Below are 109,392 nucleotides of genomic sequence, written 5' to 3'. Positions count from 1 at the left end.
GATCATGACGGCAATCACCTTTCCGACCAGACCGCCAAGGCGCTGACGGCGGCAAGCCAGATCGGCCCCGATGTGCATGTGCTGGTTGCCGGCAAGGCTGCCAGGGCTGCGGCCGATCAGGCGGCAAAACTCTCCGGCGTCTCCAAGGTGCTGCTCGCCGAAAGCGACGCGCTTGCCAACAATCTCGCCGAACCGCTGGCCGAGCTGATCGTCTCGCTTGCCGGCTCCTATGACACGATCGTCTCGGCGGCCACCTCGGTCGGCAAGACGGTGCTGCCGCGGGTGGCAGCCCTGCTCGATGTCGCCCAGGTCTCGGAGATCATCGAGGTCGTCTCCGCCGACACCTTCAAGCGGCCGATCTATGCCGGCAACGCCATCCAGACGGTGCAATCAAGCGATGCCAAGAAGGTGATCACCGTGCGCACCGCTTCCTTTGCCTCGGCAGCGGAAGGCGGTTCGGCAACGGTCGAGGCGATCCCGGCCGTCTCCGATCCGGGCTTGTCGCGTTTCGTCTCCGATGCACTGTCGGCGTCGGAACGTCCGGAACTGACCTCGGCCAAGGTCATCATCTCGGGCGGCCGCGCACTCGGCTCGGCCGAGAAGTTCAGGCAAGTCATCCTGCCGGTGGCCGACAAGCTCGGTGCTGCCGTCGGCGCCAGCCGTGCTGCCGTCGATGCCGGTTATGCCCCGAACGACTGGCAGGTCGGCCAGACCGGGAAGGTGGTGGCGCCCGATCTCTATATCGCCTGCGGCATCTCCGGCGCCATCCAGCATCTGGCCGGCATGAAGGATTCGAAGGTGATCGTCGCCATCAACAAGGACGAGGAGGCGCCGATCTTCCAGGTTGCCGACTATGGCCTCGTCGCCGATCTGTTCGACGCACTGCCGGAACTGCAAAAGGCGCTCTGAGCGAGGAGACCGAACGTGGCGCGAGCGGTGGGACGTCCAATCAGACCTGGTGCCGACCTTCTCCTGAACGACGAGGAAAAGCCGGCCTATATCAGGCTGCACGACATCGGCAGGGAAAGGCGTCCTCGGCCGCTGCAGGAGTTCCTCAACGACGTCGGCGGGCTGATGCTGTCGGCGGAAGCTCCAGCCGTTGCCAGTTTCGTTGCCGGCAAAGTTCTCCAGAGGCTGCTCAAGACAGGCAAGGTGCGGCCGGAGGGCGACCCCCTTCCCGGCGTGCCCGGAGGGCTGGATGACGCCATCGGCCATCTGGCAAAATCCGGACGAAAATATGAGGCGATCGCCGGCCAGTTCAAAAGTCTCGCCGACAAACTGCTGTGGCGACGTGGCCGGACCGGCCCCTTTGCCAGCCTGAACTTCGGCAACACCCACTCCCACGCCGTCCTGATCGGTCCGGGCGGCCTGGAGGAGCGGGCCGATCTCCGGGTGGGCGTGATCTATATGGATCGCTACACGCGCTTTCCCGATCATGTTCAGACGCAGCCGCGTGCCTTCATTCTGCTTTCGCCGGGCGAAATCTGCCTCGACGATTCCCAATGGTTTTCCGCCGCGACCGGAACAGTTTTCGCGAATGATGCGGGGCAATCCTTTGCAATAAGATGTACGGCCCAGCCGCTTCTCGCGGTCTGGTGTCAGGTCGAGCCGGGATAACGAGGATGAGGCGGAAGCAGATCGTTCGATGTCTAGGTCGTAGCTCTGCATATCTCGCTATCGAAATGATTTAATAGAAAGGATTATCAAATGGACGTTCGCGCCGCCGTAGCCGTTCAGGCTGGAAAACCGCTTGAAGTGATGACCGTGCAACTGGAGGGGCCGAAGGCTGGCGAAGTGCTGGTGGAGGTCAAGGCGACGGGCATCTGCCACACCGACGATTTCACCCTGTCGGGCGCCGATCCGGAAGGTCTGTTCCCCGCCATCCTCGGCCATGAGGGCGCCGGCATCGTCGTCGATGTCGGCCCGGGCGTGACCTCGGTCAAGAAGGGCGACCATGTCATTCCGCTTTACACGCCGGAATGCCGCGAGTGTTATTCCTGCACATCGCGCAAGACCAATCTCTGCACCGCCATCCGCGCCACCCAGGGCCAGGGCGTGATGCCGGACGGCACCTCGCGCTTTTCGATCGGCAAGGACAAGATCCATCACTATATGGGCTGCTCGACCTTCGCCAATTACACGGTGCTGCCGGAGATCGCGCTCGCCAAGATCAACCCCGACGCGCCCTTCGACAAGGTCTGCTACATCGGCTGCGGCGTCACCACCGGCATCGGCGCCGTCATCAACACCGCCAAGGTCGAGGTCGGATCGACGGCGATCGTCTTCGGGCTTGGCGGCATCGGCCTGAACGTCATTCAGGGCCTGCGCCTTGCCGGTGCCGACATGATCATCGGCGTCGATATCAACCCGGATCGCAAGGCCTGGGGCGAGAAGTTCGGCATGACGCATTTCGTCAATCCGAAGGAGGTCGGCGACGACATCGTGCCCTATCTGGTCAACATGACCAAGCGGGGCGGCGACCTGATCGGCGGCGCCGACTACACCTTCGACTGCACCGGCAACACCAAGGTCATGCGCCAGGCGCTGGAGGCCAGCCATCGCGGCTGGGGCAAATCGGTCATCATCGGCGTTGCCGGCGCCGGCCAGGAGATCTCGACGCGGCCGTTCCAGCTGGTGACCGGCCGCAACTGGATGGGCACCGCCTTCGGCGGCGCGCGCGGCCGCACCGACGTGCCGAAGATCGTCGACTGGTACATGCAGGGCAAGATCCAGATCGATCCGATGATCACCCACACTATGCCGCTCGAAGACATCAACAAGGGCTTCGAGCTGATGCACAAGGGCGAAAGCATCCGCGGCGTGGTGGTCTATTGAGAATGAAAACGATCGCGATCGATAAGTCTTACGGCGGCACTCAGGGCGTCTACGTCGAACGCTCCGAGGCCTGCGACTGCGACATGACCTTCGCGGTGTTCGTGCCGCCGCAGGCCGCCGCGGGCAAGCTGCCGGTTCTGTGGTATCTGTCCGGCCTGACATGCACGCATGCCAATGTCACGGACAAGGGCGAGTATCGGCGGCTTGCCGCCGAACTCGGTCTGGTCATCGTCTGCCCGGATACCAGCCCCCGCGGTGACCACGTTCCCGATGAGCCCGACAACTGGCAGTTCGGCAAGGGTGCGGGCTTTTATGTCGACGCCACTGAGCCGCCCTATTCGGCCAATTACCGCATGTACAGCTATATCGTCGACGAGCTGCCGCGGCTCCTTGCTGCGGAATTTCCGGTCGACATGGACCGCCAGGGGATTTTCGGTCACTCGATGGGTGGACATGGCGCGATCACGATCGCGCTCAAGAACCCGGATCGCTTCCGGAGCTGCTCGGCCTTCGCGCCGATCAGCCATCCCTCGGTTTCCGGCTGGTCGAAGCCGGCCCTGCGGAAATATCTCGGCGCCGACGAGGCGACCTGGCGGGCCTATGACGCCTGCTCGCTGATCGAAGACGGGCATCGCTTTCCCGAACTGCTCGTCGACCAGGGAACGGCGGATAGCTTCCTGGAGGATGGATTGCGCCCCGACGAGCTGAGACAAGCCTGCGAGGCGGCTGATATCAACCTCAAGCTTCGCATGCAGGAAGGCTACGGCCATTCCTACTTCTTCATTTCGACATTCATGGAAGACCATCTGCGCTGGCATGCGCAGAGGCTGGGAAAATAATTGCAGAGCTCGGCCGGGCATAACGCGAACGGCCAGGGAGGGAAGGAGAGAAGCAATGACCAGCATAGCCATACATCCGGCAGTGGATTCAGGCTTTCGAGCGGCTGACGCTGCTTTCGCAGGCGGAACGCTTGTGTGCAATTGCGCGAGCAATCCGGTCAAGGTCAGGGTCAAGGGTGATATCGCCCACAATCATGTCTGCGGCTGCACCAAGTGCTGGAAGCCGAAAGGTGCCGTCTTCTCCGTCGTGGCTGTAGCGCCGACCGAAAGCGTCGAGGTGCTGGAAAACGGCGACAAGCTTACAGTCGTCGATTCCACAGCTTTGATCCAGCGGCATGCCTGCAAGGAGTGCGGCGTGCATATGTACGGGCCGGTCGAGCGCGAACATCCGTTCCAGGGATTGTCCTTCGTCCATCCGGAGCGCTTCCAGGAGGGCGGCTGGGCAAAGCCGACCTTCGCAGCCTTCGTATCGTCGATCATCGAAAGCGGATTCAACCCTTCGAAGATGGACGCCGTCAGAGCGCAGCTGAAGGCGTCGGGGCTCGAGCCTTATGATTGCCTTTCGCCTGGCCTGATGGACTATATCGCTACCTGGACCGCCAAGAAGAGCGGCGTCCTGGCGGCCTGAACCTTCCGGGGAGCGCTGGCGTGCCAGCGCTCCCCGGTCGAGTTTGGGATCGATAGATCGCGCACGACGGCTCTCGATTCGCGGCTCGCGGCTACGGCAATTCGCCTCGACGTTCGCCACAACCAGTGGCCCGTGATGATGTCACGCGTCGCGGGGGGATCGTTCATGTCCCTCCGGCCTCAGTTCGGCACCGGGATGACATCAGCGAAATGTTCAAAATACTCCCTTGCGCTGCATCATCCAATCAGACGGTGACGATGGCTTACCGTATGCCATCACCTCGGGACATCGCGCTTTCGAGCGGACTCCGAGAAATGATCGACGGCGCGATCAGGATGCTCGATATCGCGGCTTCGACCAATGCGTCGAACGGTATCGTGGTATTGATAATCGTGATGAACTCTTTGGCTCACTTTGCGGAGGCTGGACGCGGGTCATCGGCCACAACAGCATTTGTGTTGACGACCGCGATCCGCTGGCGCACGTTTTTCAGCTCAGATGAGCGCATTCAGAAACGGTGATGAGATGAATATGCGACCCGGGCAGCATCGGCAGGCAGACGGCGCCGCAAAACCCGCCGCCCGGCTCAAGGTTGGGTTCGTTCTGTCGCGATCGTTCACGCTGTCGGCCTTTGCGCTGTTCGTGGACACGCTGCGGCTTGCGAGCGACGAGCAGGATCGTTCCGGACGGGTGCTTGCCGACTGGCAGGTGATCGGCAGCACGCGGCACCTGATTACCTCGAGCTGCGGCGTCCAGGTCGCTCCGACGTCGGACTTCGTCGATCCCACGCGGTTCGATTACATCGCCGTCGTCGGCGGCCTTCTGACCGTCGAGAATCCCGTCGACCAGCAGACCATCGCCTTCCTCAAGCAGGCGGATGCCAAGAAGGTGCCGCTGATCGGCGTGTGCACCGGTACGTTCATCCTTGCCGCCGCGGGCCTGATGACGCGGCATGAATCCTGCGTCAGCTGGCTGCATTACAAGGAGTTCCGCGAGCGGTTCCCCGAACTCAGTGTTCGCTCCGACCGGCTCTTCAATCTCGATCGCCAGCGCGGATCCTGCGCCGGCGGCAGCAGCAGTGCCGATATGGCGGCGCTGCTGGTCAGGAAATACATCAGCCGCGATGCCGAACGAAACGCGCTCGAAGTGCTGCAGATCGAGAAAGCCCGCGCTCCGGCCGACATTCAGCCCCGGCGTCCCCTGTATGACGATTACGACGATGCCCGCGTCAAGGCGGCGATGATCACCATGGAACAATTCGTCGACGGCAGCATGCCGATCGAAAAGCTCGCCGCCATGGTCGGGCTCTCGCGGCGCCAACTGGAGCGGATCTTCATCGAGAAGACGGGCATGTCGCCTGCCAAGGCCTATAACCGTGTCCGCATGGAGCGGGCAAAATCGATCCTTGCCCAGTCGAAGGCGCCACTCATCGAGATCGCGCTCGACGTCGGTTTCGAAAACGCCTCGCAATTCACGAGAACGTTCAAGCGCACGTTCGGGCAGACGCCTTCTCAGCATCGTGCCGCGGCTTTGCGAACGCATTGAAGCGGCAGTGCTTAAGATTATCGTCGCCCGCAATCTCGCCGCCGCCTGGCTGACGGCATCGCTGCATGGTTGATCACAGGCCGAGCCCGGGCGTTGCGGTCCGGTGCACGCCCTTGGGGACGAAGGCGAAGTGATCCACAAGGCCGAGGAAATCGGCTGCCAAATGGATGACCGAAAGCCACATCTCCGTTCCCTGCAGACTCGGCTCGGCGCCATCGGCGAAAGGGAAACCTTCGCCGTCCCGCCATCTGTCCACGGCCCTCGTTATGAGATTCGGGCAATCGCCTAGCCATCGGCCCGCCGGTAATCGGTCTGCCGGGCAATCAGCAGCAGCGGATGGACCGTATCGAGCAGGTTGCAGGCATTGTATTTCGCGCCGACAAAACCCTCATGGTCACGATAATTGAGATGTACCGTTTCGAGCGCGGCGCGCGGGTGCGGAAGCGCAATGCCGAACTGCGCATAGGTGCCGCGCGTCAGTCGATAAAAGCCGTTCACCGGCTGGAGCCATCCCTCCAGCGCCGTCGGCTCGCCCCACAGGCCGGTGACGCTGTTGACATTGCGGGTCAGCCATTCGAACAGCGCCTGCCGTGATTGCCGGATGCCGAAATAGCGGGCGTTGAAATACATGGCTGTGCCGATCGCATCGACGACGCTGCCGGCATGCCACGCCCGGCTTTGCCAGGGCAGGGCGCTCAGCCATTCGTCGAGCTCTCCGGCATCGAGCTCGACTGCTCGGACAGGGTGCGGCGGATGTGAGCCGAGCAGTTCGAGCGCATAGCCGACCGATAGAACATTGTAGAGCGCCTTCGAATCATCCCTCAGCAGCATCCCATGCGAACGCGCATGGTCTTCCGGGAAAAGGCCGGTCTCCCGGTCCTGCAGTCCTTGAAGGCGCTCGGTAGTCTCCGACGCATCGAGCTCGGGCGGCAGCTGGCCGAAGCCGGCGGCGATTTCGATCGCATCACACAGGTGCCGGATCGCCGGCCGCCTGACGCCGTCCGCTTCCAGCGATTCATAGGCTCCGTCTTTTTTCAAAAGGGCGAGAATATCCGGCCAGTGCTCTTGCGCCTTCTCCCCGAGCCTCAGCAATTGTTTATTCGATGTCTCCAGCGCCGGTTTCCTGGCCGTCGAGCCTCGGCTGCGCAGCACCCGGGCAGGCACGCCGCCGGCAATCGCCATGCTCGCAATGTCCCCGGTCACGACCGCACCGGCGGCTATGACGGCGCCGTTTCCAATCGTGACACCATCGAGGATCACGCAATTGGCGCCGATCCAAACATCGTCGCCGATGACGATGCCGAGGCTGACGAGGCCCTGGCGGTGTATCGGCAGATCAGGATCATCGAAGCCGTGATTGAAGCCGACGATCGACGCATGCGAAGCAATGCGGACACCATTGCCGCAGTTCACCTTGCCGGAAATGCAAGCATAGGGATTGACGGAACAATCGTCGCCGAGGGTCACGTCGCCGCGCACGAGCGCGTGCCCCGCAATCCACGACCGCTCGCCCATCGCCAGGCTTTCGGTGAAGATCGCGGCATTCTCGGCGATATAGGAGGTCTCGGCTAGTTCGGCGGCGCATGATCGCAGGAGCGCTGCCTTGCGGGCGAGGTGAGCGGAGTGATCGAGGTCCGACGCGATGCGCTCCCAGGGAAGATATTGCAGCCGGCGCGCTTCCCTCTCCTCGCTCACCGATGCCTTCGGGCTGTTGGCGTGATTCATCCTGCTCCTCACAGGTTCGGTCGCCGAAGACTTGTTTATGTCAAGCCATCCATCTCCCGGCGGTATCAGACCCCGTAAGCGGTTCGCACGCAAGATGCAGAGGATGGACCGGTCGCTGGCCAGTTGCCTCGATGCGGTCGTTGCGCGATGCCTGCAGCGTGACTTACATGGCGGTCGGCTCCAGAGTGCCGAACCATGCCACCAGGCCGACGACTGTGAGCGCCAAGACGATTTCGACAACGGTGCCGATCCTGAGTGCCGTCACAGCTCCATGAGACCAGGAGAGTTTTAGCACGAGCACATACCTGTGGAGAATCGCCAGTCCGGTCATCGACAGGACGAGCAGTATCTTCAGGGAAAGCAGAAACTGATAGACAACGGACCAGTCGAGCGGAAAACCGCCGATGATCATGAACATGTTGCCGGCGCCGGAGATCAAAACCATGCCGACGGCGATGTGGCCTGCCGTGGAGAAACGGACGAGCGCCGTCGTCGCGTCGCGGCCGGCCTGGTGATCGGACAACAGCGGCAGAATGAGCGCGACCGGGATCAGCGCGCCGAACCAGGCGCCTCCCGCCAGGACATGGACGATATCGTTCGCCCGATGCAGGGCACGAAGCCAGCCGGTATTCATGGCGGCATGGCCACTCGCGGCTAGACCCGCCAGCAAGAATCCCGCGGCAATCGTCATGCTGGCGGCCCGCAGTCGCATGGGTACCGCGACGTATGCGAGAAAAAGCGCGGCGGTTCCTGCCCCCTGCCACATCCACGCCGTGCCGATCGTGGTGCCGAAAAGAACATCCAGCATCGCACCGAAATCAAATGCGTCGGCCCAGTCCCCACTGAGGAGCGCGGACCTGATCGGGAGGGTAAGGACCGTAGCAGCGACAATGCAGCCGACCGCAAAGGCTCGTGGCCAAGATTGCCGTGTCCAGATATCCCCAGAAAGTCAGGCGGGAACGAGCAGCCACAGATATGCGCAGCTGCCCCACAGATACAGGGCAGCGATGTCCAGGAAAAAGCGGCAACCGATATAGGCTGTCTCGAGCGTGATCACGGCTTGACGGTGAAAGTATAGCTGCCGCTGGTCTTGTGACCGTCTGTCGAAAGCACATGCCAGTCGACCGTGTAGTCGCCTGGCGCCAGCATTGTAGAAACGGGGACCGTCAGGACCTTGCCCTCGTCCTTCAGCCGGGCTTCGCCAAGCCTGATTTCCTCTTTGCTGGAGTCGGTGACCTTCACACCGCTGAACTTGAGGTCGAGTTCTTCTGTAAAAGTCAGGTCGAGTTCGCTGGGAGAGACGACGGATGTCTTCTCTGCCGGGCTCGACGTTTTCAGGTGGGCGTGAGCCAAGGCCTGGCTGGCGGCCGCGGCCGTCAAGATCAGTGCGATGGAAGCGATCAGGGGGAGTTTTGACATAGTCATCTCATCTGTTGCCTTTGAAGTTGCCAGTTGAAGCGGTCGTTTGTCAAAGCTTCGCCGAAGGGCTGGGTGCGGACTGTCTTCATGTCACCTCCTCAAGCGAACGCACGCCGAAGCGGTGGGATCGTGCGAATGATGGCCTGGTCGGTCGCGACCATCAGCAGGATGGCGAGGCCGGTCAGCGGAAACGCCAGGGCGAAGACGGTCGCGATCGTCCATAGGCCGATATAAACAGATCGCCGCGGCGGCAGCGGCGGGACGCCCACACGTCCGGACGGGCGCCGCTTCCACCACATGAGGACGCCGGTCACGCAGGAAAGAATGATCGCAAGGCAGGTGGCAAGCATCAGGAATTGATTGACGCGGCCGAATTCGCGCCCCTGGTGGACGTTGATGCCCCACTCGATGGCTTTTCCGAAAATCGGATACTGGCCGTAGGAGATATCGACGAGCGGCTTGCCGGAATATTGGTCGATGTGAATCGTCCGCTCCTTGGCGAGGTCATCGGGATAGATCGCCGCGGAATAGACGCCGGTTTCACCGGAAGGCATGGCAATGTCGAAACCCGGCGTCAGACCGGCAGCCTTTGCGACGTCGACGGCCTTGTTCAGGCCGATCGGCTTCTTCGACTGGGCGACGGCAATGTCGGAGAGCGGGACCGGAGCCTGTTCGACTGTCCAGCCGACCGCAGGCAGGACGTTCTGGGTAACCTTCTGCGATTTCGGCACATCGTTCCAGAGTTGCGTCGGATATCCCAGGCCATGGCTTCCTAGCCAGGCCTGCATGTTCGAACCCCAGTAGCCCGACCACGGCATGCCGGTGATCGCCAGGAAGAAGATCAGTATGCCCGCGAAAGCACCGGTTACGGCATGCAGGTCGCGCCAGAAGACGCGTCGGGCCGGAGTGCCGCGGACCGTGACGACGCCGCCCGTCTGGCGGCGCGGCCACCAGAGATAGATGCCGGTCACGACAAGTACCATGGCGAATCCGCCGGCAATCTCGATCAGCTTGTTTGGAAGGCTCCCAAACAGAGCAAGACTATGGATGCGCTTGACGACGTAGTTGAACTCTTCGGTTGAGCCGACCCTATCAAGAATCCTGCCGTTATAGGGATCGATGAAGACGAGCGTGGAGCTGGCATCGCTTGACACCGTGACGATGGCCGAGTGCTCAGGCGTTGCCGGGTCCTTGTAGGCGGTGACCGCGGAGCGGGGCACGGCGGCCGTCGCGATCTCCGCCAGCTTTTCCGGCGCCAGTGGTTGGCCTGAAGCGACGACGTCATAGCGGTAGGCGAAGACGCTTTCGTTGATCTCGTTCTTGAAGAGATAGAGCGAGCCGGTGATCGCGAGGTTCAGCATGAAGGGAATGACGAGAAGTCCGGCGAAGAAGTGCCAGCGCCAGATGGCGCGATAAAGCGAGACGCCGGGTACGGCGTTTTCCGCCGGAGCGGCGGAAGTGATAGTCGACATGATGAAATTCCGAATCCGTGGCCGCTGGCAAAGGCGCGGCCGAGAACAAAGGGCGCGCCTCTGCCTGGCTGACGCGCTGGTTCAGGTCAGGTTCGGATCGGAAGGAGGAGCTCTGGGACCAGTATTGGGTGGGTAAATTTGCCTGTGGAAGGCTTCGATACGGATGGCAAGATCCACCCGAAGTGAAAATGCGAAAGCTTTCCCGGCGATGTCAGCAGGTGGCGGAAGCAGGACGGAAGCACTGATCCGGCAGGCTTCGCAGCCATGATTGTGGAACTTGTGATCAGTGCCGCTCTTGCCTTCGTCGTCTGCGACGGTGACGCAAAGCGTAGGCAGCGTCCCGTCCGGAAGCACATATTCGGCAAGGTTGACGGGGGCGGCGGTAATCGCCGGGGCTTGGTGCGCAAATCCGACAGACGCGAGCGCAATGGCGCACAGAATGCGCACCAGCCATTTCCCGATCATTTCCAAGCGACTTTGCATGGTTCCCCCGCCGTCCGGCGTGAAAACGTTGATAATGCTGCCGAGCCGAAAGCTCAATGCGGCAATGTGGCCGCAGGATCAATAATCACGAGAGACTCGAACCGAACTTGTCCCAGCCTTCCTTGATCGTCTCCATCGCGACATTGGTCGAGGTGTTGGCCACATGCGGCAATGTCGAGATGCGTTCGCCGAGAACGCGGCGATAGCGGCCGATATCGCGGGTGCGGATCTTCAGGAGATAGTCGAACCGGCCGGCGATCATGTGGCACTCCTCGACCTCCCTGATTTTCTTGATGGCCTCGTTGAAGCTTTTCAGGGCAGCCTCGCGAGTGTCGGAGAGCTTCACCTCGACGAAAGCGATGTGGTCGAGCTGCATTTTCGCAGGGTTGAGAACAGCCTTGAAGCCTTCGATATAGCCGTCGTTGATCAGCCGTTTGAAGCGGAGCTGGCAGGGCGTCTTCGAGAGCCCGACGCGCGCGGCGAGATCGGTGATCGACAATCTGCCATCCTCGGCGAGTGCTACGAGGATCTTTCTGTCGAATTGGTCCAATTCACTAAAGATGTCGGGTTCACTAGCCATTTGAGCTCTTCGATGCGTTTTAATAAGTTCATACAGGCTGAAAATGGCGAAAATCAAGTGAGATCGTGATTGGCGATCTGTGATACCTTACGGGTGGACAATGGGATGGAAGGCGCAGGTGCTTGACGCATCGTCAGGATCGCACCGGCACCACATGCAAAACGGGGTCATGCATGGGCAGGGAAACGCAGGACGACGACGAGAAGCCGGATCTCATCGCCCACTACCGGCCGGTGGCGATAAGGGCCGTGGCGGCAGCGCTCACGCTCAAACGCGACAAGCCGGCGCGCCCGCTTTGCGAGACGGAATATTCCGGCCCTGTCGTCACCGATGATGCTGGCTGGGACGATGAGCCCGGCGTCTCATTCATCCGTTAAACCATATATTGATTGATAGGGACCTCCATGCTCAACGCAGCGATCGACAGCACGCCATCCAATGATCCCGCGCCGTTCTCGGCCTTCGCGCCGCCGATCCGGCCGCAATCCGAGCTTCGCCAGGCGATCACGGCCGCCTATCGCCGTCCGGAAACCGAATGCCTCCCGCCGCTCGTTGCGGCTGCACGCGTTTCCGAGGCCAAGCGCTATGACATCCGCAGCACTGCCCGCACCCTGATCGAGGCGCTACGCGCCAAGCACAAGGGCACCGGCGTCGAAGGGCTGGTGCAGGAATATTCGCTTTCTAGCCAGGAAGGCGTGGCGCTCATGTGTCTTGCTGAAGCACTGCTGCGCATTCCCGACACGGATACCCGCGACGCGTTAATCCGCGACAAGATCGCCGAGGGCAACTGGACCTCGCACATCGGCGGCGGCAAATCCATGTTCGTCAACGCCGCTACCTGGGGTCTCGTCGTCACCGGCAAGCTGACCTCGACGGTCAACGACCGCAGCCTGTCGGCGGCGCTGACGCGGCTGATCGCGCGCGCCGGCGAGCCGGTGATCCGTCGCGGCGTCGATATGGCGATGCGTATGATGGGCGAGCAGTTCGTCACCGGCGAAACGATCGAGGAGGCGCTGAAGCGCGCTCGTCCGCTGGAAGCCCGGGGGTTCCGCTATTCCTACGACATGCTGGGTGAGGCGGCGACAACCGCAGCAGACGCCGAGCGCTATTTCAAGGATTACGAGAAGGCGATCCACGCCATCGGCAAGGCGGCGCATGGGCGCGGCATTTATGACGGCCCCGGTATTTCGATCAAGCTCTCGGCCCTGCATCCTCGCTATGTGAGAGCGCAGGCCGGCCGGGTGATGGGCGAGCTGCTGCCGAAGGTCAAGGCGCTCGCCGTTCTTGCCAAATCCTATGATATCGGCCTCAACATCGATGCCGAGGAAGCCGACCGGCTGGAGCTTTCGCTCGATCTTCTCGAAGAGCTGTGCTTTGCCCCGGAGCTCGGCGGATGGAACGGGCTCGGCTTTGTCGTCCAGGCCTATGGCAAGCGCTGCCCCTTCGTCCTGGATTACATCATCGATCTCGCCCGCCGCTCCGGGCGGCGGATGATGATCCGTCTCGTCAAGGGCGCTTATTGGGATGCGGAGATCAAGCGCGCCCAGGTGGATGGTCTTGACGACTATCCGGTCTATACCCGCAAGATCTACACCGACGTCGCCTATATCGCCTGCGCACGAAAGCTGCTTGCCGCTGCCGATGCCGTCTTCCCGCAATTCGCCACCCACAATGCGCAGACGCTCGCCACGATCTATCATCTGGCAGGGCCTGATTTCGCAGTCGGCAAATACGAATTCCAGTGCCTGCATGGCATGGGCGAACCGCTTTATGACGAGGTGGTCGGGAAGGAGAAGCTCGACAGGCCCTGCCGCATCTATGCGCCTGTCGGAACGCATGAGACGCTGCTCGCCTATCTCGTCCGCCGCCTGCTCGAAAACGGCGCCAATTCCTCCTTCGTGCACCGCATCTCCGATCCGAATGTTTCAGTCGAGGCGCTCATTGCCGATCCGGCCGAGACCGTCGCGGCCATGCCCGTCGTCGGCGCGCCGCATGTGCAGATCGCGGCACCCAAGGCGCTTTACGGCAGCGCTCGCGCCAATTCGAGCGGCCTCGATCTTTCGAGCGAAGCGACGCTGGCGGACCTTTCACAAGCGCTTGCCTCCACGGCTGCGACGCCCTGGCATGCGCTTCCAATTCTCGCCGACGGGTCCACCGACGGCGTGACGCGCGAGGTCCTCAATCCCGCCGATCACCGGGATGTCGTCGGCACGGTGACCGAAGTGAAGGTCGAGGAGGCCGCCCGCGTCGTTGCGATGGCGGCGGATTACGCGCCGCAATGGGCGGCCGTACCGCCGGCCGAGCGCGCCGCCTGCCTCGATCGGGCCGCCGACATTATGCAAGCCCGCATCAAGGTGCTGATGGGCATCGTCATGCGCGAAGCCGGCAAGTCCGCCGCCAACGCAGTCGGCGAAGTGCGCGAGGCGGTCGACTTCCTGCGGTATTATGCCGATCAGGCGCGCAAAACCCTCGGTCCGTCGCATCTGCCGCTCGGGCCGATCGTCTGCATCAGCCCGTGGAATTTCCCGCTGGCGATTTTCACCGGCCAGGTTGCCGCTGCCCTCGTGGCCGGCAATCCCGTGCTGGCGAAACCTGCCGGTGTCACGCCGATCATCGCTTCGGAGAGTGTCAAAATTCTCCACGAGGCCGGCGTGCCTGTCGGCGCGCTGCAATTCGTGCCCGGCAGCGGCCGCCTCGGCGCCGGCATGGTCGGGGCGCAGCAAACGGCGGGCGTCATGTTTACCGGCTCGACCGAGGTGGCCCGTATGATCCAGGCGCAGCTCGCTGAACGCCTGTCGGCAACCGGCAAGCCGATCCCGCTGATTGCCGAAACCGGCGGCCAGAACGGCATGATCGTCGATTCTTCCGCCCTGGCTGAGCAGGTCGTGGCCGACGTCGTGACATCGGCTTTCGACAGCGCTGGCCAGCGCTGCTCGGCGCTACGTGTTCTCTGCCTGCAGGACGACATTGCCGACAGGACGCTCGCCATGCTGAAGGGCGCCTTCCGTGAATTGACCATCGGCCGCACCGATCGCTTGAGCATCGACGTAGGGCCTGTCATCAACGACGGCGCGAAGACGGAGATCGACCGGCATATCGAAACGATGCGCGCCGCCGGCCGCAAGGTGGAACAGCTGCCGCTGCCGGAAAGCGCAGCAAAAGGCACCTTCGTTCCGCCGACGATCATCGAGATCAAATCCCTCTCGGACCTGACGAAGGAGGTCTTCGGGCCGGTCCTGCATGTCGTCCGCTTCAAGAGAAACGGCCTCGATCGCCTGATCGACGACATCAACGCCTCGGGTTACGGCCTCACCTTCGGGCTTCACACGCGGCTTGACGAAACGATCGCGCATGTGACGAGCCGTATCAAGGCCGGCAATCTCTACGTCAATCGCAACATCATCGGCGCTGTTGTCGGTGTGCAGCCTTTCGGCGGCCGCGGCCTGTCTGGAACGGGGCCGAAGGCCGGCGGCCCGCTTTATATCGGCCGGCTGGTGCAGCGCGCGCCCGTGCCGCCGCAGCAGGATTCCGTCCATACCGACCTCGCCCTTCGCGATTATATCGTCTGGCTCGATAAGAAGGGCCTGACGGACGAAGGTGAAGCAGCGCGCAGTTATGCAAGCCGATCAGCGCTCGGGCTCGAACGCGAACTCACCGGCCCTGTTGGCGAGCGCAATCTCTATGCGCTCCATCCGCGCGGCCGGATCCTGCTCGTGCCGCAGACCGAAACCGGACTGCATCGCCAGATCGCCGCGGCCATTTCCACAGGCAACCACGTCGTAGTCGATGCGGCTTCCATATCGAAGTCGGTGCTGGCGGATCTTCCGGCGGCTGTCGCCAGCCGCCTTTCCTGGACATCGGATTGGGAAAAGGACGGGCCTTTCTCCGGCGTGCTCGTCGAAGGGGACCGCGACAGGGTTCTTGCCGTCAACCGGAAGATCGCCGCGCTGCCCGGCCCGCTTCTCTTGGTCCAGGCTGCGACGAGCGAGGAACTGGCAAGCGATCCGGAAGCCTATTGCCTCAACTGGCTGCTGGAGGAGGTGTCGACCTCGATCAACACCGCCGCTGCGGGTGGCAATGCGAGCCTGATGGCCATCGGCTGATCGATAGGCCGAGGGGGCAGAAATGCGCCCTCCAGGCCGGCTGCCCAGGTTCCAACTCCCCTTTCGTCATGCTCGGGCCTGTTCCGAGCATCTGCGACCGGTCGAAAGGAGCGGATCCTCGGCACAAGGCAGCACAAGGCCGACGATGACGCCGCGTAAAGAGCGAGCTTTGTCAGCGAGTCTGATGAGGCAGAAAATGCGGCGCCTCGGCCACGCCTCCGATGCTCCGAACAAACTCGACACCATTGACCATTTTTTTAGCAGTTGCGGCTATCGTCGCGCCATCAGGCGTGACCATTCCTGGGGGCGGGGCTTTCTATGGCGTTGATTGATCGACTGTTGCAGCGTATGCGGATTGTCACGAAGGTTCTTTTCTTCGTGGTTCCTCTGATCATCCTCATTGCGGGCATAGGGCTTTTCGGCTATTTCACCGCCGGCACGCTCAAAGGCCAGATGACGCTGACGCGGCAGACGATCGATACGCTTTCCAGTTTCCAGCAGCTCAGATCCTCGCTGACTGCCTTTACCGATCTTCCGACGGCGGCCACGCGCGATCGGCTGATCGCCAGCATCTCCGATCAGGAGAAGGGCGCTGCGACGCTCGATGCGATGTTGATCGATCCATCCCAGAAGCAGCAGATCTCGGCGGTTCGCGAACTCGGCGGCAAGATGCAGGGGAGCGCCGACGCGCTTTGGACCGTGGCACAGGAGCGGGCGAATACCGAGCAGGCGATCGACGCGGCTGTGGCGCAGCTTTTCAAGGAAAGCCAGACCGCCCGCAAGCAGCTCGACGTCCTTCAGGACCAGGCGAACGGAAAGGAAGCCTTCGTCCGCGCGCTTCTGCTCGATGCCTCCGCCTACAAGAATATCGCCCAGCGCATTGCGAAATTGCGCAAGGCGACGGCGCAGGCGACTGACCCTGCGGAAATCGCCGGCGCTCTCGGCAACCTCCTGCCGCCGCTCGTCAAGGAGGTCGGCGGGAGCGCCGCACTCGCCTCGGACAAGGCGCAGAGCCAGATTGCCGCACTGAAGCCGGTAATGGACAAGCTCGCGGCGGTGGCCAAGGACAGCGCAAACCTTACGCTCGAAGGCTATGCCCCCGTCGACCAGGATCTGCAGGGCTTTGAGGAAAAGTTCGTAAAGCTCGCCTCAGGGAATGCGGATACGGCTATCGAGCGTTTTGTCGGCATGGATGCGAACATCGGCACGCTTCGCTCGATGGTGGCGATCGTCAGTGCCGCGTTCAAATCGATCGACGATCTGCGCCTGCACCTGAGTGAACTGAACAGGCGGGTCGATGCCGAAGCGCGCGATGCCGTTCTCGCCGATCTCAAGGCGCTGCGTGAAAGCGCCGCACAGCTTGTACCCCTGAGTGGGAAAAACCCTGCCTTGCAGGATCTTGCGAAGAAGATCGAGCCATCTCTCGCCGCGATCGAAAAGGCCACGTCGCTTCTGATATCGATCGCCGACCGGTGGCGGGCAGAGAGGGGGGCGGCAACCGAGCTCGTGGCCGCGGCAAGCCATACTCTGGAGCAATTCGTCAGCACCGCGCAGGAGAGCGGCAGGGACATCAGCCAGCGTTCGGCCACGATGTCGCTGGCGGCGATGATTGCGGGCACGGTGCTTGCGATCATCGGCGGCCTCATGCTGATCGAAACGCTGCGCGGACCGCTGAAGCGGATCACCCAAACGATGACGAGACTTGCCGCCGGCGATCTCAACGTTCCGATCGGCGACGGCAAGCGCGGCGACGAAATCGGCGATATGATCCGGTCCGTGACCATCTTCCGCGACCAGGCGCTCGAAAAGACCAGGCTCGAAGAGGTCGCTGAAACGAACAGGGCGCGGGACGAACAGGAGCAGGCTCGCCGCGCAGCCGAGCAGGCGCGCATCGAAGCCGAGCAGAGCGAGGCCCTGGACGCACTCTCCGACATGCTCGGCAAGCTTGCCGACGGCAACCTCGCAGCCGTCATGAGCGAGGAACTGGCCGCCGATTATGTCGCGATGGCCAGGACCTATAACCAGGCGATCGATGCGCTTCGCCGCACACTCGCCGAGGTTCGCAACACCACCTACGAAATCGCCGAGGGCAGCACCAATCTTTCAGGCGCGGCCGACGATCTGGCGCGGCGCACGGAACAGCAGGCGGCCGCCCTCGAAGACAGTTCACGTGTGCTTGGCGAACTCACAGTCAGCGTTCGCACGACAGCGGAAAACGCGCGTCAGACATCGCTATCCGTCGCCGAAGCGCACCGGCAGGCGGAGCATTCCGCGGCCGTCGTCGCCAAGGCCGTCGACGCCATGGACGCCATCAACCGTTCTTCGGAGAAGGTCTCCAGCATCATCGGCGTGATCGATGAGATCGCCTTTCAGACCAATCTTCTCGCCCTCAATGCCGGCGTCGAGGCGGCGCGGGCAGGAGAGGCGGGCAGAGGTTTCGCCGTCGTCGCCCAGGAGGTGCGCGAGCTTGCACAGCGCTGCGCCAAGGCTGCCCGTGAAATCAAGGATCTCATCTCCAACAGCGCATCGCAGGTTGGCACGGGCGTCAGGCTCGTCGAGGAGACCGGCCAGGCGCTTTCGGCGATCATGGAGCATTTTACCTCCATCAATGGCCTGGTGCAGGTCATCTCGACTGCCACGAGCACGCAGTACAAAGGCATCGACGAGGTCAACAGCGCCGTTCGCGACATCGAGCATATCACTCAGCACAATGCCGCAATGGTGGAGGAAAATACCGCCGAAATTCACAGGCTGCGGCAGCAGGTGGAACTGCTGAACGAGCGGATCTCCCGCTTTCAGACCGCCGACGGCCGCAAGGTCTCGCCCGGCGTGAGCCCGCGGATCGCCATGGCCTCCTGAGCGGTACTTCTTCCCGTCCTCCGCCGATGAAAAACCGCGCACAGTTTTGCACGATCTGTTTTTGAAATCGGCCACTTTACCCCAGGCGGACGCCGGGAAACGGCTTGGGATGATAGGGTCTGGGATCGACGATCGGCTCATCGCCGTGACGATATCGGCGATCAGATAGCCGGCGCCGGGTCCGATGCCGAAGCCGTGGCCGCTGAAGCCGGCAGCGAGGATGAAGTCTGGAAGCGTGGCGATCTCGCCGATCGCCGGCACGCCGTCCGGGCGTGCTGTCGATATAGCCTGCCCAAGCGGCGTTGATTTCGGGATTCTTCAAGGCAGAAGGTTGTGGTCGCCCTGAAGCCGGACGGTTCAGTCGCGGAGGCAGTGAGCCAATCCCTAGAAGCACTGAACTGGCTTTTGGCGCCATGACCGGCAGATCGTGTTCAAGTATCTCCCAGTTAAGAATCTTGAAAGTACAAGGCCATATCGGCCAGATCAGGCCGCTATGATGAAGATCTTTCGAAAATCCTCGATTGTCTTCCATATCCCCGTGAATCCGGGCTTCATGACGAATGTGTCGCCCGCGCGAAATACCATCGGCTCCTTGCCGTCTTCCGTCAGCTCGACCACCCCTTCGAGAATGTGGATGACTTCACAGACGCCGTCTTTGATCGAGCGGGTCGTGCCGGCTGTCCCCGATGCGACCCCGCTGCGCACGCGCCCCTCGAGGCTCTCATCCTGATCCCAGACATAGATGTCCGGATTGCCTTCGATCAGCCGGTCGATCGGTGGCTTCTTATGAATGCCAGCGCCAAGGTTTTCGGTGCGAATGGGTATGATAAGGGACATGTCTATCCTCGATGAGTTGGTCTTGTTGTGAGACTATCTGCTTCGCGCCAGCATTATTCGATTTCGCACAAAGCTTCGAAGCAGAAAAATTCGTTGGCATGAGAGCCGCGAGCATTATGTCCTGGAACCTTCGGCGGCGCGTTACCGGCGAAGGTCGATCAGCGCCTGCGCCATGTAGAGATCCTGAAGCGATATTCCCGAACTGTCGAAGATCGTGATCTGGTCGTCACGGATTCGGCCCGGCGCCAAACCAGCCAGAACCGCGCCGATCGTCGTCAAGTCCTGCGTCGCATCGGCATGCTGGAATTCACCGATCGCGCGCGACTGCTCGATGAGGTCGCAAAATAGAGACGCGCGGGCAAACAGCGATGGCGGAAGCTCCTGCTTGCCTGTCCGATCGGAGCCCATGCTGGATATATGCGTTCCTGGCTTGATCCAATCGGCTTCAAAAAGCGGAGCGGTAGAGGTCGTTGCGGTGATGATGATGTCGGCAGCTCGGCATGCCGCCTCTGCTGAAGCCACTTCGGCGACGATTCCCTCTCGGCGTAGCCGGGCAACGAGCGCATCGACCTTGGCGGTCTGACGACCGACGACCAGAACCTTTTTGAGTACGCGGATGCGTGCAACAGCAATCACCTCATATCCGGCCTGATGTCCGGTGCCAAAGATCGCAAGGGTCTCAGCATCCTTGCGCGCCAGCGCATCCGTCGAAACAGCGTCGGCGGCGGCCGTACGGAAGGCATTGAGCTCGGCGCCTTCGACAATGGCGCCGATTCGACCCCGGCTCTGGTCGAATAGAAGGGTGATAGAACTATGTCGAGGCAGGCCTGCTGCGTCATTCGTCGGATAATAGGAGCCGACCTTGAGACCGGTAAGCCGCTCATCTGTCGATGACTTGATTGTAAAACGGTTCTGCGGATCCCCTGCATGACCGAGAATGACCGGGAATGCAGTCGTACCCTCGCCGGCAGTGGCAATGAATGCGGCCCGCACTGCCCCGAACGCCAACTCGTGGGTGGCAGCACTCGCGGATTCTTCTTCGGTGATATAGATCATGTGGTTCTCTTTCCCTCAGGGGCTCTTAGGCAATGGGATGTCTCGACGCCAAAGCCGATCCGACGAGCGGCATGATCGAGCGTATTCATCTCGCTATCGACCGCGTGAACGCGATACCGCGTCGAGTGCGATCTTGTAGGGATACATTTCCAGTCCGTATTTCCTGAGCCGAAGGCAGGAGGGACGTTGCCGCCCGCCTTATTAGTAGTCGATCAGCACCGACTTGGTCCGGCGATTGGCGTGATAGGCTTCGCGGCCAAGATCCTTGCCAAGGCCCGATGCCTTCCAACCGCCCGTCGGCAGGATATGGTCGCGCGTCCGCCCATATCGGTTGACCCAGACAGTGCCAGCTTCGAGCTTCCGGATCATGCGCATGGCACGCGAAAGATCCCTCGTGAACAAACCCGAGGAGAGGCCGTAGGTCGCATGCTTGGCCATCTCGGTAGCCTGGCTTTCGTCGTCGAATGATTGCACCGTCAGCACCGGGCCGAAGATCTCTTCGGCAACGGCCGGCGAGGTTTCGTTGACGCCGGTAATGATTGTCGGCTGATAAAAGCTGCCCTCGCGCTCGATCCTGCCACCGCCACAAACGATGTCGGCTCCGCCCTGGCGTGCGGCCTGAACGATACCGTCGATACGCGACAACTGTGTCTCGGAGATGATCGGCGAGAATGTGGTTGCTTCGTCCCAGGTGGGGCCAGGCCTGATGTCTTCCATCAATCGGGCGATGCGAACCGTCAGTTCCTCGGCAATGGAACGTTCAGCAAGCACGCGGGAGCCTGCCACACATCCCTGTCCCGCATTTCCAAGGATCGTCCGCGTGATGCAACCTGCCGCGAGATCGAGGTCCGCATCGGCAAATACGACCTGTGGTGACTTGCCGCCAAGCTCCAGCGTGACCGGCTTGATGCCATTTCGGGCGGCATTTTCCATGATCGCCACACCCGCGCGCGTCGAACCCGTAAAGGATATCTTGGCGATCTGCGGATGTGCAACGATCGCAGCACCGGTCTGCGGCCCATTTCCAAGCACAATGTTGATGAGTCCTGCCGGAATGCCGGCCCGGACGGCAAGTTCTGCCAGATATAGAGTCGAGAACGGCGTCATTTCCGATGGCTTGAGAACCACGGCATTGCCGGCGGCAAGCGCTGGCGCGAGTTTCCAGCCAGCGAGTGCCACAGGCACGTTCCATGCGGTGATCGCACCGACGACCCCATAGGGTTCGGATGCAATGAAGCCGAACTGGTTGTCGGCCGTGGGAACGAGGTCATCGCACTCCTTGTCGGCGAACTCGGCAAAGAATCGAATCTGTTCCGCTGCGATCATGACGTCGCCGCTCAACGCCTCCTTGACGAGCCTGGAAGAAGACACAGCTTCGATCCGCGCCAGCGCTTCCGCCTCTTTCTCGATTAGGTCGGCCCATGCGTAAAGCGCCTTCAGCCGCTCGCGCGGACGTTGCGTTGCCCATCCGGACGCCACAAGCGCCTTCTTTGCACTTTCGACAGCGCGATCGACGACCTCGACATCGGCAAGAGGAATGTCTGCTAGGAGGCGGCCATCGGACGGCGCATGAACGGTTATAGCGCCGGCACCGCCAATATATTCGCCACCGATGAAATGCCCTGAGGGCAATGCTACGGATTTTGGATCGAAACTGAGCGACATGATGGTCTCCTGAAACAGCTGTGGAGGTGAAGCTACGTCATCTCCGACAAACGAGGATGGTGAGGATTGCCGCTTCTGAAGAAGGGCGGAGATCTCTACGGATCTCTGGCGCCTGACTAGTTTGCGAATGCGCCGTCGACTGCGTTGGCGAGCTCTTCCATCGAATGAAAATGATAGTCGGGTTTTGTGAATTGTTTTGGCACCAGCGTTCCGCCATAGCCTGCCTTGTCATGGCGCCGCTCGATCCAGACATTGGTCATGCCGAGTGCACGCGAGACGCCGATGTCGTGATATTGGCTCTGAGCCGTATGAATGATCTGCGCGACGGCACCGCCGTCTTTTTCCACATGCTCGAACACCCGCTTGAAGAAGATCGGATCAGGCTTCTCGACGCCCGTCTCGTCTACGGTGAACGTAGCCCAGAACGGATTGCCAAGCTTTGCCTGATAACGATCGAAGCCCCAGCGACGCGCGTTGGTCATGGCAATCAGCTTGTAACGACCGGCCAGCTTCTCAAGCGCGGCGACGCTGTCGGAAAATGGCTTGGCCTCTGCGACCGCTTCGATCATCTGGTTCTGCAGCGCGACGTTGTCCGGCAGCCCCAGATGCCCGGCGATTACCGAATAGCAGCGACCAAGATCGTCGGGACAGCGTGCCGCACCTGGCATGACGCGCGCAGTCCGATAGACATCGAGCGCTGCCTCGCCGTCGATCTCAACACCGGCCGTCTTTGCGACCGCATCGAGGCCTTCGATGATCGCGGACTCGAAGTCGATCAGCGTGCCGACAACGTCGAAACTCATATAGTGGAAGCCGACAAATGGCTTGAGCTGCCCGTCAGCCTGATGTGAAACGTGGACATTCATTTTGCGTACTCCCGCGATAGATCTGCATGTCGGGCAAAAGCCCGTTATCCCTTATCCACGGCGTTCCAGATGACCTTGCCACTGGAAAGCCCCTCCTTTCCATGAACACATTCTGCCGCATCCCTTATCGGACGGTTGCCGAAACCCCTTGCAGTTGCAGCACAATCTTGCGAAAACCGATCCATGCCAGCATTTCCAGCCGGCGACGGGTCATTAGCCCTTCGCATCGCTAACCGAGCCTGGGGCAGTTCGGCAATCGCCGACCGTTTGTCCGAAAGACTGACGGCGATGCGGCCGCATGATCGTCGCTTGTCAAAGCCCCGCAGTATTTCCGACGACGACCGCCGGGCATGCAGCAGGAACTTTGCCAGGCAGCCGTCAGGCCGCGCATTCGATGGTGTCGGCCAACGACATCACGATCGCACGCGCGGCGTAAAGTTCCTCGATCATGAGGAACTCCTCGGGCTTGTGCGCTCGCGAAATATCGCCCGGCCCGCAAATAATCGTCGGCACCCCGGCACGCTGGAAGAGACCGGCTTCCGTACCATAGCTCACGGCCGCGATCGCCTTTCGGCCAGAAAGCTTCTCCATCAGCGCGTTGAAAGGGTGAGTTTCGACCATCGCCAAGGGCGGGTAGGTGGACAGGATCTCGATCTCCACACCTGGTCCGGCCGCCGCCCTCACTGGCTCAAGGATATCGGCGGGATCGACGCCTGCGATTGCCCGTGCCTCGACATGCAATTCGGCCGATGCCGGGATGATGTTGATCGCTTCGCCGCCACGGATAACCCCCACCTGCAGGGTCGAATAAGGCGGATCGAAGGACGGATCGAGGGGGCCGGCCTTCAATGCATCTGCGGCATCCACTGCAGCGGCAAGGACCGGCACAAGCATGTGAATGGCGTTGACGCCGAGATCGGTCCGGGAGCTATGGCCGGACAGACCCCGAGCCACCGCGCGAAGCGCCGTCTTGCCCTTGTGCCGCAAGATCGGAGTCATGTTGCTGGGTTCACCGACGATACAGGCGATCGGTGGCGCACACAGCGAAGGAAGTTGCCTGATCATGTGCGGTGCACCGCGGCTTCCCGCCTCCTCGTCATAGGATAGGGCGATATGTATGGGTGCCGATAGGCCGCGTTGCACCAGATCTGGGACGGCCGACAGCACCGCGGCAATGAATCCCTTCATGTCACAGGTTCCGCGGCCGATCAGCTTCTCGCCATCACGGCGCAAGATGAACGGGTCCGCCTGCCATTCAGGCTCGTTAGCGGGAACCACATCGAGATGCCCCGAGAGGATATAGCCGGGCACGCCTGCCGGCCCGATCGTTGCAAACATGTTGCTACGATCGCCTTCAGGTCCCGGCAGGACCGTCACCGGCACGCCGTGGCTCTCAAAATAACCAACGAGGAACTCGACGATCGAATCGTTCGGCTTGCCCACAACGGACGGGAACGAAACGAGGTGTTCTAGCATCGTCTCTGGAGACATCATTACTCCTGGTCTGCATAAAGCTCGAACTGAGCGGCTTGAATTCAGACCAATGTACCGCCGTCGCCTTGATCGCTTTTCCTGTTCTTGTGCGACCAGTAGCAGTCCATGCCGTGAAGCATGCCGCAAACGCAATTTCCTGCGCGCAGGATACGAAAGTCCGCAAGCTCTACCGCTCGGAAACGCTCATACTGCAACCATCTGACGAACGGGCGTCGGCCGGTAATGTCTGGGACTGGACCATCGATGAAGCTCATGTATTTGCTGACATTGCCTTGGACATCAAGGGAACAACTCCCCTCGACGGCATGGAACTCGATGCCGTGCCGATGCAAGGAAGCCCTGGTTCCTGCCGGTCGTTGGCGCATATTATCGCGTCAAGGATCTCCTGCCTTAGCCGTGATTGAGGACGCTGTTTGACGCACTGCGATTCGATGTCTTGCTTAACCCGATGTAACAGAGAGACTTCATGGGCCAGAATAACACCATCCAGATTCCGACATTTGCCGATGTCACCGCCGCCGCTAAACGCCTTGACGGGATTGCACACAAAACGCCGGTGATGACGTCGCGCACCTTCAATGCGATGACTGGCGCCGAGGTGTTTTTCAAATGCGAAAACCTTCAGCGCGGCGGCGCATTCAAGTTCCGCGGTGCGATGAACGCCATTCTGGCGATCGACGAGAAACTCCGTGCCCGCGGTGTCGTAGCCTACTCGTCCGGAAACCACGCGCAGGCACTTGCCTATGCAGCACAGATCACCACAATACCCGCAACAATCATCATGCCGAAGGACGCACCGACGCTGAAGGTGGAGGCGACCAGGGGTTACGGCGCAAATGTCATCTTCTATGACCGCTATTCCGAAAACCGCGAGGAAATCGGAAGACGTGTCGCCGCCGAGCGTGGCGCGACGCTCATTCCGCCTTACGACCATGCCGATGTGATTGCTGGCCAGGGCACCGCCACGCTGGAGCTGATCCAGGAGGTCAGCGAGCTCGATGCGCTCTATGTCTGCCTTGGCGGCGGTGGCTTGCTCGGCGGCGCAGCCTTGGCTGCTGCGGAATTGTTGCCTAAATGCCGTGTCGTTGGCGTGGAGCCAGCGGCAGGTAACGACGGCCAGCAGTCGTTTGAGAAGGGCGAAATCGTCACGATCCCCGTGCCGCAGTCGATCGCAGATGGCGCCGTCGTTACCCATCTCGGCGAGCATAACTTTCCGATCATCCGGGAGAAGGTCTCCGCCATCACGACCGTGACCGATGCGCAACTCGTATCGACCATGCGCTTCTTCTCCGAACGGATGAAGATGGTCGTGGAACCTACCGGTTGCCTCGGCGCTGCCGCAGTGCAGGTCGATGCCGCGAAGCTTGCAGGAAAACGCGTTGGCGTGATCCTGAGCGGTGGCAATGTCGACCTTTCTCGCTTCTGCGAATTGCTTGGGGCTACACTGGACCCTCCATACCGCAGAACATGATCCACTATGTCACCACCCAACGAAAGCCAACTGCTGCATTGACGTGTTCTGGGTGACGCTAACCCGCTCACAGACACAGCGCTGGCTGTCGCTCAGGGCAGCAAAGTCGTTCAAAACATCAGCCGCGCTTGGGCCGGGAAAAATCCAACCGGCCTCATTGATCCTGCAACACGAACCAAAGAAGGAACCTGCAATGTCACTTTTGATTAGTATCGATACCGAGCCGGACTTCACCCCGAAGCGTGCGGTTCCCGAACCGGAGCGGCTCATTTCGGGCAATCCAATCTACAATACCTGGGCACAGGATGCGTCCAAGGGAGAGAAGGTATTGACTGGGGTTTGGGAAGCCACGCCTGGCGAGCATCACTCGATCAAAGGGACCACATACGAATTCTGCCACATCATTTCAGGTCTCGTGGAAATCGAGGAAAAGGGCGGCGAGACAAAGACCTATCGCGCTGGTGACAGCTTCGTCATGAAGCCTGGTTTCGTCGGTGTTTGGCGCACGATCGAGACTGTACGCAAGATCTATGTTTGCGTTTATGAGTGACGAAAAACTCAGGTGTGGCCGAATGGGCACATCTGAGCTTTTCATATCGGCCGGTTTGCGGCGAGCGGCAGCGGCGCCATATGTCCCGCACGCTGTCGAGCTAAGCATGTACGGGGGACTTAGACTGCGCGAGTTTGCCTTTCTCGGTGCTCACCGCAATTTCCGCGGAGGCGGACGGTGAGTCCGGGTCGGCAAACTTGACGGCGGCCCCCGGATAAGCGGTAAGCGCCGCGGCCCTCATCACCGAGGGGCATTCGCCACGCCCCCTCGGATCTCCACCCCGATCGCGACGCTGATGAGGGTGAATTCTCGACCCAAAGGTGCCGAGTGGTTACAACGACGACAATGTTGCTGCTGAGGAGCAATGTTGCCCTTCGGCACTGTTGCGTAAGCGGTGTTCGCGGACCACGGCGTAATCGTCCTTGCTGCGCCGCGACGTCAAATTTCATTCCGCCTCGTCAAACCGACGGTTGCTCGCTTCATCGAGCAAAATAAGTTCGTTCTAAAGCCCAGATAGACGAGCACGAGGATCAACACCCAACCTTTGCAGTCAGGGCCACGCCAAGCGGCCTCTGCCGTTTCGAACCAGTGATCGTTTCAAATCCGTTGCAACGCCGCGTAAGGGCGTATCCGCTGCGCGGCCATGGTCAAGCGTGCTGTTTTATCTCAGTGGTCGGTTGGATTTGCTTCGCCTGGGCCGGGGAGGTCCGCCATATTGAGAGGAGTTGCAGGATCCTCTGTCGTAGTCTCACGTGAGGAACGGTATCGCCTGTTGCGAGTCGTCGGTTTCGACGTCCCATGAGGACGCCGCATTTTCACCTGAAATGACTCTGCGAGACGGCGCTCATTCGCGATGGCTGTGTGTCTCAGACAGTGCCGAACGTCTGCGCATCACCAATTTTGCCCGCGCCGGCGCGTTTACCCCTTAGAGGCTGCCGCACTTAAAAACGCTGCACCATTGTCGACTGCACCGTCAGTTGACGACGCCGTCATAGTCGCCTTTCTTGTCCTTTTCCCAGTCCTGGAGCTCGCGGGTTTATCACCCTCAACCTCCATCATCCTGACCAACAGACGCTCTCCTGCCGCCGTGATGTGATTGTGCATCGATGCTTCTGCGCGGTCGGTGTCGAAACTTCGAATCGCCGCCAGGATGGGAGCATGAGCCTCGATCTCATTGATGACGTCTGATCCGTAGACCTTGGTGAAGAAGATGCTAGCCCTCGTACGGGTCTGAAGTGATCGCAACTGATCAAGCAGGAGCTCATGACCGCAGGGCTCGCAAATTGCCCAATGCAGATCCATGTCGGCCTCAATCATTGAGAACGGATCACCTGACTGTACCGACGACTTGAGAGCAGCGTATCGATTTTCGATTTCGTTCAGCTCCACTTCCCTGAAGCGTCCCTCGGTCATTGCAATCCGGATCGCGTAAGATTCGAGCACCGCGCGGAGGCTGAAGAGTTCTCGGATCCCCTTCGGGCTAATCGATGTGACCGTTGCACGCCGGTGAGGAGGCAGCGTCACCAGTCCCATCTCCGAGAGCGTCTGCAGCGCCTCACGGACCACCGTTCGCGATGTGCTGAATTTCTGGGAAAGCGGGACTTCAGGAAGGCGACTTCCCGGCGGAAACGTCCCCCGCAAGATTTCCTCGCGCAGATACTCCACGATGCCTATGGAGAGTTTCGGGGCATTGCCGGCAGGCCTGCTCATAATCTTCCCTCTGATGAACGGTTTCCCGAACTTACAGGTTGTCGACACTTCATACGCGTAGCTGCGCCCGCCCGCAAGCGTCCGCTCATTGAAAAATACTCACTGCTGCCGCTTGACGCCCAAGCATCGACGTGTATTCTGTCGACAGTTTGGCACGATATAAAATTTATCACGCCGGGTTTTGGATCAGACTCCCTTGCATCATTATCTGCCGAATAATGCCTGAATGCGCGCAGCTTATGGGATCGTACGCGATGAAACCAGTCGCATCGCTCAATTTTATGCGTGTTAGTTTTGTCGACAGAACACAAATGCTCTGTCGTGCTGAAGATGACGGGATTGAATATGGAAAGTGAATGCCCAGGCCCGATGACACTGCGCAGATCGGAAGAAGCACGTCCGGTCCGCTCTCTGACTGATCACCCGTTATTCACATCACCGGCTCCGGCGGTAGGTTCCGTCGAGGCTGAAGAGATTGTCCGGCAACATTATGGGTTCGATGTCTCGTTGACTCCGCTGCACAGCGAACGGGACACCAACTATCTTGCTCAGGCCGAAGATCGAAGGTTCATCCTCAAGATCACCAACGCGGAAGAGCCGCAGGGCGTTACCGATTTCCAAACTGCGGCTCTGCTCCATCTCGAACGATGTGGTACTGAGCTGCCGACGCCGCGCCTCGTGCGAGCGCTCTCCGGCGAGCCGGCTCTCAATCTTGCGCTTGCCGGGGGCCGAAGCACCGTGCGGCTATTGGATTATCTTGACGGTGTCCCTCTGAAGGACCGTCCGCGGCGGGAGTTTCCCTTGGCGGAAATTGGGAGGGTCCTGGCAAAGCTGGATAGCGCGCTCTCGAGTTTCGACCATACCTTCAAGCAATACGAACTTCTCTGGGATTCCAGTAATCTTGGCAGGTTGCGGCCGCTGATCGAGTACATTTCTGATCCCGAGCTCGCGAAACAGTGCCAGGGCGTCATCGACCACTTTGTCAGTAACATAGAACCGCGCATTGCAGATCTGCGTTGGCAGATCATCCACAATGACGTCAACCTCAACAACATCCTGATTTCCGAAGCATCGAGCCGGGTTACCGGAATCTTCGACTTCGGCGATATCATTTACGCGCCGAGGATCAACGAACTCGCAGTGACCTGCTCCTACCATATCTGCAACGAGATAGATTTTGCCGAGACGATCGGCCCGCTGGTTTCCTCCTACCACGAACTGACCCCGCTCGATGAGGATGAGATCGACGTCATTTACGACCTGATCGTGGCAAGGTTCGTCACAACAATTTCGATAACCTACTGGCGTGCAACGATGTTTCCCGCAAACCGCGCTTACGTCATGCGAAACAATCCGATCGCAGTCGAAGGTCTGCACATCCTTCAAAACGCCGGCCGGCAGTCCGTGCAACAGGTCCTGCGCGCCGCTTGCAACATGGAGTAACCAATGTCTCTTGATACCACCCCAAACCTTTTCATTCCCGGCGCGACGGAACTCGAACCCGAGCTTGCTGCAACCATTGCCCGCCGTCAGCAGGTGATGGGTGCATCCTATAGACTCAACTACGCGAAGCCGGTTCATTTCGTCCGTGGCGAAGGCGTCTGGCTCTTTGACAAGGGGAACAACCCCTTTCTCGACTTCTACAACAATGTCGCCTCTCTCGGTCACTGCCATCCGCGTGTCGTCGATGCGATGACCACACAGGCAAAGACGCTTTGTGTGAATACACGTTATCTCGACGAGAAGGTGATCGAATACTCCGAGCGTCTGATCTCCACCTTCCCCGAAGAGCTTTCGCGTGTCGTTTTTGCCTGCACCGGCAGCGAAGCAAATGATGCAGCTTGCCGTATAGCGGAGACAGCGACAGGAGGTGACGGGTTCATCGTTTCGGAATTCGCCTACCATGGAACCAGCAAAGCGATTGCCCAGCTCTCCAGCAATCTGGGGCCGTCGGTGCCGCTCGGAAGAGCCGTGCGGACAGTCGCTGCTCCCGTCACGCGTAACCTATCGGCCAAGGACACAGCCGACGCCTTTACTGCCGATGTGAAAACGGCTCTTGCCGACATGAAGCGCAGGGGCATCAAGCCCGCCGCGCTTTTGCTCGACAGTATCTTTTCGAGCGACGGGGTCTACCCCGATCCGCGAGGGATGATTGCCGATGCCGTCGCAGCGGTGCGTGCCGAGGGCGGCGTTTTTATCGCCGACGAAGTCCAGGGTGGATTTGCGCGAACCGGGGACTCGATGTGGAGCTTCCAGCGCCACGATGTTGTTCCCGACATCGTGACTCTCGGCAAGCCTATGGGCAACGGCTATCCGATGTCAGCCGTCGTCGCTCGCCCCGAACTCATTGAGACGTTTGGCGCGTCGGCACGCTACTTCAACACATTCGCCGGGAATACAGTTGCCGCAGTCAACGGGCTGGCAGTTCTGGATGTGATCCGCGACGAGGGTCTCATGGAGAATGCGCGCCATCTGGGTCAGAACCTGGGGGAGCAACTCCGGGCGCTTGCCGATACACGCATCGCCGAGGTTCGCGGAGCGGGCTTTTATTGGGGCGTCGAAATTTGCAATCCCGATACTGGTGCGCCGGACCGCGCCACCGCCAGCGCTATCGTCAACGCACTGCGTGAAAAGCGCGTGCTGATCAGTCTCACCGGACAACATGAAAACGTCTTGAAGATCCGACCGCCGCTCGTTGTCTCCGAGCGAGAAGTGAATCTCTTCATGGACGTGTTCAAAACCACCTTGGATTCCGTGTCACTGAAAGCTGCATCGTAAGGTGGATGGCAAAGATGTTGTTCCAAAGCTTCAACCCTTCGACCGGCGAACCGATCGCCGGGCGTGAAACACTGACAGACAATAGCATTATGCCACCTGGGTAAGGCCTGCCGACGCGGTCGAGCGCGGCAGCTAAATAGCAAGAAAGGGGAATAAAGTGAAATCAGCAACGCACTTCAAATACAGAACCATCGCATACGCACTGGCATTCGCGGGTGCGATTGGCTCCGGCCAGTCTGCGCATGCTGGCGCAGCGCTTGATGCCATAAAGGCGCGCGGAACTCTCGTTTGCGGCGTCGGTCAGGCGGTACCAGGCTTCTCGGCACCCGGAGCCAACGGCGAGCTCGCCGGCATTGACATCGACTACTGCAAGTCGATGGCGGCTGCCATTTTTGGCGATGCCTCGAAAGTTACATATCGCCAGACGTCCTACGCTGAACGTTTTGTGTCGCTCTCTTCAGGCGAGGTCGACGTCCTGGCCCACGACACTACGACAACACTCAATCGCGAAGGCGCGCAGAATGCACGGTTCACATCGCCGAACTACTTCGATGGCTACACGTTCATGGTGGCGAAGTCACTCGGTGTCGAAAGTCCCGACCAGCTTGCCGATGCGACTGTGTGCATCCTTCAAGGGTCGACGGACGAGGTCAACACCGAAAACTTCTTCAAGTCCCGCAACATCCATTACACACCTCTCGTGCTCAGCACCCGAGAGCAGCTTGCGGCTTCGTTTTTCGGTGGTCGATGCGATGTCCTGGGCGGCAACTATGGCAATCTCGCCGGCGATCGAGCAGGCAATGGAAAGGCTGACGACTACGTCATCTTCCCCAAGTTTATCACGCTCGAACCCTATGCACCTGCAGTGTTGAAGGGTGATGACGAACTCTATCTTATCGCACGCTGGGTCATGTATGCCCTTATTGAAACCGAGCGTCTGGGCATTACGCAGAGCAACGTCGAGGATCTTGCAAAGAACACCACTGACCCTGAGGTCAAGCAGATCCTCGGTGCAGCGCCGGGCAACGGCAAGGATCTCGGCCTTGCCGAAGATTGGGTGGTGAAAATCATTTCTGCCGTTGGAAATTACGGCGAAAGCTTCGAGCGCAATCTCGGAAAGGCATCGCCGCTCAAGCTCGACCGCGGTTTGAATGACTTGTGGACGAAAGGCGGGCTGATGTATGCAGCGCCGTTGCGCTGATGAGCACCACGCGCTTTCAAAACGCGATGTTTGTGATTACGGCCACTGCAGTCTTTGCGTGGCTGTCTCATAATCTCGCGTCAAATTTTGCCGCTCGCGGCGTCAGCATCGACTATGGCTTTCTTTGGAAGGCCACGTCTTTTCCGATCGGTGAATCGCTGATTTCTTTCAGTTCGGGGGACAGCTACCTCCGGGCGATGTTTGTCGGGTTGCTCAACACCGTCAAGCTTGCGGTCGCAGCAATCATTCTTTCGACCGTCCTCGGCGTTCTCGTCGGACTATTTGCACGCGCAACTCATCCACAGCTGAGGACACTGGCGAAAGTCTATGTCGAAGTCACTCGCAACATTCCACTCCTGCTCATACTCGTTGTCTGCGCCACTGCAGTTCGCAATCTTCCGCCTGCACGTCAGGCCTGGACAATCGGCGATTTTGCATTTCTTTCGAGCCGTGGCTTTTTTATTCCGACGCTGGCCCTTGGCGATGCCGGTCCGATCATTGCGGCAATCGCCGCCTTTGGGTTTCTTGGCTGCTTTTTCTCCTGGCACCTGATGGTGCTCGGGCATGACCTCAAGGGTCGCTTCCCCCGCCTTCCGACCGGGGGGCTCGTCCTCGCGGCGACTGCACTCATCGGCGTTGGCATCTATATTTTCGGATGGGCCGAGTTCGACAAGCCTGTGCTGAAGGGCTTCAACTTCAGTGGCGGCATTGGCGTCACGCCCGAATATCTGGCCATGCTGATAGGGCTCTCATTCTACACGTCAGGGTTCATCGCAGAAATTGTCAGGGGCAGTCTGGCGGCCCTTCCAAAAGGCCAGTCTGAGGCAGCAAACTCCCTTGGACTGAATCCCCTGCTGACACTCTATCTGGTGCTGGGGCCGCAGGCGCTGCGGCTGATACTTCCTCCACTCGCCAACCAATATCTAAACGCCATTAAGAACACGACGCTTGCAGTCCTGATCGGATATCCAGATCTGGTTTCGGTCGGTAATACGGCTCTGAACCAGACAGGGCGAGCGATAGAGACAGTGTCCATTTATCTGTTGATCTATCTCTCACTCAGCCTCCTGGCCTCTTCGGTGATTCGTTGGCTCGAAACGCGCGCGCAATTGGTGAAATCATGAGCGATCTGTCCGCGACTCACTCCTGCCCGTCGAGCGGTTACCTGGCGAACCTGCGGCCTTACTTTCGTCCCTGGCCTCACGCGGTGTTGACAGCGGCAATCACCGGAAGCTTAGTCTGGTCCGCCGTGATATTCTTTAACTGGGCCGTCAGGGATGCAGTCTTTGGTCAGGCCTCTCCCGCCATCTGCCATGCAGCAGGGGGTGCCTGCTGGGCCTTTCTTTACGAGCGCTATCAAATCATTCTGTTTGGCAGCTATCCGAGTGACCAGTATTGGCGGCCATCACTTGCCGTCTTCCTTGTCCTTGCCGTGCTCATCATTAGTGGCTTTCGCCGCTTTTGGCGGCCGTCGCTCGTTCTCGTCTGGATCGCGGTCGTGGTTATCAGCTTGCTCCTGATGCGGGGTGGCCTTTTCGGGTTGCTACCGGTGTCGACAAGCCGATGGGGTGGCCTGCCGCTGACCGTCGGTCTTTCGGCCTTCGGCATTGTACTGGCCCTTCCCTTGTCAGTAGGCATCGTACTCGGACGACGATCCAAAGCTGCGATCATCCGCCGCAGCTGCTCAATATATGTCGAGACAGTTCGTGGCTTGCCGCTGATCGCAGTCCTGTTTATTGGTTCGACCATGCTGCCGTTTCTTTTGCCGGGCGGCAATCTGATCGACAACATCCTGCGCGCGCAGGTTGCTCTTATTCTGTTTCAGGCCGCCTACCTGGCAGAGGCAATCCGAAGCGGGCTCGACGCGGTCCCCCGCGGCCAGTCGGAGGCGGGCGCGAGCCTTGGTCTGTCGCCCGGCCTGGTGATGCGCCTCATCGTTCTGCCCCAGGCTTTCCGCATTGCCTTGCCCGCCATAATCAACACGTTCATTGAATCGATCAAGGACACGACGCTTATTAGTATCATCGGGCTGATCGACGTGCTTGGCGGCGCCCGGGGCGCGATTGCCGATGCGACGTGGCTCGGCTTCTACCGCGAAGCCTATCTTGTCGTCGGTGTCGCGTTTTTCCTCTTCTGCTTCATCCTCTCCGTGCACTCAAGGCGTCTCGAGCAGGAGTTCTCGGAAGAAAGGCGATAGGATCAAGGGTCAATGTTGATCTTTAACGACCTGACCGCAAGTTGCGGGCTCGAGACGAATTTTTCGTGCGAGCCACTCCGACGATACCATCAGCGACAGAGCGCTGTAAGGCGCACCAGATAAACCAAGCAAGCTTAGCTAGGGCCGTGCACGGCCGGGCGCGATAAATGGAGCCACAGTACTCATGAACAATCACGCGATGTACACGCTGAATGCGACGACCGAACTGGCGCTGCAGAAGAATGTTGTCAGTATTTCCGGCTTAAACAAGTGGTACGGTGATTTCCATGTGCTGCGCGACATCAACCTGAAGGTCATGCGTGGCGAGCGCATCGTTATCGCCGGCCCTTCGGGCTCGGGCAAGTCAACGATGATCCGTTGCATCAACCGCCTGGAAGAGCATCAGAGGGGCCAGATTATCGTCGATGGCACGGAACTGACCAACGACCTGAAGAAGATCGACGAAGTGCGCCGCGAAGTCGGCATGGTGTTCCAGCACTTCAACCTCTTCCCCCATCTGACGATCCTGGAAAATTGCACGCTGGCGCCGATCTGGGTTCGCAAGATGTCGAAGAAGCAGGCCGAAGAAGTCGCCATGCACTTCCTTAAGCGCGTCAAAATCCCCGAGCAAGCGAACAAGTATCCGGGCCAGCTTTCCGGCGGCCAGCAGCAGCGCGTGGCGATCGCCCGCTCGCTCTGCATGAACCCGAAGATCATGCTGTTCGATGAGCCGACCTCAGCGCTCGACCCGGAGATGATCAAGGAAGTGCTGGACACCATGGTCGGCCTCGCCGAAGAAGGCATGACCATGCTTTGCGTGACTCACGAAATGGGCTTCGCGCGCCAGGTGGCCAACCGCGTGATCTTCATGGACCAGGGCCAGATCGTCGAACAGAACTCCCCCGCCGAGTTCTTCGATAATCCCCAGCACGAGCGCACACGCACTTTCCTTTCACAGTTGCTGCACTAGTCGCGAAACAAGAGTTGCCCTAGTGAAGCGTGGTTGCAGCACCTGACTGACTTGTTGGTGGGCGATTGGTGGAAAATCTGCTTGGCTCGGCGCACGCCCTTAACGAGGCGTGGAAGAAGCCGTAGATAACCAGGACATCCAGCCTCTCGGCAATATCGTCCACCGCTATCGGCCCCGGTAGACAGCAGGCGCGACGGATCGCCGAGCAGAGGTTTCCAGGATCGTGATCTCATTCTGCGACAACGACGAATGGTCCAACGGCTGGTCGGATACCGCAGCGCACGCTCTATCAGGCAACGGCGGCGCAAAGCCGGGCAATGCCGCCCGCTTCGGAAGCGCCGCTGCAAATCTGCGGCCCGATCTTGCGGGACGGATCGAAAAACGCACGGTCATCCCTGTCATCCACAACCTCGATAGCCTTCATCAGTCCATCACCACGCACTTCGCCGACGTTTTTATGGCCGACGACGGCGCCTGCCAGCGCGGCCTGAAAATATGCGCCGACAGAACCGGCCTTGGCGACGAGATCGAGTCCATCGACGCACTGGAGATTGGCGACACCTGCCGCAGCGCTGATCGGATGGGCGGAATAAGTCCAGCCATAGCCGATCGCGTTGACGTTCTCGGCCCTTCTACAAGAACTTTCTAGAACGGAAATAATCGTACCGGAGAGAGGTGCATAGGCCGAGGTCAGGCCCTTGGCGAAGGTCAAAAACGTGGGGGTCACGCGGCAAGATTAAGCTTTGCCTTTCTAAGACGGCCGTCCGCAACGGCTGCTCGGACTTGCAGAACCCGATAAGCGCTGATCGGCGACCAATGCATCTGACGCTTCTGGCGCCGCCAAGTTCGGGATGCTGGTCCAATTGGGTAAGCATCTGCTTTGTGGCCTCGCTTGCCTCGCGGATATATCCACTCCATAGAAGATGTCGAAGCCTTGGCAAATGCACCGCAATGTCTCGAAGATAGATGTTCAGATCCCGAAGATGCCCGATGCACTCCCAGGTCTGTTCAACGTGCCGCCGCCGCATCGATTGATGATACCAGTCTAGAATATGCGTAACGGGCTGGCGTGTTGCGCTGACGACGATGCTCTGCAAGCCAACGTCTCCGTCGCTGAAGACACTAACGTTTCGCCGGTGCGGACATCCTTGTGCGCGCATCGCCGCGCGAATGATATCGTGTTGGCGGTGGCGATCTTAGGTGCACCGGAAAACTGACGCGGTGGTCGGCCTTGCGCAACAACGCGTCCCATCGGGAGCTAGAAATGCCGGCTCTGATAGCCGGGCAGCGCGAATGTGAGCGCCATCAATGAAAACGGAAACAGGAGACTTGCCGGCGCGACTGATACGAAAGATCGCACGCGCGACGGCAGGCACCGCGTTTGCAGGATCGGCGGTACCGTCGCGGCTCGATTGTTCGGCCCCCGACAAGGCCTTTTTCGATTAGGGCGACTTTCGATCCCCGCCGGGCCAGGTAGTAATAGCGAAGACGGCGACGATGCCGCCGCCGATCACGACCGCATCGGCGGCAGTTGACAGTTGCGGCGTTGTGTCGACGCGAGTCAATGGTGCGGGCATGGCATGGTCTCCGTCGCCGGCCCGTTTAGCGAATTCACCGCCGCGGCTTTGCCGGAGTTCATCCCTCGACAGCAGAAGATTCCGTCTCGGCGGGAAGCCGGGAGCTATTTGTGCTTCTGCATGTCCTTCAATCCGGTCGACACATCCATGCTATGTGTTAAGCTCGACGTTGAAAAGCCGCAGCAGATTATGCTGCGTCGTTGGCGATCTCGGGCAAACGAAGGCGCGCGTGATGATGAAACTCGATCGGATCGACATAAAAATTCTCTACGAACTGCAGAAGAATGGCCGCGTCACGAACGTGGAACTCGCCGAGCTCGTTAACCTGTCGCCGAGCCCCTGCCTGATGCGGGTGAAGAAGCTGCAGTCCGAAGGTTATATCGAAGGTTATTCGGCTCAGATCAATGTCAGCAAACTCGGGCAGACACTCACCGTGTTCACGGAGATCACCCTAAAGAACCATCGGCAGATCGACTTCGCGCGCTTTCTTGCGGCGATCGAGAGGGTCGACCAGGTACTCGAATGCCACCTCGTCTCGGGTGGCTACGATTATCTGCTGAAATTTGTCACTGCCGGCATCGACGAATATCAAACGATCATGGAGCGACTAACTGACATGGACGTCGGCATCGACAAATATTTCAGCTTCGTCGTCCTCAAGTCCCCGATCGTCAAGGCCCATATGCCGCTGACCACTTTATTCCCGCATTAATAAGCGCAGCCGGGCGTCCGGTTCGGCCTCGAACGATCGATAGCCGGAGAGCTTCCAATGCCTCGAATGGGCAAAACTCGGAACCGCGGCGTTTGCAGACTAGCGCCGTCGTTGCTCCTAGTGATTCACGGTGTTCCCCGGCGACAGCTCTCGTGACCTCGGTGGGTTTGGCTGGGTTGTGGCGGGATTTTGAAATCACCCGCTAAAGCGGCGCGTCTCTCAAGCAACGCCACCTTCCACATCGACTTAATCTAGGGTGGTATCTGACCCATCCAGAGGCAGACCGCGATGATCGAGGCCCCGCCACGGAGTGCCTGCCGCGTCAATCTCAGAACCCTCGAACCGAATAAGGAAGATAACATGTCACTGTTGGTCACCATCAATACCGATCCGAATTTCACGGCATGGCGTCCTGCGCGAAATCAGCGTCGCGTTTCTAGAAATCCGGCTACAGCGACGATGGCTGCATCCGTGTGCGGCAAAGCGGCTAGCTCGCCCAGCGTCACCGGTTTAATGGGTGGGCGCAGCCGATAGTAACCGACTTCATCGGGCGCAACGCCGCGGCATCGCGCCAGCAATTCAACCGCGGTCAGACCGCACAGCCGCCCCTGACATGGTCCCATTCCGCATCTTGTGAACGCCTTCATCTGGTTCGGGCCTGGTACGCCGAGCGCTGCAACCTCGCGCAGCTTGCCAGCCGTGATTTCCTCGCAGCGGCAGACGACGGTGCCGTCCTGCGTAGGGAGCCGGAATTTCTCACCAGGACTAAAGCGACGCTCGATGAACGTTCTGCCTCTCATGGCACGAGCTAGCTCTCGCGTGAGCCGTGTTCGACGCTTTTCGTAGGCATTTCGGTCAACGAGATTCAACTCAAATGAAGCATTGAGGCCAGCCAACTGCCCTTGGAGGGCGGAGGCAATCGCGCCGACTACGCCGGCACCATCGCCGGCGATCGAAACAGCTGGAACGGAACTTGCGCCGCAGGCATCGACGCTCGGGCGGAATACGGCCGAGTGCTCGTCCCAAAAATAATCGCATCCCGCCACCAACGTGAGATTCAGGTTTGGCGCGATTCCTTGGTGCAAGAGGAGAAGGTCGCCTTCAATCTCAAGGGAATTCTTACCCTTGCGCACTCGCAAAGCGCTGAATTTTTCCTGTCCACCGGCCTCGATTGCCGTCACCCCGCGAACGACTCGGGTCCGACGGTGAACATCGAAGAGAAGTTTCAGACCTTTAAGGGCATAGGATGAGGTGGCAAAGGCGGGCAGATGAACGAGAGCCGTACGCCAGTTCTCGCGTGGCGTGGCGTCGACAACTGCGATGACATCTACGCCTGCCCGGAGAAGCTGGCTTGCCACTAAGTACAGCAGCGGCCCGGCTCCGGCGAGGATGGTCCGTCCGGATGGCACCAGACCTGACGACTTCATCAATATCTGCGCCGCTCCCGCCGTCATGACGCCTGGCATGGTCCACCCTGGGAACGGAAACGGGCGCTCGAGCGCGCCTGTTGCGAGGATCACCCGGTGGGCGGCGATCGCCCGAGCAATTCCGCCGAGCGAAATCCCGACCTCGAGCGAATGCACGCCGTCGGAAGCTTCTTCGTCAGCAGGCCCGACGCTCCATACAGTCGCACCGGGGGCGTAGCTCAAGTTCTGTTGCCGAAACCGCTCGATGAGCGTCCGCCCGGCAGCGTAGTCCGGCCCCATGCGGGCGAGGTCGGCATCTGATGCATGCTCGACCGACCGGTAAATCTGCCCGCCAGGGGATTCGTTTTCATCGGCGAGCAATACCGCGAGGCCGTGGATCGAGGCTTCGATGGCTGCCGACAGGCCGGCAGGGCCTGCGCCAACAACAACGAGGTCATAGGCAGGCGCGAGATCGGTGGCAGACTGAATGTTTCTAATCATTCTTCCTGCCCCGGCATGGCTGCGCCGTCCTGTGTCTCGATCCGCATTCCTTCCGCAACGGTGGTCATGCAACCCTGCCGGTTCGGCCGGCCATCGATTTGGACGAGGCACTCGAAGCACACCCCCATCATACAGTAAGGGCCACGGGCGGCGCCGGACACCGGAGTGTGCCGGGTGATGCAATGTCCCGCGGCCAGCAGTGCGGCGGCAACGCTATCGCCTTGTCGGGCCATGGTCGACATGCCGTTGAATGTGAATGATATTGAACGCTCCCTTCGGTCAGGCAGCCGCCGGAACATGGAACCTCCGGGAATGAAATGCGGAAAGATCGTCAGAAAGCGCGCCAGCTGAAATCTGCGGTGGCAGAACCAGCGCATGATTGGCCGCCAGAGTCACGCCGGAATGGCAGGCACATGCGAACGCACCAGGGAAGCTCTCTGACTGCTCGTAAATGGGGTAGCCGTCCGGCGTTACCACACGGAATGCGGCCCAGACCCGCACTGCATTGGCGTCCTTTAGAAGGGGAAATGTGCGCAAGGCGCGTTCGGCCAGGACCGCAGTAATCGGCCCGCGCGGCCGCTGGTGATCGATCGTCGCTTCCTTGCTTTCGCCGATCAGCACCGAACCCTCGTCTGTCTGTCGCAGATAGCCGGTGGCATGGCTGAGAAAGGGTTTCAGCCGCTCGGTGACGATGATCTGACCACGGCTGGGCGAGAGCGGAACGTTCAGCCCGACCATTGGAGCGAGAGCCGTGTTACCGATGCCTGCTGCAAGCACGATCTTGCCGGCACCGAGCCGCCACCCGTCTCCGGCCAGTTCGAACGCGCCGGCGCGATGGCGGATCGCAGTCGTCTTTCGATGGGGCAGATAATGAACGCCGCGCTGCTGCGCTGCTCGGTGAAAGGCCGCAAACAGCCGCAGCGCGTTTGCGTGACCGTCGAGCGGGCTGAAAATTGCGCCTGCTACCGACTCGCCGACGAGGGGCAGGCGGCGGCGCGTCTCCGCCTGATCGAGTATCTCATATTCGAGCGGCGGCGTTCCCTCGGCGTCCATGCCGGGTTGGCCGGCGAGCTTCGCCATTGACGCAATCCCGCGTTCCAGTTCCCTTGGCGTGAGCCGAATTGAGAAGCCGCCTGACTGGACAAAGCCGGTGTCAATACCAGTTTCGGCCTTGAGCGCGGCCGCCAACTGGTGCCAGTTTGCGGTCGAGGTTCGCGACCAGCGCGAGTAGGCGGCGTTGCCGAGGCCCTTGCTCGAACTCCAGACCAGACCGAAATTCGCCCTAGCTGCCCTATTTGCCAGATCGCCTTCGTCGACGATGGCAACCCTTTCCCCGCACCTTGACAGACCCCAAGCAATCGATATGCCGACCAGGCCGCCGCCGATGATGATTACGTCGTAATCCATTTCGCTAGCTTCCTTCCATGCGTTATCAACGGCCTTTTGTTGGCCGGCACTCACGTTCAGATGGCACCTACCTTAACTTTCGAACCGTCCAGTAGACGCGACAAGCGGAAGGGGCTGGGGTCGACACAAGGCGTATCATTGGCAACTAGGTCCGCGGCCAAGCGGCCGATGCCGGGTCCAAGGCCGAAGCCATGACCAGAGCCTCCCGCCGCCAAGTAGAGACCTTTCACACCATTGGCCGGCGAGATCACCGGCACTGCATCTGGCGTGAAATCCACGTACGCTCCCCAGCTGTCGGCGACTTCGACCCCGGCCAGCGCGGGAAACTGCGACTTGACGTTCTTCAAGATCGCGGCGGCCGTCCGACGGTTCGGAGACGGATCGAGGACGCGTGTTTTCTCGAAAGGCGACCGTCCATTCTTATCCCAATGTCCGAGCGCCTCCGGACCTTTGAAGAAGGATTCACCGATCCCGAACTGCACGGCTTTTAGGCGCTTCATGAACATTGGCATGAACCAGCGGGCGTAGCGAATACCTTGTGGGGTGATATCCAGCATCGCCCTGCCGCTGATCGCAAGCGTGTAGCTGCCATCCAACCGGCGGGTCAGCCCACACTCCGGCGTATAGATCGCCTCGCCCAGATTCGCGGTGGGCCGTGTACGAAGCGCTGTTTGACGCACGCTCGCCTGTGGAAACACAACGCCGTACTCGCGGCAAAACATCGACGTCCAGGCACCGCCAGCGCAGAGGACGGCTTGTGTGCGGATGGTTCCCTTTTCGGTGATTACCCCTGCCACCGCTCCATTTTCCAGATCGAGACCCCGCGCAGCGCACTCTTGGTGAATCGTCGCCCCGAATTTGCGAGCGCCGTTCGCGATCGTCGGCGCGGCGATGGCGGGTTCGCCCTTGCCGTCATCGATCGAATGCACTCCGCCGAGCCATTCGCGGCCGTTCGCCGGAATCGTGGCAGCCGCCTCCTTGGCGCTCAGCATCCTAGTATTGACGTTGAACTGCCGGGCCGTCTCGCGCCATGCTTCCCACTCCGCCAGTTGCCGGGGATTGTCCGTAGCATAAAGCAGACCGCATCGACGGAAGCCGACGTCCTCTCCGATTTTGGACTCAAACTCACCCCATATGCGCAGAGCGACACCGGAGAGAGGCAACTCGCGCTCATCCCGGTTCTGCTGGCGGCACCAACCCCAATTACGGCTCGACTGCTCGCAGCCGACATGGCCCTTTTCGACCAGAGCTACGGAGAGTCCCCGCTCCGCTAAAAAGAAAGCTGCCGTTGCACCAATGATGCCGCCGCCGATGACCACAACATCGGCCTTCGCGGGAAGCTCTTGATCGTTCTGTATGCGCTTGACAATTGGAGACATGGGGCTGACCTGAACTTTTCGGCCGATCTATACGGCACTGTTTCCTGCTCCTCCGGCAGGAGCATCTGAGGCAATGACGGCTATAGCATCGACTTCGACGAGATAGCTTAGTGAAGTTCCGGTACCGGAACGACATGCGAGTCGGGCAGGAAACGCCCGAGCCTTGCCGTTCGACGGATGCATTTCGATGACGCCTTGGGCCGGACGCAGGAATTTCCCGACGGCAGGGGCAGGTCTGGATCAACGTTGGTCATCGCGCCTCCTCGAAGCGACGTGATGTGAAGCTACCGAGGGAAGGCGAGCAGCATGTATCGAATGCAAACGCAGGGGCGGCAGGAAATACCGTTTTCGGCGGCGCGACAGTCACAGCTAAAACGGTCGAGCGGGTAAGCTACAGAGCATCGTCTGACGTCAGCCGTTTTGAATCGGCTGCCCGTCGAGCACGACAGATGCCCTGATCAGTTCATGCCACCCCTGCTGCTACAGGCTCAATAACCAGACCGTACACAATCAAAGACCGAGATATAAGCTATGACTACAGGCACTAATGAGTCCCCTGCGCTCGCCATGATCCACACGGTCCCCGGGATCATCCCCGTGTTCAGCGAGCTTGTTAGCCGCCATCTGCCCGGTTGGCGCCCGTTCAACATGTTGGATGAGAGCTTGCTGGGAAACACGATCCGCGAAGGCGCGCTGTCACGTCAGACCATGCGCCGGCTTGCGACTCACATTTGGTCGGCGGTGGATGCGGGGGCGTCCGCAGTCCTCGTCACCTGTTCGTCTCTCGGCCCTGCAGTGGATGCGGCAATGCCACTTTGCCCGGTACCCCTCTTCCGTATAGATGATGGGATGGCAATTGAGGCCTTGCAATGCGGAGATCGAATTGGCGTCCTCGCAACGCTGTTTACAACATTGAGCCCCACGACCCATTTGATCGAACGCCATGCTCAGAGATTGGGTCGCGAAATTCTCCTTACAAGTCATCTCTGCGAAGGGGCGTTTGAGAAACTGCGGGACGGAGACAGGTCGGCGCATGATGCGCTGATACGCGAAGGCCTCGCTGCCTTGTTGGGCAACGTCGATGTGGTTGTTCTAGCTCAAGCATCGATGACAAATGCCCTGAGCGAGATAAAAGGCACACCGATCCCAATCCTAGCCAGTCCCGAACTTGGAGTGCGGCACATGTCCTCAGCGCTGAAGAGCGCGACGTCCGGGAAAGCCCTGAGAGGCGAGGCAACTCGTTGATATTCAGGCAGCTCAACGGATCGTGGAAACTTGGTTCGCCGTCGTTCAGGGGCGACGCGGCAGAAAGGAGAGGCGCACTGCCCATCGAGGGATCTACCGGGGACCAGCAAACTCGGCGAACATCATGCCATCGTGGAGCGCCTGATGGATGATGGATATGGCATCGACAAATATTTGCGACATGTGTGCTGAAACTCGCCGATCGTCAGGTCGCACCTGCCACTGAGAGCCTCTTTGCCCGCAACTATCGGCCTCCGACCGAGCGGATCAGCTTCGGATCCTGCTGTAGCCCGTCGAGCCAGGCCGGATCGAGTTTCGGGACGGATGAGAACAGTAGCTGTGAGTAGGGATGGCTCGCGCTGCTGCTCATGGCCGACGGAGGGAGCTGCTCGATCTTTTCGCCCGCATACATCACGGCGACTTCGTCGCAGATCGCCTCGACCACGGAGAGGTCGTGGCTGATAAAGATGTAGGAGAGAGAAAGCTCCCGTTGCAGTTCCTTGAGAAGGTCAATGATGGCTGCGGCAACAACTGTATCAAGTGCCGACGTAACCTCGTCACACAGGATCAGTTTTGGTTCGGCAGCAAGCGCGCGAGCGAAGTTTACGCGCTGCTTCTGACCGCCGGACAGTTCTGACGGGCGTCGGTGCTTCAAGGACCGGGGCAGGCGAACCATATCCAGGAGTTCGTCGACCCGTTTCTCACGCTTCTCACCTGTCATGCCGTGATAGAAGGCCAACGGTCGCCCGAGAATATCGCTGATCGATTTGGCCGGATTGAGGGCGGTATCGGCGTATTGGAAAACGATCTGCAGATCTCGCAACTGTTCACGCGTACGAGCGTGGGCAGCCGGTGCCAGCATCTGTCCATTGAATGCAATTTTGCCCGCAGCCGCCGGAATGATGCCGGCGATCGTTCGAGCCAAGGTGGACTTGCCACAGCCGGACTCACCGATAATTCCCAGATTGCGGCCGCTCTCGACCTCGATGCTGACGGATTTTAGGGCCTTGACGAGGGGGGTACCGTCGGCCTGGATGGGTCCATAGCCTGCGACAAGGTCCTGCACCTGAAGAATCGCTTTGCTCTGCTGCTTGTCAGAGGATTTGGCCCGTGCTTCCGGCTTGAAAGCGGCCAACAATTCCTTGGTATAAGGATGCTGGGGTGTCCCGAGGATTTGTTCGGTGCTTCCGATCTCCTGGACTTCGCCTCCTTTGAGGACGACGATGCGATCGGCGATCTGGGCCACCACGGCGAGATCGTGCGAGACGTACACGCCGCCGATGCGGCCTTTACGCATTACGGATTTAAAGGCGCGCAGCACTTCTATCTGGGTCGTCACATCAAGCGCGGTCGTCGGCTCGTCGAAGATCACAAGTTTTGGATCACCGATCAGGGCCATCGCGGCCGCCAGGCGCTGCAACTGACCGCCGGAGACCTGATGCGGATAACGGTTACCGATCATTTCCGGATCGGGAAGCGAGAGCGCCTTGAATAGACTTACCGCGCGGGTGCGGGCCTCTTCGGCCGGCATCAGGTCATGGATGCGAGCGATCTCGATGACCTGTTCCATAATCGTCTGTGACGGGTTGAAGGCCGCGGCGGCACTTTGTGGTACATATGAGACGGCGGTTCCCCGGATCTTGGCCCGTTTTTGCTCCGGAAGGCTTGCCATGTCCTGACCGGCGAGCACGACGGAGCCGCCGCTGATCCGACAGCCGGGCCGGGCATAGCCCATGAGGGTTAGAGCGATTGTCGTCTTGCCTGATCCGCTTTCACCGATCAGAGCGACGATCTCCCCTTCAGCGACTTCGAAACTGACGCCACGGATGATTTCGACGATGCGGCCGGAGTCGGTCTTGGCTTCGACCTTGAGGTCACGGATTTCGACGAGGTTGGCCATCATTCGCTCCGATCGCGTATTTTTCTCGGAAGGTTGTCGATCAGCAGATTGACGCTGATCGTCAGCGTGGCGATAGCGATCGAGGGGAAAATCACCGCGGGTGCGCCGAGAGGGAGGCCGCCGATATTCTCGCGCACGAGGGCGCCCCAATCCGCATAGGGCGGCTGCACGCCAAGCCCGAGGAACGAAAGGCCCGATAGGAGCAGCACGATGAAGACGAAGCGCAGGCCCAGGTCGGCAAGCACCGGCCCGACAATATTGGGCAGGATTTCGGACGCGACCAAGTAAACTATACCTTCGCCGCGCGCGCGGGCCACTGTGATGAAGTCCATCGTGTTGATGTTGACTGCGAGAGCCCGGGCGAAGCGATAGGAGCCGGGCGTGTAGATCACCGCAAGCGTCAGCACCAGAACCGGAATGGACGATCCGACTGCGGCCACGACGACGAGGCCGAAAAGTTTGCTTGGGATGGAGTTCATGGCATCGAGAAAGCGACTGAGAAGGGTGTCAACCCAGCCGCCAGACACCGCCGCGATCATGCCGAGCACGACGCCCGAAAAGCAAGCGATGCTAACGGCGACCAGCGAAATGCCGACAGTATAGCGCGCTCCCATCAGGATGCGCGAAAGCATGTCACGTCCCAGATAGTCTGAACCTAGCCAGAATTGCTGGCTCATGGGGCCGAAATAGTCAAAATCGAGTATCTCACCGACCGGATGGGGAATGATCCAGGGAGCAATGACGGCGATGATTGCCCAGAAAGCAATGATGGCAAAGCCGACCACACCGACCAGATTGATGCGATAGGCGAATTTCAGACGCTTTGGTGCATGTGTTTCGATCGTGGTCATCATCGTAGCCTCGGATTGGCAAGAATGGCGATGATATCGGCCGTCGTGATCAGGATCAGATAGCCGACGCAGAATATCATCGCACAGGATTGGATGAGGGGGAGATCGCGAGTGGCGACGGCATCGACCATCAGCTTAGCGATGCCGGGATAGTTGAAGATCGTTTCAACAATGATTACGCCGCCCAGAAGGTATGAAAGCGAGAGGGCAATCGCATTGACGATCGGACCGAGCGCGTTCGGCAGCGCATGTTTCAACACGATGCGACTGCGTGAGGCACCCTTCAACAGTGCCATTTCGGCATAGGGTGTGTTCAGCGTTTCTACCACCGCAGCCCGGGTCATGCGAATCATCTGCGCTGAGACGCCAAAGGTGAGGGTGATCACCGGCATGGCGTAGACGCGCACTATGTCGGTGATAGTGTGAACTTCATTGGTGAATGAAATCGCTGGCAGCCATTGCAAATAGACTGCAAAGAACATGACGGCCAACGTCGCTATCATGAATTCTGGTACCGATATGACGCCGATCGTCAACACGGTGACCGCCCGATCATAGAGCGAGCCTCGCACCATTGCAGCGCTAACGCCGAGGGTTAATGCAATCGGCACTGCGAACAAGGCGGTAAGGCCCGCGAGTTTCATCGAGTTCGCGAACCGGCCGCCGATGAGGTCGGCGACTGGCATGTTGTTGGCGTAGGACGTGCCCAGGTCACCCGATAGCAGCCCGCCCATCCAATAGATGAAACGGAGAAGCGCCGGGTCCTCGAGATGCATGGCCTTGCGCAATCCTGCGACGGCCTCCGGCGTTGCAGCTTGGCCGAGCAGGATTGATGCAGTGTCTCCCGGTAGGAGCGTCGTCGCTGTGAAGACTGCGAAGGAGACGATGACCAAGGTGATCACGGCTATGAGCAATCGGCTAAGCACAAGGGATAGGACCTCTTTGTTCACACTCGCTCCCTTCCAGCTATCGGAACCAAAGTGCAGGGGGCCATAGCAACGTGGCTGCAGCCCCGAGCCTACTTTGTCAATCAAGATTCAAACCAAACATACTCAGCCATGCGATGACCCATCATCCCTCCGAGCGGGTTTGTTTCCATGCCCTTGAGCTTGTCCGTGATGGCGTCGATACCAGTCAGGTAGGCCGGAATGATGGTGCCGGCCTCCTCCGCGATCATTACCTGCATCGCGTTGTAAATAGCTTTGCGCTTCTCCTGATCGAGCGAACCGCGCGCCTCGATCAGCATCTTATCGAATTTTTCCGATTTGTAATGGCTCTCATTCCAGGGAGCTCCGGACGCGTATAGCAACGAGAAGAGGATATCGGGCGTCGGCCTGTAATTGATATTGCCGAAATGGATCGGCGCCTTGAGCCAGTACTTGTCCCAATAGCCGTCGGAGGGCACGCGCTGGACGTCGAGCTTCATGCCGATTTCGGCGCCGGCAGCCTGAATGATCATCGCCATGTCGATTGCGGAGTTCGCGGCCTCGGACGCGATCACCGGGATCGACTGCCCGAGAACGCCCGCCTTGTTGAAATGGAACTTGGCCTTTTCAGGGTCGTACGGCTTCGGCTTGAGATCGTCATTGCGATAGGGGTTGCCCGGGAAAATCGGCTGGTCGTTTGCAATTTCTCCGCGCCCACGTAAGGCTGCCCTCAGGATCTGCTCACGATTGACCAGGTGCTTCATGCCCGCCACGAAATCACTATTTTGACCAGGGGCCGTATCAAGGCGCATGTTGAGGTTGGTGTAGCTGCTGGCGCTCGATTTCGAGAGAACGAAGCCCGGCCTGCTTTCAACGAGCCGCTCCGAACGAGGATTGATAGCAGCCGCGACATGGATGTTTCCGGACAGCAAGGCGTTTACGCGCGAGCTGTCGTCGCTGATCGCGAAGAACTCAAAGGAGTCGACAAATGGACCCTTCGGCTTCCAATATTGATCGTTCCGCCGCATCAGCGAGCGCACACCGGGTTCGAAGTTTTCGAGAACGAAAGGCCCTGTGCCGTTCCCCTTGGAGAAGTCGGCGGTCCCTTCCGCGATGATCATGAAGTGATGCAGCGCCAGGATGGTCGGCAGATCGGCGTTGGCATCTGCGAGTGTGATTTCGAGAGTGAGATCGTCAACCGCCTTGAATCCCGTCATTTGCTTCGCGATGGCATTGACCTTGGAGCCCACGTTAGGATCCAGGTGGCGCTTGAGCGAAAAGATCACGTCTGCCGACGTAAGTTGTTTCCCGTCGTGAAAGGTGACGCCCCTGCGCAGCTTCACGGTCCACACCTTAGCATCGGCGCTCTCGATGCTTTCCGCCAGCTCCATCTCGACTGCGCCGGACTTGTCGAGGTTTGAAAGCCGGTTATAGACCGCGCAACAGCGTGAATAATCCGTGGAATTCGACGCTTTGGCCGGGTCGAGCGTGTCTGCGGTCGAAGACTGGAAGCCTGCTACCTTGAGATGTCCTCCGGTTACCGGAGTTGCGGCGATCGCCTTAGTGGCGCGACCTACGATGACGCCGCCTGCAGACATGGCGACGCCGCCGGCGAGAAGCATTTGCAGCAGTTCACGGCGGGTGGCACCACGTCGGATGGCGCTTTCCACCACTGCGTCGTCGGCTCGGGTCCAATTCGTAGTCTTTAAGTCGGTCATGGCATTCCCCTTTTCTTCTATGGCGGGCCGCCTGCTGGGCGAGCCCGACCCGGTTTTAAAAGTCAGGCGCGCGAAGCGGCTACGGCCTCTGCGAGGTCGGCCATCGACGTGAACTGATAATCGGCTGCGGTGAATTCGGCCGGCTCGATCGTGTCATTGCAGCCCTTCTGCGCATGCCGCCGCTCCCGCCGCTGTTCGCCATAAGTGCGATCGGCCGGCAGGCGGAGCTTCGGCGCGATCGCGAGATTGACGCGCACCAGATCGTCGGGAAGAAGTCGGCGGCGTCTGCGTAGCAGGCCGCGCGATAGAGGCTGAGCGCCCGCTCGCCATCGATTTCATGTCCCATTGCGGCCGCGACCTCGGCAAGGCAAGCGTTGAGACTGCCCTCGAATTCGATGGGCGTGCCAACGACGTCGAAGGTCATGTACTTGAATTCCCGAAGGCTCTTGCTCACGCGAATTCCCCAGTGTTCGGCTCCGATGGGAGCGCCGCTTCTCAAAGAAGAATATTCCGTTCCCGGCGGGATCGTTGTCCCGCTCTTGTATTAAGGCCCGTAATTGTCGTGATCGGGCCCTTTCTTCGTTTTTAGATTATCACCTGCGCTGCGCCATATTTTCCGAAAAGGCGCCATCAAGCGGCACAAAATACCGAATCTGGCGGTTTCGCGATATTCTCAGGCTCGCAGCGCCCGACGCACATCCGGGTCCTCCAGCGTCTCGTCCAGCGTCAAACGCGTGCGATCGACGATCGCATCGATTTCGGTTTCGGTGCAGCATAGCGGCGGCGCGTAGCCAAGAATGCCATTGCCGAAGGCGCGGATGACGAGGCCGTTTTCCCAGGCGCGATCGAAGATGCGGCGCGCCGGCTCGGCGGATGCCGGCAGCGGCGTCCTGCTGGCTTTGTCGACCACGAGTTCGATGGCAGCGAGCATGCCGCGCCCGCGGACATCGCCGACGAGCGGGTGGTTCCTCAGCGATTCGAGCCCCTGCATCAGCCGCTTCCCGGCCTTGACGCCATTATCGAGAAGGCCGTTTTCGTAGAGCTTCAAGACTTCGAGGCCGACGGCGGCGCTGACAGGGTGGGCCGAATAGGTAAAGCCATGACCAATCGCGGTGGTGCCTGCCCCGTCGGCGATCGTCTCATACACGTGATCGGCCATGAAGACGGCGCCCATTGGGACGTAGCCGGAGGTGAGGCCTTTGGCGGTCGTCATAAGATCAGGCACGACCTCTTCCTCACTGCAGGCAAAAAGGGGCCCCGTCCGGCCAAAGCCGGTGATCACCTCATCGGCGACAAAAAGGATGTCGTGCTCGCGGCAGAATTCCCGCATCGCCTTAAGCCATCCCTTCGGCGGCACAAGCACGCCGCCCGAACCCTGGATCGGTTCGACGTAGAAGGCGGCGACGCGATCGGGCCCGATCGCCTCGACTTTGTTTTTCAGCGCCGCGAGCGAAGCCTCGATGATCGCCTGCGGGCTATCGCCGGCGGGGTTACGGTAGGCGTAATGCGACGGAATTTTATGCTGCCAGTCGAAAGGAAGGCCAAAGCCGGCATGGAAGGCAGGCAAGGCGGTCAGGCCCGCACCCACCGTCGAGGAACCGTGATAACCCTGTTCGACCGAAATGAACTGATCGCGTTCGGGCCGTCCTCGGGCATTCCAGAAGTAGCGAATGAAGCGAACCGTGCTGTCCACCGCGTCGGAGCCGCCGAGCGTGAAGTAGACATGGTTCAGATCCCCCGGCGCCCGGTCGGCAAGTTCGCCTGCGAGCCGGATCGCGGGCTCGGAGCCGAGGCCGAAATAGGCGGTTGCATAGGGAAGCTCCCGCATCTGCCGGGCCGCCGCCTCGACGATGCTGTCGTGGCCGTAACCGGCGTTGACGCACCACAAACCGGCGAACCCGTCTATCAATTGTTTGCCCGAGGCGTCGGTGACCGTTGCTCCCTTGGCGGAGGCCAGCACGCGCACGCCATGTTTTTCATGACTGCGGTAGGATGCCACCGGATGAATGAGATGGGCACGATCGAGTTCGATGAGCGAGTTGCTGTACATGGGATCTCCGGATCAGCCGAGGGCCTGGTTGGCAAGGGCAAAGGTGGTGACGGTCCGGGCGGCGAGGTCGCCGACCGAGGGCTTTTTCATAACGATCCCGCCGTCGACATGGGCTAGCCCCATCGTGACGAGCGATTGAGAGAGTCCAGTTTCGGCTATCGTATCCACCCTAATGAACCGTCCTGCCCGTGCGGCGATGTGATGTTCGATGAGTTTCCTGGCGTCTTCTATATTCGCGGCGACCACGGGTCCGATCACCTCGCCGCGCCCGAAGGGACGCAGGCAGGCGAAACCCGAGACACCGCCGTCGCGGCGAATGACGGCGAATTCGCCCACCTGTGCGAGATAGGAGATGAGCTTTTCTCGATCGGCGCCGAAGGCAAGACGGTCTAGCTGAGTGATGGAAGAGAGATCGTCGGCGGTGGCAGCGCTCGTGCCGACCGGCGCGCCGATTTCTCCGGCAAGGCCTTGGTGCTGCGCCACGGTTCCGGTTTCTTGGAAGCCTAGCTTCTGGTAGAGCGGCAGGCCCGCCGTTGTCGCCACGAGCCGCAGCGGCCTGTCGCCTGCGATCTGCAAGGCGGCATCCATCAGCCTGCGACCGAGGCCACGGCCGCGCATGGCTTCGTCGACGATGACCATGTTGATGGTCGCGCAATCTTGCCTGTAAGGTGTGACGAGCACGGTGCCGACGACCCTGTCGTTCTCGATTGCGACCACGCCTTCGCTCAAGGCGAGGGCCATCTGCCAGTCCTGCGGCCGATGAGGCCAGCCCGCCTGTCTGGAGAGTGCAACGGCTGCCTTCAGATGATCTGGGCTAAATGCAGCGATTTCGATCTGGCGTGTTTGCATCGGGCCGTCCTTCATGTCCTGCCCGCAAGTCTGCCGGAGCCCCGGCGGGCAGATCGTCTGAAGGCCGCGGTTCAGGCAGTATCTTATGGCTTTACGCCATCGGGCTGCCGCATCTTATGCTAGAGCCGGACGATATCCATGCTGTCCAAAACCGGCTGGGGCCGGGTCGCTCGGGTCGTGGGGCAGGTCAGTGCATCATCGCCAGCGCTGCCGCAAAGAAGTCGTCGCCGCCGAAATTTCCGGATTTCAATGCCAGAAGCATGTCGCCCTGCCGATTGCCCACCGTACGCAGCACCGGCACGCCCGGAGCAATCTCGGGGCCGATCAGAAATGCCGGGATGGCAAGCCTGTCGACGGCGGCTCCGGAGGTTTCGCCGCCGGCGACCACCAGGCGGCGCACGCCTCTCTCAACCAGTTCGGCTGCAATGATCGAGGTCGCGGTCTCGATCGCGTGGCCAGAGGCCTCCCGCCCATATTGCGATTGCAGCCGGGATACCGTTTCCGGCGTCCCGCTCGCGGCGACTATGACAGGACCGGCGGAGATGCGGTCTCCGGCCCAGGAAACAGCGGCGGCGATCTCATCCGGGCCTGACATCAGCAGCTCCGGATCAAGCCGCAGCACAGGCATCGACCGTTCGGCGACCTCGAGCTGGCGTAGCGTTGCCTTCGAACAACTGCCGGCAACGATCGCCGAAAACCCGCCGACAGGGCAAATAATGTCTTCAGCTGTTGCACCGCCGGATATGCGGCCGGAACGGACGAGCGCCCGGGCAAGGCCGAGGCCAAGGCCGGAGGCACCGGTTGATACCGGCATTTCAAGCGCGATCTCGCCGAGCGTTTCGAGATCCGTTTCGAAAATCGCGTCGGCGATAGCCATGCTCACGCCTGCCGTGCGCAGCGCATCGGTCCTCGCCCTCGCGGCGGCAGGGCCGGCCGCGACGGCTGCCAGATCGATAAGTCCGACGGCGCCGCGAGATTGCCGGGCGAGAACCCGCACGAGATTGGCATCGTGCATCGGGTTGAGGGGGTGGTCCTTGAGCGGGCTTTCGTTCAATGGTTGGCCCCCGACGAAGAGGTGGCCGAGATAGACGGTTCGCCCGGTTTCAGGAAAGGCCGGCGAAACCAACACGCTGCCGCCGCCCGCAGCATCGCGCAAAGCCTCGGTGACAGGACCGATATTGCCGGCATCGGTGGAGTCGAAGGTTGAGCAGATTTTGTAAAGCACATGGCCGGCCCCCCGCTGGCGCAGCCATCGCTCGGCTTCCGTAGCAGCCGTCACGGCCTCAGAGGCAGGGACCGAGCGGATTTTCAGGGAAACGACGACGGCATCGACGTCGGGCAGCGCGAGCGAGGGATCGGGGATGCCGACCGTCTGCACCGTGCGCAGGCCGTTCTTTGTCAGCGTGTTGGCGAGATCCGACGCGCCCGTGTAGTCGTCAGCAATCGATCCGAGTGAAATCGTCATTATCTAGCTCCGTGCAAAAGGGGCGAACCAGCCTAGACCGTCCAGCGTGCGACCCCGCGGAATATATTCGCAGCCGATAAAGCCGTCATAACCCAGGCAGTCGATTTCGCTGAAGAGATAGGGATAATTCAGCTCCTCCCCATCCGGCTCGTTGCGGGACGGCACACTGGCGATCTGGATATGGCCTGTAATCGGCAGCAGGCGCCGCAATGCCATGGCGACGTCCCCATGGATGATCTGACGGTGATAGATATCGAATTGGAGCTTCAGGTTCGGCAGGCCGCATTCGGCGATCAACCGCTCGGCAATGTCGAAATCGTTGAGGAAATATCCCGGCATGTTGCGCGCGTTGATCGGCTCAAGCAGAAGATCGATTCCCTTTTCTCCGAGCCGGCCGGCGGTATAGGCGACGGAGCGCCGATAGCTGGAAGAGGCGTCCTGATCATCAGAATCGGCGATGCCCGCCATCAGGTGCAACCGTCTGACGCCGGTCGCCGCCGCATAGTCCAATGCCCGCTCGACATTGGCCTTCAGCTCGTCGAAACGTCCGGGAAGGGCCGCGAGGCCGCGTTCGCCTGCACCCCAGTCGCCTGGCGGCAGGTTGAACAGGGCCTGCTGCAGATTGTTGCGGGCGAGCCGTTCGGCGATGGCCTCCGGTGCGGCTTCATAGGGAAAGAGATATTCGACGGCGGCAAAGCCGGCGTCGGCTGCGGCATCGAAACGGTCGAGGAATGCCCATTCGTTGAACATCATCGTCAGGTTGGCGGCGAAAACAGGCATGATGGCTTCCTTTACAGGCCCAGCGGTTCCTTGACGGAACCGGGCAACTCCGCGCCGGAAAGCTTGGCGTAGAGGCGTGCGAGTGAGGAGTCGTCGTCGCGGCCCATGCCGGCTCCGGCCGCCGCCAGATACATTTGCAGAGCGGCTGCCGCGAGCGGTGCCGGATATCGTTCGGAGCGGGCCATATCCTGGACGATACCGAGATCCTTGACGAAAATCTCGATGCTGCTGAGCGGCGTATAGTCTCCGGCCAGCACATGCGGCACGCGGTTTTCGAACATCCAGGAATTGCCGGCCGAAGCCGTGATCACCTCATAGACCTTGTCGAGGTCTAGGCCCTGCTTGGCCGCAAAGCTTATGGCCTCGCACGCGGCTGCGATATGCACCCCGGCGAGAAGCTGGTTGATCATCTTGAAAGCGGCGCCGGTTCCGGCCGCGTCGCCGAGCTCGTAGACCTTGCCGGCCATGGCCTCGAGACCCGGCCGCGCGGCATCGAAAGCCTGCCTGGAGCCGGAAGCCATGATCGTCAGCTCGCCAAGCGCCGCCTTCGCCGCGCCGCCTGATATAGGCGCATCGAGATAGTGCAGACCGAGGGCCTCGGCCCGCCCCGCCAGATCGCGCGCGACGGCCGGATCCATGGTTGCCGAGGAGATGAATACGGCGCCCGCCTTCATCGCAGCCGCAACGCCCTGTGCCCCGAACAGTACGGCCTCGGTCTGCGCGCCATTGACCACCACGCAGACGACGATGTCAGCCTCCCTGGCGGCGTCGGCAGGAGTCGCCGCACCACGTCCGCCTTCGGCGACGAAGCGGTCCACTGCCGCCGGCGTTACGTCATATCCGATGACGTCGAGACCGGCGCGCTTCATCGAGCGAGCCATTCCCAGGCCCATGGAGCCAAGTCCGATCACGGCCGCGATGATGGTGGGGCCTGAATGTTCGGCAAGCGGTGTCATAGGAGTTTCTCCAGTCTTGCAAGAGCCATGCCTTGGCGGCGATAAGCGATCTTTTGGCAGCGCTGCCATTTTCCTACTCCCTTTTGGCAGCGCTGCCAACTGCAGATTGGCAGCGCTGCCAAAAATATCTTGCTTCTGGTCGGAAGAGATGAAAAATGACTGTCGCAGACGAGGCGTCCCGAGGATAGCTTCGCGCTCCAGATGCCGGGTTCAAAATTGACCATGGAATTCAAAAATCAGGCGACGGTGACCCTTGCAGAGGTCGCGCAAGCGGCCGGCGTCGGCGAGAGCACGGTGTCGCGCGTGCTGCGCAATCACGGATCGTTTTCTGGCAGAACGCGGGAGCGGGTAATGGCTGCCGTCGAGCGGCTGGGCTATGTCCCGAACCGGATCGCCGGAACGCTTGCCTCCACAGGTTCGCGTCTTGTCGCCTTCGTCATTCCCTCGCTGTCTAACATCGTATTTTCCGACGTGCTGCGTGGAGCGGGTGCCGTTCTCGAAGAAAACCGCTATCAGGCAGTCTTTTCGGTGACGGACTATGATCCGGGAAAGGAGGAGGCGCTCGCAACCGCGATGCTTGCCTGGCGCCCGGCGGCAGTGATGCTGGCGGGCTACGAGCACACCGACGGTACGGCGAAGATGCTGCGCGCCAGCGGATGCCGGGTCGTCGAACTGCTCGATCTGGATGGCGATGCCCTCGATATCGCGGTCGGCTTCTCGAATCGCGCGGCCGGGCGGGAGAGTGCTGCCTTCCTGCTCAGGCGGGGCTACCGCCGGATCGGCTATGTCGGTCACGACCTGGACCGCGACACCCGCGCCGGCAAACGTTTCTTGAGCTTTTGTGAAACTCTTGAAGCCAACGGCACCCCCCTCATCGCCCAGGAAATCCTCGCGGACGCTTCCTCGGTCGAAAACGGCAAGCAGGGACTGGAGCGACTGCTCGCACGTGCGACCGGCCTCGATGCGGTCTACTTTTCCAACGATGACATGGCGCTCGGTGGTTATTTTCATTGTCTCGCTCAAGGGATCGCCATTCCCTCGCAGCTCGCCATTTTCGGCTATAACGGGCTCGATATCGGCCGGGCAATCCCGCAACCCTTATCGACCATCCGCACGCCGCGTGTGGCGACGGGGCAGATCGCCGCTGAGCTGGTCGTCGCCAACGCGCCGCCGCAGGCCATCGATCTCGGTTTTGAACTGATCGAAGGGGCAACTGCGTAACCTGGAGGAACCGCCATGTCTGACACGCGCCTGCGTGAGGAAATCTGCCGATACGCTCGCTCGCTATTCGAGCGCGGGCTGACGCCCGGTTCGTCCGGCAATATATCGTTGCGGCTGGAGGACGGCGGCTGGCTGGTGACGCCGACCAACGCGTCGCTCGGTTTTCTCGACCCGGCCCGGCTCTCCAGGCTCGATGCGCAAGGCCGTTTGCTGTCCGGCGACAACCCGACCAAGGAAATTCCGCTTCACACCGCCCTCTACGATACACGCGGCAGCGCTCGCGCCATCGTTCATCTTCACTCCACCCATGCGGTGGCGCTGACCATGCTGCCGGAGATCGATCCGCGTGCCGCCCTCCCACCGATGACGCCATATTATCTCATGCGCGCCGGTCAAACGGCCTTGGTGCCGTATTATCGTCCTGGGGATCCGGCGGTGGCTGACGCAATCCGGGGACTGGCAGGCAGATATTCGTCGGTGCTACTCGCCAATCATGGACCTGTTGTCGCCGGTGACAGCCTGGAGGCGGCGGTCTTCGCGACCGAGGAACTGGAGGAAACGGCGAAGCTCTATCTGCTGTTGCGCAACCTCAATCCCCGTTTCCTCAGCCCGGCTCAGGTGACCGATCTCGTCAATACCTTCGGCCTCGATCTTCCGTCGCATCATGACCACGATCACGACTGAACCCGAGCGGCGCGCAACCTTCTGCCAAACGCCGCTTTCGATACGATAGATTCTGCTTCGGATGCCGCCAATTCGGGTAAGCCACGGATAAAGCGGTGCCTATGATTGTGAAACATCCCGGTTCCAATCATTCAAGGATAGACAGATGACGACGTTCCGCCCGAAATACATCACCTTCGACTGCTACGGCACGCTCACCAACTTCCAGATGGCGGAAGCGGCACGCGATCTCTATGGCGACCAACTCGAGGAGCCGCGCATGGCGGAGTTCGTCAGGAATTTCGCCGCTTATCGGCTGGACGAGATCATGGGCGCCTGGAAGCCCTACGCCGAGGTGGTGCACAATTCGCTCGAGCGGACATGCAAGCGCAACGGCGTGACGTTTCGCGACGAAGCAGCGCAAATGGTTTACGAGCGTGTTCCCACCTGGGGGCCGCATCGCGATGTGCCCGAGGGCCTTGCCAGAGTTGCCAAGGAAATTCCTTTGGTCATCCTGTCCAACGCCATGAACTCCCAGATCATGTCGAATGTCGAAAAGCTCGGCGCGCCCTTCCACGCGGTCTATACCGCTCAGCAGGCCAATGCTTATAAGCCGCGCTTCCAGGCTTTCGAATACATGTTCGACATGCTCGGCTGCGGGCCAGAGGACGTGCTGCATTGCTCGTCCTCATTCCGCTATGATCTGATGTCGGCCCACGATCTCGGCATCAAGAACAAGGTCTGGGTCAATCGCGGTCACGAGCCGGCAAATCCCTATTACGGCTATGTCGAGATTCCCGACATCTCCGGCTTGCCTGGCGTTGTCGGCCTCTGACGGAGATAAGAGGATGCAGTTCCAGTCCTACTGGCACGACACGGCGCGTGCTTTTGCCGATGCGGCCCAAGGCCCTGTCGAAGGACATTATGATGTCGCCGTGATCGGCGCGGGCTTTACCGGGCTTGCAGCGGCGCGCCAGCTTGCTAAAGCCGGCGTCAAGGTCGTCGTACTGGAGGCCGAACGGGTGGGCTGGGGGGCATCAGGGCGCAATGGCGGCCACCTCAACAACGGACTGGCTCACAGCTTCCTGTCCGCGAAGTCAGCGCTCGGTGCGCAGAAGGCTATGGCGCTCTATCGGGCGTTCGATGAATCCATCGATACGATCGAGGCGATCGTCATCGAGGAGGGCATCGATTGCAATTTCCGTCGCGCGGGAAAGCTCAAGCTTGCCTCCAAGCCTCAGCATTTCGATGCCATTGCCCGCAACTTCGAGGCTGTGCATAGAGAGGTCGATCCGGAGACGGCGCTTCTTTCGGCGAATGACTTGAAGAGTGAGGTTGGCTCGCCCTTCCATGGCGCCATGCTCTCGAAAAAGAGCGCGATGATGCATATGGGCCGCTATGTCACCGGGCTCGCCGCCGCGGCCGTCCGCCACGGCGCCGTCATCTTCGAAAAGGCTGCCGTGACCGAACACAAGCAGGGCAATGGGCGCCACAGCCTTGAGACGAGGCGGGGCGCCGTCACGGCCGACCACGTGTTGGTCGCTACAGGCGCCTACACGCCGTCGCTCTTCGGCTATTTCCGCCGCCGGATCATTTCCGTCGGCAGCTTCTTGCTCGCTACCCGTCCGTTGAGCGACGCCGAAATCGCAGCGACGATGCCGGGAAACCGGACCTGCGTCACCTCGATGAACATCGGCAACTATTTCCGGCTATCGCCGGACAAGCGGCTGATCTTCGGCGGCCGCGCACGCTTTTCCGCCACGTCTGATCAGCGGTCGGATGCAAAGAGTGGCGATATCCTGCGCGCCGGCCTGTCTGAAATCTTCCCGCAACTTGCCGGCGTCGAGATCGATTATTGCTGGGGCGGGCTCGTCGACATGACGAAGGACCGCTATCCGCGCGCAGGTTACGTCGATGGCGTGTGGTACGCGATGGGCTATTCCGGCCACGGCGCCCAGCTCTCCACCCACCTCGGCATGATCATCGCCGACGCCATCATGGGCAAGGCGGACCGCAATCCGGTAAAGGGGCTCGATTGGCCTGCCGTTCCCGGCCATTTCGGCAAGCCGTGGTTCCTGCCGGTCGTCGGGCTCTACTACAAGACACTTGATCGCTTCATGTAAGCGCCGCGTGGCGAGAGCGGCTCAGTCATTCTCGCACCTGTGTCGCAAAATCTTGCAGCAGGGGTGACAGGCAGAATCCAAAGATCCGTGGCTTGCGATAGCGTTTAGGAAGGGCGCCGGAATGAACTCCCGGCGCCCCTTTGTTTTTGCTGTCGGTCAGGAGAGACCGCCGATGTGGAAGCTCTTCATTTCCAGATATTCCTCAATGCCGCATTGTGCGCCCTCGCGCCCGAGGCCGGATTGCTTGACACCGCCGAACGGAGCGACTTCGGTCGAGATGGCGCCCGTGTTCAGCCCGATCATGCCGAACTCGAGCGCTTCGCCCACCCGCCAGGATCGTTTCAGGCTCTCCGTGTAAAAATATGCCGCAAGGCCGAAGGGGGTGGAATTTGCGATGCGGATCGCCTCCTCCTCGGTGTCAAAGCGGAAGAGCGGGGCAACGGGTCCGAATGTTTCCTCGGTGGCAAGCTGCATGTCGGTCGTTGCGCCGCCGAGCACCATCGGCGCCGCATATTGATCGCCGCCCGGCATAGAGCCGGCGGTGGCGAGGATCTTGGCTCCCTTTTCCACCGCATCGTCCACGTGACGCTTGATCTTCTCGATCGCTGCCTTGTTGATCATTGGCCCGATATCCGTTCCGGCCTCCGTGCCTGCCCCTACCTTCATAGCAGACACGCGCGCGCCGAGCTTGGCGGCAAAGGCATCGTAGACGCCGGACTGGACGAGAAGACGATTGGCGCAGACGCAGGTCTGACCGCCATTTCGGAATTTGGACGCGATGGCGCCCTCTACGGCGAGGTCGAGATCGGCATCGTCGAACACGATGAAAGGCGCGTTGCCGCCGAGTTCGAGACTGAGCCGCTTGATGCTGTCAGCGGCACCCCGCATCAACAGCGAACCGACGCGGGTCGAGCCGGTGAAAGAGATCTTGCGGACGGTCTGGTTCGTCATCAGTTCGTCGCCGATTGCGGCCGGCATGCCGGTAACGATGTTGATCACCCCCTTGGGGATGCCGGCGCGCTCCGCCAGTACGGCGAGCGCCAATGCCGAGAAGGGGGTCAGCTCCGATGGCTTGATGACCACCGTGCAACCGGCCGCAAGCGCAGGCCCCACCTTGCGGGTGATCATCGCATTGGGAAAATTCCACGGCGTGATGATCGCCGATACGCCGACGGGCTCCTTCAGAACGACGATCCGCCGGTCCGCGATAGGCGAGGGGATGGTCGTTCCGCCAATGCGGCGCGCTTCCTCGGAAAACCATTTGATGAATGAGGCGCCGTAGCGGATTTCGCCCCGTGCCTCCGTCAGCGGCTTTCCCTGTTCCGTCGTCAGGATCAGCGCCAGGTCCTCGATATTGTCGAGCATCAGGTCGTGCCAGGCTTCGAGCAGGGCGGCGCGCTCGGCATGGGTCTTTGCCCGCCATGGACCAAACGCTTTTTCCGCCGCCACGATAGCGGCCCGTGTGTCGGCTCCGTCCATGTCGGGCACGCTGCCCAGCACAAGCTGCGTCGCCGGATCGATCACCTCGATCGTGCGCCCGGCTGCGCCCCCGCACCATTCTCCGTCGATGAGCCCCTGCTGACGCAGCAGGCTTGCATCCTTCAATCCGTTCATCTTGTTCTCTTTCATCGAAGCATCCTCTCCACAATTGCGGGCGCAAAACCGCAGCGCATCTTGCGCCACCTGCTCTAGCCGAGTGCGGAAAGCACCGAGGCTGTGATCGCCTGCGTTTTGTCCTTGCCGGGAACGACGCCAATGCCGCGCACCGTCGTCGCCTCGATCGCGGCCATTACCCTGCCAGCGGCGGTCGCCTCTCCAAGATGCTCCAGCATCATCGCGCCCGACCAGATGGCAGCGATGGGATTGGCAATTCCGAGATGAGCGATGTCGGGCGCGGAGCCGTGGACTGGCTCGAACATGGACGGTGCGGAACGGTCAGGATTGATGTTGGCGGATGCCGCGAAGCCGAGCCCGCCCTGGATGGCAGCGCCAAGATCGGTCAGAATGTCGCCGAACAGGTTGGATGCGACCACGACATCGAGGCTCTCAGGCGCCATGACCATACGGGCGGCCATGGCGTCGATGTGGTAGCTCGTCACCTCGATATCCGGATATTCTTCCGAGAGCCTGTGGGTGATTTCGTCCCAGAAGACCATCGAATATTTCTGCGCGTTTGACTTGGTCACGGAAGCGAGTTTGCCGCGCCGCGCGCGTGCCTGCTCGAAACCGAAACGCAGGATGCGTTCGACCCCCTTGCGGGTGAAGATGGAGGTTTCGACTGCCACCTCGCTGTCGGTGCCCTGATGGACGCGGCCGCCGGCGCCGGAATATTCTCCCTCGGTGTTTTCACGGATGCACAGGATATCGAAGTCTTGCGACCGCAGCGGTCCCTGCACACCGGGCAGCAGCTTGTGCGGGCGGATGTTGGCATATTGTACAAAAGCCTTGCGGATGGGCAGCAGCAGCCCATGCAGCGATACGGAATCCGGCACCTTGCTGGGCCAGCCGACAGCGCCGAGCAGGATGGCATCGAAAGACCTCAGGGTCTCGATCCCGTCGGCCGGCATCATGCTGCCGTTTTCGAGATAATAGTCGCAGGACCAGGGGTAGCGGGTCGCTTCAAGAGAAACACCGCTCGCTCCGGCTGCCTTTTCGAGCACGGCCCAGGCAGCATCGGTCACGTCGCGGCCGATGCCGTCTCCCGGCAGAAGGGCAATCCTGTAAGTCTTCATCTGAGCTCCTTAAAGGCTGATGAGCACGCTCTTGCTCTTGCGGTTGGCATGATAGGCTTCGCGGCCGAGGTCCTTGCCGATGCCGGACTGCTTGTAACCGCCGGTCGGCAGGATATGGTCGCGCGACCTGCCGTAACGGTTGACCCAGACGGTGCCGGCCTGCAGGCGCCGGGTGAGGCGGATCGCCCGCGACAGATCACGGGTAAAGAGACCCGCCGCCAGCCCATAGGATGGGTGGTCGGCCAGCCGCAGCGCCTCCTCTTCATCCTCGAAGGTCTGGATCGTCAGGACAGGTCCAAAGATTTCCTCGAGAACCGCGGGCGATGTTGCCGTCACTCCCGAAATCAGCGTCGGCGCGTAGAAATATCCCTCACGATCGTGCCGGCGGCCGCCGGTGAGGCATTCGGCGCCGCCGGCGATGGCGGCGCGGATGATGCCGTCCATACGGGCGATCTGGCGTTCGGAGATAACGGGTGAATAATCGGTCGTTTCCTCCCAGGTCGGCCCTGGTCGGATTGCCGCCAGTCTGGAAAGCAGTGCCGCTGCGAGCGCGTCCGCCACCTTCGCGTCGACGATGAGACGAGATCCGCATATGCAGGCCTGGCCGGCATTGGACAAGATGCTGGCGGCGATGGCGCCTGCCGCAAGATCGAGATCGGCATCCGCGAAGACCAGTTGCGGGCTCTTGCCGCCGAGCTCCAGCGTCATCGGCTTCACGCCCGTCCTGGCAATATTGGCCATGATCGCCGCGCCGGCCGCGGTCGAACCGGTGAAGCTGACCTTGGAAATTCCCGGATGCCCGGTGATGGCGGTGCCGGTGATCGGGCCGTCACCCAGCACGACGTTGACGAGGCCGGCGGGCAGGCCTGCGCGTACCGAAAGCTCGGCAAGAAAGAGCGTCGAAAACGGTGTCATCTCCGATGGCTTCAACACCACCGCATTGCCCGCCGCCAGCGCCGGGCCAAGCTTCCAGCCCGCCATTGACAAGGGGAAATTCCAGGGTGTGATGGCGCCGACGACGCCATATGGCTCCGTCACGATCATGCCGAAATTTGCGTCGTCGGTCGGGACGAGATCGCCCCCTTCCTTGTCGGCGAATTCAGCAAAGAAGCGGATCTGCTCGGCGGTGACGGCGATATCGCCGGCGACGAGATGGCCGACCGGTCGGGTCGAGGAAAGCGCTTCAAGCCTGGCAAGTGTCTCCGCCTCGGTTTCGATCAGGTCAGCCCAGCGCTGCAGCGCCTTGGTGCGCTCGCGCGGCCGCACACCGCCCCAATTGCTTCTATCTAACGCCCCCCTTGCCGTCTCCACGGCTTGGTCGACAAGGGCTGCGTCGGCAAGCGGACAGCCGGCATAGGCCTTGCCGTCGGACGGCCGGTGCATATCGATGACGGCTTCGGCCGGAACCAGACGGCCGCCGATGAAGTGTCCGATGGGCAGGGAGATCGAGTTCGGATCGAAGCTGAGTGTCATTGCGTATCCTCGGCATGAGCTGAGGTAAGCCTAGCTTGGGAAAGCGAGCAGCATGCATCGACCGGCGGTGCCGGGGCGGCGAAAAATTGCGTTTTCGCCGCCGCCATCAGTTAATTCTACGGCGTCACGTCACGGTCACGTAAATCTTGCGCACCGTCTCGAGCGTCTTCCAGACGCCGACGAAACCCGGCTTCATGACAAAACTGTCGCCGGCCCTATAGACCACCGGTTCTCCGCCTTCCGGCGTGAGTTCGACCAGGCCGGAAAGGATATGGCAGAACTCGAAGGTCTCGCCCTTGATCGAACGGGTCTCGCCGGGCGTTGCCTCCCATACGCCGGTATGAACGGTGTCTGCGCGAGCAACATCCTGCGCCCAGGTCTTGAAGGTGGGGTTGCCCGCGATCAGACGCTCGGGTAGGGGGCCGGACTCACGCGGCGCATGGGACGGGTTGGTGTCGATTGTCTTGAGCAGGGACATGGCGTTCCTTTCGAGGTGTGGATGGTTGGTGAGATGATCAGTAGCCGCGGCTGCGATCGATCAGCCCGATCGGGTCGAGGCCCGCCCGGTGCCGTTTGATGTTGGCGATCACGGCGGCCGCAGCGGTTTCGGCTTGGGTGACGCTGGCAATATGCGGCGTCAGTAAAATCTTGGGATGGCTCCAGAAGGCGTGGCCGGATGGCAGCGGCTCCGGATCGGTAACATCGACGACGGCGCCGGAGAGATGTCCGGCGTCAAGGGCTGCGACGAGCGCCTGGTGATCGAGCTGGGCGCCGCGACCGACATGCACGAGTGCGGCCCCGATCGGAAGCCTGGCGAAAAGCTCGGCATCCAGCAAGCCGCGCGTCTCCTCGGTCAGCGGCAGCATGCAGACGAGAATGTCGGTGGTAGCAAGCAGGGTCTCGAGTCCCTCGCCGCCACTGAGGCACCGAACGCCGTCGATCGCGCGCGGGGTGCGGCTCCAGCCGGACATCGGAAAGCCGAAAGGACGCAAACTCTCAAGCACTGCGCTTCCGAGCATGCCGAGCCCGAGCACGCCGATGCGGCGTTGCGCCGCCTGAACGGCTGCGATCGGTTGCCAGATCCCGCGGCGCTGCTGGTCGAGATAGGCCGGCAGGTCGCGATGGAGCGCGAGGACGGCGAGCGTCACATATTCCTGCATCATTCTGACGATGCCGTCCTCGACCATCCGCACCACCTTGACCTGCGCAGGCACGGCGTCGATGCGGAACTGGTCGATGCCGGCGCCGATCGAAAACAGGATTTCGAGGTTGCGGTAGCGGGCGAGATCATCCGGCACGGTCCAGGTGATCAGGTAGCGCACAGCCTCCGGTTCGACCGAAGCCGGATCCATGGCGAAGGCCATGTCGGGCAGCTCGCGCGCGAAGGCGTCGGCGAATATCGCGCCGCGCTTCGCATCGGAATTGAAGAGAAAGGTCATCGCAACGGCTCCTTGATCTGACGTCAGGCGGTGCAACGTCGGGCGAGTGCCTCGATCATGCCCTGGCAGGCCAGGAGCTCGCTCGCTAGGATGAATTCGTCCGGTCGGTGAGCACGGGCGATATCGCCCGGGCCGCAGATGATCGCATCCATGCCGGCGCGCTGGAAAAGGCCGGCTTCCGTGCCGTAGCTGACGGCGGCGAGCGGCTCGATACCAGTGAGTTCGCTAAGCAAGTGAGCAAGCGGCGCATCGGCTGCCAGCGACAGCGCCGGATAGGCGCTGAGTTCGCGCCATTCCGACTGGAAGCCGCGTTGCGGCAGCGCCTCGGCCATCGCTCGCAGCGGCGCCAGCAGCGTGGCCGGGTCGATTCCAGAAACGGCCCTGGCCTCGAACTCGGCTTCGCAGCTATCGGGAATGATGTTGATCGCCTGGCCGCCCTTCAATGTGCCGACCTGAAGCGAGGAATAGGGCGGTTCGAACACAGGATCGAACGGACCCTGCGTCAGCCGCTCGGCTTCGGCGCTGGCGCAAGCTAAGACCTCGGTCATGGCGTGAATGGCATTTAGTCCCTGGTCCGGGCGGGAGGAGTGGCCGGAGCGGCCCCTGACAGTCAGCCGAGCGGCGGCCTTGCCCTTGTGTGCGCGGATCGCCCGCATGCCGCTCGGTTCGCCAATAATCGCGCCGAGCGGATGTGCACAGAGCTCAGGCAGGCGCGCGATCATGTGCGGAACGCCGCGGCAGCCTGCCTCCTCATCGTAGGAAAAAGCGAGGTGGATGGGCCGGCGGAGGCGCGCCGCCGCGAGTGCGGGGACGGCGGCAAGCACGACGGCGAGAAAGCCCTTCATGTCGGTGGTTCCGCGACCGTAGAGGCGGTCCGCTTCGGCGCGGAGACGGAACGGATCGCTGCTCCACCCGCCTTCCACGGCGGGAACGACGTCCATATGGCCGGAGAGGATGTAGCCCGGCGTCTCGCTTGGGCCGATCGTTACGAAGAGGTTCGACCGGTCGCCCTCGGGGCCGGCAATCTCCGTGGCGACAATACCGTGGCTTTGCAGGTAATGCCTGATCCACCCAACGATCTCGCCGTTCGGCGTGCCGACGACCGAGGGAAAGCCGACCAACCTTTCGAGGATTTCAACTGCCTGCATGTGCGTCCTCGCATCGCGGGATATAGAGTTGCACCGGCCCACTCGCGGGCAACGGCGCAGCCGGCGGTGGGGTCTGTCAATGACTGTAGGGACTTGCCCAGGCTTTATTTGCCGAAACTGCATCGGATTTGGACGATTGTTGTGTTTGCACGGGCTTCGCCAGTGAATTGTATCGCGCAATCCGTCCTAATCTCGACGAAGGAACTTCCGGGCGCAGCTTTCCCTAAGGGTTGGCCGGACAACGCCGCAGGAGGGCGGGAGTGAGTGCACTGACATCCGAATCCAGGTTGGTCGATAGTTTCGAGACGCGCATAACCGGGATCGACAGCGTCGATCTCGACGAACTGCATGCGCTTTCGATGTCCGTCGCCTGGCCACACCGCCGTGAAGACTGGCAATTCCTGCGCGAATTCGGGCAGGGCATTGCGGCCATCGATGAAATCGGCCGCATCCTGGGCTCTGCGATGTGGTTTCCCTATGATGGCCGGTTCGCCACGATCGGTATGGTGATCACCTCGCCGCGCCTGCAGGCCAATGGCGCCGGGCAGTGGCTGATGGGCCATGCGCTCGACCAGGTTGCGGGAAGAAATCTTGGGCTGAACGCGACGCGGGCGGCGCGACGCCTTTATCTGGCCTTGGATTTTGTCGGTGAGGCGCCCGTGTTTCAATGTCAGGGCGAAGCGACAGTGCCGCAGAATGTGGAACTGCCGGCCGGTGCCGCGATACGGCCCGTGGAAGCTGAAGATCTGGAGGCGATCGCGGAACTGGATCGCGTTGCCTTCGGCACGGACCGCACGCTGCTTCTGACACGGCTCATGGCACATTCCAAGGGCGTCGTATTGGTTCGCGCCGGCCGGATCGAGGCCTTCTCGCTTTGCCGAAGGTTCGGGCGCGGCCATGTCGTCGGCCCGGTGGTGGCGGTCAGTGACGCAGACGCAAGTGCCGTCGTTCATCCGCATGTGCTAGAGCATGCGGGGTCATTCCTGCGCCTCGATACGCGCGAGAAGGCCGGAATATTCGCCGATTTTCTCTCCCGCTGTGGCCTTGCTGTCTTTGACTTCGTGACAACCATGTCGCTGGGCGACCCTTGGCTTCCAATTCCGGGAGGTCATGTGGGGCATCGGCCGAAAACCTATGCGCTGGTCAGCCAGGCGCTCGGCTGACGGAAATTAAGCGCCGGGATAAATGGGCATGGCGGCCGAAGCCTCGATACGTTCGGCTTCGGGTCGGAAGGAACGATATTGCCACAGGCCTTGCGCCGTTTCCCGCCGGTATACGGTATCGAGCCAGAACACCGTGTCATCGATCGGCAGGACAGGATGCCAAGCATATGCTCAGCCGATCGAGCGCAGCCCGAGGTAGGCCGCCAGGCTAATGGCAGAAAGCGCGATGGTCAGACTGGGGCGGGCGTCGTCGAACATTGCCGCCAGCAAAAGGCAGAGCATCAGCACGACGGATTTGGCCCAGAGATTTTGGTCGGAGATGGTAAAGGCGACTGCCGCCAGAAAGACCGCGCTTGCGACGACCGTGACAGGAGCGGATTTCTCAGCGAGGTCGCCGCCGGGAAAATACGGCAGAAGAAAACGCCGCATGCTCAGGCCTGAAGCGACGCTTAGAAGAAGGCAGGTCAAAGCAAGGTGCAGCATATGGTCGGCGCCGGTCGTTCTACGATCAGCATAGAGACGCAATCTCCATGCCAGCCGAAAAAACGCTCGGTAGCGGGGCCGATCCCGGACTTTGCGTGGCTATTTCGGTGGCGTCTCGATCTTTTTTTCGGCAATCACTTGGCTGTCCGGCCTGCCGATGGCACGGACATTATGAGAAGGTCGCGCCCGGGAGCCCTCACGCTGCCCCGATTCCGGTTTTTGCGCCTGTGTCTAAACCCGCTTGAGCTCGGGTAATGATTTTTATATAGAGAACGATGACTCGCTTTAGTTCCGAAAAAGAGATTTTTATTGGACCTTTCGTCAATCGAGATATTCCTCGCTGTAGCCAGCGATCGCAGCGTTACGAAGGCTGCAAAGGCCGTCGGGCGGGTGCCGTCGAATGTGACGACGCGCATCCAGCAATTGGAGGAGGACCTTGGCGCTTGCCTGTTCAGCCGTGACGGGAAGAAGATGACGCTGACGCGGGAGGGCGAAACCTTTCTCGCCTATGCGAATCGCCTGATGGCGCTGGCGCTGGAAGCGCGCCAGGCCGTGCGGCCTCTTGCCCCGTCGGGAACATTGCGGGTTGGCACGATGGAGAGCACGGCGGCAAGCCGGCTGCCGGCGGCGTTGACGCAATTCAACCAGATGTGGCCCGACGTGTCGCTGCATCTGACGATGGGCGCGTCTCGCGATCTCGCCCGCGATGTTCTAGCCGATGCGCTGGATTGCGCGCTTATTGCCCGCCCACCGAAGGCGATGCGGGAGGAGGATCTGGATTTCGATGCCGAACTCGAGGCGCTGGAGATGGAGACGGTCTTCATCGAAGATCTGTTGATCGTGCTGCCATCCGGGCATCCCGCGATCAAATCCGCGGCCGACCTGCGTGTCGGGTCGCTCGCGGCTTTGGAACCCGGCTGCACCTATCGCCGGATTGCCGAGGATTGGGCGCGCAAATCGAGCGGCCTGCCGACGATCGAGCACGGTTCCTATCATGCGATCCTGGCGAGTGTTGCGACCGGAAATACCGCGGGTGTGATCCCAAGGTCCGTTCTCGATATCATGCACTGGCCGACTTCCGTTCAAACCCATCAGCTCGGGCCGGTCGAGACCCTGCTGGTTTACCGCAAGGACGATTGCCCTAGCGCCTTCAGTGCCTTTCATGAAGTGCTTGGCGCAACCAAAGGCAGAGATGTCAGGCTGGCGGCAAACTAGCTCCGGCGTCTCATCCTCCACCTCCAGATAATCCTCACTCCCAATTGGTCTTCGCATGCAGTTTCCCGTTTCACCGAAGGTAGGGCCGAGCCGTTTTCGCCGCTTTCGATTGTTTTCGCCCATTCTGGCCGGCGCGACGCTAAGAGAACGATTGATCGCCTGTTTCGGGGCCTTGCTGGGCATCGGTCTCACTGGCGTCATCAGCGGTTATCTGTTCGGTCAGGGGCCGCATCTTCCGCTGATCGTCGCGCCGATGGGGGCGTCGGCGGTGCTGCTTTTCGCAGTGCCGGCAAGCCCGTTGGCTCAGCCATGGGCGATCGTCGGCGGCAATACAATTTCCGCCCTGATGGGGATTATTGCGGCGTATTTCATTCGTGATCCGATCATCGCGACGGGCGTCGGCGTTTCGCTGGCGATCGGCGCAATGTCGTTCACGCGATGCCTGCATCCGCCGGGAGGGGCTGCGGCACTGACCGCCGTGCTCGGCGGCCCCGTGGTTGCCGGGTGGGGATTCCTCTTTCCCTTCGTGCCCGTCGCTTTGAACTCCTGCATTCTCGTCGGGCTCGGGCTGCTGTTCCACAAGCTTTCAAGGCGGAACTATCCGCATGTCGTGCCGAAGCCGGCGGAGAACACCCACCAGACGATCGATCCGCCATCCGCCGCGCGGGTGGGCTTTCGCGAGGAGGATGTCGATGCCGCCCTCGAAGCGCTCGACGAAACATTCGATATCGATCGTGCGGACCTCGGGAGATTGCTGCAGCAGGTCGAGCTGCAGGCGGCGATCCGATCGAACGACAAGATCAGCTGCGCCGAGATCATGTCGCGTGATGTGATCGCCATCGGCGAGACCTCCGAGCCGGACGCCGCGCGACATCTTCTTTTGAAGCATAATATTCGCACCCTGCCGGTGAAAGATCAGGAAGGCCGTCTGATCGGCACTGTCGGCTTGCGCGAATTGTTTGGGGGCGGCGATACGATTGCCCACGCGATCTCCAAGCCGGCGGTGGCAAGAGCTTCGGATCTCGCCCTGTCGCTGCTGCCGGTTCTGACGGACGGGCGCACCCATGCCGTCATCGTCGTCGACGACGACCACCGGATCCTCGGCCTGATATCGCAGACCGACCTTTTGAGCGCCGTGGCGCGGCTGCTGCCGAACGACGGCGATACGATCGCGGCTGTGGCGTGAAACGTGCGGGGCGGCTCGGATTGCTGCCGGCCCGTCACGGCCGCCGAAGGCGACATGCCTTCGGCGTCAGGCCTTCCGATATGATCTCGGCTATGAGCTGAAGCGGATCCGGGATGCGCTCGTCATCGATTGCCTGCCGGCGCAGCCACCGGCGTAGTCGGGCGTCCGTTTGTCTCAAACAGGCCGCGGGCCGCCTGAACCATCGACTGCAGATGATTGGGATCGCGCACGCCCTGTCTGTAGAGCTCGATGATGATGCTCGCCATTCGTTCGGCTTCGTCGCTGTCTCTTGCCACTGCGTAATCGGCGCTGAGCTTGTCGAAGACGCGTTGGCAGGTTTCGAGATCGCGGGAGTCCAACGGCACCTGCGATCGGCTTAGGATCGTTTGAACCATCTTCATTCTCTCGGAAAAGGCCCGCCCGGCGTGTCCGGGCGAGCCTGAGACCCTGACTTAAAAGTCCATACCGGCGCCGGGCGGCATTGCCGGAGGAGCATCCTTCTTCGGCTTCTCGGCGATCATCGCTTCCGTCGTCACCAGCAGGCCGGCGATGGAGGATGCATCCTGCAGCGCGGTGCGAACGACCTTTGCCGGATCGATGACGCCCTGCGCGTAGAGATCGCCGAATTCGCCGGTCTGAGCATTCCAGCCATAGGAGAAGTCGCTCTTCTCGCGCAGCTTGCCGACGATGATAGAGCCTTCGGCGCCGGCGTTTTCGGCAATCTGTCGAGCCGGGGCCTCGAGCGCACGGCGGACGATGTCGACACCCACGCGCTGGTCGTCATTGGCAGTCTTGATATTGCCGAGCGCCTTGACCGCGCGCAGCAGCGCCACGCCGCCGCCTGGCAGGATGCCTTCCTCGACCGCTGCCCTTGTTGCATGCAGCGCGTCGTCGACGCGATCCTTTTTCTCCTTCACCTCGACCTCTGTCGAGCCGCCGACGCGGATGACGGCAACACCGCCGGCGAGCTTGGCGAGGCGTTCCTGCAGTTTCTCGCGGTCATAGTCGGAGGTGGTTTCTTCGATCTGGGCCTTGAGCTGGGCAATGCGGCCTGCAATCTCCTCCTTCGAACCGACGCCGTCGATGATCGTCGTGTTTTCCTTCTCGACCGTGATCTTTTTTGCCCGGCCGAGCATGTTGAGCGTTACATTCTCAAGCTTGATGCCGAGATCTTCGGAGATGACGGTGCCCGCGGTCAGGATGGCGATGTCTTCCAGCATGGCCTTGCGGCGGTCGCCGAAGCCGGGCGCCTTGACGGCAGCGATCTTCAGGCCGCCGCGCAGCTTGTTGACGACGAGGGTCGCAAGGGCTTCGCCTTCGACGTCTTCAGCGATGATGAGGAGCGGCTTGCCCGACTGAACGACAGCTTCGAGGATCGGCAGCATCGACTGCAGGTTCGACAGCTTCTTCTCATGAATGAGAATATAGGGGTCCTCGAACTCGACCCGCATCTTGTCGGCATTGGTGACGAAGTAGGGGCTGAGGTAACCGCGGTCGAACTGCATGCCTTCGACGACTTCGAGTTCGGTCTCGGCGGTCTTGGCTTCTTCAACGGTGATGACGCCGTCATTGCCGACCTTTTGCACGGCCTCCGCCAGGAAGCGGCCAATTTCGGCGTCACCATTGGCGGAGATCGTGCCGACCTGGGCAATTTCGGCATTGTTGGATATCTTGCGGGCGTTGGCCTTCAGTTCTTCGACGATCGCGCTGACGGCGAGATCGATGCCGCGCTTCAGGTCCATCGGGTTCATGCCCGACGTGACGGCCTTGGCGCCCTCCTTGACGATCGCCTGGGCGAGCACCGTCGCGGTCGTGGTGCCGTCGCCGGCGATGTCGCTGGTCTTCGAAGCGACTTCGCGGACCATCTGCGCGCCCATGTTCTCGAACTTGTCTTCGAGCTCGACTTCCTTGGCGACCGAGACGCCGTCCTTGGTGATGCGCGGCGCACCGAAGGACTTGTCGATCACGACGTTGCGGCCTTTCGGACCCAGCGTCACCTTTACGGCGTTGGCCAGGATGTCGACACCGCGCAACATCTTTTCGCGGGCTTCGACGCTGAATTTGACTTCTTTAGCAGCCATGTCCTCACTCCTTCATCGGCAGCTTGCGCATGTCGCCAAGTGTACAGCGGTTTTGCGAGGACGACATGCGTAGAAATTAAGATCTAAAGCGCGAGGAGCGAATCTCAGAGATCGCACCGGGCTTTAGCATTGATTTTCGACTTGATGGACTCAGGCGGCCTCTTTCCGCTCGCTCTGGGCTTCGATGATACCCATCACGTCGCTTTCCTTCATGATCAGCAGGTCCTCGCCGTCGATCTTGATCTCCGTGCCGGACCATTTGCCGAACAGGATGCGATCGCCGACCTTGACGTCGAGCGCCTGGATCTGGCCGGCATCATTGCGCGCACCGGGGCCGACGGCGATGACCTCGCCTTCCTGCGGCTTTTCCTTGGCGGTGTCGGGAATGATGATGCCGCCCTTGGTCTTTTCTTCGGAATCGACGCGGCGGACGAGAATGCGGTCATGAAGCGGTCGGAACGACATGTCTTCCTCCATAGACAAACAATGACGACGTTGTCGGCTCTGGCCGAACCGGATTAACGAGGTCCGGGTGCAAAGTCGCGCCTTGCGCGAATGATCTGGTTCGAGCGTTTTTCGATTTCAAGAGGAGCAGGAGAAAAATTAGCACTCTCTACCGGCGACTGCTAGCAGCTCTCCCCGGGAACAGAAGGCCCACTCCTGCGTTCGGCATAATGACGATCTCGTCCCCTCGGCTCGAAGGCGAGTTCAAACTGTACATGGCTTGAATCCGGATGTCGGCGTTCCTAGCTCTCAGGCGATCGAGGCTCGAAGAGCTCGATCACCGTCCCACGTCTTTAGGAGTGAGTGACATGGAAGAGAAGACCAATATAATCAAAGACCTCACTATCGAGGAACGCGAGGAGATCTTCGTCGATATCGCTCGCACGCTGGAGGATACGGCGCGCGAGGCGCTTGTCGAAGGCAATACGCACTTTGCCGTACTCTCCAACAACATGGCCGAAGCAATCCGCGTCAATGCCGACGAACTCGCTCGCGACGATCCCGAGAATGCCGAGCGCGTGTTGCTTCAGGCAACGGCCATGATCTCGCAGTTCGAGGCCGTGCACCCTTATCGCATGGTGAGCATGGCCGTTCACTGATTGCCGGCAGCACGGTTCGGCTCGACCGCCCGCCCGAATCAATCGCCAGCATGCGGAACTCTCGCGGCTGGCGGAGGTTATTGGATCGCAGCATCGAAAGGTGATCCATGACCACTTCCCCAACCAACATGTCTCCCGAGAGCGGAACCGACGATGCGCGCTCCTTCGACACGCAGCAAGCCGAGGCCGATCGCCAGGCGGCATTGGAAGCCGCTCGACGCAACGCGCGTTCGACGGTTGATCGCGATAGCGGTACCGAGACACCAAGCCTGAAACTCGCGAAGGAGTATCTCAGCCTCGGCGGGCGCCGCCGGTCCAAAATTGATGACAACATCACCACTGTTCGCCAATGGGAGGAGGATCCCCCGGCGGCCGAAAGCTTCTGGAAAGAGCGGGTGGAGACCCTCCCAAAGGATGAGCGCAAGCAAGTCGAAGATTTTCTTCCCACCATCAACACGCCTTGAAAGACGAAGCTGCGCTGAGAGCCGTCGGGAGCGCCGGAGCCAGACGAAGGCTTCAAGGTCAGGTCGAAACTGGAGAAGATCATGGCCATAGACAAACACGAGCAGATACGGCGGCGCGCCTATGAAATCTGGGAAGCCGAAGGCCGCCCTGAAGGTTCGGACCTGCGTCATTGGATGCAGGCCTGCGACGAGCTGGCTGGCGAAGACGAGCATGAGACGCTGCAAGACCTGCTTGATCAAGACGACAGAGATGATGCGGCCTTGCTTCAGGGAGCCGGGGAAAGCGGTGATCTCGATCCGCCGCGAGCCGGCCTTGCTCAAGTTGCTGGGGCGACGACACCCGATATCGAGATGACAACGGGTGAGAAGCCTTCCCAGCGAAGAATCAGTAGGACCGAAGGGCCGTAACCGCGATGCAGCATCTCGACCATGCCATGCAAATCGCCATAGAGGCGCATGAAGGGCAGGTGGACAAGACCGGCCGGCCATTCTTCGAGCATTGCCAGCGGGTCGCGCTTCTCGTGTCGGGAGAGGAGGCGCGAACGGTCGCCTATCTTCACGACGTCGCCGAGAAAGGCAGCGGCTGGACGCTCGACAGGTTGAGGGAGGAAGGATTCCCGCCGGCAATCATCTCCGCGGTGGATGCCTTGACGCGGCGGCCCGAGGAGACCGATGACGAATTCGTCAGACGCTCCGCATCGAATCCGCTGGCCCTGCCAGTCAAACAGGCCGACCTTGAAGACAATCTGCGACAGGCCGAACAAGCCGGCAAGAAAACCGAAAAATACCAGCGCGGTCTGGATCTCCTGCACGACATCCGGAACGAACGCTAGGTCTGTTGAGCCGGCCCGCAGGGCTTTTCCATCGAACCCGCATCCTCAAACGGGTTGAACTGCACCGCCTGATCAAGGCTGAGGACATCTCGCCCTTTCCGGCGCTGACGCAGATCGAAATCTGGGGCGCTGATGTAACCGGCGCTGCAACCTCCGGCATCGAAGATGAGGACGGGCGCGTGCCCCCTTCTCTTACTCTATGAGCCCACCGCCAGTTTCGTCCGGGCCGCGCTCGGCGGGCTGTCATGCAGGCGGTTCCAGGCGCGACGGAGTTGCCGGGCCGAGCCGAAGCCGGCGCGCATTGCCACGGCCTCCATATCCAGCCTTGAGCCGGCGAGCATCTCCCGGGCGAGTGCTACGCGCATGCGGTTGACGAAATCCGTGACACTCATGCCGGTATGTTCGTTGAACAGCCGTGAGAGGTTTCGCGGGCTGGCGCCGCTGAGGCGCGCGAGCGAGGCTACCGACCAGTCGCGGGAAGGATCGGCGGCGACTGCATCCTGTACACGATGGATGGCCGGGTGGATATGGTTGCGGCCTTCGAGCCAGGGCGAAAGCTGCGGATCCGAGCCGCCGCGCCTGAGATAGACGACGAGATAGCGCGCCACCGCAAGCGCACAGGCATGTCCCGCCGCTTCGGCAACGATATGTAGCATGAGGTCGATGCCGGCGGTGATGCCGGCGCTCGTGAGGCGCTCCCCATCCTCGACGTAGAGCCGATTGTCCCGGATGCGCGCGGTCGGCGCAAGCCTTGTCAAGTCCTCCATGCAGCCGTGATGGGTGGTGCATTCGTGGCCGTCGAGCATTCCGGCCTCGGCGGCGAGCAAGGCGCCCGAGCAGATGGAGGCCAGCCGAACGCCCGGGCGAATGGCCCGCTTCAGCCAGGCGACGATCGCGGCCTGGGAGGCACGCTCCTTTTCGTCCCAGGGACCATTGTTTTCCATCGGCGCGTCGGCGCTGCCGGCGATGACCACAAGCGCACGATCGGGCAATCGCTCCGGCAAGGCGGCGACACCAGTCACCGCAAGGCCGATCGAGCTGCCAACGGTTGCCGACGGACCGACGTAGGTGACGCTGAAACGGACTGCCTTTTGTTCGAGGTTCGCCTTGCGCAGCACTTCGATCGGACCGGCGATGTCGAGCAGCAGCACGCGCGGCGGCACGACTGCGAAGACCGGGATATCGAAGGGCTGCGCTGTATCAGTCATGCCGCGAGTTGCTCTCCGCGCCCCGCCAGCGCCTGTTCGACGGTGGCGATCCGGGCGAAACGGCCCGACAGGACCAGTTCCGTGCGGCCCCGGATTTCCCCGGCGCTCCATGTGCGTCCCGATGCGTCGGTCATCGGGAAGGTCAGGGTCGCGTCGCCGACGTAGTCGACTTGATAACCGAGATCCGAGGCATGACGGGTCGTGGTCTCGCAGCACTGTTCGGTGCGGATGCCGGAGACGATGATGCGGCGAACGCTATTCTCGGTCAGCCACACGTCGAGGCCGGAACCGACGAGTGCACTATGACGGCTCTTCCTGAAGGTGGCGTCGGGAGCGATCCTGAGAGGGGCGAGCGTTCTGACGAAGCCCGAGCCTTCTGAAAACGGCCCGCGTCCATCGATATGAAAGATCTGGATGACGGGTATTCCGCGGGCTTCTGCGCCGTCGATCAGAGCCTGCTGGCGTTCAATATAGGCGGGTGCGAGGCTTTCATCCCAATAATCACGCTGCCGGAAGGACTCCTGGGCGTCGATGACGAGAAGAATGGTATCATAGCCGGACATTTCTTGCTCCTTGGATGTTGATGATGAAGCCATATTCGGCAATCTCAAGCCACAGGAAAATGCCCGCACTGGACAAATTGCGGACAATTCGCGCCAATGGATGCCATGAATGAGATTGACGCCGGAGGGGAAGGCGATATCCGACGCCTGCCGGCCTTGCATGCGCACGCTTCCGCCAAGCCCTGCTCACGTGTTAAGGGGGTTGGATGAGACTGCTTGTGGTGGAGGACAACAAGGATCTGGCGGCCTGGCTGGGCAAAGCCCTGCGGCAGGCGCAGTACACTATCGACCTTGCCTATGACGGCGAGGACGCCCAGCATCTGCTCAAGGTGGCGGAATATTCGGCGATGATTCTCGACCTTTCGCTGCCCAAGCTTGACGGGCTGACGCTTTTGAAGCGGCTGAGACAGTCCGGCAGCAAGCTGCCGGTCATCATCCTGACTGCGAATGCGAGCCTGGACGGCCGTGTGGCCGGGCTCGACAGCGGCGCCGATGACTATCTCGCCAAGCCTTTCGAAATCGCTGAGCTCGAGGCGAGGATCCGTGCCGTGGTGCGCCGCGGCCAGGACCGGGCATCCTCCGAGATCACCGTCGGGAACCTGCGTTTTTCCGGCGGGACGCGGCAGTTCTTCGTCGCAGACGAACCGCTGCAATTGACGCCGCGGGAATATGCCGTACTCGAACAGCTCGTCATGAAGCTCGGCACCACGGTCTCGAAAGCCGCCCTCTCCGAAAGCGTCTTCGGTTTCGAAGACGAGGCCGATCCCAGCGCCATCGAAATCTACGTCCACAGGCTGCGCAAGAAGCTCGAGAACAGTTCGGTTCAGATCGCGACGCTGCGCGGGCTCGGCTATCTCCTCAGACATGTCCAATAGTGTCGTGACAAAGGCCGGCGGAACGATCGTGCGGCTCAGCCAGAGTCTGAGGGTGCAACTGCTCTGTTGGGTCCTGCTGACGCTCTTCGGCGCCATCGCCTTCAATCTCTACGACAGCTTCTGGTCGGCCGACGCGACGGCAAAGCTGGTGACGGATCGAACGCTCCTCGCCTCGGCGCGCGTCATCGCCGAGGCGGTGCGCGTCGACGAGGGCGGCAATGTTCAGGTGGATGTGCCGCCGGCCGCGCTCGAGATGTTCGATACCGGCTTCGGCGACCGTGTCTTTTACAAGGTCATCACCGCCTGGGGCAATCTGGTGAGCGGCTTTCCCGATCTGCCGCTGCCGGCCGTCCAGCGCGCCGGCGAGGATCGCGCCTTCCACGGCGCCGATGTGCGCGTCCTGATGCTCGATCATCCGGTCGTCGGTCTTCCCAACGACGGCACGATCTCGGTGACCGTCGCCGTGACGCATAACAGCCAATATGCGATGCGAAGACAGTTGTGGCTTTCGGATTTTTCGAAGCAGTTCGTGCTCGTCTTTCTCGCAAGCCTGGTGACCATCCTGGGGCTCCAGCGCGGCCTTGCGCCGGCGCTCAGACTGCGGGACGCGGTACGAAAGCGAGGGCGCAACCGTCTCGATCCGCTGCCGCCGGAGATGGTTCAGATCGAACTACGCCCGCTCGTCCATGCACTGAACGATTATATGGAGCGCGTCCAGAGTCAGATGGCCGCACAGCGGCGCTTCGTATCGAACGCGGCGCATCAGTTGAGGACGCCGCTCGCGCTGATTTCGACGCAGGCGAGTGTCGCGTCCCGCGAAGACGATGCAGCCCGCCGCGACGAGGCGCTTGCTGCCCTGCGCACCAGCACGCGGCAGATTTCGCGCCTGGCCAGCCAGCTTCTGACCTTGTCGCGGGCCGAGCCCGGCAGCCGCCGCCCACGCAGCGATGCGACCGATCTCAGCAAGGCTGCCCGGGAGATCCTGGAGACCTATGCCGAAGAGGCGCTCAAGCGCAACATCGATCTCGGTTTGGAGGCGGACCGCCCCGTTATCGTCGAAGGCGACGGGACGATGCTGCGCGAGATGCTGGTCAACCTCATCGACAACGCAATCCGCTATAGCAAAGCCGATGGACGGGTGACCGTCGCCGTCGGTCAGGCGGGCGGCAGTGCCGTCGTCACCGTCGAAGACAACGGGCCGGGTATTCCCCAAGAGGAGCGCGAGCAGGTTTTCGAACGGTTCTACCGGATCATGGGAACGGAAAGTGAAGGAAGCGGTCTGGGCCTTTCGATCGTGCGCGAGGTCGTCGAAGGCGCCGGAGGTTCGGTTTCGCTCGGTGCTGCTGAAGGCGGCGGCCTCGTCGTGACGGTGCGGCTTCGGCTTTAAACAGGCGACACATCAAATGAATAAGGCCGGGCATCGCGCCCGGCCTTCGCTTCGATCTGCCTTGGGAGGAGGCGGATTACTGCGTATCGAGCTGCTGCTGCGGACGCCATTTCGCAAGGCGGTTTTCGATCAGCGTCATGATGTATTCGGCAACAAGGGTGACGACCATGACGAGGAGAATGGCCGCGAACATGCCGGCGGCATCGAAGGTGCCCTTTGCGATCGAGATCAACTGGCCGATGCCGAAGCGGGCGCCGACGAATTCGCCGACGATTGCGCCGATGATCGCAAAGCCGAAGGAGACGTGGAGGCTCGCAAAGATCCAGCTCATCGCCGAGGGAATGACAACCGTGCGCGTCACCTGCCAGTCGGAAGCGCCGAGGATGCGGGCATTGGCAATCATGTTGCGGTCGGCTTCGCGCACGCCTTGGAAGGCGTTAGCGAAGACGACGAAGAACACCATGATGAAGGCGAGCGCCACCTTGGATGGCAGGCCGAGACCCATGATCATGATGAAAATCGGGGCCAGCACCACGCGGGGGATCGAGTTGATCGCCTTGATGTAGACGGAGAAAATGTCGGACAGAAAGCGGTTGCGGCCTAGGCCGATGCCGACGAAAACGCCGGTGATCGAGCCTGCGAAGAAACCGATCAGCGCCTCCTCCATCGTCACCCAGAGATTATACCAGAGCGACCCTTCGGTGGTGCCTTCGGTCGCCCATTCATAGAGACGCTCAAGCACGCCGCTCGGGCTCGAATAGAAAAACGGATCGATCCATTGCATGTTGGAGGAGAGCTCCCACATGCCGATCACGAAGACCAGGATGGCGATCTGCCAGAAGCGTACGAGCGTGTTGCGCCGGCGTATCGCCTTCAGCGCGGAGGCTTCGATCTCGGTATCTGACGTGCCCGGACGAAACAGGGTGGCCGAACCGGCCTCGAAAGTCGTGCTTGCCATGATATCCTCCGTCAGGCCGCTTCGCTTGCGCGGCGGTAGCTGGTCTCGACCTCTTCGCGCAGGTCTTCCCAGATCGTCTTGCAGTAGTCGATGAAGCTCTGCTCGTAGCGGATCTCCGACACCACGCGCGGGCGGGGAAGGTCGATCGGGTAGACCGATTTGACCGTGGCGGGACCGGCGGTGAGCACATAGACCTTGTCGGCAAGCGCCACGGCCTCTTCGAGATCGTGGGTGACGAACACCACCGAGGCTTTGCGCTCCGCCCAGAGCTTCAAAAGTTCTTCGTGCATGACCGTGCGGGTCTGCACGTCGAGCGCCGAAAAGGGCTCGTCCATCAGCAGGATCTCAGGTTCGTTGATGAAGGTCTGTGCCAGCGAGACGCGCTTGCGCATGCCGCCCGAAAGCTGATGGGGATAGTGGTGGAGAAACTTCGACAGGCCGACGCGGGCCAGCCAGTCGCGGGCGCTCTGTTCCGCTTCGGCGCGTGACTTGCCGCGAAACAGCGGGCCGGCCATGACGTTTTCGATCACGTTTTTCCAGGGGAAGAGCGCATCCGTCTGAAACGTGAAGCCGACACGCGGGTCGATGCCGGCAATCGGACCGCCCATCAGCCGCACTTCGCCGGCGCTCGGGCGTGCGAGGCCCGTCACAAGATTGAGCGTCGTCGACTTGCCGCAGCCGGTCGGGCCGACGACGGCGACGAATTCGCCCCGGGCGACCGTCATGTTGAAATCGCGAAGTGCTGTGAGGGATTTGCCGGTCGGCGAGACGAAACGCCGGCTGACATTGATCAGCTCGATCGCCGGGATCTGCTTATTATCCTGTTGCATGATGATACCTGAGGCGTGCTTTGGGCGCATGCACGCAATGCCCATGGACCAATCGGACGCCCGCTTACGGTTGCAGCCGAAAGCGGCGCGACGCGTTACTTGACGTTCTTGACGAATTCCGTCGTGTAGGTCTTGGAAAGGTCGATCTGCTTGCCCTTGACGTTCTTGGAGAACTCCGAGAGCACGGCAAGCACCGTCTTCGGACCATCTTCCGGCATGACACCGTCAGGCGTGAACATGCCCTTGCCCGCGTCGAGAGCCTTGACGTAGCCGTCCTTGTCGCCGACGTAGAAATCCTTCGGCATCTTGTCCGCGATCTCGGCGGCAGAATGCGTGTTGATGTACTTCAGCGTCTTGACAAAGGCATTGGCGAGCTTCTGCGCCTCTTCCTTGTGGGCGTCGACCCAGGAGGCTTCCATATAGAGCGAAGCGGCCGGATAGGTGCCGCCGAGCGCCCGACGGGTCGACTCGACCGTACGCATGTCGACGAGAACGCTCGCTTCGCCTGTCTTGATCAGGCGCGAGATCGTCGGTTCCGTTGTCATGCCGGCCTGGATCTGGTCTTGCTGCATAGCGGCGATAAAGGTGCCGCCGGCGCCGACCGGAACGGTGACGACGTCGCCGGGCTTTAGGTCGGCCTTGGAGGCCATGAAGAGGGTGAGGAAGTTGGTGGAGGAGCCGAGGCCGGTGACGCCGAGGCTTTTGCCCTTGAAGTCCGCCGGCGACTTGATCTCCGGGTGCTTGTTCGAAACCATTTCGACCTCGCCCGGCGCCTGGCTGAACTGGACGATGGATTCGACGAACTTGCCCTTGGCCTGGAGGTCAACACAGTGGTCATAGAAGCCGACGACACCCTGGACGGCGCCGGCCAGCAGCTGGTTTTCCGCATCGACGCCAGCTGCTTCGTTCAGCAGTTCGACGTCTAGACCCTCATCCTTGAAGTATCCGAGGGATTCGGCGAGCTTGGCGGGCAGATAGATCTGTTTCTCATAGCCGCCGACCATGATGGTGATCTTGTCGGCGGCGCTGGCGGCGCTCGCCGTGAATGATGCTGCAGTAAGAAGCGCGGAAAAAGCGACGGTGTGAAAAAGGTTGCGTGAAGAACGCATGGAAATCTCCTCCTGATGGTTTACCCGCATCGTCGTCTCGTCACCTTGACCGTGTCTCCTCCACGATGCAGCCCTTTCCTAAGACGTCGAAGCTTTCAACTAGCTTTCAGCCGCAGTCCAAACATCACGCCGATGCGGGTGCGCATGGGTTTTACAATAAACGCGGCTGTGAAACGGATCAGCAGATTTGCGCGCAGCGGCTGGGATGGCGATTGGTTTGGAGATGTCAGAACAGTTGCAGCTTTTTGCGCCGGCCTTAGCTGGTAAAGCTTCGCAGATCCTTGAGCAGGTTGCGATATCTTGCTTGGCTGCCGACCAGATGCTCGCGCATGGCATTGCGGGCGGCCTGATCGTCCAGCCGTTTTTCCTCCTCGACTGCTTTGGGCAATGAAAATTCGGCATTGTATTTCTGACAACCTCAACGTTGCGTCAGCCTGCCGGCAAGCCTCAGTCGGACGTCATGATCTATAGTTTTGGATGAAATCAAAATTGATCGCTATGATTATAGATGGTTGATGATGAGGAGTTTTCGATGGAGACCAAAGTTCTGACGGCCCATGTTCCATTGGCGCTTGCGCAGAAGGTCGATCAGCTCGCATCTCGGCTCGAACGTTCGCGGGGCTGGATCGTCAAGCAGGCCCTGACTGCATGGATTGACCAGGAAGAGGAGCGCCGGCGTTTGACGCTTGAGGCGTTGGCCGACGTGGATAGCGGCAACGTTGTCGATCACCAGTCTCTTCAAGCCTGGGCCAATAGTCTCGATGGCGACGCGCCGATTTCGTTGTCCCGTTGATGGAAGTCAAGTGGACGAGCAAAGCGGTCTCGGACATTGCCCGCTTGTACGACTTTCTCTCCCCCCGTCGACCGCGGCCCGAACTGTGCAAGCACTGACGGCAGCCCCCGCACGAATGCTCGAACAGCCGCGTCTTGGTGAACGGCTTTAGGAGTTAGATCCTCGTGAGGTCCGCCGCATTCTCGTTGGCCGTTATGAGCTACCCTATGAAATCCAGCAGTCGACGATCTACGTATTGCGGCTTTGGCATACGCGTGAGGATCGGTAGAAGCCCTTACAGCCGCCTTGTCGACTCCCCGCGCACGAATCTCGGCGTCAGGATGAAATCCTGCGGCGGCTCGGCGGCGGCTTCGGGGCTTGCGATCCTGGCCAGCAGGCGCTGTGCCGCCAATTGGCCGAGCTTCTGAGCATCCTGCACGACCATGGTGATGCGGGGCGTGATGACGTTGCTCCAAGGCACGTCGTCGACCATTGCCAGCGAGACGTCGTCGGGGCAGCGAAAGCCCATTTCCTGCATCACCTGCAGGGTTGCCAGCCCCGTCATGTTGTTGGCGCCGATAATGGCGGTCGGCCGGTCGCGGCGGGTGAGCAGGCGCATCGCCTGCGTATGGCCGCCGCTCCTGGTATAGCCGCCCTCGACCACGAGCGACGGGTCGACGTCGACGCCGGCGCCGGCCATCGTGTCCACGAAGCCCTTCAGGCGCTCGTCGGCGGTGTGCAGGCCGCTCGGGCCGGAGATGAAGGCAATGCGCCGATGGCCGAGTTGCAGCAGGTGCTCGGTCAGGATCGTCGTCGTCAGCGGATTGTCGGAGCCGACGAAGTCGCGCTCGGCGCCCTCCACCTTCTGGTCGAACATCACGATCGGCGTCTTGAAGTCGCGCAGGAAGGTCGCGTATTCCTCGCCGCGTCCGTTTGCCGCCAAGGCGATGCCTGCGATCTTCTGCGCCTGCAGCCGCTCCAAGAGCGCCCGTTCGAGATCGGCCCGGCCGGAGGAATCGGCGATCAGCACGAAATATCCGTGGTCGAGCGCCTGATGTTCGATCTCGCGGCGGATGTCGCCGAAGAACATGTTGCTGAGATTGGCCGACACGAAACCAATGAGCGAGCTGCGCCCCCGCGCCAGCGTCTGGGCCACGGGGTCGATGCGGTAGCCAGTCGAGGTTATCGCCTGCTGGATGCGGTCGAGCGTCTCGGCTCCGACCCGCCTCGGGCTGTTGAGCGCGAGCGAGACGGTCGAGATCGAAACCCCCGCCAGGCGCGCGACATCTCGTATGGTCGTCATTTGTGTCGAACCGGTTCTACAGCTTTCTTTTGTCAGATTTTATTCGTCTATGCAACAGAACACGGCTAAATGCATGTTCTGACGGGCAAATTCCTAAGGGATTTACGAGTTGTGAATTCTAGCTTGACAGAGGCTGGATCAAGGAGGATGTTCACTCACCGAACCGGTTCGACATGAAGTTGAGCCGGAAAAACAGGGAGGAGAATCCTGTGACGAGTTCGGAGCGCCAGCCGGAAAATTCGATGCCGGGAGCGGGTAAGCATGCCTGGTTCAGTCATGACCGCCTCGGCATGTTCATCCATTGGGGGCTTTATGCTCTTGGAGCGCGGCATGAGTGGTTGAAAAACCGCGAAGAGCTCACCGACGATCACTACCAACGCTATTTCGACAATTTCGATCCCGATCTTTACGATCCCAAGGAGTGGGCGCGCCGCGCGCGTCTCGCTGGGATGAAATATGTCGTGGTGACGACCAAGCATCACGAGGGTTTCTGCCTGTGGGACAGCAAGGTCACCGACTACAAGGCGCCGAACACGCCCTGCGGCAGGGATCTGCTGACGCCGCTCGTCGAGGCCTTCCGCGCAGAAGGATTGAAGATCGGCTTCTACTATTCGCTGCTCGACTGGCACCATCCGGATTTTCCAATCGACGTCCACCACCCCTTGCGCAATCATCCGCAAGCCGAGTCGCTGAATGCCGGCCGCAACATCGCCAATTACGCTGCCTATATGCGCGAGCAGGTGCGCGAGCTTCTGACCGACTTCGGCCGCGTCGACATCATCTGGTTCGATTTCAGCTATCCCCGCCGCGAGTATCGCGGCTTGCCCGGCAAGGGGCGCGCCGACTGGGAGAGCGAGAAGTTGCTGGAGCTGGTGCGCGAGCTGCAGCCGGAAATCATCGTCAACAACCGTCTTGATCTGCCACCGGGCAAGCTGCCCGACATCACAACGCCGGAACAATACACGCCGCGCGTGGCGCCTGCCATCGCCAGCCAGGGAGTGCTCTGGGAAGCTTGCCACACCTTCAGCGGTTCCTGGGGCTATCATCGCGACGAGGACAGCTGGAAGAGCTCGGAACAGATCATCCAGTTGCTGATCGATTCCGTTGCGCTCGGTGGCAACCTGCTGATGAATGTCGGCCCGACCGGCCGCGGCACCTTCGATGCCCGTGCCATCGCCGCGCTCGAGGTTTACCAGAACTGGATGGAGGTCAACGCACGTTCGATCTACGGCGCCGGTCCGTCCACATTTCCAGTGCCGGCCGGCTGCCGCTACACGCAGCGCGGCAACCGCCTCTATCTGCATGTCTATAACTGGCCTTATCGCCACATCCATATCGAAGGCCTCGCCGACAGGATCGCCTATGCGCAGTTCCTGCACGACGCCAGCGAGGTGCGCTGGCTCAGCCAGACGAAGGAAGTGGATTCCAATATCGGCGTGATGGTGCCGGAGGGCATGATCACACTCGAACTGCCGGTCCGGCGACCTGACGTTACCGTCCCGGTGATCGAGATCATCCTCAAGGCGTGAACTCGGTCGCATTCGCGTGTTCATTGCGTCATGGAGGGAGGAGAAACCCATGAAGGTTCTGAAGAAAACGCTTTTGCTTGCCGCAATCGGCGGCAGCCTCTTTGCTACAGCAGCATCGGCCGAGCAGATCAACCTGACCTGGCAGATGTGGAGCGGTTCCGATGCCGACACCAAGGGCTGGCAGCACCTGGCCGAAATGGTGACCGCCAAATATCCCGATATCAAGGTAACGCTGACGACGACCGGCTGGGTCGACTACTGGACCAGGCTGCCGGTGCTGGCTGCATCCGGTCAGCTCGCCGACATCGTTTCCATGCAGTCGCTGCGCATGCCGAATTTCTATTCGCTGCTCGAACCTTTGAACGACCGGATCGCGGCCGACAAGTTCGATGTCGGCGCCTTCACGACCTCTATCATCGGCGGCATGTCCGTCGACAAGCAGCTCTACGGCCTGCCCTATGACGTCGGTCCATGGGTCATCTACTATAACCAGGATGCGCTGGAAGCCGCCGGCGTTCCGCTGCCGAAGCCGGGCTGGACACTCGCCGAATTCACCGACGCCGCAAAGAAACTCACCAAGGACGGCAAATACGGTTTCGGCATCACGCCCCAGAACTATTCGGTCCTCGCCTCGGCCTGGGGCGACAAATATGTCAATGATTCAGGAGAGCTCGACCTTACCAATCAGAGCGCCATCGCCGCTGCCGACAGGGTGATCGGCTTTGCCGCAAAGGACAAGATCGCGCCGCTGGTGCCATCGAGCGCCGATGCCGGCACGGTCATCCAGGGCCGGTTCAATTCGGGCAATGTCGCCATGTATATCGATGGTCCCTGGTCGATCATCGGCATGAAGGACAAAGCCAAGTTCAAGATCGGCCTCACCACCCTGCCGCGCGAGAATGACAAGGACCTTGCCGCCGTCACGGCCGGCTCCGGTTTCGGCATTGCCACGACGAGCAAGAACAAGGATGCGGCCTGGAAGGCGATCCAGGTGCTGACCAGTCCCGAGGCGCTGCAATATCTCGCCGAACAGGGCCGCGCGCTCCCGGCCCGCAGGGCGTCGCAATCCTCCTGGTATAAGGTGGCGGCCAAGGACATCACCAATGGCGGCGAGGCGCTCGATTATTCGCTGGCCCATTCGGTGCCCTATGCGATCACCAACAATTGGGCGGCGGTGGAAAACCTGTTCAACCAGTATTTTCCGCCCGCCTTTGGCGGCAGCGCCGACGCCAAGCAGACGATGGAAACCATCCAGAGCCTTGCGCAGCAATAGAGCGTGTCGCGCTAGAGCTCGGCGGCGGGAGCTGCCGCGCATGGAGGAAAAGATGTCGGAAAGCGCCGTTGCCGAAATCGGCCTGCGACCCGCTCAGCCCAGGCGCTTCCTGAAGCCCGAGACGCAGACGGCCATGCTGTTCCTGCTGCCGAGTTTCCTTGGCTTCATGATCTTCATGGCGCTGCCGATCCTGGCGTCGCTGGCGCTGTCCTTCACCAACTGGCAGCTGCTGACGACGCCGTCCTTCGTCGGCTTTCAGAACTATATCAAGCTCTTCACCGTCGATCCCGCCTTCTACACGATATTGGGCAATACGCTGTTCTTCGCCGTCGAATATCTGGCCCTGAATATCATCGTGTCGCTGACGCTGGCGGTCTGGATATCGAGCCTCAAGCGCGGCAAGGCGATCTTCCGGGTGATCTTCTTCCTGCCGACCTTTACCCCGACGATCGCAGCCTCCGTGGTGTGGCTGCTGATCTTTACGCCGGACGGGCTCGCCGACAGCGTCATCCGGTGGCTCGGCCTCGGCCTGCCGAATTTTCTGCTGAGTTCCAGCTGGGCGATGCAGGCGGTCGTGCTCGTCACGCTCTGGGCCAATGTCGGCTACAACGTGGTGATGTTCAACGCTGCGCTCGACCTGGTGCCGAAACACTATCTCGAAGCGGCGATGATCGACGGGGCGGGTCCGTGGCGGCGCTTCTGGCGCATCCGCCTGCCGCTCATCTCGCCGACGGTGTTCTTCGCCACCGTCATGACGGCCATTACATCGCTCCAGGTCTTCGACGAGATTTTCGCCATGACGCGCGGCGGCCCGGGCTCGGCGACGGCGACCCTCGGCTTCGCCATCTACCAGAAGGGCTTCACCAATTTCCAGATGGGTTATGCCTCGGCGCTTGCCTGGGTGATGTTCGTCATGATCATGGGCCTCACCATCCTGCAGTTCCACATGCAGCGCAAATGGGTGCATTATGACGACTGAAGCGACCTCACGGCATCCGCATTCCCAATCCCAGAGCCGGCATCGCATCCTGCGGCGGATCGGCACCTTCATCAGCTATGCAGGCCTGTCGCTGATCGCGCTGCTCTTCCTCTTCCCCTTCTTCTGGATGGTATCGAACGCGGTGCGCTCCAATACCGAGGTGCTGGCCGTGCCGGTCCGCATCCTGCCGGAGGAATATCAGTGGGGCAATTTCGTCGAGGCGCTGGTTTCGCTGCCCTTCGGCACGTTCCTGATGAATTCCTTCATTGTCGCCTGCGGCGTGAGCGCGATCGTACTCGTGGTTTCCTGCCTTTCCGCCTATGCGTTTGCACGCTTGCGGTTCCCCGGACGGGAAGTGCTGCTGCTCACCTATCTCAGCACTCTGATGATCCCGCAGGTGATGCTGGTCATCCCGCTCTTTCTCGTCGTCAGCAAGCTCGGCTGGATCAACACCTATCACGGCATGATTCTGCCGGTCGCCTTCTCGTCTTTCGGCACCTTCCTGCTGCGGCAGTTCATCCTCGGCATTCCCAAGGATCTCGACGAGGCGGCGATGATGGACGGGGCGTCGCGCCTGCGCATCCTGATCACGGTCATCGTGCCGCTCGCCATGCCGGCGATCGGCCTGCTCTCGCTCTTCACCTTCATCGCGCAGTGGAAGAGCTTCCTTTGGCCGCTGATCGCCACCAGCGGCCTCGACAAGGCAACGCTGCCGCTCGGGCTCACTCTGTTCCAGACGCAGCAGGGCACCTCCTGGAACTACATCATGGCCGGCGCGACGATATCCATGGTTCCGGGCGTCGTTCTCGCGATCGTGCTGCAGAGGGTGATCTACAGGGGCATCACCGTCGGCTCCGGCTTCGGCGGGCGCTGAAGTGAAAACAATGACTTGATGCCGTCGCATCAAGTTCGGCTTGATCCGCCCAAGTCCAGCCGCTTGGCGACTTAAGATCGTGCGTTAATTTCTCGCTTCGGGGCGAAAAGTAAAATTTAACCAAGATTTGAAATAACGCATTCCAAATCCGGATTGCGCAGGGGAATTCATGAAGACGGCTACGCTTGCATCCATCGCCCTGGCGATGTCGGTCACTGTTGCGAATGCGCAGACGATCGGCGTTTCGATGTCCGATCTCGACAAATTCAGGACGGCGCTTCTCAACGGCGTCGTCAATCACGGCGAGACGATCTCCGGCCTCAAGCTCGTCACCGAAAACGCCAAGGGTGATAACGAGCTGCAGAAGAAGCAGGTCCAGAAGCTCATTGCCGACAAGGTCGATGCGATCATCCTGGCCGTTTCCGACGGCGACCTCGGGCCGCAGATGACCAAGATGGCGGCAGATGCCGGCATCCCGCTTGTCTACATCAACAACGTCCCCTCCAACCTGCTCGATCTCCCCGAAAATCAGGTGGTGGTCGCCTCCAATGAGAAGGAATCCGGCACGCTGGAGACGAAGCAGGTCTGCACGCTTCTGAAGGGCAAGGGCCGCGTCGTCGTGCTGATGGGCGAGCCCTTCCACGCAGCCGCCCGCGCCCGCACCCAGGACATATCGGACGTCATCGCAACGCCTGAGTGCAAGGGTCTTGAGATCGTCGAGCGGCAGGCGGCCTATTGGTCGCGCGATTATGCCGACCAGCAGATGCAGGAATGGCTTTCGGCGGGCGTCAAGTTCGACGCCGTGATCGCCAACAATGACGAGATGGCGCTCGGCGCGATCCGCGCCATGAAGAAGGCCGGCATGCCGATGAAGGATGTCGTTGTCGCCGGCGTCGACGCGACCGACGATGCGCTAGCCGCGATGGTGGCCGGCGATCTCGACGTGACCATTCTCCAGAGCGCTGTCGGACAAGGTGCCGCGGCGGTCGACGCCGCCGTGAAGCTCGTCAACAAGGAGAAGGTGCCGCGCGAAAACAACGTTCCCTTCGAACTCGTCACACCTGAGAACATCTCCACATACCTGCCGAAGAGCCAGTGAGCATAAGAGGCCTATAATGTTGCATTTCTGGAATAAATTCGGCATCCGAGCGCAGATCGCTTCCGGCTTCGTGCCGTTGATCCTTCTGATGAGCCTGCTCACCGTCAGCGCGATCTCCGGCATGAACGGGCTTGCCGCCATCTTCGCCTCCTATCGCGCCACGGCAGGCCAGAGCCTCGCCATCTCGGACTACAGCGACCAGCTGCACGAGATCCAGATGTCGGCCGAAGCCTTCCGCTCGACGCCGACGCAGGCTGTTGTCGACAGTTTCCGTGCCGGCGTGAAGGCTTTCGAGGCGGACGATCCGCGTTTTGTCGGCAATAAGGAGCTGCAGTCCGGCCTTGCGATGATCCGCCAGGATATCGCTGCCTACGGCAAGGCCTTCGAACAGATCGTCACCCTTCAGGCCCGGCGCGACCTGCTGATCTCAAAGGTCACCGAATTCGGCCCTTGGACCAGCATCGCGCTCAACGACGTCATGCGCAGCGCCTGGCGCCAGAACGATGTCGCCCTGCTGCACATGACGGCAGAAACGCTGGAAGCCCTGAACCGCAGCCTCTATTTCTCCGAGCGCTTCGTGCATTCGGACGATTTTGCCGCCTATGACACGGCGCAGGCAGCGCTTGTCCAGGCGGTGGCGCTGAATGACGCCGCCGCCAAGGCTGCCAAGAACGAGCTGCAGAAGAAGCGTTTGATGGGCGCCGGCCAGCTCATGCAGAATTACACCGCGCGCCTCGGCGACATGAAGGAGGTGCTGCAGACCTCCGGCAATACCCGCCAGACGCAGCTCAACGTTTTGGCGCCGAAGATCGCAGGCGAGTTCAAGGACCTGCAGGCGACCGTGACAGGCGCGCAGAAGAACCTGGATGGCTCGGTCGAAGCAACGGTTGCCTCGGCCACCAGCACGACGCTTGTCATCAGCGGCCTGTTGATCGTCATCGGCCTCGTGCTTTCCTATTTCGTCGGTCGCCTGATTTCCTCAGCGGTGCGCGGCATCGCACAGTCCATGGAACAGCTTGCCCGCGGCGACGATGCCATCGTGATCACGGGCGTCGAGCACCGGCACGAACTCGGCGCCATGGCGCGTTCGCTGAAGGTGTTCCAGGAGACCGGCCGCGCCAAGCTGATCGCCGAAGCCAATGCCGAGCGAGCGCGTCTGGCGGCCGAAGAAGAGCGGCTGCGCCAGGAAGCCGAGCGTCTCAGCGATGCGCAGGTGATGGAACATGCCTTCCACCAGATTTCGATTGGGCTTGATGCGCTCTCGAAGGGGGATCTCTCGGTCCGCGTCGGTGAAGTCGACCATCGCTATGTCCGAATCCGTGATCACTTCAACAGCTCGGTCGCGAGCCTTGAAGAAGCGGTCGACTCGGTCATCCGCGCGGTCACCACCATCCGCTCCGGCCTTGCCGAAATCTCCACCGCTTCCAACGATCTTGCCCGCCGCACAGAGCAGCAGGCGGCTTCGCTGGAGGAAACCGTTGCAGCGCTCGGCGACGTCACCCGCGGCGTCAACGGAACGGCCGAGGGCGCCAGCCGCGCCCAGGCGGTAGTGGCAACCGCCCGCACCAACGCTGAAAAGGGCGGCGAGATCGTCTCCCGCGCCATCGCTGCGATGACGGAAATCCAGAATTCGTCGTCGAAGATCGGCAACATCATCAGCGTCATCGATGAGATCGCCTTCCAGACCAACCTGCTGGCGCTGAATGCCGGCGTCGAGGCTGCGCGAGCCGGTGAAGCGGGCAAAGGCTTTGCCGTCGTCGCTCAGGAAGTGCGCGAGCTCGCGCAGCGTTCGGCCAATGCGGCAAGGGAGATCAAGGAACTGATCTCCACCTCGTCGATGCAGGTCAAGACAGGCGTCGATCTCGTCGGCGAATCCGGCGTCTCGCTCGAACAGATCGTCGAGCAGGTGACCGCGATGAATGCGACCGTCGCTGAGATCGCGGTGGCCGCCCGCGAGCAGGCCACCAGCCTGCGCGAGGTTTCGGCCGCCGGCGACCAGATGGACAAGGTCACGCAGCAGAACGCCGCGATGGTCGAAGAGACCACGGCCGCGGCCCAGAGCCTGACGCAGGAAACCGAGAGCCTTGCCGAATTGCTGCGGCGGTTCAGGACGCGCGGCGGCCGGGCGACAGAGCATCGGCACTACGCAATGGCGTCCTGACCGTCCGTCTGCACGAACGCTTGACCTTTCCCGCCGGAGCAAACCGGCGGGAAAGGGTGAAGTTCATGGAAAGGCGAAAACTCAAGCTGACTTAAGGTCATGATCGTGAAGACGGCGCTGGGTTAGGCGACGCAGATGTCTGCGACCGCGACCTTCTGGAAGAGGTGCGGTGACGCGATTGCCGACGACGGATAGGCTGAGCTCTTGGCTCTGAACTCGGGATGGATAAAGGCGGCCCGGAAATGCGCGTTCGATTCCCAGACGGCGTAATTGAAGTAGGTCGGGTTTTCGCCGACTGCGCGATGCAGCTGCGTGGAGATGAAGCCGGGCTGGCGCTTCATGAAGGCGGCGTCGGCCTGCCAGACCTCGAGGAATCTGGGCTCGTCCGCCTTGTCGAGAGTGAAAAGATTGATGAGCACGACCGGGGAGGCTTCGAGCTCGATTTGCCGGTTTATCGGGAAGGCGGGGTCCATCGGACGAATGTGTGACATTCCTTGCTCCATTCTATAGGGTTCTATGGTGTCAATTCGACATGATGGAACATAATTTGTTGACACTATGATGTCAAATAAACTGCATGGTGCCAAATGGCTGAAGCCGAACGAACCGCCGCTGGATCTGCGTTGACCGCTCTCGTCCTTGACCTGTTCAGACTGAACAACCGGATGCTGACATCAGGAGACAAGCTCGTCGCCAGTCTCGGGCTGACGAGTGCGCGCTGGCATGTTCTCGGCACCATCGCAGCCTCGGAACGTCCGCAGCCAGTCGCCTGGCTTGCGCGCGACATGGGAGCCAACCGCCAGAACGTGCAGCGCATCGTCAACGATCTGGAGAAGGAGGGGCTCGTCGCCTTTGCAGCCAACCCCCATCACCGGCGGGCGCAGCTCGTCGTGCTGACGGAAAAGGGACGAGACACCCAGAAGGCGGCCATGCGCCTCCAAGCTCCATGGGCGAGTGGTCTCGCTGACGGCCTCGAGGTTGTGGAGATCGAGACGACGCACCGCGTCATTAAAACGCTTCTTCACAAGTTGGAAGGAGGCGAAGAGGTTGGTGAAGAGGCCTAAGGTCGGTCCGCGGCAGGCTGTGTGCCCGACGTGGCTTCAGTGGCTTCCGGGTACCGCGCTATGCGGTGCGCCCGCGATGCTCCGGCGAACGTGGCGAACGGCGGTCCAGACGGCGAAGAGCACCAAAGGGATGGCTGCGAGGACGGCGAGCTTGGCCAGATGAGGGTCGACGCCTAGTTCGGAAATGCTTTCGAGACAGATCTTGGCAAGGCCGACGGTGTAATAGGTGATGGCAATGACCGAGAAGCCTTCGACCGCCTGCTGGATATGCACCTGGATGCGCGCCCTCTCTTCCATGGAGGTGAGCAGAGAAGCATTCTGATCCTCGAGCTGAACCTGTACGGTGGTTCTGAGCAGATCGCCGGCGAGACTGACCCGTTCGGCGAGCTCATCGAGGCGGCGCTCTGCGGCATGCACGGAACGGACGGCCGGCTGAAAGCGCCGTCCGATGAAGGTGCCGATCCGCTGGCGCTGCTCGACGCGTTCCTCGCGCAGCTCCGAGACCCGGCTGGCGACGATCTCGGCATAGGCTTTCGTCGCTCCGAAGCGATGGCGCGCCAGCGCAGAGAAGTTGAGGACGTCGGAAGAGAGCCTTGTCACTTCGGAAAGCAGCGCCTTGTCAACTTTTACGGCGCTTTGCATGTGCGTGATCAGGAGATCGAGGCGCCGGTCGAAGGCCGAGAGCTGGGAGATCGTCTCGCGCGCCATCGGCATCGCCAGCATCGCCATCATCCTGTATGTCTCGATTTCGAGGACGCGCCGGACCATGCGGCCGGTGCGATAGGCGTTGAGATTGCGGTTGAAGAACAGGAATTCGACGAAACCGCTGTCGCTGAGGCGGAAATTCGAATGTACTTCGGCATCGCCGCCGCCGACCTTGGAGGCGACATAGTCGAGCATGGGTTTTTCGAGAGCCAGTCCGTCCTTCTCGTCGCGCACCAGCACCCGGACGGCGGCGATCACCTTTCCGTTGATCCTGTCGCAGCAGGCCCTGAAAGCCTCGGGCGGATGACTACCGGGCGCAGAGGCTGCAGGTGTGACGAAGGTGAGGGTGAGGAACTCGGTATGCGCCTCCCATTTCAGCCGGCCGTCGCCGAAGCGGCCGATGCCGTGGTTGCCTCCGAGAGTGGTCGAGACGTCCTTCAATCCCGGCAGGGAAACCGGCAGCGGAGGCGAGCCGTTGTCGCCGACGATGGCGACATGCCAGACATCGGTGTCGCCATCGAAGTATAGCGACGGCCGCGCATGCAGTTCGTCATGCAACTCCCTGCGCAGCGGATGCTCGGAACCGATCGGCATGGGAATGCACCTCTAGATGGTAGACGGATCGACGGCTGACGTGACCGGGATTGCCGGCGTTTTGAACTGACTACCAGGCCTATAGCCTCTCTCACGGCACGTGTCACGACGACTTCTCCGCCGAATGTGTAAGACTACCTGAATATACTTGATCGGGCGGCAATACTCTGGAAGTTGCTCCACTGTACGGTAACGGCGGTGCGGCGCGATTGCCGGCGACAATCCGATCTCTTTCGCGATCAACGGATCGGGCGGAAGGATCAGCCGAAGCATGGCCAAAAAACGATCAGCCACGGCCCGTTGCGAGGTCGTGGCTGATGCGGCGCGCAATCTGTGGGAGACAGGCGCGGCCGGTTACTTGTTGGCGGCGAGCGTCACGTTGATCTTGTCGACGTCTGCGCTCATCGCCTTGAAAGTGTCTTCGAGAGAAAGCTCGCCGACGATCAGCTGGCTCATCCGCTGGACGATCAGCTGATAGATGGCGCCCGATCCCTTGAGGCGTTCCAGATCGCGGGCGGCCTGCGGCGCGCTGTCGCGGGCCGCGAGAAAGACGGCCATGGCTTCCTTGGCGTTCTTGCTGTCGAGCTTGTACTGCGGATCCTTGATGTCGGCGCCGGTCAGGATGACGTAATTTTCGGCGATTTCACGCTGCACCTTTTCAGAGCCGAGGAACTCGATGAACGAGGCGACGGCCTGCGGATACTTGGTGCGCTTGAAGCCGACGATTGCCGTGCCGCCGGGCATTGCATAGCAGCCGGCATCGCCGCAAGGCGCGCTGATCGCCGTCCACTCGAAGCCGTCGCCGATCTTCTTCTGGAACGGATTGACCATCCAGTTGCCGGCCAGATAGGTCACGACATTGCCATTGACGAATTCGTCACCCATGTTCTTGTACTGGGTTCCGCCGGCCGCACCCCACATTTCCTTGGGGAAGGAGCCGTCCTTCGTCCAGTTGTAGAGATCGGTGATATAGCGCTTGGCGGCATCGTCGGGGAATGAGAACTTGCCGTCCTTGACGTAGTTCGAGCCGTAGGAGAAGGCAGCACCCGAGAAGCGGTGGCCGGAGCGGTCCATCGTGAAGGGAATCTGGGCGCCGGTCGCCTTGGCGACGCGCGCGGAAGCCTCGACGATTTCCTTCAGCGTGGCGGTTGGCTTCGGAAGCGGTTCATTCGCCTGTTCGAAGAGCGTCTTGTTGACGAAGGGCAGGTTGAAGGTCTGTGACGCGACGTAGCCGTTGATCGAATTCGGATCGTTGACGCCGGGGAAGCGAAGCGTGTTCAGGCTGTCGCCGTGCAGCTTGGCGAAGCCGTCCGGATCCTTCATCAGCGGGCGCATGTCGAGGTAATAGGGCGCCAGCTGCCAATCGGTGATCTTGGCAACGTCGGGCCCTTCGCCGATGGCAAGCTGCACCGGCAGCTGTTTGGCGACGGCATCATAGCCCGACGAAACGAAATTCACCTTGATGTCGGGATGCGCCGCCTCGAATTCCTTGCTCAGTGCTTCCATCCGCTCGACGTAAGCCTGGTCGTCGTCGGTGAAGAGAAAGGTGATCGTCTGGGTTTCCGCCATGGCGACGCTCGACCAGACGAAGGAAACGGTGGCCAGCGCCAGTGCGAAAGCCCCTAAGAGATAGGTTTTCATTTTCATCCTCCCATGAAAACATTTTCATCAATCGCGGCCTCGGCCATCGATATGTGAATTTCATATACTTGACATTCCTCCCGTCAAGCTATTTTCTGGCACTGCTGCGATGTTTTGAGCATTTCTTGAAGGCGCCGCACACAAATGAAGTAATGAAAATGTTTTCATAAGATTGCGGAGGAGGCGATCTGTGCAGGCGGAAAGCGTCAAGCAACCCGACGACATGGCGCCAGCCTATGGCGTTGCCAAAGGCGAGACGATAACGGCATGGGCCGTGTCCGGCCTCATCGCCGACTATTTTCCCGGCGAGCCGGCTCCTGCCGAAGATCGCGTGAACTATCGCTTCATCAACGGTTTCGTCGATGTCGGCGACCTGCCTTGCCGGAAGGCCTTCTGGTCGACCATGGTGGGGCGGCCGCTTCTGCCCGACACGTCCTGGCCGACCACAAGCCTTTATCTCCCCGGCTCGAACCGCCGCGTCGAGTTCACCAGCTTCTGGCATGTGCCGACGCATGTCAGGAAATGGCTGAAGGGCACGTTCAGGACAGAGGCACCGCGCACGCTCAATCTGGCGCTGAAGACCTGCGGCGGGGTGCGCATATGGGTGAACGGGCAGGAGGCGGTGCGCTTCGAGCCCTTTAAGCGCAATGTCGAGAGCGCGACTGAGATCAGCTTGCAGCTCGAAGCCGGCGACAACGAGGTTCTCGTCCACACCGAAGATCTTGCCGAGCGCGACACGACCTGGTTCTTCGAACTTGAAATACTGGATGAGGAACCACTCACGGTGCTGCTGCCGGTGGCACTCGACCAGGATGAGGTTCGCGAGCTGGAGGGCCTTGTGCGCGGCGTTCGCCCGGCCCAGGACGTCTTCGTCAATCAGCCTCTGGAAATCATCTTCGACACCGCGCCCGAGCGCGACCTGCCGGTGGAGATCAAGGTCGTCGGCCATGGTCACGAACGGCCGCTCCTCGCCCATGTGCATTTGACCCTGCATGCGCAGCAGAACCGGTTGATCGCCGAGGATGTCTGCGCCATTGCGGACGGTTATCACGGCATTCACATGACGATCGGCTCCGGACCGGGCTCGGTCACCCGCGTCATCGACGCTGCCTTCATGAGCGCCATTTCTCCATTGCCGGCCGAGGCATCGCTTTCCGCCCGCAAACGCCAGGCGCTGGAATACAGCGCCCGCTTCGGCGCCAACCGCGCCGGTCGTCTCATCGCGATGATGGAAACCGGCTACGAAGACCGGGAGAGCTTCGAGCGCATCGTCGATGCCACGCTTGCCTCCATCGATGCGCGTGAGGACTGTTCGGATTTCATCATGGTGCCGCTGCTCTGGCTGCTCGGCGCCTACGGCGACCGGATGTCCAAGGCGACGGTCGACCGCATCCGCCATTCCGTTCTCACCTATCGCTACTGGGTCGACGAGCCGGGCAATGACGCGATGTGGTTCTGGAGCGAGAACCATGTGCTCTGCTTCCACACCAGCCAGCTTCTGGCCGGGCTTCTTCTGCCCGACGAGGTCTTTTCCGCTTCGGGCCGAACCGGGCGGCAGCAGGCGGCGCTCGCCGTCGAGCGCCTCGGGCGCTGGTTCGACAGCGTCGAAGCCCATGGTCTCGCGGAGTGGAACTCGGCCGCCTATTACCCGATCGATTTCATCGGGCTGCTGGCGCTCGAGGGCTGGGCCGAGAGCGGGATTGCCGACCGCGCTCGCGGCCAGATCGATCTCATCTTCCGCATGATCGCCCTTCACACGCTCGCCGGCGTTCCCGCGGGATCGCAGGGCCGTGCCTACGACAAGGAACTGCGCGCCGGCCCGCTGACGGAGTTGGCGCCCTTCGCCCAGGTCGCCTTCGGAACGGGCTGGCTGAACAACGGTGTGGCTGCTTTGACCATGTTCTGCGCCGGCGATTATGAGCCGCCGGCCGATCTTGCCGAGCTTGCCGCACTTCCGCGAGGACGAAGCGTCGAGGCGCGCTATAGCCAGGGGCTCGAGAGCGGAAAGCTCGTGCTGTTCAAGAACGAGGCCGCGCAGCTTTCGACGGTGGTCGACCACAAGACCGGCCGCAAGGGGCATCAGCAGCATGTTCTCGACATCAGGCTGGCCGGCCACCCGATGGCAAGGCTCTGGGTCAACCATCCCGGTGAAGACGATCCCTGGGGCAATCAAAGACCGTCCTATTGGGCCGGCAATGGCATCCTGCCGCGCGTCGCCCAGCATCGCGACGTCGCCCTTTTGATCGAAGATACGCGTGACGCGCGGCATGCCTGGACGCACGCCTATGTCGGCCACGACGGTCTCGACGATCTCATCATTGAAGGCAAGTGGCTGGTCGCCCGATCGGGCAGGGGATTTGCCGCCCTCTGGGCCTCGAACGGCCTGGAACTGATCACCGATGGCCCGACCGCCGATCGGGAGGTGCGCTCGTACGGACCGCTCTGCGGCTGGGGAGCCATCATATCATCCGGCAATGACGAAGCCTTCAAGGCTTTCATCGAGCGTCTGTGCCAAACGACGGTTTCATTCGATCCCACGCTTCGGCGTCTTTCCCTGACGCCGCCGGGCGGGCCGGCGATCGCTCTTTCCTATGCCGGCGGTCTTTCGATCGCCGGTAAGCCCCGGCCGTTCACGCATGATCAGCCAGATCCGATCCTCACCGACGATAGCGCCGCGTCCCAAGCCCGCACTGACGGGCCCTTCTACTCCTGAAACATAGGTTTCCAGCATGAACACAGCATCTGCCGACATCGCCGCCCTCCAGACGACGATCGATCGCGTGGCGACGGCTTTCAGCCGGCTCAAGGGCATCAAGGAAGGTCTCGTGACGGACAGTGCCGCCTCCGGCATCCAGTTCGACGAATGGGACTGGGAAGTTGGCGTCGGCCTTTATGGATTCCTCCGGCGTGCGATTTCCGCCAATGACCAGAAAGCGCTCGAGGAGCTCGTCACCTGGTACAGCGCCCAGATCGAACGCGGTATTCCGCCACGCCAGATCAACAGCACGGCGCCGATGCTGCCGCTCGCGATCCTCGTCCAGCACGTCGACCGTCCGGATTTCCGCGCCCTCGTCGAAGACTGGGCCGAATGGCTGATCAAGGAATTGCCGAAGACCGAGGATGGCGGCTTCCAGCACGTCGTCAAGGAGCGTCTCAACGACGGCGAATTGTGGGACGACACACTGTTCATGGCCTGCCTCTTCCTTGCCCAGGCCGGCGTCCTCTGCGAGCGCAATGACTGGATCGACGAGGCCGTCTATCAGTTCATCATCCACACCCGCTATCTCTCCGATCCGGTGAGCGGCCTCTGGTATCACGGCTGGACCTTCAACGGCCGGCACAACTTCGCCAACGCCTTCTGGGCGCGGGGCAATGCCTGGATCACCGTTGCGATCCCCGAGCTCTTCGATCTCGTGCCGACGCTCGGCGAGAAGGATCGGCGTTTCCTCTCGAACGTCCTCGTCAGCCAGGTGCGGTCCCTGAAGGCCTATCAGCGGCCTGATGGCATGTTCACTACGCTTCTGGACGATCCGTCCTCGCCGCTCGAAACCTCGGCAACGGCGGGTATTGCCTATGGCATATTGCGCGCCATCGATGCCGGCATTCTCGACAAGAGCGACAAGGTCTATGCAGAGCGTGCGCTCACGGCCGTGCTGGCACAGATCGATGACGAAGGTGTCGTCCACGGCGTTTCGGACGGGACGCCCATGGGCCACGATCTCGATTTCTACCGGCGCATCCCGAACCTGCCGACGCCTTACGGCCAGGCGCTGACCATGCTGCTTCTGACCGAAGTCTTTATCGAGAGTGGCCGCCGCCAATGAGTGCTCCTTCCTTCGTCGCGATTGAGGCGCTCGACAGCGACAATACCGACCGTCTGCAGGCGGCGATCGACCGTCTGTCGGCTTCCGGCGGCGGGCGCCTGGAACTCCTGGCGGGCATCCACCTCTGCAGGGGGCTCCGGCTGCGATCCGGCGTCGATCTGCACCTGGCCGCCGGTGCGATCCTGCGTCCCATTCCCGATTATGCCGCTTATGCGCATACGACGGTTTCGGTGATCGCGGAAAAGTCGGATCGCGGCATGATCGTGGCGAGCGATGCGCGGCGGATCAGCCTGACCGGAAAAGGACGCATCGAAGCCGGTTGCGAGAACTTCATCATTGGCGACGACGAGACGGTGGGAACCTTCATTCCTGCCGAATTCCGTCCTCGCGTCGTCGTCTTCGAAGGCTGCGACGAGGTCGAGATCAGTTCCGTCACCATCAGCCGTTCGCCGATGTGGACGCTGCATTTCGTCGATTGCACCGATGTTGCGGTCCGAAACGTCACCATCGAAAACGACCGCCGCCTTCCCAACACGGATGGCATCGTGCTCGACGCCTGCCGCGGCGCCGTCATCGAGGATTGCCGGATATCGACCGCTGACGACGGCATATGCCTGAAGACCAGCATCGGCCCTGAAGGTGTAGCCATCGGCCGGTGCGAGAACATTCTCGTGCGCCGCTGCTCCGTTCAGAGCTTGAGCTGCGCGCTGAAGATCGGCACGGAAACACATGGCGACGTCACCAATGTGCTGTTCGAGGATTGCAGCGTCTCGTCGTCCAACCGGGCGCTCGGCATATTCTCCCGCGACGGCGGCCGGATCTCGAATGTGAGGTTTTCCAGGATGACGGTAGAGTGTCGCGAAACGCCGGACGGTTTCTGGGGCTCGGGGGAGACGCTGACCATCAATGTCGTCGACCGAATCGCCGAACGCCCCGCAGGCGCCATCGAAAACCTCATAGTCGAAGATGTGACCGGCCGCATGGAAGGGGCGATCACCATCATTGCCGCCGCGCAGTCAGGCATCCGGAACGTGTCGCTGGCGCGTATTGCCGTCGACCAGCAGCCCGGGCAGCTCGGCACGGGGCGGACCTACGACCTGCGCCCGACGAATGCCGACCTCGCGCCGAAGGCGGGTGGCGGCGGTCGCGCCAATGCCTGGACCCGCGGCTCCGACGGGCGAGTGATCGGCCTGCAGGACTATCCCGGCGGAATGCCGGCCGTCTACGTGGCCGATGTCGCCGGGATCTTGATGAAAGAGGTGCGGATCACGAGGCCGACACCATTGCCGCAAGGCTGGAACGAAAACGACGTCGTCTTCGAAACGGCGGCACCTGATGGGAGTGGGGCATGGCAGAACTGAAACTTTCGACCGTCAACAAGTCGTATGGCTCCGTGAAAGTCCTGCATGACGTCGAACTCGACATCAAGAACGGCGAGTTCGTCGTCTTCGTCGGTCCGTCGGGCTGCGGCAAGTCAACCCTTTTGCGGATCATTGCGGGCCTTGAGGAGGTGACCTCGGGCGCAATCGCGATCGGTGGACGCGACGTCAGCGCGCTGTCGCCGGCCGAGCGTAAAATCGCGATGGTCTTCCAGTCCTATGCGCTCTATCCGCATATGAGTGTACGCAAGAATCTGGCTTTCGGCCTGGAAAATCTGAAGTTCAAGCGGGCAGATATCGAGGCGCGCATTGCCGAGGCGGCCAGGATGCTGGCGATCGAACCCTATCTCGACCGGCGTCCGAAGCAGCTTTCCGGCGGCCAGCGCCAGCGTGTAGCGATCGGCCGGGCGATTGTACGCGAGCCCGACATCTTCCTCTTCGACGAACCGCTGTCGAACCTCGATGCGGCGCTGCGTGTCCAGACCCGGGCCGAGATCACCAAGCTCCATCGCGACATCAAGACGACGATGATCTACGTCACCCACGACCAGGTCGAGGCGATGACCATGGCCGACAAGATCGTCGTTTTGCGCGCCGGTCGGGTCGAGCAGGTCGGCGCACCGCTGGAGCTCTTCGATCATCCGCGCAACCTCTTCGTCGCCGGATTCCTCGGTTCGCCGCGCATGAACATCATCAAGGGCAAGGTCTTGGGCGTCGGCGAAAGCGGCGTCGTCGTCGATGTCGGCAACGGCGGCACGATCGTCAGCAATGTCGATCCCGCCGGCATTGCGGTCGGTCAGTCGGTTGTTGCCGGTATCCGGCCCGCGCATTTCTCCCACTCCAGCGAGCGGGGCCTCCCATTGGTCGTGCAGTATCATGAGGGGCTCGGGACCGAGACCTATGTCTATGGCAACCTCGCCGGTCAAGACGATCAGATCATCATCCATGAAGCCGGCCATTTCGCGCCGGTTTCGGGCGACCGGATCATGATCGATGCCGATCCGGCCCGCGTTCATCTGTTCGATCCCGAAAGCGGCTTGGCCTTTGGCAGGCGGTCCGGGCAGGGGAGGCGCTAAAATGGCAGAACTCACAGCCGGTACATTGCTGTCTCAGACAGGCGAAACGGCGATGAGGGTGGTCGAGGCGCCGATGACTGCGATCGAGCGTCTGTTCGGCCGCAAGCGGATGCCATGGTTGTTCCTGGCGCCGAACCTCATCCTGTTCGCCATCTTCACCTTCCTTCCCATCGCGATCGCGGTCGGCTACGCCTTCACCGGCGGCACCAATCTGTTCGTTTCGGAGCGGCCGTTCGTCGGTCTTGACAACTTCCGTACCCTGCTGACCTGCGGCAATTATCTGCAGCCGGGAACCTGTCAGGAATCGCTGTTCTGGACGGCGGTGTGGAACACAGTTTGGTTCGTGGCCTGCAATGTCGTCGCCACGCTACTGGTGGCGCTGATCACGGCGCTGATCCTTAACAGGGCGATCGTCGCGCGTGGCTTCTTCCGGGCGATGTTCTTCTATCCCGTTCTGCTGTCTCCCGTCGTCATCGGCCTGATCTGGAAGTGGTTTCTCGATCGCAACGGGCTGCTGAACGCCTTCTTTCAGATGCTTGGCGTTCCCCCTGAGATCTTCCTGCTTGATGTCGGTTGGTCGCGCTTTTTCGTCGTGGTCGTGTCGGTCTGGTTCCATATGGGCTTTTACACGCTGATCCTGCTCGCCGGCCTCCAGGCGATCCCGAAAGATCTCTACGAGGCCGCGTCCATCGATGCCGCTTCGCCGCGCCGCACACTGTTCAGGATCACGCTTCCGCTTCTTGCTCCGAACCTGCTTGTCGTATTCATCCTTCTGATGATCAAGTCGGTGCAGATCTTTGACGAAGCCTGGGTTCTGACCAATGGCGGCGGTCCGGGCACGGCCAACAGCTTCATCGTCCAATATATCTACCAGATGGCTTTCGGCAGCGATCTCCGTCTCTTCGGGCTTGCGTCGGCCGCATCGGTTCTCATGGGACTGGTGCTTCTGGTTCTCACCCTCATACAGCTGCGCTTGGGCAAGCGAATGGAGTCCTGAGATGAACCCGATCAGTTTTCTCTCACGCACACGCCGGGCCGGACGCATCGATATCACCGATATTTTGTCATGGGTCTGGCTGATCGGCGGAACACTCGTCGTGCTCATCCCCGTCGTCTGGGCGGGCCTCTCCTCGCTGAAGCCGGCGGCCGAGATCACCCGCTTTCCGCCGTCGCTTCTTCCGCGGGCCGCCGTGGAGCAGACCGTGCCCGGATTCGACAAGCCGCTCAGCCTTTGGAACGTCACGATTGACGGCCAGCAGCGTGAAATGGCGATGATCAGGCGCATCGGTCTCAAGGCGCAGATGGTCGATCCTGCAAATCCGGGACAACCCGTCAGCGTTGACGTGAAGGGGATCACGCCGGTCCAGCATCTGACCGTTGCCACCGAGAACTACACCGATCCTCTGACGCGCTTCAACTTCCTGACCTTCCTGAAGAACTCGGTCTTCGTCACTGTGGTTGCCACGCTGCTGACGCTTATCGTCAACGCCATGGCTGCCTTTGCGCTGTCGAAATACAAGTTTCGGGGCGATACGACTGTGTTCGTCATCATCATCTCGACGCTGATGATCCCGCTCGCCGTCGTCATGGTCCCTGCCTATCTCGTCATCGTCGGGGTCGGACTCGCTGATAATCTCTGGGGTGTGATCCTGCCGACCGTCGCCTCGCCGACGGCCGTGTTCCTGCTTCGGCAATATATGCTGACCATACCCGACGAATTGATCGAGGCGGCACGCGTCGATGCGGCGAGCGAATTCTGCATCTTCTGGCGGATCATCCTGCCGCTGACGGCGCCGGCGCTTGCCGTGCTGGCGATCTTTTCCGTGCTCTGGCGCTGGAACGATTTCCTCTGGCCGCTGATCGTCCTCAACAGCCGCGAGAATTTCACCCTGCAGGTCGGACTCAATGCCTTCCAAGGTGAGTTCTCGGTGCAGTGGCACTATATCCTGGCGATGACCTTCCTCAGCCTGTTGCCCGTCACGATCGTGTTTCTGTTCCTGCAGAAGTACATCACCACGGGCATCGCGGGTACAGGAATGAAGTGAACGAATCTTGGCGCACAGCACCGATTGGAGTCGAGGCGAGGAAACCTCCAAGAATTTAAGACTGCCTTTCCAATTTCGTCGTGCCAGCTGAACCGCACCGCAACTGGTCCTGCGGTGTGCGCTTCGGTCCTATTGAGATGGGAGCCGTGCCGGATTGACTGGCAGAGGCCATTACAAAACGGTCTCGAATAGCGGGATCAATGCTGCGCCGATCGCGCCGGGGGCATCGATGATCTGGGCCACTGCGAGCTGCGGGATGTCGCGCAAGGCACCATGCCGAGGCAGATTATTGAACTCGGTCCGTTCGATCAGCATTCTCGCAAGTGAATGTGGAAGCTCGCCGCCAAGCACGATCAATGCCGGGTCGAAGATCGCGCAGATCGCGTTGATGGCTCGATTGTGGGCCGGAGTGACGCGATCGATCCATTCCTCGACACCATCCCACTCCACCATATTTTCGTCCTTCAGATCCCTCAGGGTCAGACCGCTGCGCCCCTTGGCGCGAAGATGCTCGAGCAGTTGGTTGAGAGCTGGGCGATCATCGTAGTCGTGACGCCCGAAAAGAACGGAGATTTCGCCGGCATTTCCGAAACTGCCGCGAAACGGCATGCCGCCGGAGACAAGGCCGCCGCCATAGCCATGAAGATGGGCAATATAGGCAAAATCGGCAACGTCACGCCCGACGCCGAAAATTGCTTCCGCCAAGGCCGCAGTCCTGGCGACATTGTCCGCCCAGACCGGCAGGCCAAGCCGCTCCCCAAGCAATGGCGCCAGGTCGATCAGCGACCAATGGGCGAGCGGCAGGGGACAATTGAAAGCCGTATCCAGCATGCGATGGCCGGAGACGGCGAGGCCGACGCCGAGGATGTCGCGCCGCTTGGCGCCGCGCCGGGCGAGGATCTGTTCGACGGCTGCTTCGATCCGCTCCATTTCCAGGGATAGCGACGAGCCGGCCTGGGGAATTTCCATATTGTCCAACGGTTCGCCGAAACCCATGAGGCAAAGGCCAATCGTTCCGACGTTGATGGAGATGCCGAGCGTCAGACACCACTCCCTTCGCAGTGTCAGCTCCGGACTTGGTGGACCGGCGCGCCGGTTTTCCGATTGGGAAAAGACGACCATTCCCCGATCATGAAGCCGGCCGACGATTCTGTGCAGCGATTGCTGAGTGAGATCGAGTGGGTCGGTCAGGCTGGAGCGCTCGATGCCGGGCGACTTCCAAATCAACCGCAAAAGGTCCCGTTCGTTACGGGAGGCTACTCTCGCGGGCTCTGTGTCTCGCAGGAAATGTGGGGCAACGTGGTCCAGCGGAGCGTACTTCATTTTCCAAACATATTGATTTACACTGTAAGTGTGAAGCAGGTGGAGGGGACGCTTTGCTTCTGCGGGGCAACGAAATCATGTGTGGTTTTGCCGGTCCTGCTTAACCCATCAAGATTGGCCAGACCAGTCGCGATGATGTCAGGCGGCAGAAGAAAAGAACCGAGCGGCATGGATGCGTTAAGACGGGAGAAAATGGCAATTGCCGAGCAACGGGGTTACGGATTCGAGCCCACGCATGGAGGGACCAGCTTCGAATCAATGGTTCAGGCCTTTACGGCTGGTTACGGCGTTTTCGGCGCACAGCCGTTGAAGGATGACCGAAAATTCGCCTGGGCCGCGGATCTGAGAAGGACCGAGGCGCTCACGGTGCTTCATTCGGTCTATCAGAGTTCCTGGATGATCCGGACGCTTGATGAGTCTCCGCAGCATCTCGCGTTTTTCATGCCGCACACAGGCTCTTTTCGACTGTCGATAGGAAAGAGAACGGTCGAAAGCGGCGCCGGTTACTTTCTCATGGCCAACAATCACGAAGTGGGCGATCGTGTTGTCCAGGGAGGACCGCACCGCTCGGACGCCCTTTTTCTGGACTGGAAGGTTGTGAAAAGGGTCCTCGCCTCGCTGGTGGAAAAGCCCCTCTCGGAGTCGTTCGATCTCGACCCGATTCTCGATCGCGCGACGCAGTCAGGCCAACTGATCGGCAATCTGCTCCAGACGATCGTGCAGGGCATGCGCGGCGCCGGTCCGTTGCTATCCTCGCCTCTTGCCGCAGCCGCGATGAGCGAAACTCTTGCTCATCTCGTGATCCGATTTGGCCGGCATCGGTTTTCCGATCATCTGGAAAAAAAGAAAGTATCGTTGATCGCACCTTGGCATGTCCGACGCGCTATCGACTACATGCATGCCAATATCGCGGAACCTATCACTATGACGATGGTTGCCGATGGCGTCGGCGTTTCGCTTCGGGCGCTGCAAACGGGCTTCAAGGCGTTCAGGGGAACCTCACCGGCCAGCTACCTCCGCACGATCCGGCTGCAGGCGGCCCGCGAGCAGCTTCGGGATCCGACAAACCAGCAATCCGTCCGCGAAATCTGCGCGATCTGGGGTTTTGCGCACGCCGGCAGGTTCTCCATCATCTACCGCAGCACTTTTGGTGAAAGCCCGAGGGATACGCGGTTACGGGCTGAGCGTTTGCGCTGATGTGAGCTTCGGAGCTTCGAAAGGCTGGCTCTTCCGGCCGTTCAGCGCGGCGGTGCGATGCTGCCCCGCAGGACGAGATGGCAGCCGAGTTCGAGGCGATGAGCCGGCCGTTGCGGATCATTGGCGATCAGCCGCTGTTCGATGAGCGCAAGCGCTGCCGCCCCGAGACGGTCGGTCGGCACGCTCACGGTGGACAGCGGCGGGCGGCTGAACTCGCCGGGAACGATGTCGTCGAAACCGAGCACAGATATCGCGTCGGGCACGCGTATCTCGCGATCGGCCAATGCCTTCAGGCAGCCGAGCGCCAGATTGTCGGCCGCGCAGAAGACAGCGGTGGCGCCTTTCAGCGTGGGATCGCGATGGAGCAGCGCGTTGATGGCCGCTTCGCCATGCCGGGGCTCATATCCCTCGGCCTCGATGATCATGTCCTCCGGCACCGGAAGCTGTGCGGCCAAATAGGCATCGGAAAAACCGTCATACCGGCGCTGGATGGTCGTGCGGCCTTTCCAGGTCAGATGCAGGATCCGGCGGTGGCCGAGCGCCATGAGGTGCTCGATGCCGAGCCGTGCGCCGAAGCGGTTTTCGGGCGTCACAGTATCGACCAGCATGGCCGGATCCTCACCGTTGACGATGACGACGGGCATGTTAGCCGAGGCGAGGCTGCGGATGAGTTCGGGCTGATCATCGTTCAGCACCACGATGCCGTCAGCGCGTTCTGCTATCGCGATCTTCCTGACCTCGGCGCCGTCGATGCGCCGGCCGCTGCTGACATAGGGTACGATGCGGATGCCTCGACGCTCGCATTCCCTGCGAAGACCGTTGAGAATGGTCCAGCTCACTAGGTTGAGATCGCTCTCCGGCGCGGCATCGTCAGGAATGGCGAGAAGCAGAACGTGCAATGCGGCGATCGTCGCCTTCTTTCTCCGGCGGTCGAGATAGCCGAGACGTTTTGCCGAATCCAGCACTCTTTCCCGCACCTCGATCGTGAGCGGCGCAGTTCCGTTCAGGGCGTGCGAGGCCGTGCTCAGCGACACGTCGGCATCGCGCGCGACATCCTTGAGATTGACTTTACGTTCCACTTTTTCCGCCAGGAATTCAGATCGTACCTTCGAAGCATAAGCTAACTCGATGTTTTCACATAAAGACTTTAGAAAAGCTATGTGCTTGCGTCGATATTTTCGTCATTCGCAATCAGCGGCGTTCGGCAAGCAGCCCGTTGAACAGCAGGTCGAAATAAGCCCGCATGAAGGCGTCCTTGTTGGGCGTCGGCACGCGGCGATCATCGAATATCAGCCGCAGAACTGTCGTCGTCAGAATCGGCGCGACCACGAGGTCTGAGAATTCAACAGGAATTTCGCGAAATTCCCCCAACGCAACACCTTCCAGGATGAGAGCGTCGATCCTGGCGATAATTGGCGCTATGAATTGATCGTGGTGGCGATCGATCAGGTCGGGGAAGCGCTGTCCTTCCGAAATGACCAGCCGCGTCAACTCGCGGGTTGTACGATCCTCCGCGATTTGGTCGTAAAGTAGACCGAGAATGGACGTCAGCCTATCGGTGGCAGTGCCGCTGAGGCCAGCGGTGATTTCAAGCAGTTCCTGAAAGGGGACGGAGAAGTGACTGATCATGGCTTCGAACAGCTTTTCCTTCGTCTCGAAGTAGACGTAGACCGTGCCCTTTGTGACGCCGACCCTGTCCGCGATGTCGTCGACGCGGGCGCCGGTGAACCCGTTTCTGACGAATTCCTCGAATGCGGCATCCAGGATCTGAATGGGTCGCAGCGCCTTCTGTTCCGCGCGCGTGAGTTTCTTCTGAGCTGCCATTCGTGCCTCGGCTCCCTTGTTTTGTGCTGCCGTTCCGGTGGCAAAAGTTTCATTGACTAATCCGTCAGTCAATTATATAGCAGCTGCCGTTGAGAGCAAGAGGTCAACTATGAGAACCATTCTGATCGCCACAGCGATCGTATGCACGATCGGTCTCGTCTCCTGCAGTGAGCCTGGCGGGCCGAGCGAACCTGCCGCGCGCCAGGTCGGCGTCGTCGTTGCGAAGTCTGAGCCGCTGAGTGATGGCGGTGCGCTGACGGGAGAGGTGCGCGCCCGGGTCCAGACCGATCTGTCCTTCCGGGTCAGCGGCAAGATCATCGAACGGCTGGTGGAAGTTGGTCAGTCAGTAAAGGCGGGGCAGGTACTGGCGCGCATCGATCCGGAAGAGCAGAAGGCCGATCTCGATGTGGCGGCGGCCAATCTTCAGTCGGCTGAAGCCCAGCAGACCCAGGCACAGCTCGCCTTCGACCGTCAGCAGAGCCTGTTTCGAACGCAGGTGACGACGCGGGCCGCACTCGACCAGGCACAGGAGGCGCTCCTGACGGCGCAGGCCTCGACGAAGTCGGCGCAGGCGCTCTTCGAGACCGCGCAAGACACCCTGTCCTATACGGAGCTGAAAGCCGATGCCGATGGCGTGATCACCGCCCGCAATGCCGAGGTCGGGCAGGTGGCGCAGGCCGCGCAGGTTGTCTTCACCCTTGCCCATGACGGCGACCGGGACGCCGTCTTCGAAGTTGTCGAGAGTGCGTTCCTGCGTCCGATCGAAGGCGACGGCACTGTGAACCTGCTGTCGAACCCCTTGCAGAAGATCACGGCGAAGGTGCGCGAGATTTCGCCGACGATCGATTCTTCCACCGGAACCATCAGGGTCAAAGTCGCCATTACGAGCGATGCTCCCATTCCCCTCGGCGCTCCCGTCGTCGGGAAATTCAGTTATGTCCCCCAGGACGTCATTCAGCTGCCCTGGTCGGCAATGTCCTCCAAGGACGGCAAGCCAGCCGTCTGGATCGTCGATCCTGCATCCTCAGCGGTTTCGATGAGAGCGATCGATGTCGCCAGCTACGAGACCGGCAGCTTCGTCGTCAAATCGGGTGTGTCGGCGGGAGATGTCGTGGTGACCGACGGGACCAAATTCCTCAGGCCCGGTGAAACCGTGTCTTATGTGAAGGAAGTATCCAAGTGAGTATTCGTCCCAAGATAATGGCCCTGATGATGGGTACGGCCCTGATCTCCTCCTGCACGAAGCCGGAGGAAAGCACGCAGGAGGCGCCCCGTCCCGTGCTGTCGATGACGGTCAGGCAGACGCCCGCCACAAGCCTCAGCCTGACCGGCACGATTGAGCCGACGATCGAGACCGAACTCGGCTTCCGGATCCTCGGGCGGATGATCGCCCGCAACGTCAATGTCGGCGATGTCGTCAAGAAGGGTGACGTGGTTGCTGCCATCGATCCGCTGGCGCTGGAGCTTG

Annotated in this window: 97 protein-coding genes and 9 pseudogenes (1 of these 106 only partly in view); 53 read left to right on the top strand and 53 right to left on the bottom strand. The window is 61.0% G+C overall.

What is annotated here, in order from left to right; translation table 11 throughout:
* From PH551_RS20375 to PH551_RS20345, 7 genes are all read left to right on the top strand, one after another.
* On the top strand, positions 1-909 hold a 909-nt coding region (locus tag PH551_RS20375), incomplete at its 5' end, for an electron transfer flavoprotein subunit alpha/FixB family protein (protein WP_285194644.1).
* A gap of 15 nt (positions 910-924) precedes the next feature.
* On the top strand, positions 925-1,617 hold the full coding sequence (locus PH551_RS20370; protein ID WP_285194643.1) for a dimethylsulfonioproprionate lyase family protein: 693 nt from the start codon (positions 925-927) through the stop codon (positions 1,615-1,617).
* 90 nt (positions 1,618-1,707) lie between these two features.
* Positions 1,708-2,835, top strand: a complete 1,128-nt coding sequence (locus PH551_RS20365) for an S-(hydroxymethyl)glutathione dehydrogenase/class III alcohol dehydrogenase (RefSeq protein ID WP_285194642.1) — start codon at positions 1,708-1,710, stop codon at positions 2,833-2,835.
* 2 nt (positions 2,836-2,837) lie between these two features.
* The gene (fghA, locus tag PH551_RS20360; RefSeq protein ID WP_285194641.1) at positions 2,838-3,674 is read left to right on the top strand and encodes an S-formylglutathione hydrolase; all 837 of its coding nucleotides are present in this window, start codon (positions 2,838-2,840) and stop codon (positions 3,672-3,674) included.
* A 55-nt stretch (positions 3,675-3,729) separates the two neighbouring features.
* Complete coding sequence (gene gfa, locus PH551_RS20355) at positions 3,730-4,302, top strand: S-(hydroxymethyl)glutathione synthase (RefSeq protein ID WP_285194640.1); 573 nt, start codon at positions 3,730-3,732, stop codon at positions 4,300-4,302.
* A 314-nt stretch (positions 4,303-4,616) separates the two neighbouring features.
* Positions 4,617-4,823: a hypothetical protein gene (locus tag PH551_RS20350; protein ID WP_285194662.1), complete on the top strand. Its 207-nt coding sequence runs from the start codon at positions 4,617-4,619 to the stop codon at positions 4,821-4,823.
* A gap of 10 nt (positions 4,824-4,833) precedes the next feature.
* Positions 4,834-5,847, top strand: coding sequence for a GlxA family transcriptional regulator (locus tag PH551_RS20345; RefSeq protein WP_285194659.1), 1,014 nt, complete (start codon positions 4,834-4,836; stop codon positions 5,845-5,847).
* A gap of 73 nt (positions 5,848-5,920) precedes the next feature.
* Here PH551_RS20345 and PH551_RS20340 read toward each other — a convergent pair.
* The 6 genes and pseudogenes from PH551_RS20340 to PH551_RS20315 form a co-directional block, all read right to left on the bottom strand.
* A pseudogene (locus PH551_RS20340) lies at positions 5,921-7,572 on the bottom strand (acyltransferase).
* A 163-nt stretch (positions 7,573-7,735) separates the two neighbouring features.
* Positions 7,736-8,509 carry a copper homeostasis membrane protein CopD gene (gene copD / locus PH551_RS20335; protein WP_285194658.1) on the bottom strand — a complete coding sequence of 258 codons (774 nt, stop codon included), beginning with the start codon at positions 8,507-8,509 and terminating at the stop codon, positions 7,736-7,738.
* A gap of 116 nt (positions 8,510-8,625) precedes the next feature.
* Positions 8,626-8,991: a copper homeostasis periplasmic binding protein CopC gene (gene copC / locus PH551_RS20330; protein ID WP_285194639.1), complete on the bottom strand. Its 366-nt coding sequence runs from the start codon at positions 8,989-8,991 to the stop codon at positions 8,626-8,628.
* Between the two features lie 98 nt (positions 8,992-9,089).
* Positions 9,090-10,463 (bottom strand): PepSY-associated TM helix domain-containing protein, encoded by a 1,374-nt coding sequence (locus PH551_RS20325; RefSeq protein WP_285194637.1) that lies wholly within the window; start codon positions 10,461-10,463, stop codon positions 9,090-9,092.
* A gap of 81 nt (positions 10,464-10,544) precedes the next feature.
* A complete protein-coding gene (locus PH551_RS20320) occupies positions 10,545-10,946 on the bottom strand; it encodes a hypothetical protein (protein ID WP_285194656.1) in 402 nt (133 codons plus the stop codon).
* An 85-nt stretch (positions 10,947-11,031) separates the two neighbouring features.
* Positions 11,032-11,526, bottom strand: a complete 495-nt coding sequence (locus PH551_RS20315) for an Lrp/AsnC family transcriptional regulator (protein ID WP_285194636.1) — start codon at positions 11,524-11,526, stop codon at positions 11,032-11,034.
* Positions 11,527-11,699: 173 nt separating this feature from the next.
* On the opposite strand from PH551_RS20315, the gene PH551_RS20310 reads away from it, so the two are divergent.
* The 3 genes from PH551_RS20310 to PH551_RS20300 all read left to right on the top strand — a co-directional run bounded on the left by PH551_RS20310 (position 11,700) and on the right by PH551_RS20300 (position 18,488).
* Entirely contained in the window at positions 11,700-11,903 is a 204-nt protein-coding gene (locus PH551_RS20310) for a hypothetical protein (RefSeq protein WP_184460355.1), read from the top strand.
* Positions 11,904-11,930: 27 nt separating this feature from the next.
* The gene (gene putA / locus PH551_RS20305) at positions 11,931-15,629 is read left to right on the top strand and encodes a trifunctional transcriptional regulator/proline dehydrogenase/L-glutamate gamma-semialdehyde dehydrogenase (protein WP_285194634.1); all 3,699 of its coding nucleotides are present in this window, start codon (positions 11,931-11,933) and stop codon (positions 15,627-15,629) included.
* A gap of 318 nt (positions 15,630-15,947) precedes the next feature.
* Positions 15,948-18,488 carry a methyl-accepting chemotaxis protein gene (locus PH551_RS20300; protein WP_285194631.1) on the top strand — a complete coding sequence of 847 codons (2,541 nt, stop codon included), beginning with the start codon at positions 15,948-15,950 and terminating at the stop codon, positions 18,486-18,488.
* 63 nt (positions 18,489-18,551) lie between these two features.
* On the opposite strand, the pseudogene PH551_RS20295 reads toward PH551_RS20300, so the two are convergent.
* From PH551_RS20295 to argE (PH551_RS20270), 6 genes and pseudogenes are all read right to left on the bottom strand, one after another.
* Positions 18,552-18,795, bottom strand: a pseudogene (locus PH551_RS20295) (NAD(P)/FAD-dependent oxidoreductase); the annotation flags it as partial.
* A 176-nt stretch (positions 18,796-18,971) separates the two neighbouring features.
* Positions 18,972-19,325, bottom strand: a complete 354-nt coding sequence (locus tag PH551_RS20290) for a cupin domain-containing protein (protein WP_285194630.1) — start codon at positions 19,323-19,325, stop codon at positions 18,972-18,974.
* A gap of 141 nt (positions 19,326-19,466) precedes the next feature.
* Positions 19,467-20,381 (bottom strand): ornithine cyclodeaminase family protein, encoded by a 915-nt coding sequence (locus tag PH551_RS20285; RefSeq protein ID WP_285194628.1) that lies wholly within the window; start codon positions 20,379-20,381, stop codon positions 19,467-19,469.
* 201 nt (positions 20,382-20,582) lie between these two features.
* A complete protein-coding gene (locus PH551_RS20280; RefSeq protein WP_285194627.1) occupies positions 20,583-22,046 on the bottom strand; it encodes an aldehyde dehydrogenase family protein in 1,464 nt (487 codons plus the stop codon).
* A gap of 116 nt (positions 22,047-22,162) precedes the next feature.
* Positions 22,163-22,912 carry an HAD-IA family hydrolase gene (locus PH551_RS20275; RefSeq protein ID WP_285194626.1) on the bottom strand — a complete coding sequence of 250 codons (750 nt, stop codon included), beginning with the start codon at positions 22,910-22,912 and terminating at the stop codon, positions 22,163-22,165.
* Positions 22,913-23,290: 378 nt separating this feature from the next.
* Entirely contained in the window at positions 23,291-24,403 is a 1,113-nt protein-coding gene (argE, locus tag PH551_RS20270; RefSeq protein WP_285194625.1) for an acetylornithine deacetylase, read from the bottom strand.
* A gap of 113 nt (positions 24,404-24,516) precedes the next feature.
* Here argE (PH551_RS20270) and PH551_RS20265 point away from each other — a divergent pair, with 113 nt between their 5' ends.
* The 3 genes from PH551_RS20265 (at position 24,517) to PH551_RS20255 (ending at position 26,427) form a co-directional block, all read left to right on the top strand.
* Positions 24,517-24,810: a hypothetical protein gene (locus PH551_RS20265; protein ID WP_285194624.1), complete on the top strand. Its 294-nt coding sequence runs from the start codon at positions 24,517-24,519 to the stop codon at positions 24,808-24,810.
* 62 nt (positions 24,811-24,872) lie between these two features.
* A complete protein-coding gene (locus PH551_RS20260; protein WP_285194623.1) occupies positions 24,873-25,877 on the top strand; it encodes a threo-3-hydroxy-L-aspartate ammonia-lyase in 1,005 nt (334 codons plus the stop codon).
* Between the two features lie 193 nt (positions 25,878-26,070).
* A complete protein-coding gene (locus PH551_RS20255; protein WP_285194622.1) occupies positions 26,071-26,427 on the top strand; it encodes a cupin domain-containing protein in 357 nt (118 codons plus the stop codon).
* Positions 26,428-27,345: 918 nt separating this feature from the next.
* Here PH551_RS20255 and PH551_RS20250 read toward each other — a convergent pair.
* Positions 27,346-28,137, bottom strand: a complete 792-nt coding sequence (locus tag PH551_RS20250; protein ID WP_285194621.1) for a GntR family transcriptional regulator — start codon at positions 28,135-28,137, stop codon at positions 27,346-27,348.
* 507 nt (positions 28,138-28,644) lie between these two features.
* Between PH551_RS20250 and PH551_RS20245 the strand changes: the two genes are divergently transcribed.
* The 6 genes from PH551_RS20245 to PH551_RS20220 all read left to right on the top strand — a co-directional run bounded on the left by PH551_RS20245 (position 28,645) and on the right by PH551_RS20220 (position 35,283).
* Positions 28,645-29,580: a phosphotransferase gene (locus PH551_RS20245; RefSeq protein ID WP_285194618.1), complete on the top strand. Its 936-nt coding sequence runs from the start codon at positions 28,645-28,647 to the stop codon at positions 29,578-29,580.
* A 96-nt stretch (positions 29,581-29,676) separates the two neighbouring features.
* Positions 29,677-30,915: an aspartate aminotransferase family protein gene (locus PH551_RS20240; RefSeq protein WP_285194655.1), complete on the top strand. Its 1,239-nt coding sequence runs from the start codon at positions 29,677-29,679 to the stop codon at positions 30,913-30,915.
* Positions 30,916-31,072: 157 nt separating this feature from the next.
* Entirely contained in the window at positions 31,073-32,116 is a 1,044-nt protein-coding gene (locus tag PH551_RS20235) for a transporter substrate-binding domain-containing protein (protein WP_285194616.1), read from the top strand.
* On the top strand, positions 32,116-33,240 hold the full coding sequence (locus tag PH551_RS20230) for an ABC transporter permease subunit (RefSeq protein ID WP_285194614.1): 1,125 nt from the start codon (positions 32,116-32,118) through the stop codon (positions 33,238-33,240). The genes PH551_RS20235 and PH551_RS20230 overlap by 1 nt, the downstream gene beginning before the upstream one ends.
* Positions 33,237-34,313 (top strand): amino acid ABC transporter permease, encoded by a 1,077-nt coding sequence (locus tag PH551_RS20225; protein ID WP_285194612.1) that lies wholly within the window; start codon positions 33,237-33,239, stop codon positions 34,311-34,313. The genes PH551_RS20230 and PH551_RS20225 overlap by 4 nt, the downstream gene beginning before the upstream one ends.
* A 199-nt stretch (positions 34,314-34,512) precedes the next feature.
* The gene (locus PH551_RS20220) at positions 34,513-35,283 is read left to right on the top strand and encodes an amino acid ABC transporter ATP-binding protein (RefSeq protein ID WP_285194654.1); all 771 of its coding nucleotides are present in this window, start codon (positions 34,513-34,515) and stop codon (positions 35,281-35,283) included.
* A gap of 310 nt (positions 35,284-35,593) precedes the next feature.
* On the opposite strand, the pseudogene PH551_RS20215 reads toward PH551_RS20220, so the two are convergent.
* From PH551_RS20215 to PH551_RS20205, 3 pseudogenes are all read right to left on the bottom strand, one after another.
* Positions 35,594-36,004 (bottom strand): annotated as a pseudogene (locus PH551_RS20215) (aminotransferase class III-fold pyridoxal phosphate-dependent enzyme); the annotation flags it as partial.
* 2 nt (positions 36,005-36,006) lie between these two features.
* Positions 36,007-36,635 (bottom strand): annotated as a pseudogene (locus tag PH551_RS20210) (hypothetical protein); the annotation flags it as partial.
* A gap of 48 nt (positions 36,636-36,683) precedes the next feature.
* Positions 36,684-36,860 (bottom strand): annotated as a pseudogene (locus PH551_RS20205) (FAD-dependent oxidoreductase); the annotation flags it as partial.
* 235 nt (positions 36,861-37,095) lie between these two features.
* Between PH551_RS20205 and PH551_RS20200 the strand changes: the two are divergent.
* Positions 37,096-37,572, top strand: coding sequence for an Lrp/AsnC family transcriptional regulator (locus PH551_RS20200; protein ID WP_285194653.1), 477 nt, complete (start codon positions 37,096-37,098; stop codon positions 37,570-37,572).
* Between the two features lie 422 nt (positions 37,573-37,994).
* Here PH551_RS20200 and PH551_RS20195 read toward each other — a convergent pair whose 3' ends face one another.
* From PH551_RS20195 to PH551_RS20180, 4 genes are read right to left on the bottom strand one after another with little or no spacing between them, the layout of a single operon-like run.
* Positions 37,995-39,479, bottom strand: coding sequence for an NAD(P)/FAD-dependent oxidoreductase (locus tag PH551_RS20195; protein WP_285194611.1), 1,485 nt, complete (start codon positions 39,477-39,479; stop codon positions 37,995-37,997).
* Positions 39,476-39,778 carry a (2Fe-2S)-binding protein gene (locus PH551_RS20190; protein WP_285194610.1) on the bottom strand — a complete coding sequence of 101 codons (303 nt, stop codon included), beginning with the start codon at positions 39,776-39,778 and terminating at the stop codon, positions 39,476-39,478. Before PH551_RS20190 ends, PH551_RS20195 begins: the two co-directional genes overlap by 4 nt.
* Positions 39,759-40,886: an NAD(P)/FAD-dependent oxidoreductase gene (locus PH551_RS20185; RefSeq protein ID WP_285194609.1), complete on the bottom strand. Its 1,128-nt coding sequence runs from the start codon at positions 40,884-40,886 to the stop codon at positions 39,759-39,761. The genes PH551_RS20190 and PH551_RS20185 overlap by 20 nt, the downstream gene beginning before the upstream one ends.
* A gap of 56 nt (positions 40,887-40,942) precedes the next feature.
* Entirely contained in the window at positions 40,943-42,265 is a 1,323-nt protein-coding gene (locus tag PH551_RS20180; RefSeq protein WP_285194608.1) for an NAD(P)/FAD-dependent oxidoreductase, read from the bottom strand.
* 531 nt (positions 42,266-42,796) lie between these two features.
* On the opposite strand from PH551_RS20180, the gene PH551_RS20175 reads away from it, so the two are divergent.
* Complete coding sequence (locus PH551_RS20175; RefSeq protein WP_285194607.1) at positions 42,797-43,510, top strand: aspartate/glutamate racemase family protein; 714 nt, start codon at positions 42,797-42,799, stop codon at positions 43,508-43,510.
* Between the two features lie 244 nt (positions 43,511-43,754).
* Here the strand turns inward: PH551_RS20175 and PH551_RS20170 are convergent, their stop codons facing one another.
* The 10 genes and pseudogenes from PH551_RS20170 to ltnD form a co-directional block, all read right to left on the bottom strand.
* Positions 43,755-45,410 carry an ABC transporter ATP-binding protein gene (locus tag PH551_RS20170; RefSeq protein WP_285194606.1) on the bottom strand — a complete coding sequence of 552 codons (1,656 nt, stop codon included), beginning with the start codon at positions 45,408-45,410 and terminating at the stop codon, positions 43,755-43,757.
* Entirely contained in the window at positions 45,410-46,264 is an 855-nt protein-coding gene (locus tag PH551_RS20165; RefSeq protein WP_483315433.1) for an ABC transporter permease, read from the bottom strand. Before PH551_RS20165 ends, PH551_RS20170 begins: the two co-directional genes overlap by 1 nt.
* Positions 46,261-47,211, bottom strand: coding sequence for an ABC transporter permease (locus PH551_RS20160; protein WP_285194604.1), 951 nt, complete (start codon positions 47,209-47,211; stop codon positions 46,261-46,263). Before PH551_RS20160 ends, PH551_RS20165 begins: the two co-directional genes overlap by 4 nt.
* A gap of 80 nt (positions 47,212-47,291) precedes the next feature.
* Complete coding sequence (locus PH551_RS20155; RefSeq protein ID WP_285194603.1) at positions 47,292-48,905, bottom strand: ABC transporter substrate-binding protein; 1,614 nt, start codon at positions 48,903-48,905, stop codon at positions 47,292-47,294.
* Between the two features lie 149 nt (positions 48,906-49,054).
* A pseudogene (locus PH551_RS20150) lies at positions 49,055-49,359 on the bottom strand (HAD family hydrolase); the annotation flags it as partial.
* Between the two features lie 219 nt (positions 49,360-49,578).
* Positions 49,579-50,955, bottom strand: coding sequence for an aspartate aminotransferase family protein (locus PH551_RS20145; RefSeq protein WP_285194601.1), 1,377 nt, complete (start codon positions 50,953-50,955; stop codon positions 49,579-49,581).
* A gap of 12 nt (positions 50,956-50,967) precedes the next feature.
* Entirely contained in the window at positions 50,968-51,804 is an 837-nt protein-coding gene (locus PH551_RS20140) for a GNAT family N-acetyltransferase (protein ID WP_285194600.1), read from the bottom strand.
* A 187-nt stretch (positions 51,805-51,991) separates the two neighbouring features.
* Positions 51,992-53,269: a 3-oxo-tetronate kinase gene (otnK, locus tag PH551_RS20135; protein WP_285194599.1), complete on the bottom strand. Its 1,278-nt coding sequence runs from the start codon at positions 53,267-53,269 to the stop codon at positions 51,992-51,994.
* 3 nt (positions 53,270-53,272) lie between these two features.
* A complete protein-coding gene (gene otnI, locus PH551_RS20130) occupies positions 53,273-54,049 on the bottom strand; it encodes a 2-oxo-tetronate isomerase (RefSeq protein WP_285194598.1) in 777 nt (258 codons plus the stop codon).
* An 11-nt stretch (positions 54,050-54,060) separates the two neighbouring features.
* Positions 54,061-55,005 (bottom strand): L-threonate dehydrogenase, encoded by a 945-nt coding sequence (ltnD, locus tag PH551_RS20125; protein WP_285194597.1) that lies wholly within the window; start codon positions 55,003-55,005, stop codon positions 54,061-54,063.
* 222 nt (positions 55,006-55,227) lie between these two features.
* On the opposite strand from ltnD, the gene PH551_RS20120 reads away from it, so the two are divergent.
* The 4 genes from PH551_RS20120 (at position 55,228) to PH551_RS20105 (ending at position 59,012) form a co-directional block, all read left to right on the top strand.
* A complete protein-coding gene (locus tag PH551_RS20120) occupies positions 55,228-56,226 on the top strand; it encodes a LacI family DNA-binding transcriptional regulator (protein WP_285194596.1) in 999 nt (332 codons plus the stop codon).
* Between the two features lie 15 nt (positions 56,227-56,241).
* Positions 56,242-56,910, top strand: a complete 669-nt coding sequence (gene otnC, locus PH551_RS20115) for a 3-oxo-tetronate 4-phosphate decarboxylase (protein ID WP_285194595.1) — start codon at positions 56,242-56,244, stop codon at positions 56,908-56,910.
* A 145-nt stretch (positions 56,911-57,055) separates the two neighbouring features.
* Positions 57,056-57,724, top strand: a complete 669-nt coding sequence (locus PH551_RS20110) for a haloacid dehalogenase type II (RefSeq protein ID WP_285194594.1) — start codon at positions 57,056-57,058, stop codon at positions 57,722-57,724.
* A gap of 13 nt (positions 57,725-57,737) precedes the next feature.
* On the top strand, positions 57,738-59,012 hold the full coding sequence (locus PH551_RS20105; RefSeq protein WP_285194593.1) for an NAD(P)/FAD-dependent oxidoreductase: 1,275 nt from the start codon (positions 57,738-57,740) through the stop codon (positions 59,010-59,012).
* Positions 59,013-59,168: 156 nt separating this feature from the next.
* On the opposite strand, the gene PH551_RS20100 is transcribed toward PH551_RS20105, so the two are convergent.
* The 6 genes from PH551_RS20100 to argE (PH551_RS20075) all read right to left on the bottom strand — a co-directional run bounded on the left by PH551_RS20100 (position 59,169) and on the right by argE (PH551_RS20075) (position 65,804).
* Positions 59,169-60,626 carry an NAD-dependent succinate-semialdehyde dehydrogenase gene (locus PH551_RS20100; protein ID WP_285194652.1) on the bottom strand — a complete coding sequence of 486 codons (1,458 nt, stop codon included), beginning with the start codon at positions 60,624-60,626 and terminating at the stop codon, positions 59,169-59,171.
* Positions 60,627-60,700: 74 nt separating this feature from the next.
* Positions 60,701-61,744 (bottom strand): tartrate dehydrogenase, encoded by a 1,044-nt coding sequence (locus tag PH551_RS20095; RefSeq protein ID WP_285194592.1) that lies wholly within the window; start codon positions 61,742-61,744, stop codon positions 60,701-60,703.
* A 9-nt stretch (positions 61,745-61,753) separates the two neighbouring features.
* Complete coding sequence (locus PH551_RS20090; RefSeq protein WP_285194591.1) at positions 61,754-63,217, bottom strand: aldehyde dehydrogenase family protein; 1,464 nt, start codon at positions 63,215-63,217, stop codon at positions 61,754-61,756.
* Between the two features lie 124 nt (positions 63,218-63,341).
* Complete coding sequence (locus PH551_RS20085) at positions 63,342-63,695, bottom strand: cupin domain-containing protein (RefSeq protein ID WP_221127150.1); 354 nt, start codon at positions 63,693-63,695, stop codon at positions 63,342-63,344.
* A gap of 37 nt (positions 63,696-63,732) precedes the next feature.
* Entirely contained in the window at positions 63,733-64,656 is a 924-nt protein-coding gene (locus PH551_RS20080; protein WP_285194590.1) for a 2-hydroxyacid dehydrogenase, read from the bottom strand.
* A 23-nt stretch (positions 64,657-64,679) separates the two neighbouring features.
* On the bottom strand, positions 64,680-65,804 hold the full coding sequence (argE, locus tag PH551_RS20075) for an acetylornithine deacetylase (protein WP_285194589.1): 1,125 nt from the start codon (positions 65,802-65,804) through the stop codon (positions 64,680-64,682).
* Between the two features lie 260 nt (positions 65,805-66,064).
* Here argE (PH551_RS20075) and PH551_RS20070 point away from each other — a divergent pair, with 260 nt between their 5' ends.
* Positions 66,065-66,967 (top strand): GNAT family N-acetyltransferase, encoded by a 903-nt coding sequence (locus PH551_RS20070; protein WP_285194588.1) that lies wholly within the window; start codon positions 66,065-66,067, stop codon positions 66,965-66,967.
* A 171-nt stretch (positions 66,968-67,138) separates the two neighbouring features.
* Here the strand turns inward: PH551_RS20070 and PH551_RS20065 are convergent, their stop codons facing one another.
* Positions 67,139-67,450 (bottom strand): hypothetical protein, encoded by a 312-nt coding sequence (locus PH551_RS20065; RefSeq protein WP_285194651.1) that lies wholly within the window; start codon positions 67,448-67,450, stop codon positions 67,139-67,141.
* Between the two features lie 309 nt (positions 67,451-67,759).
* On the opposite strand from PH551_RS20065, the gene PH551_RS20060 reads away from it, so the two are divergent.
* Positions 67,760-68,665, top strand: coding sequence for a LysR substrate-binding domain-containing protein (locus tag PH551_RS20060; RefSeq protein ID WP_285194586.1), 906 nt, complete (start codon positions 67,760-67,762; stop codon positions 68,663-68,665).
* A gap of 55 nt (positions 68,666-68,720) precedes the next feature.
* Complete coding sequence (locus PH551_RS20055; RefSeq protein ID WP_285194583.1) at positions 68,721-69,851, top strand: HPP family protein; 1,131 nt, start codon at positions 68,721-68,723, stop codon at positions 69,849-69,851.
* 122 nt (positions 69,852-69,973) lie between these two features.
* On the opposite strand, the gene PH551_RS20050 is transcribed toward PH551_RS20055, so the two are convergent.
* From PH551_RS20050 to groES, 3 genes are all read right to left on the bottom strand, one after another.
* The gene (locus PH551_RS20050) at positions 69,974-70,246 is read right to left on the bottom strand and encodes a hypothetical protein (RefSeq protein ID WP_285194582.1); all 273 of its coding nucleotides are present in this window, start codon (positions 70,244-70,246) and stop codon (positions 69,974-69,976) included.
* A gap of 57 nt (positions 70,247-70,303) precedes the next feature.
* On the bottom strand, positions 70,304-71,932 hold the full coding sequence (gene groL / locus PH551_RS20045; RefSeq protein ID WP_285194581.1) for a chaperonin GroEL: 1,629 nt from the start codon (positions 71,930-71,932) through the stop codon (positions 70,304-70,306).
* Between the two features lie 150 nt (positions 71,933-72,082).
* The gene (groES, locus tag PH551_RS20040) at positions 72,083-72,397 is read right to left on the bottom strand and encodes a co-chaperone GroES (protein ID WP_085781736.1); all 315 of its coding nucleotides are present in this window, start codon (positions 72,395-72,397) and stop codon (positions 72,083-72,085) included.
* A 347-nt stretch (positions 72,398-72,744) separates the two neighbouring features.
* Between groES and PH551_RS20035 the strand changes: the two genes are divergently transcribed.
* The 5 genes and pseudogenes from PH551_RS20035 to PH551_RS20015 all read left to right on the top strand — a co-directional run.
* Entirely contained in the window at positions 72,745-73,035 is a 291-nt protein-coding gene (locus tag PH551_RS20035; protein WP_097600515.1) for a hypothetical protein, read from the top strand.
* A 107-nt stretch (positions 73,036-73,142) separates the two neighbouring features.
* Positions 73,143-73,499: a hypothetical protein gene (locus PH551_RS20030; RefSeq protein WP_285194580.1), complete on the top strand. Its 357-nt coding sequence runs from the start codon at positions 73,143-73,145 to the stop codon at positions 73,497-73,499.
* Between the two features lie 81 nt (positions 73,500-73,580).
* Positions 73,581-73,907 (top strand): DUF2934 domain-containing protein, encoded by a 327-nt coding sequence (locus PH551_RS20025; RefSeq protein ID WP_285194579.1) that lies wholly within the window; start codon positions 73,581-73,583, stop codon positions 73,905-73,907.
* A gap of 5 nt (positions 73,908-73,912) precedes the next feature.
* On the top strand, positions 73,913-74,332 hold the full coding sequence (locus tag PH551_RS20020; protein ID WP_285194578.1) for an HD domain-containing protein: 420 nt from the start codon (positions 73,913-73,915) through the stop codon (positions 74,330-74,332).
* Positions 74,333-74,350: 18 nt separating this feature from the next.
* Positions 74,351-74,535: pseudogene (locus PH551_RS20015) on the top strand (carbohydrate-binding protein); the annotation flags it as partial.
* Here the strand turns inward: PH551_RS20015 and PH551_RS20010 are convergent.
* Positions 74,530-75,540 (bottom strand): GlxA family transcriptional regulator, encoded by a 1,011-nt coding sequence (locus PH551_RS20010; RefSeq protein WP_285194577.1) that lies wholly within the window; start codon positions 75,538-75,540, stop codon positions 74,530-74,532. The pseudogene PH551_RS20015 and the gene PH551_RS20010 overlap by 6 nt on opposite strands.
* The gene (locus PH551_RS20005) at positions 75,537-76,103 is read right to left on the bottom strand and encodes an isochorismatase family protein (RefSeq protein WP_285194576.1); all 567 of its coding nucleotides are present in this window, start codon (positions 76,101-76,103) and stop codon (positions 75,537-75,539) included. The genes PH551_RS20010 and PH551_RS20005 overlap by 4 nt, the downstream gene beginning before the upstream one ends.
* Positions 76,104-76,309: 206 nt before the next feature.
* Here PH551_RS20005 and PH551_RS20000 point away from each other — a divergent pair, with 206 nt between their 5' ends.
* Together PH551_RS20000 and PH551_RS19995 are read left to right on the top strand one after the other, a co-directional pair.
* Positions 76,310-76,978, top strand: coding sequence for a response regulator (locus PH551_RS20000; protein ID WP_285194575.1), 669 nt, complete (start codon positions 76,310-76,312; stop codon positions 76,976-76,978).
* Positions 76,968-78,365 (top strand): sensor histidine kinase, encoded by a 1,398-nt coding sequence (locus PH551_RS19995; RefSeq protein ID WP_085781727.1) that lies wholly within the window; start codon positions 76,968-76,970, stop codon positions 78,363-78,365. The genes PH551_RS20000 and PH551_RS19995 overlap by 11 nt, the downstream gene beginning before the upstream one ends.
* Positions 78,366-78,441: 76 nt before the next feature.
* On the opposite strand, the gene PH551_RS19990 is transcribed toward PH551_RS19995, so the two are convergent.
* The 4 genes and pseudogenes from PH551_RS19990 to PH551_RS19975 all read right to left on the bottom strand — a co-directional run.
* Entirely contained in the window at positions 78,442-79,323 is an 882-nt protein-coding gene (locus tag PH551_RS19990; RefSeq protein ID WP_285194574.1) for an ABC transporter permease, read from the bottom strand.
* A gap of 11 nt (positions 79,324-79,334) precedes the next feature.
* Positions 79,335-80,153, bottom strand: a complete 819-nt coding sequence (locus PH551_RS19985) for an ABC transporter ATP-binding protein (RefSeq protein ID WP_285194573.1) — start codon at positions 80,151-80,153, stop codon at positions 79,335-79,337.
* A gap of 95 nt (positions 80,154-80,248) precedes the next feature.
* Positions 80,249-81,262, bottom strand: a complete 1,014-nt coding sequence (locus PH551_RS19980) for an ABC transporter substrate-binding protein (protein ID WP_285194572.1) — start codon at positions 81,260-81,262, stop codon at positions 80,249-80,251.
* 256 nt (positions 81,263-81,518) lie between these two features.
* Positions 81,519-81,617: pseudogene (locus PH551_RS19975) on the bottom strand (GntR family transcriptional regulator); the annotation flags it as partial.
* A gap of 177 nt (positions 81,618-81,794) precedes the next feature.
* Here PH551_RS19975 and PH551_RS19970 point away from each other — a divergent pair.
* The gene (locus PH551_RS19970) at positions 81,795-82,055 is read left to right on the top strand and encodes a CopG family ribbon-helix-helix protein (protein ID WP_285194650.1); all 261 of its coding nucleotides are present in this window, start codon (positions 81,795-81,797) and stop codon (positions 82,053-82,055) included.
* A pseudogene (locus PH551_RS19965) lies at positions 82,055-82,323 on the top strand (type II toxin-antitoxin system RelE/ParE family toxin). Before PH551_RS19970 ends, PH551_RS19965 begins: the two are co-directional and overlap by 1 nt.
* Positions 82,324-82,329: 6 nt before the next feature.
* Here the strand turns inward: PH551_RS19965 and PH551_RS19960 are convergent.
* Positions 82,330-83,337 carry a LacI family DNA-binding transcriptional regulator gene (locus tag PH551_RS19960; protein ID WP_285194571.1) on the bottom strand — a complete coding sequence of 336 codons (1,008 nt, stop codon included), beginning with the start codon at positions 83,335-83,337 and terminating at the stop codon, positions 82,330-82,332.
* Between the two features lie 209 nt (positions 83,338-83,546).
* Here PH551_RS19960 and PH551_RS19955 point away from each other — a divergent pair, with 209 nt between their 5' ends.
* The 6 genes from PH551_RS19955 to PH551_RS19930 all read left to right on the top strand — a co-directional run bounded on the left by PH551_RS19955 (position 83,547) and on the right by PH551_RS19930 (position 91,252).
* The gene (locus PH551_RS19955; RefSeq protein ID WP_285194569.1) at positions 83,547-84,866 is read left to right on the top strand and encodes an alpha-L-fucosidase; all 1,320 of its coding nucleotides are present in this window, start codon (positions 83,547-83,549) and stop codon (positions 84,864-84,866) included.
* A gap of 49 nt (positions 84,867-84,915) precedes the next feature.
* A complete protein-coding gene (locus PH551_RS19950) occupies positions 84,916-86,139 on the top strand; it encodes an ABC transporter substrate-binding protein (protein ID WP_285194567.1) in 1,224 nt (407 codons plus the stop codon).
* A gap of 52 nt (positions 86,140-86,191) precedes the next feature.
* Positions 86,192-87,118: a carbohydrate ABC transporter permease gene (locus tag PH551_RS19945; protein ID WP_285194566.1), complete on the top strand. Its 927-nt coding sequence runs from the start codon at positions 86,192-86,194 to the stop codon at positions 87,116-87,118.
* A complete protein-coding gene (locus PH551_RS19940) occupies positions 87,108-87,992 on the top strand; it encodes a carbohydrate ABC transporter permease (protein ID WP_285194565.1) in 885 nt (294 codons plus the stop codon). The genes PH551_RS19945 and PH551_RS19940 overlap by 11 nt, the downstream gene beginning before the upstream one ends.
* Before the next feature lie 169 nt (positions 87,993-88,161).
* On the top strand, positions 88,162-89,091 hold the full coding sequence (locus PH551_RS19935; RefSeq protein ID WP_285194564.1) for a substrate-binding domain-containing protein: 930 nt from the start codon (positions 88,162-88,164) through the stop codon (positions 89,089-89,091).
* Between the two features lie 16 nt (positions 89,092-89,107).
* Complete coding sequence (locus PH551_RS19930) at positions 89,108-91,252, top strand: methyl-accepting chemotaxis protein (RefSeq protein ID WP_285194563.1); 2,145 nt, start codon at positions 89,108-89,110, stop codon at positions 91,250-91,252.
* A gap of 122 nt (positions 91,253-91,374) precedes the next feature.
* Here the strand turns inward: PH551_RS19930 and PH551_RS19925 are convergent, their stop codons facing one another.
* A complete protein-coding gene (locus PH551_RS19925) occupies positions 91,375-91,743 on the bottom strand; it encodes an antibiotic biosynthesis monooxygenase family protein (protein WP_285194562.1) in 369 nt (122 codons plus the stop codon).
* Between the two features lie 96 nt (positions 91,744-91,839).
* On the opposite strand from PH551_RS19925, the gene PH551_RS19920 reads away from it, so the two are divergent.
* A complete protein-coding gene (locus PH551_RS19920) occupies positions 91,840-92,316 on the top strand; it encodes a MarR family winged helix-turn-helix transcriptional regulator (RefSeq protein WP_285194561.1) in 477 nt (158 codons plus the stop codon).
* 36 nt (positions 92,317-92,352) lie between these two features.
* Here PH551_RS19920 and PH551_RS19915 read toward each other — a convergent pair whose 3' ends face one another.
* The gene (locus PH551_RS19915) at positions 92,353-93,615 is read right to left on the bottom strand and encodes a DUF3422 domain-containing protein (protein WP_285194560.1); all 1,263 of its coding nucleotides are present in this window, start codon (positions 93,613-93,615) and stop codon (positions 92,353-92,355) included.
* Between the two features lie 354 nt (positions 93,616-93,969).
* Complete coding sequence (locus PH551_RS19910) at positions 93,970-95,256, bottom strand: ABC transporter substrate-binding protein (protein WP_285194559.1); 1,287 nt, start codon at positions 95,254-95,256, stop codon at positions 93,970-93,972.
* Positions 95,257-95,479: 223 nt separating this feature from the next.
* Between PH551_RS19910 and PH551_RS19905 the strand changes: the two genes are divergently transcribed.
* Genes PH551_RS19905 through PH551_RS19880 form a run of 6 tightly spaced genes read left to right on the top strand, consistent with a single transcriptional unit; the run spans position 95,480 to position 103,580 of the window.
* A complete protein-coding gene (locus tag PH551_RS19905; RefSeq protein ID WP_483315434.1) occupies positions 95,480-97,969 on the top strand; it encodes a hypothetical protein in 2,490 nt (829 codons plus the stop codon).
* A gap of 16 nt (positions 97,970-97,985) precedes the next feature.
* Positions 97,986-99,080: a beta-galactosidase BglB gene (gene bglB, locus PH551_RS19900; RefSeq protein WP_285194557.1), complete on the top strand. Its 1,095-nt coding sequence runs from the start codon at positions 97,986-97,988 to the stop codon at positions 99,078-99,080.
* On the top strand, positions 99,077-100,441 hold the full coding sequence (gene pglB / locus PH551_RS19895) for a polygalacturonase PglB (protein ID WP_285194556.1): 1,365 nt from the start codon (positions 99,077-99,079) through the stop codon (positions 100,439-100,441). The genes bglB and pglB overlap by 4 nt, the downstream gene beginning before the upstream one ends.
* The gene (locus tag PH551_RS19890) at positions 100,429-101,535 is read left to right on the top strand and encodes an ABC transporter ATP-binding protein (RefSeq protein WP_285194555.1); all 1,107 of its coding nucleotides are present in this window, start codon (positions 100,429-100,431) and stop codon (positions 101,533-101,535) included. The genes pglB and PH551_RS19890 overlap by 13 nt, the downstream gene beginning before the upstream one ends.
* 1 nt (position 101,536) lies before the next feature.
* Positions 101,537-102,532, top strand: coding sequence for a carbohydrate ABC transporter permease (locus tag PH551_RS19885; protein WP_285194554.1), 996 nt, complete (start codon positions 101,537-101,539; stop codon positions 102,530-102,532).
* A 1-nt stretch (position 102,533) separates the two neighbouring features.
* On the top strand, positions 102,534-103,580 hold the full coding sequence (locus PH551_RS19880; RefSeq protein ID WP_285194553.1) for a carbohydrate ABC transporter permease: 1,047 nt from the start codon (positions 102,534-102,536) through the stop codon (positions 103,578-103,580).
* A gap of 171 nt (positions 103,581-103,751) precedes the next feature.
* On the opposite strand, the gene PH551_RS19875 is transcribed toward PH551_RS19880, so the two are convergent.
* Positions 103,752-104,903, bottom strand: coding sequence for an ROK family transcriptional regulator (locus PH551_RS19875; protein WP_285194552.1), 1,152 nt, complete (start codon positions 104,901-104,903; stop codon positions 103,752-103,754).
* 192 nt (positions 104,904-105,095) lie between these two features.
* On the opposite strand from PH551_RS19875, the gene PH551_RS19870 reads away from it, so the two are divergent.
* Positions 105,096-106,100: a helix-turn-helix domain-containing protein gene (locus PH551_RS19870; RefSeq protein ID WP_483315432.1), complete on the top strand. Its 1,005-nt coding sequence runs from the start codon at positions 105,096-105,098 to the stop codon at positions 106,098-106,100.
* Positions 106,101-106,141: 41 nt separating this feature from the next.
* Here the strand turns inward: PH551_RS19870 and PH551_RS19865 are convergent, their stop codons facing one another.
* Together PH551_RS19865 and PH551_RS19860 are read right to left on the bottom strand one after the other, a co-directional pair.
* A complete protein-coding gene (locus tag PH551_RS19865) occupies positions 106,142-107,179 on the bottom strand; it encodes a LacI family DNA-binding transcriptional regulator (RefSeq protein ID WP_285194551.1) in 1,038 nt (345 codons plus the stop codon).
* Positions 107,180-107,291: 112 nt separating this feature from the next.
* Complete coding sequence (locus PH551_RS19860; RefSeq protein ID WP_085781704.1) at positions 107,292-107,924, bottom strand: TetR/AcrR family transcriptional regulator; 633 nt, start codon at positions 107,922-107,924, stop codon at positions 107,292-107,294.
* Between the two features lie 109 nt (positions 107,925-108,033).
* Between PH551_RS19860 and PH551_RS19855 the strand changes: the two genes are divergently transcribed.
* Positions 108,034-109,107, top strand: coding sequence for an efflux RND transporter periplasmic adaptor subunit (locus PH551_RS19855; protein WP_285194550.1), 1,074 nt, complete (start codon positions 108,034-108,036; stop codon positions 109,105-109,107).
* A protein-coding gene (locus PH551_RS19850) for an efflux RND transporter periplasmic adaptor subunit (RefSeq protein WP_285194549.1) crosses the window boundary here: on the top strand, positions 109,104-109,392 show its 5' portion. 797 nt of this gene lie beyond the right edge of the window; the window shows 289 of its 1,086 coding nt (coding positions 1-289); the start codon lies at positions 109,104-109,106; its stop codon lies beyond the right edge, outside the window. The genes PH551_RS19855 and PH551_RS19850 overlap by 4 nt, the downstream gene beginning before the upstream one ends.

The organism is Rhizobium atlanticum (assembly GCF_030182485.1).
Lineage (GTDB): Bacteria > Pseudomonadota > Alphaproteobacteria > Rhizobiales > Rhizobiaceae > Rhizobium.
This window is presented reverse-complemented; position numbering and strand designations above follow the sequence as displayed.

Bases quoted from the DNA above. Each gene is read 5' to 3' on its own strand.
- PH551_RS20010 (WP_285194577.1), bottom strand. From the start codon at position 75,540: ATGACTGATACAGCGCAGCCCTTCGATATCCCGGTCTTCGCAGTCGTG.
- PH551_RS20020 (WP_285194578.1), top strand. From the start codon at position 73,913: ATGCAGCATCTCGACCATGCCATGCAAATCGCCATAGAGGCGCATGAA.
- PH551_RS19880 (WP_285194553.1), top strand. From the start codon at position 102,534: ATGAACCCGATCAGTTTTCTCTCACGCACACGCCGGGCCGGACGCATC.
- PH551_RS20230 (WP_285194614.1), top strand. From the start codon at position 32,116: ATGAGCACCACGCGCTTTCAAAACGCGATGTTTGTGATTACGGCCACT.
- PH551_RS19925 (WP_285194562.1), bottom strand. From the start codon at position 91,743: ATGTCACACATTCGTCCGATGGACCCCGCCTTCCCGATAAACCGGCAA.
- PH551_RS20310 (WP_184460355.1), top strand. From the start codon at position 11,700: ATGGGCAGGGAAACGCAGGACGACGACGAGAAGCCGGATCTCATCGCC.
- ltnD (WP_285194597.1), bottom strand. From the start codon at position 55,005: ATGACACCGCTTGCCGAACATTCAGGCCCCACCATCATCGCGGCCGTG.
- PH551_RS20345 (WP_285194659.1), top strand. From the start codon at position 4,834: ATGCGACCCGGGCAGCATCGGCAGGCAGACGGCGCCGCAAAACCCGCC.
- putA (WP_285194634.1), top strand. From the start codon at position 11,931: ATGCTCAACGCAGCGATCGACAGCACGCCATCCAATGATCCCGCGCCG.
- PH551_RS20140 (WP_285194600.1), bottom strand. From the start codon at position 51,804: ATGCAAACACGCCAGATCGAAATCGCTGCATTTAGCCCAGATCATCTG.
- PH551_RS20200 (WP_285194653.1), top strand. From the start codon at position 37,096: ATGAAACTCGATCGGATCGACATAAAAATTCTCTACGAACTGCAGAAG.
- PH551_RS20105 (WP_285194593.1), top strand. From the start codon at position 57,738: ATGCAGTTCCAGTCCTACTGGCACGACACGGCGCGTGCTTTTGCCGAT.
- PH551_RS20120 (WP_285194596.1), top strand. From the start codon at position 55,228: ATGGAATTCAAAAATCAGGCGACGGTGACCCTTGCAGAGGTCGCGCAA.
- PH551_RS20240 (WP_285194655.1), top strand. From the start codon at position 29,677: ATGGGTGCATCCTATAGACTCAACTACGCGAAGCCGGTTCATTTCGTC.
- PH551_RS19915 (WP_285194560.1), bottom strand. From the start codon at position 93,615: ATGCCGATCGGTTCCGAGCATCCGCTGCGCAGGGAGTTGCATGACGAA.
- PH551_RS20050 (WP_285194582.1), bottom strand. From the start codon at position 70,246: ATGGTTCAAACGATCCTAAGCCGATCGCAGGTGCCGTTGGACTCCCGC.
- PH551_RS20365 (WP_285194642.1), top strand. From the start codon at position 1,708: ATGGACGTTCGCGCCGCCGTAGCCGTTCAGGCTGGAAAACCGCTTGAA.
- PH551_RS19980 (WP_285194572.1), bottom strand. From the start codon at position 81,262: ATGCGTTCTTCACGCAACCTTTTTCACACCGTCGCTTTTTCCGCGCTT.
- PH551_RS19960 (WP_285194571.1), bottom strand. From the start codon at position 83,337: ATGACGACCATACGAGATGTCGCGCGCCTGGCGGGGGTTTCGATCTCG.
- PH551_RS20095 (WP_285194592.1), bottom strand. From the start codon at position 61,744: ATGAAGACTTACAGGATTGCCCTTCTGCCGGGAGACGGCATCGGCCGC.
- PH551_RS19930 (WP_285194563.1), top strand. From the start codon at position 89,108: ATGTTGCATTTCTGGAATAAATTCGGCATCCGAGCGCAGATCGCTTCC.
- fghA (WP_285194641.1), top strand. From the start codon at position 2,838: ATGAAAACGATCGCGATCGATAAGTCTTACGGCGGCACTCAGGGCGTC.
- otnC (WP_285194595.1), top strand. From the start codon at position 56,242: ATGTCTGACACGCGCCTGCGTGAGGAAATCTGCCGATACGCTCGCTCG.
- groL (WP_285194581.1), bottom strand. From the start codon at position 71,932: ATGGCTGCTAAAGAAGTCAAATTCAGCGTCGAAGCCCGCGAAAAGATG.
- PH551_RS19995 (WP_085781727.1), top strand. From the start codon at position 76,968: ATGTCCAATAGTGTCGTGACAAAGGCCGGCGGAACGATCGTGCGGCTC.
- PH551_RS20285 (WP_285194628.1), bottom strand. From the start codon at position 20,381: ATGATCTATATCACCGAAGAAGAATCCGCGAGTGCTGCCACCCACGAG.
- PH551_RS19990 (WP_285194574.1), bottom strand. From the start codon at position 79,323: ATGGCAAGCACGACTTTCGAGGCCGGTTCGGCCACCCTGTTTCGTCCG.
- PH551_RS20315 (WP_285194636.1), bottom strand. From the start codon at position 11,526: ATGGCTAGTGAACCCGACATCTTTAGTGAATTGGACCAATTCGACAGA.
- PH551_RS20290 (WP_285194630.1), bottom strand. From the start codon at position 19,325: ATGTCCCTTATCATACCCATTCGCACCGAAAACCTTGGCGCTGGCATT.
- otnK (WP_285194599.1), bottom strand. From the start codon at position 53,269: ATGACGATTTCACTCGGATCGATTGCTGACGACTACACGGGCGCGTCG.
- PH551_RS19970 (WP_285194650.1), top strand. From the start codon at position 81,795: ATGGAGACCAAAGTTCTGACGGCCCATGTTCCATTGGCGCTTGCGCAG.
- PH551_RS19860 (WP_085781704.1), bottom strand. From the start codon at position 107,924: ATGGCAGCTCAGAAGAAACTCACGCGCGCGGAACAGAAGGCGCTGCGA.
- PH551_RS20145 (WP_285194601.1), bottom strand. From the start codon at position 50,955: ATGTACAGCAACTCGCTCATCGAACTCGATCGTGCCCATCTCATTCAT.
- otnI (WP_285194598.1), bottom strand. From the start codon at position 54,049: ATGCCTGTTTTCGCCGCCAACCTGACGATGATGTTCAACGAATGGGCA.
- PH551_RS20000 (WP_285194575.1), top strand. From the start codon at position 76,310: ATGAGACTGCTTGTGGTGGAGGACAACAAGGATCTGGCGGCCTGGCTG.
- PH551_RS20175 (WP_285194607.1), top strand. From the start codon at position 42,797: ATGACTACAGGCACTAATGAGTCCCCTGCGCTCGCCATGATCCACACG.
- PH551_RS19875 (WP_285194552.1), bottom strand. From the start codon at position 104,903: ATGAAGTACGCTCCGCTGGACCACGTTGCCCCACATTTCCTGCGAGAC.
- argE (WP_285194589.1), bottom strand. From the start codon at position 65,804: ATGCAGGCAGTTGAAATCCTCGAAAGGTTGGTCGGCTTTCCCTCGGTC.
- PH551_RS20090 (WP_285194591.1), bottom strand. From the start codon at position 63,217: ATGACACTCAGCTTCGATCCGAACTCGATCTCCCTGCCCATCGGACAC.
- PH551_RS19945 (WP_285194566.1), top strand. From the start codon at position 86,192: ATGTCGGAAAGCGCCGTTGCCGAAATCGGCCTGCGACCCGCTCAGCCC.
- PH551_RS20170 (WP_285194606.1), bottom strand. From the start codon at position 45,410: ATGGCCAACCTCGTCGAAATCCGTGACCTCAAGGTCGAAGCCAAGACC.
- PH551_RS20320 (WP_285194656.1), bottom strand. From the start codon at position 10,946: ATGCAAAGTCGCTTGGAAATGATCGGGAAATGGCTGGTGCGCATTCTG.
- PH551_RS19885 (WP_285194554.1), top strand. From the start codon at position 101,537: ATGGCAGAACTCACAGCCGGTACATTGCTGTCTCAGACAGGCGAAACG.
- PH551_RS20195 (WP_285194611.1), bottom strand. From the start codon at position 39,479: ATGATTAGAAACATTCAGTCTGCCACCGATCTCGCGCCTGCCTATGAC.
- PH551_RS19935 (WP_285194564.1), top strand. From the start codon at position 88,162: ATGAAGACGGCTACGCTTGCATCCATCGCCCTGGCGATGTCGGTCACT.
- PH551_RS20350 (WP_285194662.1), top strand. From the start codon at position 4,617: ATGATCGACGGCGCGATCAGGATGCTCGATATCGCGGCTTCGACCAAT.
- groES (WP_085781736.1), bottom strand. From the start codon at position 72,397: ATGTCGTTCCGACCGCTTCATGACCGCATTCTCGTCCGCCGCGTCGAT.
- PH551_RS20005 (WP_285194576.1), bottom strand. From the start codon at position 76,103: ATGTCCGGCTATGATACCATTCTTCTCGTCATCGACGCCCAGGAGTCC.
- PH551_RS20180 (WP_285194608.1), bottom strand. From the start codon at position 42,265: ATGTCTCCAATTGTCAAGCGCATACAGAACGATCAAGAGCTTCCCGCG.
- PH551_RS20225 (WP_285194612.1), top strand. From the start codon at position 33,237: ATGAGCGATCTGTCCGCGACTCACTCCTGCCCGTCGAGCGGTTACCTG.
- PH551_RS20325 (WP_285194637.1), bottom strand. From the start codon at position 10,463: ATGTCGACTATCACTTCCGCCGCTCCGGCGGAAAACGCCGTACCCGGC.
- PH551_RS19905 (WP_483315434.1), top strand. From the start codon at position 95,480: ATGGCGCCAGCCTATGGCGTTGCCAAAGGCGAGACGATAACGGCATGG.
- PH551_RS20250 (WP_285194621.1), bottom strand. From the start codon at position 28,137: ATGAGCAGGCCTGCCGGCAATGCCCCGAAACTCTCCATAGGCATCGTG.
- PH551_RS20055 (WP_285194583.1), top strand. From the start codon at position 68,721: ATGCAGTTTCCCGTTTCACCGAAGGTAGGGCCGAGCCGTTTTCGCCGC.
- PH551_RS20275 (WP_285194626.1), bottom strand. From the start codon at position 22,912: ATGAATGTCCACGTTTCACATCAGGCTGACGGGCAGCTCAAGCCATTT.
- PH551_RS20190 (WP_285194610.1), bottom strand. From the start codon at position 39,778: ATGTTCCGGCGGCTGCCTGACCGAAGGGAGCGTTCAATATCATTCACA.
- PH551_RS19920 (WP_285194561.1), top strand. From the start codon at position 91,840: ATGGCTGAAGCCGAACGAACCGCCGCTGGATCTGCGTTGACCGCTCTC.
- PH551_RS19910 (WP_285194559.1), bottom strand. From the start codon at position 95,256: ATGAAAACCTATCTCTTAGGGGCTTTCGCACTGGCGCTGGCCACCGTT.
- PH551_RS19950 (WP_285194567.1), top strand. From the start codon at position 84,916: ATGAAGGTTCTGAAGAAAACGCTTTTGCTTGCCGCAATCGGCGGCAGC.
- PH551_RS20035 (WP_097600515.1), top strand. From the start codon at position 72,745: ATGGAAGAGAAGACCAATATAATCAAAGACCTCACTATCGAGGAACGC.
- gfa (WP_285194640.1), top strand. From the start codon at position 3,730: ATGACCAGCATAGCCATACATCCGGCAGTGGATTCAGGCTTTCGAGCG.
- PH551_RS20300 (WP_285194631.1), top strand. From the start codon at position 15,948: ATGGCGTTGATTGATCGACTGTTGCAGCGTATGCGGATTGTCACGAAG.
- PH551_RS20025 (WP_285194579.1), top strand. From the start codon at position 73,581: ATGGCCATAGACAAACACGAGCAGATACGGCGGCGCGCCTATGAAATC.
- pglB (WP_285194556.1), top strand. From the start codon at position 99,077: ATGAGTGCTCCTTCCTTCGTCGCGATTGAGGCGCTCGACAGCGACAAT.
- PH551_RS20255 (WP_285194622.1), top strand. From the start codon at position 26,071: ATGTCACTTTTGATTAGTATCGATACCGAGCCGGACTTCACCCCGAAG.
- PH551_RS20030 (WP_285194580.1), top strand. From the start codon at position 73,143: ATGACCACTTCCCCAACCAACATGTCTCCCGAGAGCGGAACCGACGAT.
- PH551_RS20220 (WP_285194654.1), top strand. From the start codon at position 34,513: ATGTACACGCTGAATGCGACGACCGAACTGGCGCTGCAGAAGAATGTT.
- PH551_RS19870 (WP_483315432.1), top strand. From the start codon at position 105,096: ATGGCAATTGCCGAGCAACGGGGTTACGGATTCGAGCCCACGCATGGA.
- PH551_RS19855 (WP_285194550.1), top strand. From the start codon at position 108,034: ATGAGAACCATTCTGATCGCCACAGCGATCGTATGCACGATCGGTCTC.
- PH551_RS19940 (WP_285194565.1), top strand. From the start codon at position 87,108: ATGACGACTGAAGCGACCTCACGGCATCCGCATTCCCAATCCCAGAGC.
- PH551_RS20260 (WP_285194623.1), top strand. From the start codon at position 24,873: ATGGGCCAGAATAACACCATCCAGATTCCGACATTTGCCGATGTCACC.
- PH551_RS20165 (WP_483315433.1), bottom strand. From the start codon at position 46,264: ATGATGACCACGATCGAAACACATGCACCAAAGCGTCTGAAATTCGCC.
- PH551_RS20065 (WP_285194651.1), bottom strand. From the start codon at position 67,450: ATGCTGCACCTTGCTTTGACCTGCCTTCTTCTAAGCGTCGCTTCAGGC.
- PH551_RS19985 (WP_285194573.1), bottom strand. From the start codon at position 80,153: ATGCAACAGGATAATAAGCAGATCCCGGCGATCGAGCTGATCAATGTC.
- PH551_RS20185 (WP_285194609.1), bottom strand. From the start codon at position 40,886: ATGGATTACGACGTAATCATCATCGGCGGCGGCCTGGTCGGCATATCG.
- PH551_RS19890 (WP_285194555.1), top strand. From the start codon at position 100,429: ATGGCAGAACTGAAACTTTCGACCGTCAACAAGTCGTATGGCTCCGTG.
- argE (WP_285194625.1), bottom strand. From the start codon at position 24,403: ATGTCTCCAGAGACGATGCTAGAACACCTCGTTTCGTTCCCGTCCGTT.
- PH551_RS20080 (WP_285194590.1), bottom strand. From the start codon at position 64,656: ATGACCTTTCTCTTCAATTCCGATGCGAAGCGCGGCGCGATATTCGCC.
- bglB (WP_285194557.1), top strand. From the start codon at position 97,986: ATGAACACAGCATCTGCCGACATCGCCGCCCTCCAGACGACGATCGAT.
- PH551_RS20100 (WP_285194652.1), bottom strand. From the start codon at position 60,626: ATGAACGGATTGAAGGATGCAAGCCTGCTGCGTCAGCAGGGGCTCATC.
- copC (WP_285194639.1), bottom strand. From the start codon at position 8,991: ATGTCAAAACTCCCCCTGATCGCTTCCATCGCACTGATCTTGACGGCC.
- PH551_RS20110 (WP_285194594.1), top strand. From the start codon at position 57,056: ATGACGACGTTCCGCCCGAAATACATCACCTTCGACTGCTACGGCACG.
- PH551_RS20280 (WP_285194627.1), bottom strand. From the start codon at position 22,046: ATGTCGCTCAGTTTCGATCCAAAATCCGTAGCATTGCCCTCAGGGCAT.
- PH551_RS20085 (WP_221127150.1), bottom strand. From the start codon at position 63,695: ATGTCCCTGCTCAAGACAATCGACACCAACCCGTCCCATGCGCCGCGT.
- PH551_RS20155 (WP_285194603.1), bottom strand. From the start codon at position 48,905: ATGACCGACTTAAAGACTACGAATTGGACCCGAGCCGACGACGCAGTG.